This is a genomic window from Bdellovibrio sp. MYbb2, assembly GCF_056175685.1.
Map to the genome: position 1 here is coordinate 1,452,071 of NZ_JBJKJI010000001.1, position 115,343 is coordinate 1,567,413.

Consider the following 115,343-nt stretch of genomic DNA (forward strand, 5'->3'; position numbering starts at 1 on the left):
GCAAACTTCATCTACGACATCAATCATCTGGCATACCGTCCAAATCTTAAGGGCGGCATCCTGACTCACGTCGATGATCAAGAACGCCACAAAGCCGGCATCTAAGCCGCGGCCGCTCAAAAGGTGCCTGGTTGAAATTTCTGGCTATAGTGCATTAAAGAATAAAAGGGAGTCGAAAGACTCCCTTTTTGTTTGCCCGCGCTTTGGTTCCCCTGCCAGACTTAAGTCATAGAAGGGGGATTCTATGAAAAAGTTTTTGATGGCGATCGCTTTGGTTTTGGCTCCGGCATTTGCTTTGGCGGATGTGGCTGTTCAGCCGCTGAATCTTGAAACGAAAGCTCTGGATCAGTATCTTAATTATAACTTCGGGACTTCTTTTGTTCATTCTGCCAGATTTCAGGATTTCATTCTGACGGCCAACGGCCCTGATTCCACATTCATTCGTGGTATCAGTGTTCAGGGTTCTTTCGCATATCGCGTGGACACCAACTGCCCGCAGATCCTTATGCCGGGGCAGCAGTGTGTGATCCGTGTGATCTTCAGCCCCTCCACGACCGGTGGTCACTGGGGTGATGTCACTGTTCACCTACGTGAAAGTAATATCTATATCCGTTTGTTCGGGAACGCCATCCGCTAGGTCGGCGCTTCCGATCAGCTTGCAACGGGCGAGGGGCTTGTACACTGGGAAGGCCCCTTGCAGTGTTGATTCATACAACACGATTTCCGTGACATGAATTTTGCCGAAACTTTTGCGTTTAAACGGCGAGATCATATCCTTCACACTTCGCGGATTGCGAAGTCTTCCAAAAGTCAGATGCGGTGAAAATGCCCGCTCTTCAATTTGCGGCAGCAGATTTTTTTCCACCAGCTCGCGATCCAGAGCTTCTTTGAATTCATTCAGACTTCTTTTGTTCTGCACACCCAGCCACAGAACCCGGGCGTCGTGTTCGTTTGAAAACGCACCGACATCCTCGATCTTCAGATCAAACGGGGCAAAGTTCTGGCACACGCTGGCCAGCGCTTCGGCAACCTTTTGAACTTCGTCTTCGGGGCGGTCACCTAAAAAAGTAATAGTGACGTGGTAGTTGTCCGTCGGGACCCACTTCACGATTATTTCACGGCGATCAGCATTGATTTTGAGTTTCTTTAAGGTCGGCAGAAAGGTGTCTGCCAAAGGATCGGTAGCGTTGAGAGCAAGGAACAGTCGTCTGGTCATAAAGCCCCCTCATAACTATGATCGCTGTTATGAGGGGGCTTGTCTAATGGATTAAGCTTCTTTTTTCGGGAACATCAGGGAAGCGGCAATAGAGCCACCGATGAACGCGAAAATGATTCCCAAAGAGATGCCAATCGGGAAGTGGCCGCCGAACAACTTGTTCAGCCATACCATCTTCAGGCCGACAAAGATCAGGGTCAGAGCCAGGCCGTACTTCAGCAGGTGGAATTTATCAACCACACCCGCCAGCAGGAAGTACAGGGAACGCAGACCCAGGATCGCAAAGATGTTGGATGTGAACACCAGCAAAGGCTCTTTCGTGATAGCGAAGATCGCCGGCACGGAATCCACCGCAAAGATGATGTCCGTGAACTCCAGGAACACCAGGGCAATAAACAATGGAGTCGCCAGTTTCACGCCGTTTTCTTTGATGAAGAAATGATCTTCATGCATGCGATCCGCAACGCGAATATGCTTTTTAAGCCATTTGATCAGCCAGTTTTGGGACGGGTCGACCTCTTTGTCCGGCTGGAACATCATCTTCACACCAGTGATGATCAGGAATGCACCAAAGATCAGAACCACAGCCTGGTATTGCATCAGGACGGAGCCAAGCGCGATGAAGATCGCACGGAAGATCAGGGCGCCCAGGATACCATAGAACAGCACGCGGTGCTGGTACTTGGCCGGGACCGAGAAGAAGCTAAAGACCACGACAAACACAAAAATATTATCGATGGACAGCGACTTTTCAATCACATAGCCGGTCAGGAACTCCAGCCCCACCTGTTTGGCGATGGCGGGCGTTTCGGGGTAAAGATGCAGGGTGTAGTAGTACAAACCCAGATTGAACAGCATCGCGATGGACACCCAAACAATCGACCAGATCGTGGCTTCCTTGAAACTCACCGTATGTGAGTGTTTATGAAATACGCCCAGATCCAGGGCAAGCATACCTATGACAAAGGCGATGAAACCTGCGTAAAACCACCAGAAGTCAGCAAAAGGGAATAGTAACGTTTCGGACACAGTAAAACCTCCAGAGCGCAGTATAAAGACTTTTGGATGTTTTAAAAATTAGATATTCTTTATTAAGTTATTCGCTAAAAGCAATGAGGTGAAACATGCCCGTTCGTATCGAAAATCAGGTTCAATGGCTGAACTACCATCATCTGCACTATTTCCACGTTATTGCCAAAGAGGGCAGTATCGCCAAGGCCGCTGAAAAACTGAACATGGGTCAACCGACTCTTAGTATTCAATTAAAGCAGCTGGAAGAGTCGTTGGGGAAGAATCTTTTTGAAAGACGCAAACAACGCCTGTTTTTGACAGAAGCCGGGAAGATTGCCTATGAATACGCCGATCAGGTGTTTCGCCTAGGGGCGGAAATGGTGGAGGTTCTGCAGGACCGTTTGCAGAACAACCGTGTGCACGTACAAATCGGAGCGCTGGACAGTGTACCCAAGCCGATCATTTCAGAAGTGGTGTTGCAGGCCTACAAACAAGGGAACTGTGCGGTTTCAGTTTTGGAAGGTGCCAGCAACGATTTGCTTCGCGAGCTCAGTGCCCATCAGATTGATCTGCTGCTTTCCAATTATCCTCCGAACGTGGACTTCCAGACTGTTTATGCCAAATCCATCGCAAAGCTTGATGTGGTTGTGTGTGCCTCGGCGAAGTACAAACATCTGCGTCGGGATTTTCCGTATTCACTGGAAGGTCAGCCGTTTATTTTCCCGACCATTCACAGTCGTCTGCGCCGTGATCTGGAACATTATTTCTCAATCAATGGCATTCGCGTGGACCGTATCGCAGAAACTCAGGACACCAGTTTGCAAAAGCTGCTGGGGCAAGAGGGTGTAGGGCTGATTCCGATTGTGGAAGTCGCGGCTTCAGATCTGATCCGGGAAAAAAAGCTGGTGGTTTTGGGCACTCTGCCGGGGATCTATGAAGAGATCTGGCTGATGGCGGCCAACCGCAAGATCGATAATCCGATCGCGGCAAAACTGATGAAGGGTTTCACTTTATAAAAGAAAACGGCGGGGAGACCCGCCGTTTGTTTTTTAGTTTGTTAAGTGCAAAGAGCGGAAAGGATCTTAAGGGCTTCCACCGCTTCCGGGACCACACCGCCATCACGGCTGGTGGAGTTTTCAATGTGCACCTTCGTGGAGTTGCAGGACTTTGCCGACACCTGGCGCATGCGGATCAGGGCGACGTAGTTGTCGAACTCAGTCAGACTGCGGTATTCCTCCAGACGAGGATCCGTGTCCGGCGTGGTTTCAATGTCAGGTAATTCAATGGTGTTCAGTCGTGAATACAGGAAGTCCTTATAGGATTCCAGCTGGCGCAAACGCACGGAAGTGTCACCTTCCAGCTGCATGGCATTGATCAGCTCGTCCGTCGCGCGGTACGTTTGCAGGTCCTGAAAAGCCATTGCGGAATTACCGGCAAGAACGAAAGCCAGAATCATCACTAGTTTACGCATGTGCCACCTCCTACTGCGTTTTCGATATTATTCAAAGTTTTTGTGATCTCAGGGAAATAACGGGACGTTTCCTTGCGGCGAGCGCTGGACTTATTGGCGCTGGCCGGGAATTTTTGCATGTACTGCTGCATCTGCTGGATGAACTGATCAGCGTTGGTTACGGTTTTGCCTCTGTAGAATGAATTCAACAAAGTTTTTGCCGGTGTCCAGGTGCCAGCCGGGCCCGTGTTATGGGACCAAACCATCAAAGCACGTTTGATTTTGTTCAGGTCAAAGTCCGACATGCGGAACTTGTTTTTGTAGTTCTTGTTTTCAAAGATCATGTTGTTCATGTCTGCTTTCACGCCTTTAAGATAAGCGTAAGTGTAGATCATGTTCTTCATCGGGTTGCCGTTTTTCAAAGAGATACGGTCGCAGGACTGGGCCTTTCCAGCGCGCATTGGTTCCATTTTGTCGAGCAATTCCATGGACAGGCGGCCGCACAGCGGGTTCTTGTTGCCTTCCAAAGAGATGCGAACAGCATTCAGTTCGTTGGAGTTCACATCCTGAATTGCAGGGGCGGTGAACTGGCCGATACCACCGGCTCCGGTGCCGCTCATCGCGTTGACGTGGAAGCCGGATTCAATGTTGATCAAAGCATAAACGGCGCGAACATCCAGATTCTGGGTTTCTTCATCCTTGCCCGGAGCAATAAAGTCCTTCATGCAAGAACTGACCAGTTCAAAGCTGTTGTTCACCATCTTGAAATAATTCTCAGAGATACAAGGTCGGAATGCCTGGCGGGCAGCTCCTGCGGCGTTACACTGACGGAAGGTTTTGCTGCTAACACCAAATTTCGTGTTCATACCCATCTGAATGCACGAAGCTTTAATGATGGAGTTTGATTTGATCGGAGCACGGATCAGATCACCCAAAAGACTGCTCTGGGATTCCACGGCCGTTTTCATTTCCGCTTCCAGATAGTTGTTCTGGGCATTGCACTGCATGTAGCGCATGTTGCGGATTTCCTCCTGGCAGGTGTCGCAGTTGCGATTGGCAACGTTGTCACCCCAGCCAAACAGGCTTTGGAAGCTTTTGGTTTTTTCAATTTTATCCAAGGCGTGCTCAATAATAGGAATCGGCTCAGAAGCTGTTTCGTCTATTTTATTGTTTTCAGTCATGGATTTGGAGGATCCCAGGGTGAATGGCGCGGCCAGACCCTTTTCTTCCTTGGAAGCCAGTTCCATATGGAAGTCCACAGGTTTCATATTCCAGCCCATGCTAAAGCAAAGGGTTAGAAACAGCATTTTGTACAAATGGGGTGTGGTAGCTTTCATGAAGCCTCCTCACGGCCTTAAAGAGCAAGAGGTCTGCCAAGGGGATTCCACAATTATCAAGGACTTGCGGGGGTGATTGCTGTCTCAGAGTGAGACCGGGGGTGTGAAAGGCCTAAACGGTCATCGGGGTGTCAAAAGGCTCTACATGTGAAAGAGGGCTTTAAAAAAGAAAAAGGCCCCTGGAAAGAGGCCCTTTGCGCAGTCGTCTTTTATGTACTCTTATTTGGTCTTTGCTGTTTGAACCGCAGCCGTCGCATTGCGGTTTTCTTCTTTTTGGTTGGCGTGCAGATTCAGAACCTCGATGCGCAGATCTGCGAACTCTTCGCATGCCGGGATCAGTTCTTTTTCCTGGCAGGAGTTGTACAGCTTTTTGCGCATTCCATCCCAAGTGGCATACCACTCGGAACCTTCATCGAGCTTTTCCTTGTTGACGTAATCCAGAGAGGGAATTTTCTCTTTCAGGGTTAGCAGCTTTTGCAGGTAAAGGTCCTTCTGGTCCTGCTGCAGGTCTGCAAATTCGTCATAAGATGACATATAGAATGGTGGTTCATTCATGTCGATGGATTCCGCGGACCATGAAGTGTTGGACCAGGCAAGAAGGGCCGTGACTGTAAAGAGGGTCCATTTGTTAAGTTTGCTCATTAGCGGGATCCTTTCTTGTAAGACTGATAGGAAGCGATGGAGCGTTTGCTGCTGTAAACGTCCGACAAGATATCTTCCAACATCGCCAGAGAGTTCTGGTAATCATAAGAGTTGCGTCGGACGGTGCTAAAGCTCTTAGTGCAGTCGTTGACATCCGTCATGCGCAAGTCTCTGCTGCCTTTGTATCCAAATACGTTGTCTTTATCATTCAGGCCATAAGAGCCCGTGAACATATCGAAGCGGTTGGGACCTTTGATCGCTCCACCCGTGTCATGCACAATCAGGTACCCAGGATGGATGACCGTTTTTCCATTGGGCATACGAATTCTTTTTCCTTCAAGGGCGGGCATTCTAATAATGTCGCCCATGCTGTAATAGCGTGGGTCTGCAGCTACAGAAAAGAACGGGATCAGGCATTTGCCACTGGCGCCGAAGGCGGTATCACAGGATCCCAGGCTGCGTGTTTTACCTGTATAGGTCAAAAGACGGTTGCCAGACAGAGTGCCAGAACCCTGCATGCGCACTTGTTTCAGGAACTTCTTGCAGGGTTTGGAGCCGGAACAGTAGTCCTTGATATGAGGAACGAAGTAGGTGCTGGTGGTTGCGATGCCGCTTTTGCACAGCTGGGAACTGCTGGCATTGGCCGTCGCCACCATGGCAAAGAGAACAAAGGGTTTATAGAGCCACTTCGGAGTTTTAATATGTTGAATGAGACATTTGAAAGTTTGCATACTGCTTAGTAAAGCAAAATAAGGCCCACTCGTATTGGCTCTGAATTGCAGCTCAGTGGTTGGCGATTGGACAGTGTATGTCAGTCTTTACATATTCTCAGGATGAGATGTTTTGTTCCCGGTAAGGCACGGAACGGCGGGGTTCTATAAAGAACTGACCGCCTGAGTTTCCGCAGCTTCGTAACCGCAGGTGCGGCACTTCATCACGAAGTGGCCCTGGGCATTGGTGTCCAAATAAAGGATTGAATCCGGGCAGTGAGGGCAAGAGCTTGCTGAAACATCCTTGCGCACGATCGGTGCCTGATTCAATTCAAAGACATAGTGAGTGTCGCCTTCAAAGCCTTTGATCACGCGTTCACCGATGTTTTTTACGGCGAAGCCTTCCGACTGCAGAGTCTGGGCGATATCAGAATCAATCAGGATCTGATCAGGTTCAGCCAGGTTCGTCAGACGGGAAGCAAACGGCAGCGGGGCACCGATAGCCGTGTAAGAACGGAAGAATTTTTTATTGCCGTAAAAACCGACGTTGGCGTATCCAGCAGAAATACCGATGCGAATCTGCATTTCTTTTTTCCAGTTCATCAGATAGAACTCGCGGTCCTGGCGAAGGGCTTCGCGCACTTCCAAGGCAGCCAGGCAGGTTCTTTGTGTGTAGTCCCCATAGCGGATCGGATCGTTGGCAAAAGCCAGAATGCCGTCGCCTTGGAATTTGTCGATAGTGATGTCGTATTTCAGGAAGATACTGACGACCGTGTCCATGAATCTTGCCAAAACAAGATCCACCTTGGCCTGATCCAGGCGGACCACGCGTTCAGTAGAACCCACGATATCCACGAAGATGGCGCAAATCTGCGCACGGCGGACGCCTTTTTCAAGATCCACTTTGCCTTCTCGGATGGCTTGCACCACCTGCGGGCTGAATTGGGTGCTTAAAGTGTTCAGGCGGACGGCTTCTTCGGTTTTGGACTTAATGATGTGATCGCGGTTGGCGATTTCGGCCTTCAGGGCCAGACGGCTGTTGATTTCGCGCATGCGCAGCTGTTCGTGGAAGAAACGAATCAGGAAGCAAATCACGATAGAGCCGACAATAAAGAATGAATTCAAGACCACCGGCCACAGATCCGGAGCGGACTGGATTTTCAGAGCGGTGAACAGATAATAGGGCAGATAGATTCCCAAAGCGGTGGCAACAAAGAAGCCCGTGGAAAACGGAATGAACGACAGTCCTCCGATAGCCACCAGATTCAATCCGGCGTAGTAGCCGGTGCCCACGTCAGGAATGAAATAGATCATGATATTGATGGGTAAAGCGATGAGGCCCGCATACAGGGCGGCAAACCACTGCGCGCGGGTAAAGCTTTGTTCCTTGCGCAGTTCGTACTTGGCCAGCATACACAGAGGTATTATGGACAAGCGCAAACCCAGGAACTGCCATTTGAACTGGGGAACGTAAATCAGATCGGCAATCCAGAAAGCCATGAACAAAGGCACGGCCATCCAGTTTGCAATGACTCGCAGGACAGATCTGATTTCTTCAATCACCTCAAACTCGCGCATTTGTGAGGTGGTGATTTCTTTCCCCAGCATTCAGTTCCTCAAAGCTTCCTATTTCTGAATCACAACAAACAGATTCACACCCAGAGGCTCTTTTTCCACCCAGATCTTGGAACCCATGCCTTTGAAAATACGCAACAGGTCTTCTTCAGAGCGGTAAATCAGATGCCAGTCCAGAACCAGTTCCATGAACGGCACACAAGGGTTGTCCTTGCTGAAGTTGCCGATCACGACATGGCCGCCTGGTTTTACAGACGCCAGCATTTTTTGTGCTGCCATTTGCGCCACAGGTTCTGTGAAGTAATCAAACAGGCCGGCAGAATAGATCAGATCGTAATCTGTCTCGGGGCAGCCAGCCGCGATCACGTTGCGGATCGCCATATTGTTGAATTTGAATTTAAAGCCGGATTTCACAAAGCGCTCGACTGAGTGCAATTGTCTTTGTGCGTGTTTCAAAGATTCTTCATCCTGATCCAGGCACGTGAATTCAGCCGGGCGGCCATAGTAAGGGGCCGCATTTTGCAGGAAGATCTGCTGTTCCATTGCCGGGCCGCTGGCCACGGAAAGAACCTTCACCGGCGCTGTCGGCGGAGTACGCTCAAACAGCTGGGTGATCTTTTCAAACAGGTACTGACCGCGGTTTTTCACCGCCGCACCGGCAGGTTCGTCGATGAAGTATTTGTGCATGCACTGGTCAAACAAAGTTTTCCCAACCAGTTCATCGCGATAAAGGTGATTCATCATTTCATAGTCACCGGCATAGCCGCGTGGTTTGAAATACGCACGATTGGCAAATGGAGCCCCGTAAACCAAGTAACCCACTTGTTCACGGGCAAAGTCCGTGGCCCATTTCATTTGCTCAGGGGTGAAGTTTTTCACAAGTTTCGGAACATCCGCGTATTTCATCGGGATGACCTGGCCCAGATAATCAGACACAGAATCAGCAATCGTCATGCGATAGTCTTGAGCTTCTTTCCAGCTGTCGACCGGGGATTCTTGTTCCAGCTTGTCGATGCGGGATTTCAGTTTTTCCAGCCAGTCTTTCATTTCATAGACAAAGGTTTTGAATTCTGCCGGCAGTTGCGCCAGATGCATGGCATATTCAGTCTGGGCGCTGATGACTTCAGAAGACACTTCCAATGCCTTGATGCGGTCCACTTTTAAAGGTTCACCCAGAACCTCAAAGCCCACGATCATTTCGCCTGTCACTGATTTACTGTGATTTTCAGAACGTGCCCAGCGCAGGGAGACGTTCTGGGTTTGGATGTTTTTGTAGATAACGTCGGCTTCAAAGTGCGGGTTTTTGTCCCACCAGGCTTTCAGGTCCGCGTACTCGGCTCCTGGAACCAAAACAGCGCAACCAAAAGCGCTGATGTTCAGAACTTCCAGATTGCGACCGGGAATATTAAGGAAGCAGGCTCCAGGCTCAATATCATTGCGATCCTGACGAATCACTTTTTTACGTGTGTTTTCATCGATCTGGAAAAATTCCTGCTTCATAGCGCCGTTGCCGCTCATGCTGACTCCTCTAAGTTGAAATATCTGATGTAAATCTAAGCAAAGCTCTTATCGTACACATGGGCGACCAAGAATACGGGACCAAGGGAGGGGCGGGGCGCTTATTATTCTTTGGTCCAGTTAGTTTTGTTCCCTAAGTGACCGAAAAAGGAAGGGACTAATTAGGAGATTATTTATGAATAGGGTCGTTTTATTGGGTGCCGCTGCGGCGGTGGGTTTGGTTACGGCCTGCACTTCGCCATTTAAGTCTGAAGTTAAAACCTATCGCCATCCGGCCAGCACGGATGAACTGATCACCGGCAGCCGCAAGGTTCTGGCTGACATTGGCAATCCTCAGGTTTTTAACGCAAAGACTTGTGCCAGCTTTGTGAACAAGGTCACAGATTATCTGTATTATCTGCCGGCAGATCATTTCCTGCCCAAAAATGCCACGGAAGTGGAGCAGTTGAAATCCATCGGCCCTGAGGTGATGGACACTGTCTTCCAGATCCGTGTGGCTTTGCATGACAAGTTGCAGGAGTTCGAATCCCGCAACGAACTGAGCAAAGAGTGTATTCTGGAAATGCGTGAAGGCTTCCAGTATGCGCGCTTCTCGGAAGAGTATCTTTTGGACTGGCTTTACACCAACAAGGTTTTCACATTTAAAAAGACCCCGATCATGGTGAATGAAAAGCCGCATACTTGGACAAATCCGAAATTCTCGGGCTTTGAGCTAAAAAGCGGCGACGTGCTGTTGATCCGTGGCAAGTCCTATGTGTCCGCGATGATTGCGCGAATCTCTGACGAAGAAGGCAATTTCTCGCACTTGGCAGTTGTCGGTGAAGACAAGGCCGGGAAAAAGTACATCGTTGAAGCTTTGATTCAGTACGGGGTGATTGTGACTCCGCTGGAAAAATGGCGTCAGGCCGAAGATGCGCGAGTGGCGCTGTATCGTCAGCCGGATGAGGTCCTGGCAAATAAAGCCGCTCGTTTCATGTATGACCACGCCAAAGGCGCATTGGATCGCAAAAAAGGCATCCGCTATGACTTTGCCATGAATGATGACGACTATTCAGACTTGTTCTGTTCTGAAGTTATCCGCATGGCTTACGACAAGGCCTCCGGTGGTCAGTTCATCGTTCCAAAGTATCGCAGCACAGTTTCCAAGTTCAAAAACACGGACTACCCGCGTTCTTTGGGTGTGACCAAAACCTCTTTGTTCTCGCCTTATGATATCGAAGTGGATCCAAGATTCGACTTCGTGGCTGAATACCGCTTCATGCCTCTGCTGCGTCAGGTGCGTATGCAGGATGCGGTCATGCAAAGTGTTTATGGCTGGATGATTGATAAGGACTATACGTTCCACTGGGCCCCACAGCACAGCGTGAAGGCTTACTTCGCCAAGATGGTTCGTCAGTTCGGCGTGGCGAAAGATACGTTGCCGAAGTACATGCCTGTGGACAGCATTAAAACCAATGTTCAATTTGAAGCTGTGGCGACTCAGCTTGAAAAGAACATTTATGAAAAAGAAAAAGAGTTTTATCAGAAGAAAGGCTATCTGCCTTCCTTCCAGGACATGCTGGAGATCAACGAAGCTTACCGTGTTGCTGATTGTAAGAAGCACCAAGAGTATCGCAAGCAGCCCATGACCGTGGATAACAAGCCCCTTCCGGACGAGTCGAAGTTCCACTGGTTCTTCTATAATAAGAGCAAAAAGTGTGAGTAATTAGGATTTCCATATCAAATGGAAGCGCTGAAAGCCGCCACCTGTCTCAGGTTGCGGCTTTTGGCTTTTTAGGGCTCCATACTGAATCCATAGTCCCTTGATATTCTGTGTTCAAGACGGCGGTGTTCTGTCTGAAAGGAATCAGAGGATATGGAAATCAAAAGACTGTCTCGCAGAGAGCTGATCAAATACGGTGGAATCGCCCTTTTCGGAGCGGCCGCAGGGGGCGTGCTTGCGGGCTGTTCCCAAACGAATTTTTCCAATGCCGTGGCTGATGGAGCCGAGTCTGTCAGTGATGGCAATGGTGGAAGCTGTGCCCAGATTCCTTCTGAAACCGCGGGACCGTATCCTGCCCATGATGACAGCGCCATCAACGTGTTAAGACTGAACGGAATTGTTCGCAGTGATATTCGCAGCAGTCTGAATACGGGTGGCTATACGGGCAGCTCGACGGCCACCGGGGTGCCTTTGACCCTGACGTTGAATTTGCTCGATGTGAACGCGTCCTGTGCGCCTTTGGCGGGGTATGCGATCTATTTGTGGCATTGTGATATTAACGGCAAGTATTCAATGTATTCATCCGGCGTCACCAGTGAAACTTATCTGCGTGGCGTGCAGCAGACCGACAGCAATGGCAGCGTGACGTTTCAGACGATCTTCCCGGGATGCTATGACGGTCGTATGACCCACATTCACTTCGAGATCTATCCAAGCATGGCCGAGGCCGTGGATGACAGCTATATCGTCAGAACTTCACAGCTGACGTTCCCGGTGGCGACTTCAAGTTCGGTTTATAATAATGCTTCCGGGTATTCGGCCAGCAAAACCAATTTCAACAAGATCAGTTTTGCCACGGATAATGTGTTCAGTGATGGGACCGCTTATCAGATGGCCAGCATCCAGTCCGGAAACTACAGTTCCGGCTTCGTTGCCAGCCTTGATGTGGGGATCAAGGCTTAATTGTCTTTATAGCATGAGCGTAGTCTCGCCATACCGCATGTTGATCTTTAGTCATTGAAGTGGACATGCGGTTAAACTTTTCGGTTCCAAGTTTCAAAAGATAGGAGTGATCCCAAGTCGAGAATATAGGATGTTGTATGTCGAATTTATACACGGGATTGTCGCCCATAGATTTTGTGGCAGCGGATATCTCTAGAATATTAAATATGAGGGTGCCTGAAAGCTCCATCTCTTTCTGAATAATATCTGAGGACTCAGGTAGAGTTGTAGTGACTAGTGCGTGCAAATTGAAATAGTCCAATTTCGAAATTTCGGATGGGTTGGTTTTCATTAAATCCATCGAAGATTTTTTAAGTGAACTTTTATTATTCGCAAGATCTTTCGAGTTCTCTTTTGAAAAAGCTGAAATCAACTTCATCTTGATCCAAAATAAATTGTCACTGCTATCGATAATAAGAGATAACAGTTTCTGTCTTTTTTCGTTTGGAATTAGTAGAAGCAGCTCCTCCATAAAGGAGTAGGTATTTGTATAATCCTCACTCGAAGATTGATCCTTAGCTCGAACGTAAAGGGCATTTACTAAAGAGCTTACGACCTTATTTCTATCAGACTCGTCCAATTCGATAATATTACTGTGTAGTGGAGTGTAAGACTCATTAAATCTTTCCCAAAGCTTCGAGTCAAAATTTACAAAAGTTCCTTTTGATAGTTGATTGAGTAAGTCTCCAATTTCGATCGGTGTGAACTGAATGGTGAGCTCATCGAAGCGAAAATATCTATGGTAGTTATTTGGATGCCATAGGCGTCTATTGGAAACCAAGGTGCTGTCGATTTCTTGAGAGCTGAAGACAGGTAGTAATCGTTTGAAATACATTTCTATTTCGAGGATGGCCTCGATGGGTGCGCCGATCCTTTTTACTATATTTGCCAATTGGTCGGAGCTTCTAATGTCCCGTTCTCGAGTATCACTTATCAGGTCTTCGACCTCAATGGATAGCTTTTCATATAGTACCGGAAACTTTACCTTTATTATTGTGATAATTAGAAGATCGTGGAGATTGGTGTTTAGCCCGACAGCTGCATATTGAAATTGCAAATGAAGCTGGATTCTTTTCAGTTCCCTCGGTGTTCTTATTTGTGAGGCGAGTTTGTTTAGATTGTAATCATCTAGCGTCCTTAAGATCTTTTTTTTGTGAGTTGAGTCTAGACCACTTGTTAGATGTTCAATGGTCAATTTTAGAGCCTCAAAACAGAAATTTGATCCCAGCTGAGGTATAGAAATCTCAAATTCAACGAGTTTTTCGATGTACTTTCTTGCATCACCGGTTCCAATGTTATTTGCGAGACTTAGCTCTAATTGAATTCGATCATAGCTGATGATATGTTGAACGCCATTTATATCGCCGAAAAGGTTCACCATTTGCAGTACTGTCGGGATGTCGGAAGGTAGAATACGTTCAATGTTGTCTAAGAATATGATAATGCGTTTGTTGATCTTCTCGATATGGTTTGCGGCTCTTTCCTTTGGGCTTTCGGTTCCTTTGAACGACATTATTCCGGATAGAATAGTTGTTGGCGAAAAAGAATCAGTCTTTTCGAGCATATGCTTGGCGAAGTCGTTCATTTCGCCAATCGGGACTATTATTTGATGCCTGCTCAGTTCTTTTTCAATTGAGCTGAGATAGTTCGTGACAATATTATCTGATGATTTGATGCCCCAAAGATCAATCCAGATTGGTATGACCTTGTCGGCATGCTTCTTGTTTAAGTCGTTATAGACCTTTTTGAGGAAGTAAGTTTTCCCAATACCCCAAGAGCCTGAAACGCCTATGTTGTAATAGTTGTTTTGTACTTCTGTGATGTTTTTTATAAAGAGGTTGTGCAGAAGGTCGTGGTTAATTCTAAAGTGATCGGTGTTAGCACTTACTGTATCACTCGAGTTTGGCTTAAGTAATAGGAATATTACTCTTGATACAAGATAAGTAAAGGAAACAACTAAAATTAAAATACTTGGAATTGCGCTACCATTTTTTGTGAGGACCTCAAACGTGGCAGCTGTTGAGGCAAGTCCTAAAAAATAGGTGTCAAGATCTGTAAACTGGTGGACCCTTACTTTGGCCGCCGAACTGACATGTGACCATATTTTTACGATGCTCCATAATGCGAATAGCATCAAAGAAGCAACAACCAGGTATCTATTTTCTTCGGTCACCTCAAAGGTGACTTTGGTCGATAATAAGCTGGTCCATAGAATGAAAAGGGACCAAGTGGCGCCATAAAGGAAGGATCTGATTTTGTCTTTCATAGCACTCTTTTTAGTTTATGGTTTTGCGGATTCAAAATAGGACACGATCGGGGAGGTCTTGGTGTTTTTCACCGCCAGGCGAACCCCGTCATGTTCAATCTGGGTTTCGGTGCCTTCACCGTGGCCCACTTCAGATTCATCTTTACGTGCGTTTTCCGGCAGCAGGGCCTGCACGTCCTTCAGATGCACTTTGCCTTCAGGGATGCGGTGATAGAAGGACTGCACCTTGCCGTCTTTGATTTCAATGGTGGTGTCATAATCCAGGCTGCCGGTTTTATAGAATAGCAGCGTGTCTTTGTTTTCAGTCTTTAATGGCTTACCCAGTAATTTGGTGACTTCGGCTTTGGTGGTTTTGCCGGGGCTGACCGAGGCCAGCTTTTTTGGCAGGTATTTCGCTTTAAAAACCGCCGCAAAGCCGTCAGCCAGAGCGGGCGGGGACAAAGTCAGCCCCGCACTCAAGATCACCGCAGAAAGAGTTTTAAGCATCACAACCTCCTGAAAAAAACAAAACCCACAACCAATTAAAGTTGTGGGTTCGTGCTGGCGTCAACGCCTATGTCAATAATGACAACCGGATCTAGACAGAGCGCAGATACACGCGCCATTGTTTCATGCCCATCTGGAATTCCAGTCTGGCAATTTCCATGTCACGGCGAAGTTCTTCCAGCTTAAGATCATAAGCCTCTTTCAGTTCTTCACGTTTGCGAACGGCATCCACTTTGAACTGTTCATAGTCCTCACGCAGCTTCTTCATTCTGTTCTGCGCTTCCAGGATTTTCTCTTTCATCTGAGCCAGCTTTTCTTCAGCAAAACCGTGTTTGGTCAGCTCTGCCGCTTCCGCCTGCAGGCGGGCTTTCAGAATCTCAACATTAGAGATCTGGCGCAGTTTGGTCGCAAGACCCATGGCACTCAAAGTACGGATCACCCATTTAGTCGGATCCCAGTGGTACCATTTGATCCCGTTGCGGTAGTCGATCTGGAACTTGTGGTGGAAGTTATGGTAACCCTCACCATGAGTCAGAATCGCCACGAACCAGGAGTCACGGGCAGAAATTTCTTTGGAATAAGTCTGTTTGCCCAAAGTGTGGCAAAGAGAGTTGATGAAGAAAGTCGACTGTTGAGTCAAAGCAATGCGCAGGCCCCCTGCGATCACCAGACCACCCAACCAGGAACCCATCGCCCAGCCCACCAGCATCGGGAAGATAAAACCAGTCAGGATCGCAATGGGAACATAGTGATCGTTCTGGAACTTCACCATCCAGTCTTTTTCAAGATCCGGAGCATGGATTTTCTGATCGACGGAGTCCTTGAAGAACATCCAGCCCATGTGGGCGTACCAGAAGCCTTCGTTGATGTTGTAAGGATCTTTTTCGCCGTCAATGTGCGTGTGGTGGCGGCGGTGGTCGGAAGACCATTTCAAGGCAGAACCCTGGAAAGCGGAAGCACCGATCAAAAGGAACAGAGCTTTCACCAGTGGGTGTGCATCATAGCTTTTATGGGAGAACAAACGGTGATAGCCCGCCGTGATACCCAGGTTGGTTGCAGCAGCAAAAGCCAAAGCGAAAAGAAGGATGTCCCATTGGAAACCGAAATTGTAGAAATAAATGGGGGCCAGGATGAGTGTGATCAGTGGGTTTAGAACCAAGAACAAGGCCACTGGCCATTCGATACGTTTATTTGTCATGAGGGCACCTCGCACTTCTAAGTGTATCAGAGGGGCCATAATTTCAAAACTTAAATGGAAAAGCCAAGGATAAATTTTCCGTAAGTCCCATTCATATTGATATCTTGAGAGGGTGCGTTACCAGTCGAGTCTGTCGCGTCATTCCATTGGAAATTCTGATATCCGAACTCAGCCCCCAATGAGAAGCCAATCAGCTTTACGCCTGCTTCCAAACCCACCGTGTACGAGCTGGGAGAACCTGCGGAATAATTGGCTTTTTCAACACCAAATTCCGTGACTTTCAGTTTGGTCGAGTGGGACAGGCCGTATGTGAGGATCGGACCAGCATAGATCAGATTATCAATGGGACGCCAATTGAGCAGCAGCGCTGTTCGGCTGAAATTGGCAGTATAGTCCAGTCCGGATTTAGACGTGGAAAATTCCATATTCTCATAACGAATACCAATTCCGGGCAGCAGGGGAATAGGAAGCGTGATAATTCCGTCTGCGCCAAGACCATAAAACGGAGTCACACTGGGAGCAGAGCTCGCACAACCCACGCACAAGGAATTCAAATCCGGATCCGAGTTCAGCATGCCATAAGAAAGGCGAGCTTCGAAAAGATCACGAGCTTGAGCGACCGGAGAAATCAGACAGACAGAAAGACCAAGAATCAAAATTTTAAATAGACGCATAAACGAACTCCCAAAAAACCATTTCATTGTAATGTTCCTGGGTGGGTTTCTCAAAACGGCGTCTTAAAATAAGACCTTTGTCTCACTCTCTTTTGTCGGGGAATCTGCTAGCCTTGAACGAAGTATGCTCATCGATGTTGTGCGCCCTGAAACCTGGGAAGAGTTGAACGACCAAGTGAAAACCTGTTTGGGGCTGGCGCCGCGAATTCGTGCGCGTGCCTATCAGGGCCTATCTCAGGCGGTTTACGAAATTTCTCAGAGCACAGCTCACTTTATGTCCCATAAAAAAGCTATCGGTGTTGTTCAGGGGCAGACTTCTGTCTTTGAAGGTCTGCTGGGATATTATTATAAAGAAACCTACGAAGTGAATGCACGCTCGCACACTCAAATCACGGACGTGAAAGAGTGGGTGGAAAGCCTTAAGAAAGACACCTGCTTTGTGCTGTTCAGCGAGGATCATCCGGTGACCGGGGAACTATATCCCTTCGCCGATGAGCTGGATCGTCTGTTGAATGAAAAGCGCATTTTTTCTTTCCGCATTTCTCACGCCAGACATTTTCATGAGTCTGTCGAGATTCGCCCTTACACAGTTCGTTTGTGTTCTTATGCGCCCACCGTCAGTGTGGCAATGTTGGGTGAACGCTTTCGGTCCCCGGCCCTGCAGGTGCAAAACCAGTCATGGTCGGAGGTGGACTTTATCAAAGAACTGACCGCGGCTCGTGACGGACGCAGTGTGAATCAGTTGCTGGTGGAAAAATTTGAAGCCGAAATGGCGGCCGTGGCGCAGTCATTTTTGAATCCCGGCAGCGCACGCTTGTATGACCGGGCGCTGTGTGTTTTTCCTGATGTCAGCGCGGAAGCCGTGGCGCAAAAAGTTTTCAACAAACTGGGGCTTTCAGCCCAGGACGGCTGGAAAAAACTAGAGACCACCAACATGTGCCAGTGGAACGCCATTAAGATGTTCCGTCACTGGTGGGAGCCGGTACCATCGACGGACAGCCTGCGCGGCCTGCTGGTTGTCGGCCCGGAACTGCTGGCGACAAAAGACTTTGCCAAGCTGCTGATATCTTCGTATGAAGATATCAAAGCCCAGCAAAGTTGGAATGTGTGACCCAAGCTCAGAATCGCTTCATTATCCTGAAGAAAATGAAATACTCCGAATCGGATCTGATTCTGCACGCCATTTCCACTCAAGGTGAAAAGCTGTCCTTCATGGCCCGGGGTGCGCTGAAAAGCAAAAAGCGCTTCGGCGGCGGAGTCCTGGAACCCACTCACTTTGTCAGCCTGACGTACAAACAATCCTCGGAAGAAGGCAAACTGCACGTCCTGCAGGAAGCAACGCTGATTAACGACTTTGCCGGACTTCGCACCGACTATGATCGTCTGGAGCTGGCTTTGCACATCTTGGAATGTGTCAGCAAAGTCAGTCAGGAAGGCGACCGGCATTCCGAGTTCCTGTTCAATCTTCTGGGGCACACGCTGCGGGCACTTGAAACGGCCCAGGATCCGCTGGTCGTGAAAATGCATTTCTATCTGAAGTTTCTTCTGCAGCAGGGTGTGGTGGATGCGGAACCGTGGATGGCGCCGTTTCTTAAGACCAACATGGCCGACAGTAATCAGCTTGTGTCCTATCGTCAGACTGTGGATGATGAACTGAAGAACGTTGAACAGATGGTTCGTCACTATATCGTGAACGCCACGCTTTAAGATTCAAATTCATTTGTGCGTTTATTTGCCCTTGCCCAGCGGGTGCAGGTTTTCCATCGTGCGCGCCAGCTGATCTATTCCCAGGTGCGTGTACTTTTCCGTGGCTTGCAGGCTTTCGTGACCCAGCAGTTCCTGCAGGGTGCGCAGGTTTGCGCCGCTGCTTAGTAAGTGGGTCGCAAAACTATGGCGAAGAGCGTGGGGATGCAGGGGCTTTAAAAGCCCGGCGCGAATGCCACTTTGGCGAACCATCTCGTAAGCAGTGCGGGAATTCAGCGGCTTTTCGCCAAAGACGTATTCGTCAAATGAACTTTCTTTTTTCCACTTCAGCAAAACATCCACGGTCAAAGAGGGCAGGGCGACAACACGCTCTTTAGAGCCTTTTCCCTTCACGCGCAGAACTTTCTGGGTGGTCTGCACTTCATTCCACTTCAGATTGCAGGCTTCGCTCACACGCAGACCGCCTCCGTATAACAACAGAAACAGAACTTTTTCCTTCAGAGGAATTTTCGTCTCGCTATCAAAGCTTTTCAGGACAGATAAAGCTTCATCCACACTTACGAAATGCGGAAGCTTCTTCGGGACTTTGGGGCAGGTGATCTGCATCGACAAATCCTTCTCGGTCAGGCTTTCCTCGAAGGCCCAGGAAAAGAAGCTTTTCAGAGTGGCCGCCTTGCGATTTCTCGATGCCAGCGACAAGTGCGCCCACTGGTTGAAGGCAGCTCGGGCAGTGGATAGTAATTCGGACTCCGAAATAGATTTGGCCTTAATTGAGGGATTTTCATAATCAAAGGCCTGCATCAGATCCAGGGAATAGTGTTTGATGGTAAGGGGGGATGCAGACTTAATAAAAGTCATGTATTTCAGGTATTTATCTATATTTTCGGAAAGCCTGAATGCCTTCGCCATAGCCCTGAAAATCCCTATATTAGGGTTGAGACCCTAAAAAAAAGTTAACGTCGTGCATTATTTTTATTGCAATTACTACACGACCAAAGTTATAACTCAATGCGTTGTCGCGGCGTATCAAAGCGAGATATTCAAATTGAGACGCCCACCCAAGTTTTAAAAAGTACGTAAACCGAAAGGTGGAGCTATGAACGAAAACAACTCAACGACTGTTTTGCCCTCTTCTCAGAATGCAAACCAAGTTATGTGGAACACAAATCAAACTTCCAAAGTGGTTGAAAACAAGACCATCGTCTATCAGTCCGAAGTGATGGGCAGTTTGATGAAGATGATCGACCGTGTAGCTCCATCCCAAGCTAACATCCTTGTGTTGGGTGAGTCCGGGACAGGTAAAGAGCTTATCGCTCGTTCCATCCATGAGCGTTCTGGCCGTAAGAACAAACCTTTCGTTGCGATCAACTGCGGTGCTCTTCGTGAGACATTGCTTGAGTCTGAGTTGTTCGGTCACGAAAAAGGTTCCTTCACTGGCGCTTACAACCGCAAAATCGGTTTGGCTGAAGCGGCTAACGGCGGGACTCTGTTCCTGGATGAAATCGGTGAATTGGATCCGGCGATCCAGGCTAAACTTTTGCGCTTCATTCAGGAAGGCGAAGTTTACCGCGTAGGTGGCAAAGACCCAATCAAAGTTGATATCCGTCTGATCTGTGCGACCAACCGTGAGTTGGACCAGGAAGTGACTCGTGGCAACTTCCGTGAGGACTTGTTCTATCGTATCAACACGATCGTGGTAAGCGCTCCGCCTCTGCGTCGTCGTAAGGAAGACATCCCTGCATTGGTGAATCACTTCCTGAACAATTCCCAGCACGCCTACCTGAACCGTGGTCGTTCTGTGAATGAAGAAGCGATGAAGGCTCTGATTCGCTATGAGTGGCCAGGTAACATCCGCGAACTTCAGAACGTGTGTGAAAGACTTCAGATCCTGTCTGACGGTCACATGATCATGCTGAATGATATTCCAGAGAATATCCGTAACGGTGAAGCTGAAAAAGACGTTATCGCTTACGATCCTGCGATGACTTTGCATGAGCTTGAAAAGCGTTACATCCTGAAAGCGTTGGCTCACTTCGGTGGCAACAAAACTCAGGCCGCAAACAACCTGGGTATCACGATCAAGACCCTTTATAACAAACTTCATGAGTACGGCGAATTCGAAAAATTCGCGGTTCACACGAAGCCAATGAAATAGTTTTTGTACTAGCAACCCGGAGTGGTTCCTCTCTCTTTCCACTCCGGGTGTTTTCTTTTCTCTTCAGAAGGCCCTTTACGGGGCCTTTTGTCGTTTAAGCCCCTGGAACTGTTTGGAATTACCGGCCTTGTCGCCGCAGAAAGCGGCACTGCTGTCAAACTTGTGCGCAGGTAAAATACTCCAAAACGTACAGAATTGAGATGGTTTTGGCGCAGGCATTGCACCACAGAACTTTGATAATAGAGGTTCATATGAAACGCGCTTCTGTAACATTATTGACGATTATTGCCATGGCCAGCTCTGCCAATGCGTGGATCAAGCGTGGAAATGGCAACAACAATCCGCCAGCGCCGCCGCCGCCATCATCTTCGCGAGTGGTGAGCATCGCTGAGTGTTCGGACCGTCTTTATTCCCAGTTGGGAACTTTCAGCTCCAACACGGATGCAGCCTGTTCGCACGGTCGTACCGATGCGGAATTCCAGCGCTGTACGGTGGATCTGAGCCGTCGTTTTGGTGATGATAATGTTGAGCTGTCTGGTTTCTTCTGCGCCAATGGCGTGGGTTCCAACTATCAGGTTCAGGACTGTACTTTGAATGTGCGCAAGTCCTTCGGATCTGAATACCGCGAATACGCTTTGTTCATCTGTCGTCAGACTGTGAACCCAACATTTGATAAGTGTGTCACTGATCTTTACCGTCAGGGCGGTCAGGAAGTTGAAAACGCACGTCTGCAGTATGATGCTTTGAGACTTTGCAAAAATGGCACGAACAACACTCTTAATAAGTGTATTATCGAAGAGTTCCGTGGGAAGGGTCAGTCCGGTGTAGCGGCAGCCCGTATTTGTATGGAAAGACACGACGCTGAAACCCGCGCTCGTGCCGAAGCTGAACGTCGTCGCATCGAAGAACAACGCCGTATCGAAGCTGCCAAAGCGGAGGCTGCGAAAAAAGCGGCTGAAGAAAAACGCCGCCAGGACGACCAGCGCAAGGCCGATGAAGCTCGCCGCCAGCAGCAACAACAGCAAGACCAGGCGCGCAAGCAGGAAGAAGCCCGCAAAGCTGATGAACAGCGCAGACAAGAAGAACAACGTCGTAAGGACGAGGAAAACCGCAAGCAGCAGGAAAAGCCACAGCCGATCCCGCAGCAGCCTTCCAAACCGACAGCTCCGACGACTCCTTCCCAGCCGTCTGTAGATTCCGGCAAACAGCAGGAAGAACAGAAGCGCAAGGACGAGGAAAAACGCCGTCAGGAAGAACAGCGTAAAGCCGACGAGAAACGCAAAGCTGACGAACAGAAAAAGAAAGACGAAGAAAAGAAAAAAGAGGAAGAGAAGAAAAAGCAGGAATCCCAGCAGCCACCAGCGCCGCTTGATCCGGTGACGACTCCTCCGCCTCCACCACCAGATGGCGGCCTGATCATCGATCTGCCAATGCCAGAGTAATCAAAACCAAAATCACCAAGGGCCTGTCGGTAAAACGACGGGCCTTTTTCATTTTTAAAAGACCAAGGTCCTAAACAATTTATTTTGTGTTTACACATTTGCGGCCCCCGAAAGATCATCAATCCACGCGCACTCAGGAGTACAGCATGAGAATTTTCGCAGCAGCAGTGATGATGATTTTGGGTCTTTCCGCGACGGCCAACGCCGAGTGGAGATATGGCGTTCAGATCGGGTACAGCCCGAACTATCTGGCGAAGCTTTCCGGTGACGGAACTGTTTCGGGGACTCCGACAGACATTGATTATGACCTGGAATACAAAGGCGCCCTCGAGATCGGATTCAACGCCTGGTACGCACCTCAACATTCCTGGGGTTTTATCAGTGGTATTTCATTGGGCGGGGAACGTGATCTGGACAAGATGACCCTGAACGGAATCACCTACAGCGCAACCGGCAGCACTTCCAAATTCCAGACTCACTTCCTGTATGCGGGCACGCTGTATCGTTGGGAATCCTTTTATCTCCCGTTGGGACTTGCCTATGGTATCAATAAATTCACACCGGCAGGAACGGGCGATGGTGAAGCCACGAATGGTGTGGGTGTTCTGTTCGGCCTGGGCTGGTTCTTTGCGGATAACTTTGTGATTGAATACATTGGGCGTTCAACGACGACTGAGCTGAAGCTGTCGTCCGGTACGGATACGGTAAAAACAAAGGGCGCTATCGGAAGCGCCCTTTTGAACCTGAAGTATTTCTTCTAGGGTTTGGTGATCCCGGCAGTGTAGTGCCCGATGAATCGACGGGCACTTTTCACGACTTCCTCTTCCGGGGTTTCGGAAAGAATCAGGTCAAACAGGAAGGCGCCGTGCAGATAGGTTTCGATTTCTTCAGCGATCTCATCTGAGGTGATGTTGTCTTTGATCTGACCCTGCTGTTGGAAGCGAGCCATACGGGCAACCAGCTTCGGATCGGCGAACATCGGAATGCGCTCCAATGCTTTTTTACGGAACTTATTGTCTGTCAGGCATTGGCAGATGATGATTTTACCAAGACAGTCGCGTTCATGGCTTTTTGCCACTTTGAATTCGACGTATTTGACGAGCTCATCCGCCAGGGTTTCCTGAGGCGGGTATTCGAGTTCTTCATTGCGCATTTCTTCGATGAAGCGTTCAACGATGGTAAGCAGCAAACCTTCCTTGCCATCAAAGTAACGCCCAATCAACGACTCGTTAACGTCCGCTTTTTTGGCAATCAACTTAGTAGTGGAGCCATCATAACCATGCTTAGAGAAGATTTCGATGCCGGCAGCAATCAGACGCTCTTCAGAAGCGGTTCTGTCACGTTTTTTACCCTTTTGGCTATCAGCACTTTCGTCCTGAACAGTCTTAAGTTGAGATGTGTCAGACATGGATAAACCCCCTAAATACCTAAAATCACTATCTATAAGATACTGTATCATAAGGTCAATTGATATTCAATTAAGTAATTGATTGCATACTTATCATCGTTGGGGTACAAACTTGTATGTAAGCGATTACATATTCAACCAGTCAGTAATTGGACTTTGGAGAACTAATATGAAAAAAAACAAGATCATACAATGGGGAGCTAAGTTCCTCATCTGTGGGACTCTTTTGCACGGAGCTTCGGCCTCCGCACTGACCCTGAACGAGTATCTCGATCAGGTGAAAGGTGACAGCACGGCCTATAAAGGAAGTGCTGAACAGTCTGAAGGTGCCCAGTTAAAATCCCGTGAAGCAGATTTGATCTTCACCCCGAAGCTTTTCGCAGAAGCCCGCTGGGGTTATGACGGCAAGCCCGGCAATCCTAAAATGTATGACGAAGTGAAAAGTCAGTACTACTCCCTGGGTGTAAGCCAGCAGTTCAGCTTCGGTCTTCAAACCAAGTTGTCCTATGATCTGAATCGCACCCAATTTGAAGGACTGGCGCCGACGTCTCCTATTAATCCATCCAAATACTGGGATGCGACTCCGAAACTGGAGCTTTCCATGCCTTTATGGGCGAACGGCTTCGGTCGTACCGCTCAGGCCAATGAAGAAGCTTTAAGAGCTCAGAACATCGCTGAAAAATTCTCAAGCCAGGGTCAATCCCTGAACATTCTTGCCGGTGCCGAAGCCGCTTATTGGAAGCTTGCAGCCTGGCAGGATGTGGTGACGATTCAAGAGCAGGCAAAACAAGCTGCGCAAAGTATCTTGGATTATGTCAGCCGTAAAAAAAGAATGAATCTGGGTGAAGAAGCTGACGTTCTGCAGGCACGTGCGCTGGTTGAAGCACGTACTTTGGAACTGCAGGTGGCTCAGAATGAATATTTGGAAGCTCAACGCATGTTCAATAAATTCCTGAACCGCGAAGCCAATGCCAAAGTGGAAGCTCTTGAAAAGGTGAACTATAAATCACTGGAACAGCTGAACATCCCGGGTGCTCGTCCTGGCAGCCGCGCTGATGTTGAAGCGACCAACGCTCAGTTGGCAGCAGCCCGCGCCAATGCCGTGATCACTTTGGAAAGAAACCGTCCTTCTTTGGACATTTACGGCAACTATGCAATGAATGGCCGTGATGAAGAATATAACGAGGCGATGAAAGAATCCGGCAGAACGGATCAGGACACAGCTTTTGTGGGTGTTCGTTTTAGCATGCCTTTGAACATCGGTGCGGCGTCTGACACTAAAGCCGGTGCTCGCAAAGCGGAACGCGCAGCCGAGCTGAACCGCGAATACGCTTACTATGCACAGGAAATCGACTGGACCAATTTGACCCGCAATCTGCAGGATGCCCGCGATAACCTTCGTTTGTTGTCTCGCATTGAAGATGCCCAGAAAGCGAAGCTTGAAAACGAGCGCACTCGCCTTCGTCAGGGTCGTACAACGACGTATCAGGTTCTGTTGTTTGAACAGGACTATACAACGTCCGCAATCAGCAAAGTAAAATCAGCAGCAAACATTCTTGGTTTGCAAGCACAGATCAAACTTTACCAAGCCTCTCCTGAAGGAGGGAAATAGTCATGAGTTTACCTAAGTTATCCATCAGCCGTCCGATATTTATCACGTGTGTGACCATCGCCATGGTGGTTGTCGGTTGGGCCTCCTTCAAATCCATGTCCGTCGATCTTTATCCGGATGTTTCCATCCCGGTGGTAACCGTACAAACCGTGTACGCGGGTGCGGGTCCTGCCGAGATCGAAACTCTGGTCAGCCGTCCAATTGAAGAGGAAGTCAGTACGATTTCCGGTATTAAACGTCTGACCTCTAAATCCCTGGAAGGTGTTTCCCAGGTAATCGTGGAATTCAACAGTGAAGTGGACGTCAAACACGCCGAGCAGGAAGTGCGCGACAAGGTCAACCTTGCCAAAGCAAAATTGCCTGACGACGTTGAAGATCCACTTATCAAACGTTTTGACCCGGCAGACACGCCGATCCTGACAGTGTCATTGACGGCCAAAGACCTTGGCGACGCGGCATTGTTTGATATCGCGGACCAGTTCGTGAAACCGCGCCTTGAACAAGTGCGCAACGTCGGTGCCATCGAGATCATCGGGGGCCGTGAGCGTGAAATTCACGTGCTTCTGGATCGCAAAAAACTGCGTGCCCGTGAAATCTCGGTATCTCAAGTGGCAGCGCAAGTGGGCGCATCCGGTCAGAACATTCCGTCCGGTAAAGTGAATCAGGGCGAAAAAGAGATGGTCTTCCGTGGTCTGGGTGAGTTCTCATCCGTTCCGGAAATCTCTGACACTCTGGTAAACCTTTACGGGAATGAAGTCCCAACCCGCGTGGCGGACCTGGGTAAAGTTGTCGACACTCTGGCCGATGAAAAATCCCGTGCCTATGTTGACGGTGAAAAATCCCTGTTCCTGCAAGTGTATCGTCAGTCCGGTTCCAACACTGTGAAAGTGGCGCAGGACGTGATCAAGCAGATGAACAGAATCAAGCCCGAGCTTGAAAAAATGGAAGGTGCTCCGGTTGTCGCGGTCATGACAGATGCTTCCGTGAAAATCTCGGACAACTTGTATGACGTTTACGAGACGATCATCATCGGTATCCTTCTGACAGTTATTACGGTGTTCTTCTTCCTGGGAAGCCCGCGTTCGACATTCATCACGGCCTTGTCCGTTCCGATCTCTTTGATTGGTGCGTTCATGATCATGAAGATTGCCGGATTCTCTATCAACATCGTATCCATGCTGGCATTGACTCTGGCTGTGGGTCTGTTGATCGATGACGCGATCGTGGTAATTGAAAATATCTATCGTCGTATGGAGCTGGGTGAAGAATCCCTGACGGCGGCGGAAAAAGGGACTACGGAAATCCAGATGGCCGTTATGGCGATCACTCTGGTGGTAATCGCGGTGTTCGTGCCAGTGGGTACGATGTCCGGAACCATTGGTCAGTTCCTGAAACAGTTCGGTATGACTGTCGTGTTCTCGATGGCGATCAGCTGGTTCGTCGCGATGACTTTGATCCCGATGCTGACAGCTTACTTCGGTGGCTCTGGTCACGGTGGTGGTCATGACAAACACAAGCCAGCAGGCGTGTATGACAAGACTCTGGGCCGCATGGTGAAAGGTTTCGACCGTTTCCAGACCTGGCTTGAAAACTTGTATGTGAAACTTTTGAATGTGTCCCTGGATTGGCCGAAGGTGACTATCGGTCTGACCATGATGGTGTTCTTCCTGAGTATCTATACAGTGACAAAAGTTCCGGGCGCGTTCATTTCCGATGATGACTCGGGTGAGTTCTCTGTGACTTTGGAATTGCAACCAGGCACCAGCCTGGACGGTACTGAAGAGTTGGCTCGTCAGGTCGACAAGATTCTGCACAACAATCCGGAAGTTCGCTTCACGACAATGATCGTGGGTAGCTTGTACGGGGAGTCCAACAAAGCCAGCTTCTATGTGCGCATGAAAGACGGTAAAGAACGTGGACCTCTGACAACAGAGCAGTTCCGTGACAAAATCCGTGGTCAGTTGACGCATTTGTCCTCAGCAAATCCGGTTGTTAAGAAGTATGACGCAACTGGCGGTATGGGTGGTCAGCCATTCATGCTGAACATTATTTCTGCGGATCCGGTGGAATTGGAAAAAGCCGGCACAAAAATGTATGAACTTTTGAAGAAGGATCCACGTCTAAAGGACGTCGACTCGAATTATCGCCCGGGTAAGCCTGAAATGCAGGTTCATCTGAAGCCAGGCGCGGCCAAAGTATTCGGTATCAACACCAGTACCATGGGGGGCGAGCTTCGTGCCCAAGTGGAAGGTTTGACTCCGGCAAAATTCCGCGAACGTGGTCGTGAGTATGAGGTTCGTGTTCGTTTGCAGGAAGATCAGCGCGACTTGATGAAAACGTACAATGAGGTTTATGTTCCGAACGTGAACAGAAAACTGGTTCGTTTGAGTGATATCGCCAAAGGTGAAGTGGAATCCGGACCGGCTTCCATCGAACGTCAGGACCGTGGTCGTTATATCCAGATCACTGCGGGTCTTGCACCGGGTGCGGGCTTGAGTGACGTGGTGAATTCAGCCGTGTCAGCAATGACGACGGGTGAAAATGCTCTGCCTCCAAGTGTTCGTTACGGCTTTGGTGGTGATGCAGAAAACATGCAGGAACTTATGACATCCACAGTGATGGCATTGGGCTTTGCGATTCTGTTCATCTATCTGATTCTGTCGAGCTTGTATGAGTCTTTCATCACGCCGATCACGATCATGGTGGCGTTGCCACTGGCCCTGTGCGGTGCCTTCCTGGCGCTGTTCCTGACCGGTGAAGTTCTGACGATATTTGCGATCTTCGGGTTCTTCATGTTGATCGGGGTTGCGGGTAAGAACGGTATTTTGCTTGTCGACTTTGCCAAGCAGATGATGGCCGAGGGTAAGAACCGCCGTGAAGCTTTGATTCTGGCTGGTAAGACCCGTCTGCGTCCGATCCTGATGACGTCCTTTGCGTTGATCGCCGGGGTTGTCCCAGTGGCGATCGGCATGAATGCGGCTTCCAAAACGCGTACGGCGATGGGGGTTGCGATCATCGGGGGTATGATTTCATCCACAATCCTGACTTTGATTGTGGTTCCTGCGGTGTTCACTTACGTGGACAGATTCCGTGTGTGGGCAAATAACTTTGGCGCAAGATTCACTTCCCAGAAAAAGATGGAAGAGAAAACCACGGATGCAGTTATCGAAGAGTCCGAGGGTCATGACGATAAAAGCATGATTCCAGCGAAATAATGCAGTACCCGGCGGGATCATGTCCCGCCGTTTTTTTCTGATATTGGAGGCCTTTATGGCAAAATTATTCATTCAAGATATGCCTTCCCGCGAGGAAGTGCACACGTCCCTGACAACATTGCCGGTTTCGGCAGAGCCGGATTCCATGGCAGTGTATTCCAATCTGCTGTTCCTGAAAGTGGCCAGCGAGATTGAAAACAGCCTGGACAGTCTGCTTTCCAAATACAACCTTTCCAGCGGTCGTTTTATGTTGTTGTTCATGCTAAGAAACGCACCTGCGGGTTTGCGTCCTTCCGAGCTGGCCAACCAGGTGGGTGTAACCCAAGCCACGATTTCAGGTTTAATCAACAGCCTAGAAAAAGCTGAATTGGTGGTTCGTGAGGGGCATCAGTCTGACGGCCGTTCCTTTGTGATTCGTCTGGCGCCGAAAGGTGAGCAGGCTATCCAGGATATCTTCCCTCAATGGTATCCGCGTATCGTGAACTTCTGGAATGTCGTTTCCAACGAGGAAAAAGACAGCCTGAACGGTCTGATGGAAAAAATGATTCAGAACAAGTCAGCGCTGACACCGAAATAGAAATTGGAAATTAGAGATTGGAATTAGAAAAAAGGCCGTCGGAAGACGGCCTTTTTTAATTTTGAACTTTGTCTTCGTTGGAGTTTTTCAGCCGAAGTGAAAGTGTTTTCACCAGCGCCTTGGACCAGGCGGGTTTTGAAAACAGCACCACATCCAGACAGTTGTTGGGGATTTCAATCAGTTCGCAGTTAGAAAGGCTCATGACGTTGGCGGATCTGGGTTCGCCGTTGATGTAGGCCATTTCACCCACGAATTCGCCGGGGTTGATATGACCCAGAAAGGTTTCAGCGCCATTGTCAGTCTTATAGGCCTTCAGCTGTCCGCGTTTCACCAGATAAACGGATTCGGCCTTTTCACCTTCGCGGATCAGAATTTGATTGGCCGCCAAAAACTTCATGCGATAGTTGGCGTTGTCGCCATTTACAATCCAGTTCAAAGCGCGGGTCAGGTGTTCAATGAAAGTGGCTTCGTCCGTGGGGCGGGTCAGGATGTGCACCTGGCCGGTGACGACTTCATCCACAAAGTGATCGGTGTCCGGCAGCGGGGACATGATGATAACGGCGATGCGCTCTTTTTTCTGAATCAGTTTTTGCGTCAGATCCAGCGCGCTGATTTTTGAAATCTCGGAATCCACGATCACCACATTTGGGATTACGTTTTCAGCCTTGAACAGGGCGGCGCTGCCATCGGTGGCCGTGAAGACGGTGGCGTTTTGAATGTGTCGGTTCAGGGTGCTTTCAATTTTTTCCGCTTCCTCTGGTTTGGCAGAAGCGATCAGAAATACTCTTTTACTTTCAAGGTCAGCCACGCGAATTCCCTTCTTCGGACTCCTTAATAAAGAATAGAGAATTCTTCGACTTGTTCAATGATGGTGAGGGCTGCCTCGACCTTTCTACAGACGCGCGATCACACTGCGGACATCTTCGGCGTTGTGATACAACCCAAAACCAAAACGCAGGCGGTTCTTGCGCGAATCCACGTGCACTCCGCGGGCCTCCAGTGCTTGCACCAGTGTTTGGCAGTCTTCGGTGGTTGGCAGATCAAAAGTCAGGAAGTGACCGTGATGATCAAGATCCAAAGCCATTAGGCGGGAACGGTTCAGCAGCGGGTGCTTCTTTTGATCCAGTTCCTGCAAGAATACTTTTTGATTGTTTTGAATGTGCGTGTGAATGGCCGTGACACTGAGGCCTTCTTTTTTGAAGGCTTCCAGCGAGGCAATCAGACGGTACAGCGCTGAAAAGTCCATGGTGCTGCCAGCGTACTGAAGGGCATCGGTGGGATAACCCACTTCATTCCCCACCGCGGATAGCTTGGAAAGTTCAGCAAACCATCCGGTATGGAACGGGCGGTGACGCGTGCCCGGCGGGACGTAAAGGAAGCAAGCCCCCTCGCCACCTTGGGCGTATTTGTAAGAGCCCGCCAGGTAAAAGATGCGGTTTTCGATGGATTTCAGATCTGTCGGCACCGCCATAAAGGCGTGATAGCCGTCCACCACGAACAAGCTGTCGGACGGAGCGGCCTTTACCAGACGGTGAATATCACAAGCCAGTCCCGAGTTAAAGAACACCTGGCTGACAAAAATCAGATCCCAAGCGGATGTGCTGGCTGCGGCTTCAAATCTTTCATGGAAGGTTTCAAAGGGCAGGGTGGGCACCTTTACCACTTCAAACTGGGACATCTCGGACAGGCGGTTGATCTGACGGTCGAAGCTGTAGAATTCCGAATCAGTGGTCAGAATGCGCAGCTTTTTATCCCAGTTCAAAGAACTTAGCAGGCGAAAGACAAATTCATGCGTGTTCGGAGCAAAGACAATCTGTTCAGGATGGGACAGGTTCAGATTTTCGGCGATCAGCTTTTGCGCCTGGGGAACCTTGGTGGAAAAGATGTGGTTCCATTTGTTGTCGACATATTTGCAGGAGTCATCCCAGTACTGCAGGTGCGCTTCGCGGGTGACATCGGGCCAGTAGTGGTGACTGTGGCAGGCAAAATGAATCTGGTCCGGATGGGCATCAAGGAAACGTTTGTAGAGGTGTTTGTACATGCCCTGATGATAATAAAAAAGGGAGTCAAAGACTCCCTTTTTTATTTGCTGTGTGCGCAGCGACTAGAAGTAACCTTCGTCATCACCGAAGTCTTCGTCGTCTTCATCGTCATCGTCGTCGCCATCATCATCGTTTTTGGAAGTGATGTCTTCTTCGATTTCTTCTTCGTCGTCTTCTTCGATGGAGCCTTCGCCTTCTTCAGACTCTTCTTCATCATCCCATTCGTCATCTTCAGAAACAGCTTCTTCTTCGATGTCGATCATGCTGTCGATTTCAGCTTCATCATCGAAGTCCGCAGTCATGTCTTCAACCTGAGGTTTCAGAACTTCAACAGCAGCGATGCCACCTACAGCTGCAGCAGCAGCTTTTTTAGGAGCAGCTTTTTTTGCAGCAGGTTTCTTGGCAGCTGGCTTTTTAGCAGCGGCTTTTTTCGCAGGCTTCGCAGCTTTTTTTACAGCTGCTTTTTTAGGAGCGGCTTTCTTAGCTGGTTTAGCGGCCTTTTTTGGAGCCGCTTTTTTCGGAGCTGCTTTTTTAGCTGGCTTGGCAGCTTTTTTAGCAGTCGCTTTTTTAGCTGGTTTAGCAGCTTTTTTAGTTACTTTTTTTGCGGCAGCTTTCTTAGCAGGTTTCGCTGCTTTCTTAGCTACTTTCTTCGCTGGTTTTGCTTTTTTCTTTGCCATGATTCGCTCCCTGAAATGTCCTGGTTCAATAATGGAAATGCCCCCTTAGACTAGCGACAATTAAGGGGGCATGCAAATCAAAATAGAATGACGGTGGGGACGGTCTTGGTTACTTGATAACGCCACTCAAGTGGTCATCGATGATTTTGGCCAGGTCATTCGGAAGGATGAAGGACAGGAACAGACCACCATTATAGGCGCCGGATTTAGGGACAATCGTGAAATAACCCAGGGTGCGGGTCGCAGCAGCGTTCTTAAGAGGGTAAGTCAGGCCCAGGAAAGCCGGGAACAAGGAACTTTCGATGAACATTCCGACCGCATTCACACCGAAATACAGATAAACCTTGTTGTCCGAGTTCGGGTTCAGACCCAGCCCAAGGGAGGGAAGCTCTCCACTTGGCATCATTGGCAGGTTGTTACCATTTGGCAATTTAGTTGCCGGCAGGGTTGTAACGCGATCTTTAACAATCAGTTTCAACGGAATGCTGACTGCCACACGCGCTTTCTGCTGGGAATCCATGACCGTCTTGATCTGAACGCCCTTAACTTGCGGCACATCTATATAGAGGTTGCTGAATGCACCTGGCAGGGGGAGGTACAGAAGCAAAGCGTTGTTGGCTTTGTCGATGCCCAGTACCTTTTCATTTTCATAGGTACCACCACCCACATATCCATTCAGATCCATCTTGTCATAGGCGCTTGGAGGTGCCGGTTCGGTCGGAGCAGGTGTGCCGCCCTGACCGGAGTTGCTGCCATCACTGGACCCTTGGCTGGTATTGCCAGTGGCCCCAGGCAGTGACTCGAATCCTCCTTGTTTGCCACAGGCTGCAAGAGCTGCGGTGGCGAAAAGTGCGACCATCAATCTTGCTGTAATATGTTTCGTCATACAAAACCTCCATGCTTCTTCCATATTTTTCGGAAGGTTTTGGCCTAGACTTTAGCTAAATATTTGAAATTATTGGTAAAAAAGTTCTACACTTTTTGAATGCTAACATTCTATGCAGATGTCGCTGGAAAAACTTTGAACACAAAAACAGAAAAAGGGGATCGGTGGATCCCCCAAAATAAAAAACCCGGAAGGCGTAAACCCTCCGGGTATAAAGTTTGAACTTTTACTTCAGCCTCGGGCTTGCACCCTCAGCCTCGTCCGGCTTAACCGATCAGCTTAAGAGCCAATTGGTTGGACTGGTTGGCTTGAGCCAAAGTGGATGTACCAGCTTGCAACAAGATGTTGTTACGAGTCATCTCGGAAGATGCCTGAGCAACGTCTGTGTCACGGATACGGCTGTTAGCTGCAGACAAGTTCTCTTGAGCTACACCCAAGTTGTCCACTGTAGAAGTCAATCTGTTCTGAAGGGCACCCAGGTTGGCGCGAGTTCCAGAGATTGAAGTCTGTGCATTATCCAGCATACCCAAAGCTTCCTGAGCGCCTTCTTTAGTGGAGAAATCCACACCAGAAAGACCCAGAGCATCCAAAGTAGCCACGTTCTCAGAAGCGTTGAAGGAGATACGATCTTCTTCAGAGTTGTTGAACAAACCTACTTGGAAATCGAACTTCGGAGAAGAACCATCCAATAGTTTTGTAGTACCCCAAGTTGTTACAGAAGCAATACGCTGCATTTCTGATTTCAACTGTTGAACCTCTTTATTCAACATACCACGCTCTGTTTCACCAACTGTATCAGAAGCAGCCTGGATGCCCAACTCACGAAGACGAACCACGATGTTACCGATCTCGTTCAGACCACCCTCTGCAGTTTGAACCATGGAGATACCATCGTTCGCATTGCGCTGAGCCTGAGCAGCAGATCTGATCTGAGCTTTCAAGCCTTCAGAGATCGCCAAACCTGCAGCGTCGTCAGCAGCTTTATTGATGCGGCTGCCGGAAGCAAGTTTCGCCATAGAGTCATTGATCTGTCTTTGAGAACCGACCAAGTTACGTTGAGCATTAAGTGCGCTGATATTTGTTGTTACTCTCATTCCCATTTTAAATTCCTCCGTTAATATTTATTTTTCATATTCATTACCTTCCTTGATTTGTTTTTTTGGCATCAGCGAAACCTACTTTCGCTTTGCCGGCACTGACATCCGAGTCGGTGCTTATAATGGCCTTTTTGTTATTTGGGCTTAGTCCGCTTTCGAGGCTTGCAGCCTCTTCAGCTCCTGGGCGTTGCCCGGGTGAACAATCTATTGTTCTATTTCAGTTTCATCCTTGAAGGCCCTCCTTTCGGTTCAGCAAGAGAGTGACCATCTCTCTTGACTCCTTCTGAGTGAATCGTTGATGTGCATTAGATCGGGATTTGGTACGAGCTCTTGACAGGACGTCGGGCGGGTTTTGTTTGTTTTTTACAATACTGGCCGTAAGGCAGATCGGGGATTCAGGACGTAAGATTGTCCTGAATCATTTGTACACAGTACTTTCAGAGGGAAAAATCCAATTTCTCAGGACTTTGGCTGAGTCAATTTTCTGAATGGGGATCAAGGGCTTAAGCGGAGCGGCGCCCGCAAACACGCTGTGGGTGCGCAAAGGAACAGATTTTAATCTATTTCAATAAAACGGCAGAAGGCCATGTTGCCCGCCAGTTCGTACTGATGTGTCTGTGTGGCCTTCAGGTGATGAATGGGATTGTATCCAATGGTGCAGATAACTTTTTCGCCGTCATAGTGGGAACAGTCTTCACAGGAAAAGCGTGTGTCATATTCCAGATAGTCCTTGGGGTTGACGCGGTCTTTTTTAATGGATGGATGCAGGCGTGGCTGCGATTTGCCTTTACCTTTGGGATTTACGATACCTGCCACTTTGACCGCCTTGACATTGCTGAAATAAGACTCATCCTTTATTCCAGATGGAGGGTTTATGAGCAACGATATTGAAAAAATGACGCGAAAAAGCCAGGAGGCCATGCAGGCCGCCGCGAGACTGGCTGAGCGCAAAAGCAGCCCCTCTGTAGAGCCGGAACACCTTCTGATGGAGCTGGTGCAGCAGACCGAAGGCATAGTTCCGCGCATCCTCGACAAATTGAATGTTCCTCAGGCCCAGTTCCTTGCGGAATTGCGGACTAAAATTGATAAATTCCCTCAGGTGACCGGTGGCGGGCAAAAGATGTTCGCCAGCCCTCGCCTTGAAAAGATCTTTCAGGCGGCCGAAACCGAAGCTCAGGAGTGGGGTGATTCCTATATCTCCACCGAGCACTTCTTTATGGCCATGCTGAAAGGCGGGGACTCTGAGCTGAACGGGCTGTTTAAGAAAAACAAAGTCACGGCGGAGGCGGCACGCACAGCCCTGACTGAAATTCGCGGAAAACAAAAAGTGACGGATGATGATCCGGAAAACAAGTACGAGGTTCTGAACAAGTATGCTCGTGACCTGACCGCTTTGGCGGCCGAGGGCAAGCTGGATCCGGTGGTGGGGCGTGATGAAGAAATCCGCCGCGTGGTGCAGGTTCTTTCCCGTCGCACCAAAAACAACCCGGTCCTTATCGGGGAGCCTGGGGTGGGTAAAACCGCCATTGCCGAAGGCCTGGCTTTGCGGATCATCAAACACGACGTGCCGGACAATCTGGTTGGCAAAAAACTGATGTCTTTGGATATGGGGGCCTTGATCGCGGGTGCAAAATACCGCGGGGAATTTGAAGACCGCCTGAAAGCGGTGATCAAAGAAGTCACCTCCAGCGATGGCCAGATCATTTTGTTCATCGACGAACTGCACACCCTGGTGGGCGCGGGTAAAACCGACGGTGCCATGGATGCGGGGCAGTTGCTGAAGCCGGCCCTGGCACGCGGTGAACTGCGCTGTATTGGTGCCACCACATTGGATGAATACCGCAAGTACATCGAAAAAGATGCGGCTTTGGAAAGACGCTTCCAGACGGTGATGGTCGAGGAACCAAGTGTTGAAGACGCCATCACCATCCTGCGTGGCTTGAAAGAAAAGTACGAAGTCCACCACGGTATTCGCATCACGGATGCGGCGCTGGTGTCCGCGGTGAAATTGTCTCACCGTTATATCACCAACCGTTTCCTGCCGGATAAGGCGATTGATTTGATCGACGAAGCGGCCAGCAAGCTGGGTATTGAAACCCGCTCGGTGCCGGAAGAAGTCGACAAGATCGAACGCGAGCTGATGCAGTTGCGCATTGAAAAAGAGGCGCTGAAAAAAGAAAAAGACGAAAGCGCCCGCGAGCGTCTGGCGGTGATTGATAAAGAAATCACCGAGCTGAACGCCAAGAACCAGTTGCTGCGGGAACAGTGGGAATTTGAAAAAGGCGGCATTGAGGGCATTAAAAAACTCAAAGCCGACATCGAGGACCTGAAGGTGGCCGTGGCCAAAGCCGAGCGCGAGGGCGATCTGGGCAAGGCGGCCGAACTGAAATACGGAAAGCTTCCTGAGGCCGAGAAAAAACTCAAAGCCCTGGAAGAGCGCAGCAAGGAAGGCGCGAAATCCTCTTCAGAAAACCGCATGCTGAAAGAAGAAGTCGGTCCTGAAGATGTGGCCGAAGTCGTCGCGAAGTGGACGGGTATTCCAGTCAGCAAAATGCTGGAAAGTGAATCCCAGAAACTGCTGCACATGGAAGATTCTCTGAAACACCGTGTGGTGGGTCAGGATCATGCCCTGACGATTGTGGCCGATGCCATTCGCCGGGCACGGGCCGAGATTTCAGACCCGAACCGTCCGATCGGAACCTTTATGTTCCTGGGTCCGACAGGTGTGGGTAAAACTGAAACCGTGAAGGCCTTGGCCGAATTCCTGTTCGATGACGAACAAGCCGTTGTCCGTATCGACATGAGTGAATATATGGAAAAACACGCTGTGTCCCGTCTGATCGGCGCGCCTCCGGGCTATGTCGGTTATGAAGAGGGTGGCCAGCTGACGGAATCAGTCCGTCGCCGTCCGTACAGTGTGGTGCTGCTGGATGAGGTTGAAAAAGCCCATCCGGATGTGTTCAACATCCTGTTGCAGGTTCTGGATGACGGTCGTTTGACCGACGGTCAGGGGCGCACGGTGGATTTCAAAAACACCGTGCTGATCATGACCTCGAACGTGGGTTCACAGTCGATTCTGGATCCGGGCATGTCGGAAAATCAGAAGCGTGAAGCGGTCAACGAAGCTTTGCGTGAAAGATTCCGTCCGGAGTTCCTGAACCGTATTGATGAGATCGTGATGTTCAAGTCCCTGGGCGAATCGCAGATTTCCGGCATCGTGAAGGTGCAGTTGGATCTGGTTGCTCAAAGACTGAAAGCAAAAAAGATCGGCATCGACTTCAATCAGGAGGCCATCGACTTCCTGGCGAAGAAAGGCTACGACCCGATTTATGGTGCAAGACCTTTGAAGCGTGTGATTCAGACCGAACTTCTGAATCCACTTTCCAAAGAGATCATCTCTGGCAAAGTCAAAGCCGGAGACACCATCCACGTCAAAGCCAACGGAAGCACCCTGACCTTCTAAGGTGCCTGGTTGTTTTTTCTAGCTACACAGCATCAAGCCCTGTCTCAACGAGGCAGGGCTTTTTGCTTCTTAAGCGATAACATGACAATTGAGTTTTACGGGAATAGAGTGAAGAAATGAAAAAACAAAAGAAAAAGACATTGGCCTTGATTGCTCACGACGGAAAGAAAGCTCTGATGGTTTCTTTCGTGCGTGATCATCTGGAGACTTTCAAAAACTTCACTTTGGTGGGCACCGGCAATACTGGCCGCCTGATCCAGGCCGCGGGATTGAAAGTAACACGCAGGCTTTCGGGGCCATTGGGTGGGGACGCCCAGATCGCTGCCGAGGTTGCGACTGGCAAGTGCCAAGGCGTGATCTTTTTCCGTGATCCGCTGGGCATGCATCCCCATGACCCGGACATCTCGATGTTGATGCGAATCTGCGACGTTCATAATGTTCCGCTGGCGACCAATCCGGCGACGGCTGAGCTGCTGATTACGGGTCTTTCCCACGACTAGAGCTGTCAGGGTTTTAGACACCTTTTGCATTCTTTTCCGTTACAGGTCTGTGGGTTGAGAAACCCCTCTGCCGAGGGCATCCTCACGGCCTATGCGTCTGAATAAAGCTTTCCTCATTGCCAGTCTGATCTTTGTAACATCCGCTCACGCCAACAAAGGCGCAAACTGCGCCGATGGTTCCGTGGTTCTGGGCTTTGCCGGGGACATTCTGGTTCACGATGCTCTTTACAAAAACATTCTGCCGAAACAGAACTTCACAAGTCTTTGGAACAAGGCCATTCCATTGTTCAACAAAGCCGATTACATGACCGTGAATCTGGAAGGTCCGGCGGCGGTCGGTATCGACAAGGCTGGACGTGATGTGGGCGATCAGGGTTTTACCTATGATCTGAACGTGTATTCAGGAACGAATTTTTCCTTCAACTTCCATCCGCAGATTCTGCGTGATCTGAAAAGTTCCAATGTTGCCCTGATCAGCACCGCCAACAACCATTCGTTGGACAGACAATGGCGGGGCGTCGATCGCACCATTGAGGCTGCGAAAAACATTGGCCTTTCCACCGTGGGCACAAGGCCGTCTTACGCGCCGAATGAAAACTTCTATCACCTGGCGGATGTGCGCGGCTATCGTATGGCGTTTGTTGCCTGCACCGAAGCGACCAATGGGATAGCAGACACTAAGAACCAAGTTCTTTCCTGTTATGGCAAATCCCAGCAGGTCGAAACATTGATCCGTCAGCTGCGCGCTCGGGGCGACATTGATGGTGTGATTGTGCTTCCGCACTGGGGTGTGGAATACAGCCATAAGCCGGACAAGTCACAAACGACTTATGCCAAACGCTTTTTGGAGGCAGGAGCAGTGGCAGTTGTGGGATCTCATCCCCATGTCCTGCAACCCTGGGAAAGCTATCGCACCAGTGACGGTCGTCTGACGATGATTGTGTATTCTCTGGGGAACTTCCTGGCATTCCAGGCCGGGACCGAAAAGAAAACCGGCGCCGTTGTCTATCTGCAGTTGGGACGCGATATGCAGGGCCGCACTCAGGTGCTGACCTCCTATTACACGCCGACTTACCGCGATGGATACACAGTCTATCCGATCAGCAGCAAAGGTTCCAAAGACGCGCTGAAAGAAGCCGCCCGTCATCTGGGCACTCAAAACCGTCTGGAGCCAGATCAGAAAATCCCGCGCTGCAATCAATAAGATTTCGTTTTTCAGTCCCTGCCAATGTGTGCTTCAATATTGGCAGGAGATTTTATGGAAGCCACCTCAGCCACATTCTGGCGTAAATGCAGTTCCTGCAAAAAGCCCATCAATTATGGTTCGAAATATTTCGTTTGCAGTGTTTCCACCTGCAACAACGAGCGCACGGGTTATGTTTTTTGCAGTGTCCCTTGTTTTGAAACACATCTGCCGGGGGCAAGACACCGCGATGCGGGAGCCGTGGAAAAAGTTGCTCCGAAAGATGCGGCGGCGGCAGAAGAATCCCATCAGCGCGCTCCGGCTCGTATCATTGTCAAATCTCCGACAGCATCCACTCCGTCGGCTCCGGCGGGCAGTCTGGCGGCAGCTCCTCAGGAATTTTTGATCATCGCCTCTCGTTTGAAGGACTATATTCAGGCCCGTTCTGAATACAATACTTCTGCATCCGTGATGGATGTGCTTTCGGATCACGTGCGTATCCTGTGTGATCGTGCGATTGAAAATGCACGGGCTGACGGGCGTAAGACGGTGATGGATCGCGATTTTGAATTCTTGAAAAAGTAGTTCCCCCGGTTTTCAGACACTTAAAGAAATGGAGTTCTATGAAAAAGTTTATTGGCACTCTGGCAATGGCAATCGGTTTTTCCTGCGCAGCCCAGGCTTCGTATGTTTCTTACGACTTAAGTGGTTCTGCCGGTTCCCGTGATGGTGAATCCTACAGCGAGATTCATCTGGGCTTGAACTATTTTCCAGTGAACTGGTTCAACTGGAGAAACTCCATCTTTACACAGTTTGGATCCCAGATTAATACCGTGTATGGTTTGGATACCGCGGGTCTTTTCAATTACGAGATGTACAACAGCAGCCGCACTTTGGGGATTGAGCTTTATGCCGGCCCGGGATTGCGTTTTGCCTCTGAAAATTCCAATGCCGCGTTTGGAGTTGCCGGGATCACATTCGGCCTGGGTGGTTTGCGCATCGGTGGTGGTGTTCAGCAGTTCCAGTATTTCGAGGATCGTAAGGATAAAAACGATTTCACACTTAATAAAAGCGAGACCCAATACTTCATCACACTGTCCGGTGGCGGCAGCTTCTAGCATTGCCGTGCTTGAGCGGGCGGCAAAGCAGCCGTCCGAAATTCTTTATTCGTATTTCGTTTTATTGTGATCAATGTTTTGACGTTCAGAGTATTCACACTAGTCATCACGCCATTCAACTTTTCTTAAACAGTCTAAACATTCGACAAGGCAAAATTTTTTTGAAATTGCTGTTTCCAAGGCTTGCGAACAATTTCAAACACTTAGCGCGTCTCATGATGAAACCGGTTTCGTTTTTGCAAATGAGTCCGCAAACTTACACCCGGTTTAAGGTCCAGCCTTTTCATTCCGTATACTGTGCATGAACCGCCTCGATAGATGGAGTGGAAAGGGAATATCATGAAATCACAAGGCACAGTAAAATGGTCGAAACAAATTTTCAAAGCAGGCGTGATGATCGCCGGCGCGGCCATGACAATGGGAAATCAGAAGTGCGAACAAAAGCAGGCTGAAGTTCCGGTGCGCAGTCTTAAGAAGATTGTTGAGATGGGCGCGATCCGCTCCAGTCCTCTGATCTTCCCCAATGGTTCTTTCGATTTCCAATTTGTTGCCAACGAACAGATATATGGAGTGCTCATGGAGAGCAAAGAATTCGCGCTAAGATATGCGCCTCCAATCGCTGTTCCCCCGGAGCAGGCACGCAGCGGGGATCAAAGCTTCTTCAATCTGACCAAAGCGGACGGTCAGATGATGAAGGCGTTTGCTGAAGCTGTCGGCAAGGACAACTATGATGTGCAGTACGCGCAAACCGCGTGGTGTATGGTGAACATTCCGCAGGCGAAACTTTCCGGTGCGGTGAATTCATTTGAATTGATCGGCGGTGGTGGTCTGACGGTGGGTTTCACTCCGGCAGGGAACTATTCCACGAATGGACTGGCTTCGGCGGGCTTGAATGTCGAATGGGCGCAGCTGGATCTTTCCATGATGGCGACTCGTCCTTTGACTTCGAAAGTGATGACAGCAGCCAATGTGACGACAAAACAGACCAAAACCAAAGTGAACTTCGGCCTGAATTTCGGTGCCTTCACTATTGGGCCAAGCGCTTACTATCAGACGCCGCTGGCGCAAGTGACCAAGAATGCTTTGGTCAAAGCCGTGGGTGAACTGAACTCCGGATTGAAATCTGAAGAATGGCACACCCGTGTGATGGCCAATCACGACACGCATTTGGTGATCGTGGGCGGTTTGGATGTGGGCCTGGAAGCGGGCGATCAGTTGTTGGTTTATAACGAAGACTACTACTGGGAAGGTGAACCTTGTAACTCGAAATACCTGGGTGGTGGGGCCGCGGCAGGTTCGGCGGTTGCCAAGATCGAGATCGACTGGGTGGGTGATGAAATCTCCCGCGGTCGCGTGATCGAACAAAATGCCAATAACGCTGTTATTGGAGCCAAAGTAAAACTGTTCCAGTTCCATGCTGCGGATTATAAGCCACAGGATCCGGGTGTTCAGCCGGTGGATTCCTCCACGCCAGCCACTCAGACCCCGTCCAAACCAATAGGCAATCAAAACCCGGGAAAACCGGGCCGCGGCTAGGGCTTTCTCAGAGTGTAAAAGTGCCACTTTCCTTGCCACGGGCAGGGGAAAGATGTAGGGTCTCGGCCACAAGCTTGAGGCCCCTATGTTTTCTGGAATCGTAGAATCTGTGATGCCCATTGAAAGCTCTGAAGAGCTGACCAATGCCTATCGTATAAAAATCAAAAAACCTTCTGAATTCAATGACATAAAGCTCGGCGACAGTATTGCCTGCGACGGCGCTTGTCTGACCGTGGAAGCTTTTGATGATCAGACCATGACTTTTGCTTTGGCGGCCGAGACCATCAAGGTTCTTGAATGGAACCCGCAAAGCTGGCTGGGAAAACAGGTCAATCTTGAGAGATCTTTGCGTTTTGGTGACCGTATTCACGGCCATCTGGTGACCGGTCACGTCGACAGCCTGGGGACAGTGACCCGCGCTGATCTTGAGGGTGAATCCTTCTTTCTGGATGTGAACGTGGCAGAAACCATTTTGCCTTACGTCTGGAAAAAGGGCAGCGTGACCCTGAATGGGGTCAGCCTGACGGTCAATGAACTGCAGGGTTCGGTGGTGTCTGTCTGCTTGATTCCTGAAACTTTGAAGCGCACTAACTTGGGACTGCTTAAGCCGGGCAGCCGTATCAACGTGGAGCCTGATTACATGGCCCGCGCCATCCAACGTTCTTTGGAAGTCAGAAAGGGCTAACAATGGAATTCAATACAATCCCTGAGATCATCGATGATGTTCGTAACGGCAAGATGGTTATCCTGGTGGATGACGAAGATCGGGAAAACGAAGGCGATCTGATTCTGGCCGCTGAATTCGCCACGCCACAAAATATCAACTTCATGGTGAAAGAAGCCCGCGGTCTGGTGTGCCTTTGTCTGACGGCCCAGCAGGTCGAGCGTCTGCAGCTGCCACTGATGGTCCGTGATGATCTGAACTTTGCGCCGAACAAAACAGCGTTCATGGTCAGCATCGAGGCTTCTGAAGGTATCTCGACTGGTATTTCCGCTGCCGATCGTGCATTGACCTGCCGCGTGGCTGCGAACCCTCATGCAAAACCGGCTGACATTCACATGCCGGGTCACATCTTCCCAATCCGCGCCCAGCAGGGTGGGGTTTTGAAGCGTGCCGGTCATACCGAAGCCAGCGTGGATCTGGCCCGCTTGGCGGGTTTGAATCCAGCCGCAGTGATCTGTGAAGTGATGAACGATGACGGCACAATGGCTCGCGTGGGTGATCTTCGTGAGTTCGCAAAAAAGCACGATATCAAAATCGGCACGATCGTGGATCTGATCGCGTATCGTCTGGCGAATGAAACTTTGGTGGAAGAGCTGCACAGTGTTCCACTGCCAGCATCCTTCGGTGAAAACATGCAGGCGCGTGTCTTCCGCAGCACGGTGGATGGCCTGGAGCATCTGGTGATCCAAAAAGGTGAAATCAAGAAAGATCATCCAACCCTGGTGCGTGTTCACGTGGACAACTTCACCCGTGATTTCATGGCGGTGGTTCAGCGTGGGGCTTCGTCCGTGCTTGAGAGCATCAAGGCTATTTCCCAGGAAGAAAGCGGCGCTTTCGTGCTTCTGCGCGGAAACAACCGCACCACCGGCCTGACTCAAGAACTGAATGTTCTGGTGGGTCTTGAGGATATCCGTCCGAGCACGCCGTTGATGGATGAGCGTGACTACGGCATCGGCGCCCAGATCCTGCGTGAGCTTGGTGCGAACAAGATCCGTCTTTTGACCAACAAGCCGGAAAAGAAAGTCGGCCTGAAGGCCTTTGATATCGAAATCGTTGAAATTGTCGCAATGGAAAACTTGAAGGGACCAAAATAATGGGAAAAATCAAAGTTGGTGTTGTCACCGCTCGCTGGAATCAGGAAATCACCTCTAAACTTGAAGAAGGCGCGATCAGCTATCTGGAGTCCTGTGAAGACGTAGAGATCTTTGCGGCTTTGGTTCCGGGCGCGGTGGAAATCCCATTGGCGTGCCAGGCTTTCCTGGAAGCGGGCTGTGACGGTGTTGTGGCATTGGGCGTGGTGATCCGTGGTGACACTTCTCACTATGACTATGTTTGCAACTCTGTGACTGACGGCGTAACCCGTCTTATGCTTGATTACAAAAAACCGATCGGTTTCGGCGTTCTGACGACGGAAAACGAAGAGCAGGCTTTGGCCCGCGCCGGTGGCGATCACGGCAACAAAGGTGAAGAAGCGGCTCAGGTGACGATGGAAATGATCGGCTTGACTCAGGAAATCCCTGCGGCCATGAAGACAGCTCTTATGCTGGCTAAAAAAGCCCCGGTAAAAGCTGCGGCGAAGGCGGCCAAGAAGCCTGCAAAAGCTGCGGCAAAAACACAAAAAAAGAAGAAAAAAGTAAGAAAGTAATCTAGCATGGGGCCTATGGAAAATACGCCCCTTAAGGATGAGTTTCTTCCTCCTGGTCCGCAGGAGTTTAAAAAGCGACGCCGCGAGATCATTTTGGTTCTTGTGGTGTCGTTTTTATTTGGTCTTCTGACGTGGTTTGAAATCCGCCTGTTCGCCACCAGCCAGCAGCTTCCGTTTGTTCACAGTATCTTCTTCTTCGGTCTGGTGAACTTCAATATCATCCTGCTTTTGCTTCTGCTGTTCATGATCTTCCGCAATGTCGTGAAGGTCTTCGTGGAAAGACAGGGCAAGGTCTTTGGCTCAAGCTTAAAGGCCAAACTGGTCGCAGCCTTTGTGGCGTTCAGTTTCATTCCGACCGTGCTGATGTTCATCATCTCGGTGTTCTATATCAACTCCAGTTTCGACAAATGGTTCAGTGCGAAGATGGCCGGGGTATTAAAAAGCTCCATCGAAGTCACCAATGCCTATTACTTCAACGCCAAGAAAAAGAACTATCACTTTGCCCATCAGATTGCCGATTCTCTTCGTCCGCTGCGTGATCAGCGCGCGATCGAAAAGAAAGTAGAACAGCTGCGCAAGGACTTCAGCCTGGATGCGGTGGAATATTATCCATCACTGTTCGGCAAGCGCGTGGTGGTGTCAGCTGAAGATGACACCGTACCCACAGTGCCGGCGGTTTCTTTGGAATTCCTGCAAAAGGGGATCAAGCTTCAGGCGGAGGCCAGTATCATTCACCAATTCGGTGACGGTAATCTGGTGCGCGTGATTGTGCCCGTCCAAGAGGGCGCCGAGCGCGGGGCGGTGGTGGTATCAAGCTTCCTGCCGCTGTCTTTGATTTCCAAGATGAATGATATTTCGACCGCGTACGATGAATTCCGCGATATCAATCCGCTGGAATACCCGCTGAAGTCGATCTATTTGTATATTCTGGTTCTGATGACTTTCGTGATCCTGCTAGCGGCAACATGGTTCGGTTTCTATCTGGCAAAACAACTGTCAGTGCCGATCGTGCAATTGGGCCGCGCCACCCGCCGGGTGGCCGGGGGGGATTATACCCCGCTGGAGGTCAAAGCCGGTTCCGAAGAAATTGCGGACTTGATTCAAAGTTTCAACTCGATGACCGGGACCCTGGAAAGCACGCTGGCTGAATTGGATCAGCACGCGCGTTACACCGACACGGTTCTTAAAAACGTCAGCGCCGGGGTGATCTCGGTCGACAGGGCGGGGATCGTGACCACGATCAACCGTCACGCGGCTCAGCTTTTGCGTGTGGATCCGGAAAAGTACATCGGGCATTCTGTGCGTGATCTGCTGACGCTGGAATATTTCCGCACTTTCGCGGAACTGCAAAAGACCATGCACGATCACAAGATCGAAAGCTTGCAAAAGGAACTGCGCCTGAACGTTCAGGGTGAAGCCGTTCCATTGCAGGTGACTTTGTCCATGTTGAAAGACGAAAAGGGCGAGGACATCGGTAAGATCCTGGTGTTTGATGACATGACTCCGATCGTGAATGCCCAGCGTGCGGCGGCGTGGACGGAAGTGGCCCGTCGTATCGCGCATGAAATCAAAAATCCGCTGACTCCGATCAAACTTTCCGCCGAACGCCTGCAGCGCAAGTTCGGGGGCTCGATCACCGATCCGGCCTTCAGCGAATGCACCACCATGATCGTGAAACAGGTGGATGGGCTTAAAAACCTGGTGAATGAATTCAGTAACTTTGCCCGATTGCCCCAGGCGCGTCCGGTGGTGGCGAACCTGAACTCGGTGGTTGAAGAGTCTTTGGGCTTATACCGTCAGGCCCATCCGCAGATCGACTTTGAATTCAGCAAGGATCTGGAGCTGCCGGACTTCAAGTTCGACCCGGACCAGATCAAGCGTGTTCTGGTCAATTTGGTCGATAACTCAGTTTCTGCTGTTGCAAAAGAGTCACAGCCCGGGGTGAAAATCACCACGCGCTACGATAAAGACATCAAAACCGTGCGCATGACGGTGGCTGACAATGGCGAAGGCATCCCCGCGGCGGATCGAAGTCGCATTTTTGAGCCATACTACTCTACAAAAGAAGGCGGAACTGGGCTAGGATTGGCCATTGTGAAAAGGATCATCGAGGATCACAACGGGTTTATTCGCGCCACGGCCAATGAACCCAAAGGTATCAAGATGGTGATCGAAATGCCCGTAAATGAAGTCGGCGCATGGAAGCCTTCCGAGGCTTAAAGGAAAAGAGGTCGTTATGACGGCACTGAACACTAAAATTTTGATTATTGATGACGAAGCACCGATTCGTGATGTGCTTTCCGCATCTTTGCGTGATGAAGGCTATCAGGTTTCTTTGGCTCACGATGGTGAGTCGGGAATTCAGGCGATTCGTGATGTTCAGCCGGAAATCGTGTTTCTGGATATCTGGATGCCGGGCAAGTACGACGGGATCGAAGTTCTGAATCTGGCGCGCAAAGAATTTCCGCACGTTGAATTTGTGATGATTTCTGGTCACGGAACCATCGAAACTGCGGTGAAAGCGACCAAGCTGGGTGCCTGGGACTTTATCGAAAAGCCTCTGTCCATGGACAAGATCCTGATTGTGATCTCCAACATCCTCAGTTACCAGCAGCAGAAGGAAGAAAAAGCGCTTCTGTTGAACAAGCTTCGTAAATCCATCGCTTTGATTGGCGAGGCACCAAGCATCGTCGCGACGAAACAAATCATCGCGCGTGTGGCACCGACCAGTTCCTGGGTTCTGATCCAGGGTGAAGCGGGTACGGGTAAAGAGCTTGTGGCCCAGAATATCCATTACATGAGCTCCCGCGCCAGCCGACCGTTTGTTGAAATCAACTGCGGTGGCATCCCCGAGGACCTTCAGGATTCAGAAATTTTCGGAATCGAAAAAGGCGCCATGCCGGGTGTGGAGCGCGCGAAAAAAGGCAAACTGGATCTGGCTTTTGGAGGCACGCTTTACATTGCTGAGATCGGCGAGCTGAATCAGGCGGCGCAATCCAAGCTGTTGAAGTATCTCGACAGTCGTACCTATACAAGAGTTGGTGGTACGGAATTGATCGAAAATGATGTTCGTGTGATCGCAGCCTCCTCGAAGGATCTTGAAAAAGAAGTGAAGGACGGTCGTTTCCGTGAAGACCTTTACTATCGCTTGAACGTGATTCCTTTCCGCGTGCCTGCTTTAAGAGAGCATCCCGAGGACATCCCAGTGCTTGTTTCCTATTTCTCTGACAACGTTTCCCGCGAAAGCGGTTATCCGAAAAAAGCGTTTTCGGAAAAAGGCGTGGAAAAAATGCTGGCCTATCAGTGGCCGGGCAACGTTCGTGAGCTGAAAAACTTTATTGAGCGTGTTTACATTCTGACTCCGGGCGATTTCGTGGATGTTCACGATCTTCGTTTCGCGGGTCTGATCGACAAAGACGACGAAAAAGCGGTGGAGATGCAGGATCTTTCCACTTTCCGCGAAGCACGGGCTCAGTTTGAAAAAGATTATCTGCTGCGCAAGATTGGCGAAAACAGCGGCAATATTTCGCGCACAGCAGAGGTTATTGGTCTGGAAAGAAGTTACCTTCACCGAAAGATCAAAGCCTACGGAATTGATACGAAAGACTAGAAGGAAAGAGACAGCAAGATGGCAGATACAGCAATTACCCCGACACGTTCTCAAAACTATCCAGAGTGGTACCAGCAGGTGATCGTTGCCGCTGATATGGCGGAAAATTCTCCGGTGCGCGGTTGCATGGTGATCAAACCCTGGGGCTATGCCGTTTGGGAAAACATGCAGGGTGTTTTGGACCGCATGTTCAAAGACACGGGCCACGTGAATGCCTATTTTCCTCTTTTGATTCCACTGAGCTTCCTGGAAAAAGAAGCGGCTCACGTGGAAGGCTTTGCGAAAGAGTGCGCGGTTGTGACTCATCACCGTTTGAAAGGTGATGGCAACGGCAAACTGATCCCGGATGGCGAACTGGAAGAGCCATTGATCATCCGTCCAACCAGCGAAACGATCATCGGTCACCAGTTTGCAAAATGGGTGAAATCTTACCGTGACCTGCCGATTCTGGTGAATCAATGGTGTAACGTGATGAGATGGGAAATGCGCACGCGCATGTTCCTGAGAACGGCAGAATTCCTGTGGCAGGAAGGTCATACCGTTCATGCGACGGCTAAAGAAGCTCAGGAAGAAACTTTGCAGATGCTGAATGTCTATTCTGACTTTGCAGAACAATACATGGCGATGCCAGTGATCAAGGGCATGAAAACTCCGGATGAAAGATTCCCGGGTGCCGTGGACACTTACACGATCGAAGCACTGATGCAGGATAAAAAAGCCCTGCAGGCGGGCACGTCCCACTTCCTGGGTCAGAACTTCGCCAAGGCTTCCGAGATCAAATATCTAAGCGCGGAAGGCAAGGAAGAGTTCGCATGGACCACTTCCTGGGGTGTTTCGACCCGTTTGATCGGTGGTCTGATCATGACCCACAGTGATGACAACGGGTTCGTGGTTCCACCAAGACTGGCTCCGTTGCATGTGGTGATCATTCCGATCTATCGCAACGACGAAGAGCGTGCTCAGGTTCTGGACTATGTAAAAGCTTTGGAAAAAGACCTTAAGTCCCAGAACTATGTGGGTTCTTCCGTGCGTGTGAAGATCGATGATCGTGACATGCGTGGTGGTGAAAAAGCATGGCAGTACATCAAACAAGGTGTTCCTGTGCGTGTTGAGGTGGGTCCTCGTGACATGGCAAAAGGTGAAGTCTTTGTTGGCCGCCGCGACCGTGGTCCGAAAGAGAAATCCTCCATGGAAAGAAACGCATTCGTGGCCAACATCACGAATCTTCTTCAGGAAATGCAGGATGGTCTGTTTGAACGTGCGAAACAAATGCGCGACGAAAGCATCAAGACCATCACGAATCTGCAGGACTTTGAAAAGTATTTCTCTGGTGGTGAAAACACCGCTCCGGGCTTTGCCAAGGTTCCTTGGTGTGAAGCCGGGATGGGGCATGAGCTGCTGGGGCAGTTGAAAGTGACTCCACGTTGTATGCCGCTGGATCAGGAGCCGGTGCAAGGCAACTGTATCTTCTCGGGCAAACCCGCTACAAAATGGGTCCTGTTCGCAAAATCATATTAAACAAAAGGCCCTCTTCCGAGGGCCTTTTGCATTCCGGTTAAAGAATTATAAAATATCGTGTTTCCCTGTGCTGTTCGGGAAACATTTCTCTGTGAACACTTTGAAGTCTTGTCGTTACAGGTGGCCGTTGCGCTTTGTGCGGCCAGCGTTGACGATGATTGAGTAGTAAACGAAAGGCTCAAAGTGTTGGCGCTGGCAGATACACAGATGGATCAGGTACGGGAACGCATCGCAGGCTTGTTGCAGGATGTGGTGAAAGAGATGACAAACGGTGCAGACGGCGTTGAAGTCAGCTTCGTTTCTGGTGATCGCACCACCGTATATCACATTAATATCCCGCAGGAACATCGCGGGAAGCTGATCGGAGCGCAAGGCAAGAACATCACTTCTTTGCGCAACATTCTGGCGGCAATGGCGGGAAGTAACGGCTTCCGTGCGATCATTGAGCTGGTGGTTTAGTTCGATCTAAAAAAGCCAGATCTGAAAATGAAAAGAGCTCCCGGTGGGAGCTCTTTTTTTTATTGAACTTCGATAAAGCTGGCTTCAGACCACGGCGAAGTCTGGCTGGAACTGCGACCGCGCATGCGGAAATACCAGCGTCCCTTGTCCAGGCCCTGATTCAGATAGTAATCGCGAGCTTCCACTTTATAAACCACACTGCCGCTGAAGTCCTGCTTCTTGGCCAGTTCCAGTTCATACCAGGCAGCACCCAGAATCTGACCCCAGGCAAAGCGAATTGCATCGCCGGACTTGAATTTGTTTCCTTTGTTCGGGGCCTCCAGAGTTGCGGCCAGCAGGTCAGACTGTTTGCGGTACTCGACACCGTAAACCTGTGAAGGCGTGTCAAAGAAGTCCGGACTTTCAGAGCTTGGAATCAGGCGGAAGTAATACCAGCCTTCTTCTTTGACGGGCATAAAGAATTCAATATTGCGGGTTTCAAAGCGTTTGGCATCTTTCAGGTTTTCGTTGCGGCCCACTTCCATAAAATATTTTTTGGCGTTTTTACGGTGAGTCCACAGAACGTGCAGTTGATCCTGGGATCCTTTTACGTCGATGTTTCCAAATGAAATTTCATAGCGTTCCACTGACGGCCCGGGCAGGACCCCTTTGATTTTGAAAACCTCTGAGGCCGGAGAAATCTCGCCTTCTTTGGATCGGGCCAGAACACGCACATAACTGGGCTCTTTGGTGGAATGATCAATCGCGTATTCCGGAGAGTTCAAGTCCACCTTCAGATTCACGTTTCCGAACTTGGGGGTGTCGGCAATCTCAATGATGTAGCTTGTGGCGTGAGGAACCGGTTTCCAGTTCACGGTGACACGCACGGTGACCGGGCTGACCAGATCCTCTTTTTCTTTCAGCAGCACCGGAGCGCTGAGTGGCGGGCGGACTTCGGCAGAAATCACGTTAGACCACACCGCCGAAGAAGGCTTGTCAGTGTAAACCTTTTGCGCGCGCAGATAGTAGGTTCCTGGTGTTGTGACTTCCATTCCCTGGGATAGGGGCCCTTTGCGGGAATCAAGGACGGTGCTGAAGTCAGCCGTGCGGCTCAGCTGCACCTCGAACTGCTGATTGTTTTTGGCATCGCGGATTTTTGCGGTGATTTCCCAGCGGCCGCGTTCTACAAGGCGAAGGTCGGCACTTTCCAGATTGATGTCTGACGGGGCGACGACGGTGATCTTGTGACCCGCACCAGGCTTGCCATTGGCGGCAATCAGGCGCCAGTAAAGCACGCCGGCTTTTTTGCGGGCTACTTCGACGAAAGAGCGACCGGATGTGTTCACTTTTTCGATATCTTGAGTGAATTTCGGCACGGTGGAAAATTCCAGAGTCGGCGCAGGTCCGCTCCATTCAAAGCGAACCGGTTTTCCGATATAGGCAACTAGGTTGTCATCCGGGGAAAGAACAGTCAGGGCATTCTTTCGTTCGTCTTCCGCCGCCGCTGCTGCGACTTTTTGTGCCTGAAGTTCGGCGGCTTTGGCCGCTGCTGATGAGGCCGCCAGATTTTTCAAAGCCGTCGCGGAAGGTTGCAGGGTGATGAGGTTGGAAGAAGGCGACACTTCACCTTCTTTGGATTCAGTCTGCAGGCTGATGTAATAAGGCCGCGTCAGGTATTCGTTGATTTCAAAACTGGTTTTGGATTTTGGCAGGCGGTTGATTTTTGAATCGCGCATGTCAGCGTTGAAAGACGTGCGAAGCAGGAAGTGTTCTGCCGCATCTTCGCCGCTCCAGGAAAGCTGGGCAGCGACCACGCCGCCGACTTTTTCACTCTGAGACGTAATTTTAAGCTCTGGCGGGGTCAGGGGATTGCGAATGCTGATTTTGACAGGATCCGACCAGTCTGACACCAGATCGTTGGCGTAAAGGCGTCTGACGCGTAAATAGAAGTCACCAGATTGATCGATAAGGGAGCGGAAAGGCGAGGGACCGACAAAGGCGTCATACAGATCCTGGTATCTTTCGGTCCGACTGACCTGAAACTCGTAGCGGGAATTCGCGGCGGGGTTGGTGACGGAAGTATCCAGCTGCCACTTTCCACGTTCAATGAAGGTCAGTGATGGTTCACTTAAAGTCGTCTTTTGCAGATTGGCGACCTTAAAGTAAGAGTTGTTGGAAAAGTGGGGGACACCATCTTTATAAGAAATCACTCGCCAGAACACATCCCCTAGCAGCTTTGCAACTGGAATGGGCGTGGTCTTCTTGCCGGTCACATCCACTTCACCATCAATTTGATAGAAGTCCGGATGAGTCGAGTATTCCAGCGTCTGGCGTTCTGCCGAATCGCTTTCCCACATGAAAGCCTGATTGGTTTCATTCTTATAGATCACTTGTTTTTCAGCCGGATGCACCAGTTTGATGGAAGGATCGATGGTCTGATCGATATACAGTTCCACTTTGCTGTCGTTTGCGGCGTCACCGGCATTGTCTGCGTTGGTGCCGCGGCTGCGAACGATGACGCTTTCTCCGTGTTTCAGAACTTTTTTATCTTCAACACCTTCGATGGCAACCTGGCCTGCCGCCATTGCCAGACCCAGTGCGTGTTCTTTCTTTTTCACGTAAAGGTCATACTTGGAACCGGGACCGATGCGCAAACCCGCCTGATCCACACGCAGAATGATTCCGGTGTTGTCATTGGGGAAACTTCGCAAGTTGAATGAACCATCGTTCAAAGCCAGGATCAGATTGTTTTTGTCACCGGAATCTTCAGAGATGCGCAAAAGGGTGTTTTCACTCAGGCGGGCGCGGCGGTTTCCAGAGAAGTGCAGAAGGGCTGCGGATTTTTCACCGACAAAAACTTCAGAACCGTTGTAAAGTTTTTGTCCGTCCGCGGCTGTGCGCCAGAAAAAATCGCCGGGATATTTGTGGCGAACCTGGGATTGAATATCACGAATGACAGCAAGAGGTTTTCCGAGAGACGTTTCGTCCACTTTGCTCAAACCTGGGATACCTGCGAGATATCCCACGCCTGCTAAAATTCCGATGAATAATACAAGTGCTGCAAATCCGAGTTTCTTTTTCATTCCCCTACTATCAGGGAAATGTTTGTCGATGTACAGACCTCATCTGGATGTCAGTCTTATTTCTTAAGAAATCCAAATGTCTTTTCCACAATGAAATCTGGCTCCAGTTTCGCGGAACATTTGGAACACTTAGTTTCAGAGGGAAGATTCAAGGTTGAAGCTTCCTGATCACTTGCGTATTTGTAGTGAACATTCTCTGACAACTTGATCACGTGTTCGTGAGAACAGTCTTCACACAGGAACGGCGCATGGAAAGAAATCACGCGCGCGTTTTTCGGAAGAAAGCCGTGCACGATGTTCACCTGGTTGACGATAACGAACGGACATTCTTCCAGTGACAACTTTGCATCAGTCGGCACACGGCATGTCCACATGATCCAGTTTTTCACGCCGATGGAATTGATGAAGGTCACTTTTGACATGTTCAATTTGATCTCTTTGTAGCTTTGAATGTTGAGTTCAAACAAAGATGTCTTTTCGCTGATCGGGCCTTCCAGAGCGATTTCTATCGTGCTGCCATTTACTTTTGTATTCATCCACTGTTCCTTAGAATTGAAAAATGCCGTTCTATTCCCACTTGAAATTCTGATTCAAATTTGGAATTCAGGCTCGCTGGATCTCTCCACAGTTTCAGAAACTGTTCCCCTTTTGTTAAACGAGGATCGGGTGGTCTGAGACGCTTATCTTGCACTGGTTTCATCTAAGAGTATCAAGCTGATTCTTCTCTGGCTTAAAGGCCTGAAAATCGTCGAATGTATGGTGTCCCAGCTGGACTGTACCATCATCTGTGCGATTTCAAACGACATTTCCAAGATCTGAAAGTGAGGCTAGCCTTAATCTAATATGAAATGTCTTTTATCAATCCTCTTGTACGTTGCATGTGGTGTTCTGATTTCGTGTGCGAAAGCCGGTCTTCAAAGCACTAACTTGCCATCTAAATTCAACGGTTTGGAAAGCGCCGTGGCGATCTCGCCAACGAGTGTAAGACTATCATGGCCTTTGCAGGCTCGATTCAAAGAATATCGAATTTATCAAAAAGGTTTTAATACTCCGAAAAAAACTGAGACTTTTGCGACAACGACTTTGAACAGTCTGACTCCCGACAGCTATTATGAATTTTCAACTTCCGGTGTGGACGCAACGACAGACGAGGAGTTTGGTTTCGACAGTTACATGACCGTGAAGACCCTTGCGAATTTTTCGGGCATTCCTTCTTCCGGTTTGCAGTCCCAGTCCAATGGTTCTGTGGAAGTCAGCTGGGTAAAAAACGGGGATGGGGTCACATATAAAATTTTTGCCAAGCGTGAAAATGAAACTTGGGATCTGACGTCGCCGGTGAACACCGTTGTCAGCAAAAGCACCAGCCTGGTGAATTCTTTGCCGAGCGGTGCAAAGTACTGCTTCTGGGTCATGGCTTTTTACGATGATGGCACTTTCGAACCGTCCAACATGAGCGAGACCTATCTGAATTCAAAAGCACCTTGCGTGCTGGTCCAGTCTCAGTTGTCGAATTTGCCAGCGGTACGCATGAACTCTGCTTTCGTGGGTAACTTCCCCTGGTTCTGGACTGAAGGCGGGGATTCCACCTATAAAACCGAAATTTTCGAAAGATTTACGGACATTCGTCTGGCTACGGTGTCAGGGAATGACTATTTCCGCTCCATCATTCCGATCGCTCCGGGCGTTAAGAACATTTATGCGAAAGTCACTGCCGCTGATGGCAAGGTGACTATCGTGGATGTACAGCCGGATGGGCTGCCGGGCCTGAGCAAGCCTCTGGTGCGAAGCCTTGAAGGTTCGGGGGCTAAAGCCCCGTTGTTGCCACGCTTGATTGGCGGCGGTTTGGGAATGCAGGAACTTGGTAACGGCGTTCAGGTCGGTGACTTTAACTGTGACGGTTACAAAGACGTGGCGGTGTCCGCTCCGCGTGCGACTCCTTATATTAGTGAACGTCACTATGATGCAACCGGTGCGGTTTCCATTTTCTATGGTTATCAGCCGCCGGATGAAATTGATTCCAACGGCAATATCGTTCGTCCGAAGCCACGCTTGAAAACTGATGTGACCCCAACAGCGGATGCATCGTTCCCGGATCCGCAACTTATTTATTATACGGATCTGACTTCGGATGCGCGTTTGGGCATTCGTATCGCGGTCGGAAACGTGAATGGCGATTGCTTCAGCCGCTACAAACCACCTGAAGGTGTGGTGGACAACGATCCAAAGATCAACCGCGTGGGTCTGTGTGATGATTTGTTCACGCCCGCAGTGCCACCGGCTGATTTGAACAAGCTTAAAGAAATTCACACCTGTGATGACCTTGCCATGCAAACCAACGATGGCGCGGTTTTTGTCGTTTTCGGTGACCCGGTCCGTGGTCTGGTAACAGGTGCGGGTGGTAGTGCTTATGGTCTGAATGAGGCGACTTGTGACCCGACGTCTTTCAAATGTCGTCCGGCCAAGTATCGTGATTCAACCACAGCTTATGTGCATTCGATCACTTTTGGTGACTATAACAATGACGGCTTTGATGACCTGGCTATGGGTGTGACCACCAACGCCAATAAACGTCAGGTTCATGTTCTGCGTGGTGACCGCTTCGGTCTTTACCCTGCAAGTGCAGCTAAAAGCCATGCCAAAATTGACGCTGAAACCATCGGGGCAGGGGATCTGACTGACGGCACCTTCGTGGGTTCCAGCGTGAGTGAAGACTTCGGTGGCGCCGTAGCGTCGGCTTACAATTCACGTACTTGTACAAATGGCGGCGGCTACGTTTTCAGAACGTCTCCGGCTCCTAAAAACAAAGGCTTTGAATTCAACAAGTGTGATGACCTTGTGATCGGTGCGCCTCAGCGTGCAGCGGGCCGTGGATCGATCCTGGCTTGTAAAGGTGTTCAGCCTACGTCCGGATCTGATCTGCAGCAGATCACCAGCTGGATGTGTAAAGAATCTTATCCGGACACGACTTTGGGGATCAGTGCTTCTCACATCACGGTCAAAGGATACGGCTATTCTTTACTGGGTGTGCAAAATCAGAATGGTTATCCTTTAACGAAAGTTATTGGAACGACCAACTCGACTCCGGACGTTTCCGGTGCCGTGTTTGTCGGAGCACCAACATCCACAGTTTCAGGCCGTACCAACGCCGGAGTGGTGTTTGGTTATTATATAACTCCAAGATCCTCTGACTTTACGACCGGTGGATTGCAGGGGATTCTGGAACCGGTTCAGACGATCAATGCCGTGAATTCTTTGGCCTGTGATGCGAAAAACAGAAACGTTCTGACGGGCAGTCTTGAACACTGTGAAAATCAGGCGATTCATACCAGTCCGTCTGAAGCGGGCGTTCAGTACGGACGTTCTTTGGGTACGGTGGCGGATATCGAGGACGTGACACGTGGCTTGCCATCATTGGCGGTCGGTGTTCCTTACCGTACCGTGACCAGCAGTGATGGTAAAAAAGCCATTGCCAATCACGGGGTAGTGTATCTTTACAAACCCGACGTATCCACATTAGGTACAGAGGCCGGGGTTCGTATCGATGCTCCACAATTGTCTGATGATGATTCCTATGGTTGTGCGACCAACTGTACCTGGTACAGCGGCGGTGTGAATCCATTTGGTGCTTCCATTATTTACGCCAAAGACATGACCGCGGGTGCTCAGATCGGTGCCGGCGGTTTGGCAGGGGCTGACTTCAACGGTGATAAAACCGGGGATCTGATCATTGGCGCACCATATCTTTCCAGTCCTTCTTACTATAACGGTGCGGCTTTCGTCTTTAAGTCCAACGGCTCCTTCGCGGCTTCCGTAACGACGCCGGATCAGACGATCAATGTGAACTTCAGTAAAGAACTGAACTATCACTATGAACGCGCCAAAGTTGTTGGCGATCTGAATGGTGACGGTTATGCGGACGTTGTTACGCACATTTCTGTCGCGAGCACGGTTGAACTGGTGGTCTTCTATGGAAGTGCGACGGGGCTGGTGACAACGCCTGAGCCTTCGCGCAATCCGATTGCTCCACTGCACCCATTAAAATTGGCAGTGGACAGTGACCCAGGGTTTGGCCGGGAATTCCACCGCATCGGCAGTGTGAACGGCGATGCTTACGACGATCTGCTGATTTTGGGAACGTACGGCAGCTATATTTATTATGGATCCTCCAGTGGGGTGGTTTACGCCAATGCTCCATCTTTGGCGCCGGTGGGTCAGAATCCACTTCGATTCGGTCTGGGCGGGACGGATACTATTGCCTTCCATGCTGACGGCAATATGTATGGTTCAACTTCATTGTCGGGCCTGTCGGTGGGTACGTTTAATAACATCAATCGCGCCGTCGCTTATGGTGACTTCAATGCCGACGGCTACAGTGACTTTGCTTTGGGCACATACACCACACTAGCACCAAGTGCTGATGTTATTCCGGGTGGAGTGAACATGGCCGTGGGTAACAAAGGCCGTGTGTTTGTGATCTATGGTTCGTCCACAGGTCCACAAACAAATCGTGCAACCGGAACGATCCGTTTGCAGGACGATAACGGAGCGGCGGCGGATGTCCTGGTGGAAAACCCGTGCAGCGAAACTTTGCCCAAGGTTTGTAAGGTTCAGATGCTGGCTTCCAACGACACGGGTGTGACCTTCGGTTGGAATCTTGTGGGTATTGATTCCCTGGACGTACTGGCGGGTGAAGAAACCGACGAACTGGTCGTCAGTGATCCTTCTTTGACGACGATGAAGGGACGTATCTATCTGTTTAAAGGTGGGGCACGCGGTTTAGCTTTTACTCCAATTCAAAAATTAGATCCTGCGGCTGCAGCTGAACGCTTCGGTTATGAAGTGGCAGCAGCGGGTGACATCAACGGTGACGGCGTTGTCGACATCGTGGTGTCAGCACCAGTTGCTGGTAAAATCTATACCTTCTATGGTGGCCAGGTCGGCAGTGCTTATGCCTTCTATGGTTCGACATCTCTGGCGACGACAGATTTGTTCCTGGCCGGGTCTACACCGATTGCCAGAAATACTCTGCATGCCAGTCAGTCCCAGCCAAAACCTCAGCGTCTTGAGGTTCTGGGAACTGATGCCGTCTTTGAGGCTGCTGATGCCTTCGGTTACGGTCTGGCGGGATTGGGTGACGTGAATAATGACGGCTATGCAGACATCATTGTGAATATGCCGGGCAAGGACTACGACCTGGAAGAAGTTCAGGCCGATTCCGGAGCTTACGTAATCTATTACGGCAGTTTGCTGGGATTGAAGATCAATTCCACGCCTACGACAACTCCACGCTGCTATGGCGGTTCTTCACCGATGTGTGAACCGTACCTGCTGTATCTGCCCGAGCGAAAAGCATACGAATACACTTATATATCCAACAGTGTGAGCGGTGACATCAATGGCGACGGGGTTCCAGATGTGATTCTGGGGGCTCCGGGTCGTAATCACCCATCAGGCAAGGCATTCTCGACAGGAGTCGTCTATGTTCTCTATTAAAAGGATTTTCAAAGCAGCCCTGCTGACCGTTGTCGTCAGCTTGACGGCTTGTACAGAGAAGCTTGAGACGGGAAGTCTGTTGCGTGATTTTACCGGCGCGGAAGGCGTCGAGGTTCTTTCACCAACCGCGGTGCGAGTTTACTGGCAGCTGCACAGCCGTTATCGCGAGTACAAAGTTTATTACAATCTTTCTTCTGATTCTGTGGCGGAAACGTTCCAGGATTCTGTGATCATCCGTAACCTGTCCCCGAATACTGCCTACACCTTTAAAGTAGTGGGTACGGACGGAACGAACAGTGTGGGTGGTAACAAAGAGATCACGGTCACGACCAACAAACCTTTTGCCGGTGCAGGCAGTGTTTCCAAGGATGCTGACGGCAATTTGATTCTGGTTTGGGACTATCCAAACAAGGTTGCAGAATACCAGATCTTCTTTAAAGAGTACGAGGACCCGACGGCAGCCAATACCACCAATTGGACATCGGTGGATCGCACGTCAATGGAAAACCGTTATATCTTTCGTAATATGACGGGTTCCACGCGCTACCACTTTGTGGTTCAGGCGAAATACATGGATGACACGTACGAGCGTCCAACGAAAGTTGTGACTGCTTCCACGAATTCCTCCTTCCCGACGCCAGCTTATGAGCTAAGCCCGATTTCCATCGGTGCGTTGCCTTTTGCGAAGGTCACGCCGGTGGTGAACTCTGAATACAAAAACGAAAACTATGTCAGCCGCGTTTACATGGGCAGCACGGCGGTATCGGATCCATTGGTGGGTGCCGGAACAATCGTGTTCTCTCCGTCGGCAAACTGGACGATCGGTAAAATTGAAGATCTGTCCATTCGCGTGAATTACAACGATGGTGCGAAGAATGAGACTTTGATTTTTGATAACCTGAGCACCTATATCAAGGGTATTCCGGGCTATAAGGATATGCCACCAGTCGCAGCTGCTGATGCAGGTGTGGCTTATATGGGTGAATCCATGACGTCGGGCGACTTCAACTGTGATGGTCATCCGGATTTGGCAGTGGGCCTGCCGAATGTTTCCATTTCCTCTTTGGGGGTTAAGTCCGCCAATGCGGGTGCGGTGTATGTTTATTACTCTTACAAACCAACGGGCTCTGCCAGCTTCAAGCTGAAAACATCCCCGGATCCGGTGCAGAATCCTGCGGTTCCAGGGGTGGATCCACAAATCATCACATTTGAAGATTTGTCTCATCTTGCGCGCTTTGGTAAATCCATGTCCGGCAGTGGAAATCTGAACGGCGATACCCGCTTGGGTAATGCCTGTCAGGACCTTGTCGTGGGTGCGCCGGGGCAGGATACCACTTACAGTCCATATGAATATGATGGGGCAGCCTTTGTCTTTTTCGGAAGTGCGGAAGGTTTGAAAGCTCCGACGAAGATTAAAGACATGCAGCAGAACTTTGAAACTTGTAACGGCCTGGTCGAGGGCGCGACATGTTCTGCGGTGATGCTGTGGCCGGACACATCTTTGTGGCCTTCCTCGCACTGGGATCAGGCGGGCCGAGTTCAGATGGGTAATAATGCTGAATTCGGATACTCAGTATCATTTATTGGGGACTTCAACGGTGATGGCTATGATGACATTGCTATCGGGGCTCCGCGTGGTGACTGGGATGGAACTCCGGCTCCGAATCTTCCGGGGGATTCCAAATACGAGCGTGAAACTGGGTTTGTGGGTTTATACTTCGGGTCCAAGTCCGGTATCGGATATGAAACTCCGACGGCGGGGGCTATTCCGAATGCCACTCATCCTAAGTTCCGCTTCCTGAAAGTTTATGCACCGACGCCGCACAATGGCGCTCGCTTTGGTTATTCCGTGCATGGCGGAGCGGACGTGGATGGAGGATTCAGAATCCGCAACTCCGCCGGGAAGCTGGTGGGTGGATCTGACATGATCGTGGGGGCGCCAGGGGATCGTTATATCCAAGCGCAAAGTGCGAAAGTAAAAGCAACAACCGCCAGCTGTTCGACTCCCGACACCTGTGCGGCGATTCCGCCAGCAGAGGGTGGTTGGGGAAGTTCGGGCTTCTCGTTCCCAAGTGGGACCAATCACTACAGCCTGCCGGTGAACAATGCGGCAGTTGGAGTGGGCTCGGCACCGGGTGCGGCTTATATTTACTTCGGCCGTTCCGCGCCTACAGCGTCAGCGACCGAGGACGAAACCTATCGTAATCAGTTCTGGTTCTGCGGTAATCGTAAGATGGATACGAATAAACACTTCTCGTGTCTGACGAACAAAGCAGGCTTCCGTATTCTGTTCCCACGCAGTTATTATAAAGATGACCAAGTGGGTTCTGGCGTAAAAATGGTATCACGTGGTTTCGGTACATCCGTGGCTCTGGTCGGTGACCGTTCCCGCTATGATGCTACCAATACGGCTTTGACCAGTCCTTCCGACACCAATGCGGATGGCTGGGCGGAAGCCGTTGTATCCAGCAGCTACTTTAACAACGGTTCCAAAACCAATTCCGGGGCTTTGTGGGTCTTCTATGGAAATCCATTCAAGCTTTATGAAATGGATGCCTTCAAGGGTATCGATGCGGTGGATCCGGCGATCAAGGACAGTGACTGGAATGATGGTTCGTCGCAGTGTGACCGCTTTGACGTCAATAACAACGTGACTAAGCGCAAATGTGCTCCGACGCTGATTCGTTCTAATTCCATCGGTGCCAACTACTATCTTGGCTTGTATCCGGAAGCGATGGCCGTGGCGGATGTCACGGGCGACGGTCTTAAGGATGTCGTCGTGGGCGCAACAGGGGATGGCACGAAGGCCACCAACTCGGGCGCGGCCTACGTATTTACAGGTTTGTCTGGCGTGGGTCTGACATCCAACTTCCTGCACCTGTACAACTATCAAGGTCAGTCTTATGACTACTTTGGCCGTTCTGTGGCAGTGGGTAACTTTGACGGGGACTATGCCGGATTGACGCCGCTGAATGACGTCTTTGTCGGTGCATATCTGGATAAATCCACCAAATTGGGTGGTGGTGCAGCCTTTGGTTATTATTCCAAGGGCCAGCCGCTGTCTTCTGTGAACTCCGTTCCTGCTGAAAAGCTGGTGGACCGCATGGGCAGCCCGCAAAGTTTGAATTTCGAAAGCATCCGTATCGTGGGTGATATCAACCGCGATGGATATGCCGATGCGGTGGCGCAGATTTCACGGCCGTCCGCGAACAGCAAAACTTATACGACGGATGCGGTGGTGTTCTTTGGATCCAATCTGGGATTGGTTACCACTTCGTTCTGTAAGGAAAATCTGGCCCGGGTCTTCAAGTCCCAAAGTCAGAATGAAACATATTGCTATCCTTCCGTGAATCCGGCCCAAGGGGTTACGCTGAACGATATTGCGTTGCCTCAGCTGATCAGCAAGCCCACGAACCTGAGTTCGGGCTGGGCGATTCGCGCCTTTGATGGCGGCGACATTAACGGAGACGGCTTCAGTGATGTGATCTTCCTTGATCCGGCAAGTGGCGGGCAGATCGTCGCTTACTATGGATCCCGAGGCGGGTTGCAGGCTGTGACGAATCCAAAATGGATTCCTGCAGCTGGAGATCCTCAGTACATTTCCACCCGCTGGTCAACGACCACATGGGGATCTGAATTCCTGGGAATGGATGAACTGTCTCCTCACCGCCGTAAAGTGATCCATCATGGTGATTTCAATGGAGATGGTTATTCGGATATCGTATTTGCGATTCCTTCAGCCCCTTCATTCTTTACCATGAATAAAGGCACCAGTATCGCCGACGTGAATCCGCCATTCGGGGATCCTCCGGCGGCGGGCGCAGGTTGGCAGTGTTATGACGAAGCGGATTCCAGTTGCTTGAATGGTGTTCAGGCGATCGAGATGGGACGCGTGTTTATCTGGTATGGCTCTTCTACCGGTGTGCAGACTCCGAAAGTGAAGGGTTATACCCCGACAGACAACGAACCAACGGTGAATACGAATCTGCTGTCGGCGAATGCGACGTATATGATCGACACCTACGGTACCGAATCTGCCGCAGTGGCCAACAAAGCCTGCAGTGGGGCTCCGAATAACTCGTGTAAAATGCAGTACCTGTACAGTCCGATGGTGCGTAACGTGAACTTTGGTTACGATCGCATGCGCCACATGTTCGGGGCCAGCATTGCCGTGATGGACTACAACAAAGACGGTATCGATGATCTGGTGGTTTCCGCTCCGGGCTGGGAAGATCTGGCTTGTTACTATGATGCTGACAACTATTCCAACTACGGGCGCTTGTTCATGTACAAGGGAAGCACGAACGGGATTCAGGCAGCAGATCGTGACAGCTACTATAATTCCACATTCATGGCTGGTTCGTGTGTCAACACGACACAAAGTCAGTTCCAGAATCTGGATCCGTCCCTGGATCTGGACGGTGCTGCGGGCCGTGTCTATGGCATCATGCCTCCGATTCTGAATCAGGGCTTTGGCAACAACATGATTGGTCGTTACTTCGGTTACCGTGTCGCGACGGCCGGGGATCTGAACAATGACGGTTATGAAGACCTGATTGTGACGGCTCCGCGCGAAGCGCCGAAGGCGGGATTCACGGACGTGGGTATGTCCTATGTCTATTATGGTCCATTGTGCGGTTCTGATAATAACTCTGCGATGTGGGATTACCTAGAGATCAATCTGAACAAGCAGATGCTTTACACCGATCCAAGTTTGCCAGGTGGTGGTGCGGGAATTGAGTGTATGCGTGCCTCGGGAACACCGAAGCCGGCCCCTCAGGCGTTCTACGCGTGGGATGCCAAGGCCGGAGATTTGGTTGGCAGTGAAGTCATGACAGGCCGAATGAAAAAAGGCGACTTCAATGGTGACGGATTCGATGACGTGATTCTGGGCTCGTATGGATACGATGACTCGATCAACGGCAACACTCAGTTGGGTCGTGGATTGGTGTTCTTCGGCTCCGGCGTTGGTTTGCACTCCGCGGATTATCCGGACACGGTTGTTGTGGGGGATGCTCAAGGGCGCATGAAGCCTTATGTGATCCAGTACGATGATACCGAGACGTCACCATATTACTTCTATATGAACACCTCATCCGGGGATGTGAACGGGGACGGTACCATGGACATTCTGGTTCCAAGTGAGGGACATGATGGCCATGCACCGATCAACGGTATTGACGTGGGGAACTTCTTCTTACTCTATTAAGCACGTTTGATTCTGCGGGGGCAGGGGATGGTATTAAAAGCTTTGGCGCTTATTCTGGCGACAGTCTGGTTGACAGGCTGTCTTGAAGAACAGGGGAAATCGAGTGAAATCGTTATTCCTCCGGGCAGTCTATTGCAATTTGATATGACCAAGGTCAACCCGGCCAGCACGAAAAAGTTCTCTCTGTACCTGACCGAGTTCATTCAGACTGAAAAGAAAACCAAAAACCTGCTGGATATGACCACCGATGCGAAACCGGATTTCATCCGTTCCATCATGCCGAAGGGACTGAGCCCTGCGGGCGCCATGGTTTTGAAAGTGGTGATGGAATACCGTACCTTGCCGTGGTATGCCGTCGTGTATCCCGACGCTATCATTCAGCCAAGTCTTGATACGACGCTGGTTTATAACCTGCTTTCGACTTATCCGGGCCGCGATCTTAGCACTTATACACCTGATGAAATTCAAAAGATCACCGCCGCCGTGACCAAATTCCGTGAAGAGCGACTGGCGCTGTTCGGTATTTCTCCGGAATTCAATCCGGATCTGTTGTATCGATTTATCCGTAACGGTCTGTCGAACAGCTATGATTTCCTGACCTATATGAAATCCTTCGGTGTGGACTTCGTCTTTAACACCGACGGCGATGTCACCGTCGAGCCTTATCCATTTGGAATTCTGAACCGCCCGCCGGTGCTGGATGAAAAGGCCACCACCAAGGTGCAGCAGCAGCGGGTGGAAGAAGGCAAAAAAATTGAAATTCGCGCCACCGCCAGAGACCCGGATGGGGATCAGGTGTTTTATGCCTGGATGCTGGAAGGTGTTTTGCGCACGGCCGAAGAGGGCATCGTGCGCTGGGATCCGACCTATGATGATGGTCGTCCCGAGCCCTATACAATGAGTGTCATCCTTTCGGACGGCGGTAAAATCAGCCGTGTCGACTGGCCGGTGCTGGTTGAAAACGTCAATCGTCGTCCCACTTACAGCTATAACTGTCCGGCGACGGTCAACGAAAACACGGAATGGGTGTGTTTGGTCAAATTCAAAGATGAAGACGGGGATGCCGTAAAAGTGGTGGCGGATGCCATTGCTGGTTCCAATCCGCTGTATTTGAATAATGTGATGGCGCCGACCGAAATCAACAACGCCGGTGAAGTGACGGTGCGCTGGACGCCGAACAATGAAGACGCACGAAAAGGTCTTAACAGTATCATGCTGGAAGTGACCGATGCTCTGGGTGGTTTGACGCTGGCCAACTTGCAGGTCACCGTAAAAGACACCAACTCTGCCCCCATCATGCTGGGTGGGGTGAATCCGATCGCCGACAGTGCAATCGAGTATGACTATTGCGCCAACGAAGTTCCGGATGGGGCGGCTCCTTATCAGTTCTATTTGGATTTCCAGGATGCCGACAATATCGGGCCCAATGCGGCAGTTCCACCTGATGAATTGGTCGTAACGACAGCCGGCACACTAAAGACTTATATCACGCAGGTGGGTTCACCTGAAATTTTGGTGGACCGTGTTCGGTATACTTTCTTGTGGAAGCCGCTGCATACTTTGAAAACCGGCACTTTCATTGTCACGTTGAAGGACAATCACAACGGTGCAGCAGCTCCGATCACATTGAATTTGACGGCCGCCGATCGCAATACCAAACCATGCTTGGCAGGGGCGGATCAGACGGTTCAGGTCAGAACCAATCAGATTCAGAACCAAATTACTTACACTGTTTCGGACAAGGATAATGATCCGCTGTGGCTTGAAGCCTATGACTTCAGCTTGGCGGGCACGAATACCAACAAAGGTGCTATTGACTCGTTGACCAACGTTGTGGACTGCGGAACGAATCAAATGCTGATTCTGCGTCGTATGGTGGGGATGGATGAACCGACCTATCGTCGAAATGCTTCTTCATTCTGTATTCGTATCATGAATACATCTGCGGATATTGCGGGTATGGCTGCGGGGTATGTACGCTTCGCTCGTTCGGGCGAGGATACCGCCGCCAGAACTTTTGCAACCACGAATACTTTCACTGTTCCGGGCAGCAATATCGTCTATAAGCCCAAGATGAACATCACCATCAATGCGGGTGATCTTGAAGTCCTGTTCCCGGTGATTGCTGATGGTACTACGGCCGCGGCCAATACTGTCACGGTGATCGGGACCACGGTTCCGGCGGGTGTTACGGTGACGAATCCGGCGGCCTTGTATGATCGTGGGATTGTCACGTTCAGTCGTCCGACAACCACGACAGCGATCACAATTCCTAAAATGACAGTGGTGCGCACGGCAACCCGTTTAATGGAATTTGAAACTCCGGACGACATTGTGATGCCGATCGGGACAGCCAGTGTTTCAATCCCGGTGTGGAGAAAACCAATTCTGATTGCTGACGGAACGGCCCTGACCTCCAGTAACACGCTGGCAGGTTCACCGGCCTTCACTGTGAAGGCGATTTCTGGAACGGTTGTAGCCGGGTCACCAACATTGCCGCATCCTCCAGGCCTTTATGACTGGAATGAGCACTCTGTTCAGCGCGGGACATCGAATCAGGTGGATATCTATCGCAAGTTCCGCGTGCGGGCACTGGATGGCTATCGTGCGCCGGCCAAAGCCATTAATACGTTCGTGAATGTTCTGCCACCGGAAGCTGCCAATTTGAAAGTGGAAAACACCGGGGTCTTTGAGCACCAGGGTATTGCCCGATTCTTCCGGGCGACGGGGACCACGGCGATCAACCTGCCGGCCGGGACTCGGGTTCGTACGGCCAATTACACTTATTACGAATTGATTGATCCTCTGGTGATGCCGGTAGGTACGCTGACTATCAACAGATGGGTTCGTCGGGTCGAGAATGTGGGTTGGACAACGGCCACACCGATTGCCAACAATCGCCTGGCGTCTTTGCGATTTACCGATGTCAACAATCCGTCGATTATCGTCAGCAGCCCGACAATCATCGCAACTCAAGGTACTAACTTGCAGGATGGTTTGATTCAAGTGGCCGACAGTGCTTTAAAGCTGCCCACTCCGTATTACAATTTGGATGACTATTGGTATCCCCTGGATCCAAAAGATTACTACACCTTTACCGTTGAAAAGATCGGAACAGGCCCCGTCGGTCAGTGGAGCGTGTGTCGTACCACGGGACTTGCCAACTCGGCTTGTACGGGCACGAATGTGTGTTCAACGGTGCCAGCGGCTGCGGACCAGACTTACTTTAAGACAAACAAGTGTTACTTCCGTTACACGCCGAATGCGGCTGATTATTCCGGAAACTTCAGCTTCAAGGTGACGGCAATTGAGCGTTCACCATGGGGAACATTAAGCACCGTCACGAATGTCACCTTGGTGGTGAAAGAGATCAACACCAAGCCTGTCCTGACCAACAGCAGTTTCACACCGCTAGCGGGGGGATCGGGCGCGGCTTTGGGTACGCCTTTGACCTTGGGTGACTTCAATGAGGCTACCGAGTCGCTCTATAATATCTATGCTGTGGATAACAACAAAGGATCCGAGCTTCAGACGGTGAACTTCGATTTGGATGCTCAGGTTTATGACTTGAAAACATCCACTTGGGTGCCAAGACCTGAAGGTCTGACTGTTGCCGTGGAAAAACGTGAAGCACTGACGCCAGGCCCGGGGTCCAAGACGACGGCCAAGCTGGTCTGGAATCCGACAGATGCGGATTCGAAAAAGTTCTCGGGCACAGCAGGGCTTGTTGTTAAAATGCGTGTCTATGACGCCAAAACAATGCCGGATGTGCAGCAGTCCACAGATGCCTTCTATAAGATTCGTCTGATCAATAAAAATCAGGTGCCGTCCATTGCCGAAATCGTTTCAGGCAACAACTTCCGGATTTTTGCTGATACGTACTTCAGCCAGGATGTTTACCTGTATGACAATGATGCCTATGTTCCAAATGGCGGCAGCTTCTCGACATTGCTGACGCTTTGTCGTGATGCCAATGGCGTTCCTTTGCGCCATCCAACTTTGGATCCGGTGTCGGCAGATCCTTATACGTGTCATGCGAACAGCACGACCTGGGCTCCTGAAATTGCCACTTATGATGCTACTTACAAACGTAACGTTTCAGTTCCCCAGTGTGGTGACGGTACGAATCTGAATGCGGACTTGGCCGTGCCGAAATTGACTCCGGTGGGTACTCCAGAGCTTGTCGGCAGCACTTTGCGCCAGCGTTATAAGTTGGAATGGTGTCCTCAACGAACTCACATTGGCGAGCATTCTGCTGAATTGTATGTCAACGATAACGGTGACGTGGATCGTGATGCTTTGGCGCTGGCTCGATCTGCCAGTGCGACGCCATTACGTATTAATGTGGTGGCACCGGCTTACTTCGTCAGTCCTCGGCAGAATCTGGCGGGCACTCCGGTTCACTTTATGCCTCACACGGCGGCCAGTATGCCGTCGGCACCGTTTAAATATCCGGTGATTGTTAATAACTCACAGAATAACTCGTTGGAGTACTCGCTGGTAACAGCGCCGCGCCCATGTGCGGAAGCGAACGGAATGTGTATCGATTCTGCGAAAGGCATCATCAGTTGGAATCCGGCGTACCCGACAGACGTGACTGCCGAAGGCGGTGCGGGCCATCAGGTGCGAGTCCGCGTGCGTGACTTGAAAACCCAGGAAACTGACACGGTCAGCTTCTATCTGAAAGTGCAGAATCCGTTGTCGCCGTTTGAGGCTTCACCAGTGATTGACAGCTTCCTGCCTGCGGGGACGGATGTGCTGGCATCTGAAAAATCACCGATTTCATTCTCGATCTCGGCAACAGATCCGAATGCCAACGATACACTCTTCTATCGCTGGTACGTGAATGATGAGCTTCGTTATGACGAGGGACCAAACTTTGAATTTAAAGCCAAGGACACGGATGCTTCCGTGGATCCGGATGGGGCAGGTCCGTTGAAATCCGGTGAATTTATGATCCGTGCGGAAGCCACTGACGGAAACTATGTGGCCACCAAAGAATGGAAAGTGAAGATCCGCAATAACTATCTGTTGGCTGAAAAACTGTTCGACATCTTTGCGGCACGTCCGGAAAGTCTGCCATCAATGAATCCACTGGCGCTGAACTGGCTGAATGAAGTGCCGGTCACGCTGAATCTGGGGTCAAACATTGTTGATCACCTGGTCTTTGCCGGAACCTATACTTTGGGAATGTTCACGAAGCACTTCCTGTGGGATTTGACTCTGGTGAATGGGGCGATGAACAAACCTAACGGAACTTTGGTGAATCCTCCATGGAACTTTATGGAAGATCTGCCATGGCTGACGGGAACTCAGACTAAACGCATGGCCCTGGTGAAGACGTCCGGCAGCTTTGATATCCTGCTGACATCGCAAACCGGTCGGGTGGGACCATTTGGTCTGACGACAGAGGCGCTGCGTATTCCGGCAACGGATCTGACTGGTCTTAGTTTGGGCACAGGAAACAAGTGTATCGGTGACTGTCCTCAGAACTTGTTCACCAGCAGCATGAGTTCTGATTTGCGTCTGACCGAGTCTCTGGATTCGTCCTATGTGTTCTATGCCTCGGATAACGGGGACAAGCTGATGTACGATTATCTGAATCCGGCCAGTGCCGTTCAGATTTACAACTTCGGCACGGCTAAAATTTCCGGTATGGTGCTGAATAAGAATCTGGAACGCCTCTATGTGGCGACTCAGCAGACCAGTCCGTCTGTATCGCATAAGTTGTTCGTCTTTAATGTCAGCAACGTGCGTTCTGGGGGAACACCTGGATTGGTGGCTCAGATCACGTTGTGGGACGGGGTCGCTGGACATCAGGACTGCAAACCGACGGATCTGGTTGTGGATGTGGCTTCTCACCGTGTGATGGCCTTGTTGACCGGAACCGGCGGCGTGGCCGTCCTGACCGACGGACCAGCAAAAACTCCGACGGCGGCCGACGTTCAATTCGTCGGGGTCAATGAAATCAGCAGCTCGCCATTTGATGTGCCAGGGCAGGGTCGTCGTCTGGTCATCCGACCTGATGAACGCATGATTATAGGAACGATGAAGGATGCCAATCAGGTGTTCACTATCGATCTGGACAGCTATCAGGTCTATGCGAATTCCGTGCAGGATCCAGTCGACAGCATCATCAGTTTTGACTCGGGCCAGATCCTTCTTGTCAGTCGCAGCAAGGGCCGGATTTACCGCGCCCGCTAGCTTTAAAATTGTATCTTTCAGAGAGGCCTCATAGAATTTATCTGTGAGGCTTCATCTTTTTTTCAGCATCTTTATTTTCGTCAATGTCTGCTTTGCCAGCATCATCAATCCGGATGTTATCCGGAAAAATTCTGTACCCATCATCGGGGTTAATGACGATGTGGTGATTGTCGGATCAACACCGCTGGTTCGGGTCGGTGATCTGGTGGTCATTGCGCGTATCAAGGATGATGACATCGAAGTTATCTCGCGCGGGTCTGTGGAAAACATGCAGGATGGGAAGTTCCTGATTCTGCTCGATTCAAAAACCATTACCAAGTTTCCGAAGGTTCGGGACCGCGTGGTCAGTCTGGCGCGCCTTCAGGAAAAAAAGTATGACGAACCGGAAGTTCCGCCAACCGGGGGCATTCAGCCGGACGAACCGGATCCTTACGAGCAGGGTTATGTGCAGCTGGATTTCGGCCCTTATCAGGGAAAGATCGAAAGTGCGTCACCCAATCAGGCCAATCAGTACAAAACGTTTGAATACAACTTCATGGATACGCATTTGATGTGGTACTTCGATTTTCTGTGGAGAATCGGTCTTGAGTACCGCAGCTCGGGCGGCAGCGTGCCGGTGAAGTCTTATAATCGCGAGGAAAAGGAAACCACTTATCGCGAAAGCATGATCGCGATTCATTACCGTTTTCTGCCGATCTGGAAAGAACTGCGTCCGACGCTGAAGCTGGTGACAAAGTCCACGGATTTCAAAACCGCTAATGATGATGAATATGTCTTAAGCAGCACGGGTTCTGGCATGGGGCTCGGAGCAAACTTCCATTATCTGTTTGGTCCGAATATTTTTAATTCAGAAAAGTCCTTTGATTGGAGCTTCAACCGTGTGTACTTCGACCTGACTTACTTCCCGTCTTATTCGATGAAGGACAGTGGGGTCACCCGGGGGGAAAGCTCCACCGGGACGGCGATGGAAATTTCCCTTGGGGCGACAACGCTGGTGCACATGGGTTTTATTCCGTTCTTTAAAAGGTTCTCGGTGGATGTCAGTACGGGAATGAGCTCCAGTCAGGTGACGTTCTCGGGTGCGCCGACAAACGCTCCGGATGGCTTTTATAGTATCCCTGAAGGTGGCACCTACAAAGAAAGCCAGAACTTCATTCGAATCATGATTGGTCTTCGTATGGAAGACTATATCGGAAAGATGCTGAAACCACGATGAGAAAGCTGATTCTGATAGCCCTGACTTTGTGTGCTTTTGCCTCCTCGGCCCAGCAAAAGGACGAACCTTCCGTGCCGCAGGGGATGACGCAACTAAAGGCTGAAGATCTTCTTGATAATATGGATTTCGATCCTTCCAAGATTCCTGCCAATGCCGCTGCAGAGGTGAAGGCCGAAGACCTGCCATCAACGGCGATTCCACTGGTGGAATACGTCATCGACAGCTCGGGTTCGATGGGACAGTTGATGGGCCCGAAAAAAACCAAGATCTATGTTCTGAAAAAACTGCTGGCCCGATATCTGATGTCCCAGTGGACGGAAAAGACCAGCAGTGGTCTGCGGGTGATCGGTTCACGCCGCAAGAAGGACTGCAAGGACAACTATCTGGCGATTGAACCCGGACAAAGCAAGCTGGGCGCAATTGAGGGTATCGTGAAGGGCTTTGAACCGGTGGGCATGACCCCGATTGGTCAGGCTTTGAAGGATGCCTATAAGGATGTTGAGCATTACCAGGGGCCGAAGCGAGTGGTGCTGTTCACCGACGGGGAAGAAACCTGCGGTCAGGATCCGTGCAAGATCGCGGCGGAACTCAGTGGCAAAGATGTGGATTTGAAATTCTTTGTCGTGGCTTTCGGTCTGCAGAACCAGCCGGATATTTTGAACAAGCTGGCCTGTATTGGTGACATGAACCAGGCGGATGACGAACAAAAGCTGGAAGAGCTGTTTCAGGATCTGGACAAGCAGCTGAATCCGGGTAAGAATCTGTTTGTCAGCAGCCCTCAGCCCAACGCGACGGTGTTTTTGTTCCGGGCGGATTCCCCGAACGAGATCTATCGTAAATTCCATGCCTCTCAGGGGATTGAAGTTCCTCCGGGCAAGTACCTGGCTATCGTGAATCTGAAACCCAAATACAAATTTTCAGAGTTCGTCATCCCACCTCAAAAAAAGGTGACACTGAAGGTGGGCGGACAGGGGTTCTTCCAGGCAAACTTTGTTGAAAAGCTGATGAAGATCGAGCTTCTGGATTCCAACCGCAAAGTAATCAAGCGCTTCACCAGTGATGTGCGTGTTCCGCTGCCAACGGGCAAGTGGGCGATTCGTCTTTATCGTGATCCTTTCTTTGAAAAGACTTTGGAAAACTACCTGATTGTTCCCAATGCTGAATACACTTATGATGTTCAGGAAGCCGGGGCTTTGGTGGTGGAAGATCCCAAGGTGCGGGGCATTTACGTCTATGACGGACGCTTTGCGCTGCTGGGAAATCATCTGACGAATGTGCCACTGGTTCTGGGTAAGGGCGTCTACGAAGTCCGCGTGGATGAAAAATGCGTCTTTAAGGATGTGATCATGGGTTCCAACAGTGGACTTGTGAGGATGGATTGCAGCAAGGTGAAAAATGACCAATAAAAAAGCCATTCCGTTTTTTATTAAAGTCCCGGTGATTCTGGCGGTTGTGATTGCTCTGGGGCTGGTGCTGGCCATGGTTTTTGAAAACAGCAAGCCTCGTCCTAAACTTCCGGAATGTGCGACGGTGAAATCCGGCCGGTTCGAGCAGACCTCCATGCTGGCGGCGATGGACCGTTTTTCTGATGGTGAATACCGGGCTTTGACTTTGAATGCCAAGGGCGACACCTGGGTGGTGAATAAACTGGGCTTTGCTCAAGACTTCACTCCGTATCTCGAAGCCAAGTCCACCATTGCCAATGCTATTTATCCTTTCGAAGAATCCAAATATTCCCTGGCGGCGACTTTCGGCAATATGGCCTTTGTGCGCACCGAAAGCGGGCGGACATTGCCGATTCGAATGGACGGAGACAATGCAACGATGCTGAATCAATTGGGGGTTTGTGGGCACAACTGGAAGTCAGATGTGATCTTCAGACGTTTGAACCAAAGCACGTTTGTTTCTTTGGAGGCCAACGGGCGCCTTGGCTTTTACAACAGCCAGGCTTGGCAAAGCGTGATTCCGCGTGAAGTGCCAAGATCACCGGACACCCTGATGGGGGTTGAGTCCGGCAACATGCTCAGTGTCCTGCAGTGCGGGCAGGAGTATTCCAACGGCAAAGCCCGTGTGCGCATCGAACCGGGTCTGCTGGCTTATTCCAGCGGCGAGGGTCACGACTTTGCTGTCTATAAAGTGGCACCGGATCGTTTAAGCCTTGAAACGCAAAGGCTGTCCGTGGATGCCGGCACCAATCCGTTCTCGGACTTTGTGGTGGCACCGTATGAACAGATCGGATTTAAAACCAGCAGCTGGCTGGAGCGTGATGAAAAATGGGCCTTCTATCCTTTGACTCATTTGCAGGGGGCACCGGCGGCTTTGGCCGTTGAAACCGGGGAACCTCTGGATTATCGCGAAGAGTACAAAGTCTATGGTGAACAGGAGCCTCGCGCCGTGTGGTTTGCTGAAAGAAAAAGACCTTATAATATTCTGAAGGAATACGGTCTGACCGTGGCGGCTCCGGCAGGGGAATCAAAGAAATTTGCGGTGACAGACAAGGTGGCGGTGAAGGCGATTTCAGAGCGGGGATTGTGGACAGTGCTTCCAGGCGGGAGACACCTGTTTGTTGAAAACAGCAAGAGCGGGGTGGAATATGCGCTCTTGCAGTGTCCTCTTTAGAGGAAGTCCATATTGGCTTGGTAACTTTCGCGGTGGACGTTTTTGGAAACGGCCACTTCCGCAGTGCGCTCTTGAGTATCCCAGTAGGCAGCCTGGGGGCTGACTTTCGGAGCCGGAACCCCTTGAATCACTTTTTGAGCCAGATAGGTCAGTTGAGTCTTGGCAACATGCAGTTCATGGCGCATGGTTTTTTCAGATTCCAGGGATTTGTTCCATAGAACGTAGATGCCTTGAACTTCAGCGCGCGCACTTTGCAGATCGCGTTCCGCCTGAACCAGACGTTGGCCCAGAAGGTCTTTATCACTGTTGGCTTTATCCAGTGCGGATTGCAGTTTTGTATTCTTCTGCATCTTAAAGTACTCCAGACTGATCAGAAGTCCCTCGATAGCAAAGATCACAAGACATGCACCAATAATAAGGCTCGTCATTCCACTCTCCCTGTTCCCTTCATTATATAGAATTGCGGAACAGGTAATTTAGTCTCAACTGCGGAACACCCTCAAATCTAAGCCTTGGTACAGTTTCGAGTATCCCTCGGGGCTCCGAAACGATGTTTGGACAATTGTATATATTCCGGAGGAACTATGAATATAGCGGGGCTTTTAGGTATTTTGGCTGCAGTCAGTATTGCAGTATTTTCTATCCTCGATGCAGCAAAGAATCCAAAGGTGTTCGCCGATGTGCACGGGATCGTGCTGGTAATCGGTGGTACTCTGACGGTGGCTCTGTTGAGCTTCAACTTCAAGAGTCTTTGGACAGCCTTGAAAATCGTCACACGCAAAATGCTGGGTCGTGAAAGAGTCGACTATCTGGGCACCATCGGCACGATCGTGGAAATCTCCGAAGCCTATCGTCGTGACCCGAAAACCGTTTCTGCTTTGATGAAGCCGGAAACCCATCCGTTCATCAAAGACGGTGTGAAGCTGTTGGTGGAATACGGTTTCAACTACGACGAGCTGGCAGACGTTTTGACAAATGCCCTGCGTGGTAAAAAGAAACGTGATGATGAAGAAATCAAAGTTTGGCATACCATGTCCCGTTTCCCGCCGGCATTCGGTCTGTTGGGTGCGACCCTGGGGATGATCTCCCTGTTGCAAACTCTGGGTGAGCCGGGTGCTCAGGATCGTATCGGTCCTGCGATGGCAACCGCTCTGGTGGCGACGTTCTATGGTCTGGTTGTGGCCAACCTCGTCTTGATTCCGATTTCTGAAAAGCTTCAGACGGTTTCCAAGGCGGACGTGACTTTGCGTGAAATCATCAAAGAAGGCATCTTGCTGGTTCACGAAAAGAAGCATCCATTGTTCATTAAAGAATATCTGAAGTCGTTCCTGTCTCCTGCGCAGCGCGAGGATGACGGTGCTTTGAAAGTGGATACAGCTAAGAAGGCGGCTTAATTATGGGAGAGCGTAATAAACGCAGCAGAGTGCATTTGGAGGAGCATGAGCATGAAATGGCTCATGACGAATCCAACTGGCTTGTCAGTTACGCCGACATGATGACGCTTCTTTTCGGCTTCTTCGTTCTTATGTATTCGATGTCCCGCTTCGACAATACAAAGTTCGATCTGGTTCGCAAGGAAGTGGCAAAGTACTTCGGTGGTAACATCAAGGAAGTCAGTGCGGCCCTGTTGGCTGAACAAAAGATCATGAATATCCTGAAGGGCTCTGGCGACCTGAACGGCGTGGAGATCATCAAGGATGGCAATAACACCCTGTTGCTGAAATTCGACGGCGAAGTGCTGTTTGATTCCGGAGCGGTGGAAGTGAAAGATGCGGCGAAGCCGAATCTGCGCCGAGTGGTCAGTGCTTTGCGTTCGATCGAAGGCGTGAACAAGATTGCCGTGGAAGGACACACCGACAGCGATTCAATTCAAAGCGGTCTGGTGAAATCCAACTGGGAGCTTTCGTCTTTGCGTGCAAGTTCTGTGGTTCGTTACTTTGAGGAAAGTGGAGTCGATGCCAAGTTGCTTTCAGCGGCTGGTTTCGGATCCAGTCACCCGCTGGCACCGGAAGTGGACAAGGCAGGGGCGTCAATCCCAGCCAACAAAATCCTGAACCGGCGTGTGGTGGTGGCTGTGACACTGGACGATGCCGAAGCCGCTTACAAGCTTCAGCAGAAACAGTTCTCGAAGCAGCTGACCAAGGAAGAAGTGGAGCATCAGCAGCGTGAAGCCAGCCTGCAGGAAAAAATGAAACAGGCCCAGGCAAGATTCGATGAAGCCCAGAAGCGCCACAAGGAGCAACAGGAGCAGCGTCGTAAACAGCAGCAGCTGGATAAGTTACAAAGAAAGATCCAGGATTTGGAAAACAAGGCTCAGAAATTTGAGACCGATCTGAATCCCCCGGCGGCACAGTAATCCGCCAAAAAGAAAAGCGGCCTTCCGGGCCGCTTTTTTATTTTTAGTAATAGGAAGTTGTGAAGGAAATCCCCAGACCCAGACCTGAGTAGCTGAACTTCGTACTGCCGTCTCCGCCGCTGGCTTCGCGCGTGGAGATCTCAACTGCAATCAGGGCATTGGGACGAAGCGGGTACTCGTAACCCACACCCAGCATGAATTCATACAAAAGAGCACTGAAAGAAAAACCATCACCGGCATTTGGTGTGGATTCTTTTTTATTCAAGTTGAAGTTCACGGGAGTGAAACTGGCGAAGGTGAAGAAGCCGGGCTTGGATTTCTGCACCAGCGTGTCGTCCGGCGTCGTTTCGTAAGAAGCCGGCAAACCCTTCAGATAGTAATAGCCCGTTAGTCCGATACCGGAAATAGGGGTGAAGCCGTAATTACTTGAGAAATCCATAATATAATGGATTCCCATACGGGAATTGATGGATGGGAAGTTCCACAGAACCATCGGCTGGAGCGTTAACATGGACCCTAAGGGCTCTTCGTTAACCTGTTCACCAGCGGATACAGTCGTACTGAACATGGACATCTTCGCGCGGATAACCGGCGCTTGAAATTCCGCATTCGCAAGATGGGGAACAGTTAGGAATAGGACTAAGGTTAGTAAGCTCTTCATAAAGTTGTTAATTTACGAGCTTACCTAGAAAATGTAAGAAGTCAACAGACCCCGAATCTAGGATGGATGGTGGTAATGAAAATCTTAACTACGAGGCAACTTGGATTGTTGTCTGTAACTCTGGTGCCAGTGTTGCTTTCTGCATGCGCAGGTAAGTATTCAATCAAGTCCTATCCCAACGGCGCCAAGGTTTACATCAAGGACGTGCAAAGCCAGGAGAAAAAACTTCTGGGCATCGCGCCTCTTCAGGTGAAAGAGGAATCAAAGCTTGGTGATGTGTTCTTCCTGATCTTTGAAAAGCAGAACTATCGCACCAAAGAAGTCATGGTCAAAGTCAACGAAGGGGAAAGCCTTGCGGTGGCAACTCGTATGGACCCTTTGTCTGACGAGGAAAAAAAGGCGGAAGAGCTGGCTCAGAACGAGGATCAGAAAAAGAACGATCCACAAAAACCAAAGCCAGAAGACAAAGACAAAAAACCTGAAGACAAGCGAATGGAAGAGCTGCTGGCAGAAATGCAGGAGCTTAAACTTCGTGTGGCACTTCTGGAAAATACATCCTCGTTCTACAAAGATGCGTTGTTCTCGCCACGTCTTTCCGGCGGTATGCCGACAGCAGAGCGTGATCGCACGGACCGCGTGGTTGGTTTTGTCTTCCAGGGTCAGCAGCTGATTGTAAAAGGGCAGTATGAAAAAGCTCTGGTTGAAATCGACAAAGCTTTGCAGCTGGATGAATACTCCAACAATGCATGGCTGTTGAAAGGTTCCATCAAGTACCTGCAGAAGGACTTTGAAGGCGCGAAAATCGCCTGGGAACGCTGCTTGAAAATCGATCCATATAACAAAGTGGCTTATCAGTATCTGTCTGACGTCTATCAGCGTCTGGGAATGGCTCCGTTGCCAAAAACAGGGGCTGAAATGCGCTATCCGGCTTCCAACGTGGAAATCGAAAAGCGTAACGAAAACAGGGTTCGCTGATGAAGTTTCTTGGGGCGCTGATCTTTCTATTTTTGTACGTTCCGGCTCATGCTGCTCTGACATCTGATTGGGATGTCAGCATGGGCATGACTTCGTTGAAGTATCAGTTCCCCAGTGCTGGCGTTGACAAGTCCATCGAATCTTCCACCACCATGGAAGTGAACTATTCGATTAACAATCCGGCATTGAACTCGGCCCTGACCTTGTCCTTCATGGAAATGGCCGGCGGCGGGGGCAAGCAGCTTCCGTTCACACGTATCGCTTTGGGCGGTCGTTACTATATGTTCGGTGTTAACGGAACGCGTGTGGTGGTGGACAGTTCTTCGGAAGCAAAAATCTGGCGTCCGACTCCTTTTATTGCCGCCAACCTGGGTTTGAGCAATCTGGCGGTGGATGATTTTAATGCGTCTTTGATTGATTTGACCATCCGGGGCGGCGTTGAAATTCCGGTGATGTCTGATTTGCTGCTGATCGGGCAGGTGTCCATGGGCTCCAGTCTGACAGCTCCATCCTCAGAGGATGAAAACGTCAAATATAGCTTTATGACTCTTTTTGCGGGTCTTCGTTTTGTGGGGTTTGACTGATGTCTAATAAAAACACTAACAAAAAACGTGTGATCGTGGGGGCTGTGCTGGTTGTCGGTGCAGCTTTGGGCTATGCGGGCTATCTGCAAAGCAAGAAACCACAGGCTCGTCAGGCGGGAATTCGCTCTGGCCAGGGAACCTGGGATGAACTTAAAAAATCCCACTCAATGACTGTGAACACGCATCTTTCCTCTAAAGTTGGACAAGCGTGGAAAAAGCATGACTTCGCAGCCTTGATGGCGTCGTTTGGAACAGAGCGCACCATGAAGGAAAACAAAGAGTTCTTCCAAGCCAGTATCTATGTGCTGGATGTTTCCAATATTCAGTGGAAGCCTGAAGAAAAGAAGGACGTGCAGGCTCTGCAGTCCAAAATCGTGAATTTCCTGACCGAAACCAACAAGGGTGTTGTGGGGGATGTGGCCCAGACTCACAGCTTTGCAGCCAAAACACTGCTGCGATTGGGAACTCCGGCGGGGGAAGATCTGAAAGCGATTGAAAACTTCCACAAATCCAATCGCGATGCTTTCCGTCGTGAAATTGTGGCGGATGTGCTGATTCAGACCGAACCACTAAGCAGTGAAGGCCGGGCTTTGCTTGGTAAAATGCTGCTTTCCAAAACTGAAGTGAATGAAGGCCTGCAGATGCTGGCCCGTGTGCGTGACGGTCAGGCCCGCAAAGAGCTGTTGAACCGTGTCTATAAAAACTATGCGAATTATCCGGCGGCAATGAAGCCGTTTGTATACAAGCAACTGGTTCTGAATCACACCCTGATTCAGGGCGACCTGAAAAAGCATCTGGCGGAAGCTGCCAAGAGCAAGGATGAAGTCTGGGAAGACAGCTTCCTTGTGGCTGTTCAGGAACTGAACGTGGTGAGTGAGTTCACCGCAGATATCCAAAGAATCGAAAAGCAGTCTCAGTATCCGCACCTTAAAATGCTGGCAGGTGCCATTCTCGCGAAAGATAAAGGGATCAAATGATGAAACGTTTTTCTGCACTTCTTCTGTCATTGATGTTTTCTCAGGTGTCCTTCGCCCAGTACATTGAAGAGATCGGATCTCTTGAAACAGTGTACGAAGCCCGCGCACGCAGTGTCTTGAACACGATTTTGCGTCCGACGGATTACACTCTGGTTGTGGCCATTGAAATGGACCGCGATGAAAAGAAGCTGAAAGAGTTCCATGACGAAATGGATGTTCAGTATCTGCCAGGCATGCCTTTGATGGGGGATGCTCCAACGTTGGGTAAAGCCACCAATAAACTTCACGAGATGAAGTCCAAAACTGACATTTCTGTGGTTTTATCCCGCAATGTGAATCCCGAGACTGAAAAGATCATTAAAGAGCTTTTGACGTCCAAATTGCATCTGGATGCGACGGCGGGTGACTCTGTTACAGTGAAGCGCATTGAGCTTCCGGCAGATCCTCCAAAGGCCGAGCCAAAACCGGATATTCTGCCAGAGCTGACCTGGAAGATGTGGACGCTGATTGTGATCATGTCTTTGCTGGCTTTGTCCGGCCTGATGTTCTGGGCTTGGAGACGTGGCCGTGCGCAGGATCCTCGTAAGGAACTAAAAGAAAACCACGAATACAAACACACTGAAAAAGACCAGGAAGGTGAAGAAAAGCCGGAAGAAGTTGCTGTTGCAGCAACAGAACCAGCGCCTGCCGCCGTGGTGGAGCCGGAGTTCAATATGGACGCCGTGAAACAGCACATTCTGGCGATCGCGGCTCAGTACCCTCAACTGGCATCCCGTGCGGTGACCGAGTTCACTTTAAACGAATCTGCGGGTGATGCGTCGCTTTTGATGGAGTTCCTGGGCTGGGACACTTCCAAGCGTGTGTTCACGGATGTGCCGGCGATGGCCTGGGCCCGTCTGGGTAAAGCAGTGAAAGAGCGTGAAGGCAACACCACGAAGTCTGCGACTGAAACTGCGGTTCGCAATGTTTATAAAGCGATTCTGGCGGCTTACGTTGAGCACGAGATGTCCTCGGATGAAACAAATCCATTCTCATTCGTGCTGAAAATGCGAGAAGAAGAACGTCAGCAGATCCTGGACAAAGAAACGCCAGCCAACATCGCGGTTCTTTGCCTGCATTCCCCAGCGGAAGTGACAGCAGGGATTGTGGGTTCATTGGATGCTGAAAAGCGTGTGAAGGTTCTGGCTGAAATTTCCCGCGTGGAAAAACTGCCGCACAATGTGGTGCAGGCCGTGATTTCATCCTTCAACCAAAAACTGACCGAGATGCGCATGCGTCCGGAGCCAAAAATTGAAGGTGCATCTGTTCTGGCGAAAGTCATCCGTGGCATGTCTCCGGAAGAAGAGATGGACTTGTTGGCATTGTTTGCCAATGACAATCCGGAAGAGCTGGAGCGTCTGCGTCGTGTGATCCTGACCTTCGATGACCTGAAACTGGTTCCTTCTGACATTCTGTCCGAGGTTCTGAACGGGTACGAAGTGGATTCCCTGTATGCAGCTTTGTTCAAGACTCATACGGCCTTCTACAACCGCATCCTTGCGACATTGCCTGAAAGAAAAGCGATGATCGTTGAAAGAGACCTGACTGACATGGTCGCAATCCCGCAAAGAAAGAAAACTGCGGAAGTGCGCCGTGATATCTGTCAGCAAGTTGAAAAAGTGATGTACAGCCGCTCTCTAAGAGTTGGCGATCTGGTGGACGGCACCGTTCGTGCCGTTCGTTCTGTCTAAGTCTGTTTTATATACAGCCCGAGGAATGTGATGTCGTCGGGCTGCTCTTGATTCTCAATATACTCCACAATCTGTTTTTGCATGATATCGTGAAGACTCTTTGAAGAACCGCGGTTGGTGCAATCCACGGCGGTTTTGATCACGGTTCGTTCTCCATAAGCAGTTCCGGTTCCGTTGACCGCATCAATCAATCCGTCAGTATAAGCGAAGAATACTCCGCCCGGCATTAATGGCACGGTGGCGGTGTGGAACTTCGATTCACGGCTTTCCCCAAGACGTTTGGAGTTGGCTTCAGTTAAAAATACCAGATCGTTCTTTTTGATCTTTTTGCCTTCAGGCGGCTGGGGGCTGATCATCGGAAAGTCATGACTGGCATTGGAATAAGTCAGTGTGCCTGCGTCCCGGTCGTAAAGAGCGGCAAAGGCTGTCATCATCTTTTCACCCTTGGCAAGGTCACACAGAACCTGATTCATCATGCTAAGCACCTTCGAAGGGTCCCACATGTTTTCAGCCATGGATAAAGACAAGACGGAGCGGGCCGCGGCAGTGATCAGGGCCGCGGGAACTCCGTGGCCGGTGGCATCAGCGATAAATACGAACAGTCGTTTGTCGTCATTGAAATGGAACCAAAGATCCCCACCGCACTCGGAAGCCGGCTGATAAAACCCCTTCAGGGTGAAGTGATCCGTGTCGACTTTGGGTTTTGGCAGCAGAACTGTTTGGACCTCTTTGGCGGTTTCAAGTTCGGCTTCCATTCGGGCCTTTTCCTCGGTCTGGCGTAGCAGGCCTTGGATCTTTTCAAGCATCGAATTGAAGACCTTGGCCATGCGGCCCACTTCATCGTTGGATTTCAACTGGATAGGCTTGGATTGGCCGGTAGATGCGAACAACGACATGCCTCCGGCCAGAACAGAAATACTCTGGGTCAGGGAATCCACGCTGAAGAAGGTGGCGATCAATCCCAGCACAATAATCAGGGCGGAAGCCAGCAGGGTTTTATTCATCGTCTGCTGCAGAACCGAATAGATCTGGCCTTTATCGAAGGCCTGGAACATATAAGCCTGCAACTGAGGAAGCCAGGTGTAAGAAATCAGATAGTCATTACCGTTCAGACGGATTTCACGCACACTGCTGCCCTGGCCGGTCAGCTGGGAGGTAATAGGGGAATGGATATCAGAGGCATTGGTCAGGCCGATAGGAACTTTCCACTGCTTCTTTTGTGGATGCCAGAAACCCAGGTTTTTTTTCTGATTGGCGTCTTTCAGTCCGTCAAAGGTCAGCTGACCGTAAATCAGCAAATCCCCTTTGCGGTAGTACACGATCATGTTCTCGGGTCTGTCCAGATTGACGTCGGTTTGCACTTTGCCTTCAGGCATCTTTTGCAGATATTGCAATTGCGCCGGCGGCAGGCTTGGGGATTCACTCAAAGCATCCAGGAATGTGGCATTGCCTTCGATGTTGCGATAGATCTGAATATTGCCCCAGCCCTGTTGCAAAGCGGCCGTTTTGATTTGCGGACTGAATACAGCTCCGTCAAAAAAGAGCAGTGCGGTCTGAAGGCGTTCCATGACTTTGCCAGAGCCTTCATCGATAACTTCCGTGGCATCCTGGATTCGCTCCATCGCGGAGGAATATAGATAAGATCGCTTGTCATCGAGGAAAGAGGTGCGGTTGATCCAAAAGATCGTGGCCGACGACAGAAGCAGCAACAAAGATGTAATCACTAGAAACTTAATCTTGATGGACATGGCTTCTATTTATCGGCGGATATCCCCTCGGAGTTAATGAGGAAGCATCGACGCGACTGGACCTAGGGCGGGCATTGTGGAAGCAAAACAGTTCCGTCCCGATAGCCTAACGAACACAGCGAACGACGGCGGCATTGCCATATCCACCATAGCCCCATGATCCATCCAGCAGACTCATGATGATATAGGTGTCCAGTTCCTGCGTGAAAGGGGTGCGGGACCAGTTGTAGTTCTGAGAAGTTGAAAGCCCCACAAAGTGACTGAGCTCTTCAGCCGTTGGAAGCCACCAGCCGGCATACTGGTCACCTCCGCAGGCGCTGCCGTCGGACTTCAGATCACACACCGAAATCAGCGTACGGCAGTAGTTCATTCCTTGAGCAATCGTCATTGGATCCGGAGTTTCAGGGGAGGCCATGGAGGGTTCGGCTTTGGCACCCATAACAAACAGCAAAACCGTCAACAAAGCACAGGACGCGATGAAAAGTGTATTTTTCATGGGGACCTCCACTGCTATCTACGTTGAACGCAAATTCATGCAAAGGGAATTTTCTTTCGCGATAACTTTCAATCGACATTCCAGCTTTTTGACGAATGAAAGTCCTGTGTCAGAAAGCCCCATATCGTGTCGGGAATTTTCATTGTGATCTGGGGTAACATAAATAAAAAAACCGGGAGGCCCTGTGAAATCCTTCATTCTTTCATTTGTATTGTTTCTGTCTGTGAATGCGCTGGCCGAAACCGAATCGTTGGATGACCTTATGACACCGGATGAAATTGCCGCGGAAGCGGGCTTTCCGCGCACGGAAATGAACACGGAAGTTTTAAGTCTGCGGGATTTTGATTCTGTCGAGTCACTGAATGTGACCCGGGAATTTCCAATAGTTCTGATCGCCAATAAAAGTGCCGGTGGTTACGAGGCGCAGACGATGCGGGTGATTCAGAACGGGGGGCACACTCACACCTGGAAGATTTCAACGGGGAGGGAGCAGTGGGAAACCGCAAAAAGCGGGCGGCAATACTTCACCACAACGCCGCCGGGATGGTTCTATCCTTATTCGATTGTGCGCAATCACTATTCTCAAACTTGGCAAACCAATATGGAATTCAGCGTCTTCTTTAACGGCGGGGTTGCCCTGCATGCCGCAAATTCCGCGCACAATTATCAACTGGGCCGCCGCGCTTCCGGTGGATGTGTCCGCCTGCATCGCGATAATGCAAAGTACATCTACGAACGCATCGTGCAGGAAGGAAAAGGTCTGGTTCCCGTTATTCGACCCAACGGAGCTGTGGCCCGGGACTGGCGGGGGAATGTGATCCGCGCAGTGAAGTATCGCACGCTGATTGTCGTTGAGGGCTATTAACCATAAAAGCTCCCGGTTCAAAAGCTTTCTTGACCATCGTCGGGTGCAAAGCGGGGGCTTACCTAATAAACTGAAACAATGAGATATTTCCTGCTCGTTTTCTTTATGTCTGCTTCCTGTTTTGCGAACGAAGTCATTCTGGACCGCACCAATAAAATGGGCGTCCGTAAGATTGATATTTTGAAAAGGGACAAAGGCACTTATACCTTTGATGGCAAGTCGTTGGGAAAAACGCTTCCACCCAAAGTGGCCGAAGCCTGGAAGCAGGTTGAAAGAGGCCCGGCTTCCGCGGGAAAGCAGCGCTGCCATGCCGGAACTTATATCTACACTAACAGAGTCTCTAAAAAAGAAACCCGCACAGAGGGATGTGCCGAAGGGGCCGCTTACGGTCGCTTCGTGCAGCATATTGAAGACATCCGCACTCATGCGCGAGGAAAATAATTTATGAAGTCCATTTTGTTCGTTGCGATGACGTTTTCTTCACTCACAGCTTCTGCGCAGGAAGCGGTCAGTCCTCACATGCGGGAAACCATCAACAAGATTTCCCAAATGCGCGAGACCTTGAAAATCTCAGCGGATCGCAGCGGGGCCTGTGAGACACCGCAGTCACCAACTTGTACCTTTGAAGGCTATTGCGGGAAGCTGGCGGGAAAAGCCCAGGATTTTTATCTGTATCAGGACAGCGAAGGCCGTCAGGTTCCAAATATGGCAATGGTTGGCAATCTGAGTTTTGCCGAACATTGCGCGAAAGGCACCTTCCCGCAAAGCGCCGTGCAGGATCCCTTTGTCTATGCCAATCAATTTATGGATGAAGCCGCGGCCGGCGGCAAGGAACAGCTTCAGCGCAACAAAGAACGTCTGAAGAAAGAAACGGCCCGCACCCTGAAGATTGTTGAAGACGCCCGCAATCACGTTGTCAAAGCTCTGGAAGCGCAGAAGACTTCCGCCAACGGCAAGCAGATCGACAACATGATCGCCCGGGTGAAGGCCATCAAATATCGGGCGGCAAAAACTGACGGCCGGTACATGGATCTGGTGGCTGACGGGTGTGAATCACCGAATGCCTATTATTCCTCTGAAGAAAACACGATCACGGTGTGCCCGCAGATGATGAATTTGCCGGAAGCGTCGCTGTTTGCAACCCTGGCCCACGAGTTCGGTCACGGGATTGATCCTTGTGCCATGGAAATGGATTTCGGCAAAGAGGGGGCGAAACTGCCGGACTTTATGAGTCTGGTGGTGAAGCCCAATCAACCGACAGTCAATGCCGCGGTCAGAATGGCCCAGAATCCGTTTAAAAATGTGATCAGCTGTCTGCAGTCTCCGCAGTCCATTGAAGTCAGCATTCCCACGAAGGATGCTTTGCTTCGCGAGATCAATGAATTTGAAGACGGCCTGAAAGCTGAAGTCGGCGACGAAATCGATGAGGAAACCGGCGAAACGAAAGCGACCGATGCCACGGATGCCCGCTTTGAGGATTCCCGTCAGAATATTGAAAAGAACTACGAGCGCTACAAGTATTGCAGTGAAATCACCGGAACAGGTCATATTCAGGAAGCTTTCTCTGACTGGATTTCGGCTCAGGCATTGACGTCAAAAATTTCTGGTATTCAGGATTCTGCCAAGGCTAAGGAATACGCTTTTGGATCACAGACCATGTTCTATGGGACTGCATGCGCAGAGGTGACAGAGGCGGTCGACAGAAAGATGGATCAATTTGTGGAGTCATGCCCTCAGTTGGAGGAAATCCGCGCGTATATGGAAGATATGAAGCATTCGGATGGTCATTCCAGTCACCCGGATGCAAATCGTCGTATCAATCGTATCTATTACGCCAAGCCCGAGTTGCAAAAGGCTCTGGGTTGCGATGGTGCCAGTAATGATGCTCAAGAGTGTAAGCCTTGATTATGGCAAGATGTGTTGAATTGTCAGGATTCTGTCAGGGGTCTTGACGAAACTCTGTCACGGTCGCTAGCGTTGGTTGCATTCCACCCAATCAGCGTAAAGAGAGACCATGACACATCAAGTGTTTTTGAGACATTCTTCGCCACCTAGGCCCCCATCGAAGGGACCCTCTTCGGGAGAGAAATCCCGTTTGAACACCCTCGGTGTGTCTTTGCACCCGAACTGCCAGCAGAAAAAATCAAATATCAATATTAAAGTAAACGGCGTCCCAGTGACGCCGTTTTTGTTTTTTAAAGGGGTCGCTCCATGTGTGGCGTTGTAGGACTCATCGGTGAAGATCAGGCTGGAGAAAAGCTGTACCCGGCATTGTTCGCTCTTCAGCACCGCGGGCAGGATGCGGCGGGGATTCTGAGTTATGATTTTGAACGCTCGCAGTTTCATCTGGAAAAGGATCTGGGACTGGTGGAAGACGTCTTCACCACCGAACGCCGCAAGCGCCTGAAGGGCACCATGGCCCTGGGGCACACACGTTATTCCACTATCGGCAGCGTTGATAAAGAGGACCTGCAGCCCATCTTCTTAAGCTATCCCTATGGCATCGGCATGATTCATAACGGGAATGTCACGAACTATGACGAAATCGTGGATTATCTGCGCAATCGAAAACTAAGGTGGACCTTTTCGCGCAACGATCTGGAAATCCTGATGCACATGGTGGCGGTGGGGCTGTCTTCACGCAAAGACAACCCGGATCTTCCGGCCAGCCTGGCCGAGGCCGTGAAAGAGCTTCTGCAAACTGTGCAAGGGGCTTATAGCTCTATTGGTATGCTGGCCGATCAGGGCATGTTTGCCTTCAGTGATATGAATGGCATACGGCCTTTGCTGATCGGGCGCCAGAAAAAGGGCGATAAGTACAATTACTGTTTTGCCTCTGAAAAACAGGTTTTCTTCGGACTGGGTTATGAGTACTGGCGTGATCTGCGCCCAGGCGAGCTGGTCTTTGTCGACAAGGATCGCAATCTGCATTCTTTTGTCTTAAGTGAAAAGAAACCGCGCCCGTGCATGTTTGAATGGATTTATTTTGCCGGTTCTGAAACCGAGTGGCACGGCCGTCCGGTTTATGAAGTGCGCCTGAAGCTGGGTGAAATCCTGGCGGAAGAGTGCCGCAAAAAAGGGCTGGATATCGATGTCGTGGCTCCGGTACCGGACACTTCCCGGGCGGCGGCCTGCCGATTGGCGGAAGTGCTGGAAAAACCCTACCGCGAAGTTCTGATCAAAAACCGCTATGTGCAAAGAAGCTTTATCGTCAACGAACCTGAGGTTCGCAAAATGATGGTGAATCTGAAACTTTCCCCAGTGCAAAGCGAGATCAAAGGTAAAAAAATCCTGCTGGTGGATGACAGCATCGTGCGCGGGACCACTTCCGCCCGCATTATCCGACTGCTTCGTGATGCCGGGGCGGAAAAGGTCTATCTGGCCAGCACCTGTCCGCCGATCCGTCATCCTTGTTTCTATGGCATTGATTTCCCGGATGGAGAATCGCTGGTGGCGCACAAGCGCAGCGAAGCGGAAGTGGAAAAGGTTCTGGAGGTGGACGGTCTGGTCTTCCTTCCGCTGAACCGACTGCAAGAGGGCCTGGGCCTTAAGAATCTTTGCAGTGCTTGTCTTGATGGTGATTATCCCGTTCCGGTTTCAACTGAAAACTTTTTGAAGACCCGGAACATCAATTTAGGTGGTGAACTATGAAAATTCAGGTTCTTTTTGGCAGTGCGAATGATGAGCGTGTGTACGGTCCGTTGTGCCGTTCCCTTGAAAAATGCGGCGATGTGAAAATGGAAGTGGCTTCGGCCCACCGTGATCCCGCCCGAGTCCACGAGGTTGTAAAGAACTGCGGTGCGGATGCTTTTGTTGCCGGTGCGGGCCTGGCAGCCCACCTTCCGGGTGTGGTGGCTTCTTTAACAGACAAGCCGGTCTTTGGCGTGGCGGTGAACGGGGCTTTTGCTGGCCTTGATGCCTTCTTGTCGATTGTTCAGATGCCCCGTGGAATTCCCGTGGCTGCAGTGACTGAAGAAAATGCCAGCGCCATCGGAGACTTCATTGTTCGTCTGGCGAAAGTTCCAAAAGACCGCCTGTGTCTGCACTGGAACCGCAGTCTTGAAAGCTATTCTCCAATTCAAAAAGCTCTGGATGAAATCCAGACCCAAACGGGTCTGCAGATTGAATGGACGGCGGCTCAGGCCGAAACCTGTCTGGGTGAAATCGTCAGTCCCTGGGAGCTTCCGCACACGCAAGGGTTGAATCTGTTCCTGTGTGAAAAAGAACAACTGGCCAGCTCTAATCTGGCGTTGGACTTCTATGCCAAAGCCCGCCATGGCGGATTCTGGGTGGGGGCCAACAACGTGACTAATTTCGTGAATCAATGGAACAAGCTGAAAGCATTGGGAGCAGGCCGATGAATCTGATCTATCGCGGTTCCGTAAAGGACCTTTATCAGAACAACGACAAAATTGTTTTTGAATACAGCAATCGCTATTCCATTTTTGACTGGGGCGAGATGCCCGATGAAATCCCGCAAAAAGGCGAAGCTTTGGCGGCGATGGCCTCGATGTTCTTTGAGCATCTTTCGGCGAAGGGTTTTTCTTCGCACTATCTGTCCGGTCGTTCGCGCACTTCCATTGAAGTGCAGCCGGTGAACGTGTTGCGCCCAGAATGGAAGGGTGAAGATTATGATTATTCCATGTATGCCTGTCGCCCGACCCAGTGTCTGGTGCCGCTGGAAGTGATCTTCCGTCGTCATCTGGGACAGGGGAATTCTTTGGAAGGACGTCTGAAAAAGAACCCCGCATATCTTGCGGATCTGGAGCTGACCCGGATGCCAACGTCTGCTGACAGCTTTATGCCAGCCCTGGTGGAGGTTTCAACAAAACTTGAAACCACAGATCGCTACCTGTCCAAGGCTGATGTGGCGGCCATGAACGTGGTGAACGACTTTGAATACGCGGCCTTGCGCAAAAACACCCAGGATGTGGCGGCCGAGCTTGAAAAGCTTTTTGCAAGCTTCGGAGTCAAATTATGGGACGGGAAGCTTGAGTTCGCCTTTACCCATGAAAACAACGGTCAGCGCGGACTGGTGCTGGTGGATTCCATCGGGCCGGATGAATTGCGTCTGACTTATGAAGGTCTGCCTCTTTCAAAAGAATTCTTGCGTCAGATCTACACAGGTTCAGAGTGGAGCGAAGCGGTTAAAAAAGCCAAAAAGTTGGCCAAGGAAAGAAAAACCCAAGACTGGAAATCCATCTGCGAGAATGAACTGGGTCAGAAGCCCGCAGCATTGAATGCAGAACAGATCCAGGTCAGTTCATGGCTGTACCTGGCTTTGGCCAACGAGATCGCCGCTGTCCTTAACAAACCCCGTCCTTTTGACGAAAACATCAACTTGAAATTCTGGCATCAAAAGGCTTTGTCTTTGCTGGAGAACAAAGCATGAAACTGGTCGTCGTCGGAAAAGGCGGGCGCGAGCACGCCTTGGCGCAAAAACTGAAAAGCTCTTCCCTGGTGACCGACCTGTGGGTGGCCCCGGGAAATCCCGGAATGCAGCAAGCAGGTATTACTTGCGTGAACTGTGAAAGTCCGGAAGCCATAGAAACCTTCTGTGTCGAAAACAGTGTTTCTTTGGTGGTGGTGGGTCCGGAGTCTTTGATTTTGTCTGACCTGAAGCTGCGCCTGCAAAAACGCGGCATTGCCTGCTTTGCACCGTCCATGGAAGTGGCTCAGCTGGAATCATCCAAACTTTTCTGTAAAGGGGTGCTGAAGGATGCAGGCGTTAGAACCGCCGCTTGTCAGGTCAGCTACTCGGAAGAACAGGCTTTGCTCGCAGTGGGAAAGCATGACTTTAAAAGCCCCCTGGTGGTGAAGGCCGATGGCCTGGCTCAAGGCAAGGGTGTTTGGGTTTGCAACAGCTGGGACATGGCTGAAGAGGCTGTGCGCACGCTGGGGCGTCATTTTGGTTTTCCTCTGCTGCTTGAACAGTGTCTGATCGGGCAAGAACTTTCCGCCTTTGCTTTGTGTGATGGCGAAGACTTTGTGATTCTGGGCACGGCTTGTGATTATAAGCGCGTGTCATCCGATCCTTTCAGTGCCAACACCGGTGGCATGGGCGCTTACAGCCCTTGTGATTTTGTGACCGAAGCGGATGAAGCTGAGATCCGCCGTATTTTCTCTAAAACCCTGAAAAGCCTGCGTGACAAGCGCCTGCCGTATCAGGGCTTCCTGTTTGCAGGCTTGATGAAAACAAGCGAAGGGATTTACGTTCTGGAATACAACGTGCGCATGGGGGATCCTGAAACTCAGGCGCTGCTGCCTCGTCTGAAAACCGATCTTGCAGGCCTGATCATGAAGGCTGTGACTCATCAGTTGAAAAATGAAGTGTGTGAGCTGGCTGCCGAGTCTTCTGTTCACGTCGTGGCAACCAGTGAAGGTTATCCGGGGTCCCCGATGAAATTGGGAAATCCCATCACCGCCAAGATGCCATCTGCTCCGGATCGTCATTTGTACTTTGCCGGAGTCAGCCGTATCAATGATCAACTGGTCAATGTCGGTGGACGGGTGCTGGGAATCACTGCCCTGGGTTCAACCCGGGAAGAGGCTCGTGAAAAGGTCTATCAGGAAATGCAGGCCGTGAATTTTGACGGCATGTACCTGCGACAGGATATCGGGCTATGAATAAAATCAGGATTGCGATTCTGGCCTCTGGAACCGGTTCAAATGCCGAAGCCCTGATGAAAAAGGCGCAGTCCCTGAATTCTGCCGAAGTCACCTTTGTCCTTTCTGACAAAGCCGGGGCGGGTGTTTTGGAAAAGGCTAAAAATTTTTCTGTGCGCCATTTTGTGGTGGCAAAACAAAGCGACCGCCGCGAACACGAGCAGCGCGTGTTAAACCTGCTGCGTGAATACCGCATCGACTGGGTCTTTCTGGCAGGTTACATGCGCCTGCTAAGTCCAGAGTTTCTTCAGACCTTCAATGGCTGGCATGGCGGGAATTCACAGGTGGTGAATATTCATCCTTCGCTGTTGCCCGCTTACCCGGGGGTTGATTCCATCCGTCGCGCTTTCGAAGACCGTGTGGAGGAAAGTGGCGTGACCCTGCATCTGGTGGACGAGGGCATGGACACCGGCCCGCAACTGATGCAGTCGCGATTGCCTTTGGAAGCCGGTGAAAGTCTTGCCGACTGGTCCGTGCGTTTTCATAAGCTGGAACATCAAACTTACACTCAATTTCTGGAACTTGTGGCTTTGGGGCAGATCCCCACAAGCCCTTTTAAGGAGACTTAAAGATGCAAAGAATATCTGTGCGCAGCCGCTATGATCACAGCACCGAAAAAGCTCTTAAATCCGCGTTGTCGCTGGAAGCCCCGGTGAACGAACTGCAACTGCGTCGCGTGTACTGGCTGCTTGAAAAGAAACCCGGCGCGGCCAAAGAGTTCCCTCTTCAAGCTGTCATGGATAAAGTCTTCTTTGATCCCATATCGGAAGCTCAGCAAACTGGCTTCTTGGATTATCAGGACGGTAAAACCTATGTTGAGATCCGCTTTCTGGCCGGAGTTACCGACAACATAGCCCGCACCGCGACCGAAGCTTTGATGCTGTTTTCTGCGCAACATAATTCTTCCTGGCAGGAGTTCCCTTTGGAAGTCCACAGTGGGTGGGAAATGGAAATCAGCGGGGATATTTCCAAAGAGCAAATCCAAAAGGTTCTGTTCCAGAATCTGGCCAATCCACTTTTAAACAAACTGGAAATCCAGACGGGCGCGGCCCTTAAACAAGAAAATTCATGGGCAGCCTATTCGAACTTTTGGAAGGCTTCTGAACACACACCGCAGTTGCAGCTTTTGAATTTGGACGTTGAAACCCTTCAGCGCATCAACAACGAACGTGGACTGGCTCTCAGTGGTGAAGAGATTCAAACCATTCTGACTCATTTCAGTTCCCCGGAAGTCGCTGCCGAGCGAGCTTCTTACGGCTGGCATGGCAAGATCACCGAAGTCGAGCTGGAGTGTCTGGCGCAAACCTGGAGTGAGCACTGCAAGCATAAGATCTTTGCTGCTGAAGTGGATTATTCCGAAGTTTCTGGCGATTTCCCGGCCCTGGGTGACAGGAAAATTACCAGCCTTTATAAAAGCTATATTCAGAAAGCCACCAAAGATCTGGATGACTGTGGTTATCTGGTTTCTGTTTTTAAAGACAATGCAGGCATTGTCGACTTTGATTCAAAATTAAATGTGTGTGTTAAAGTCGAAACACACAACAGCCCGTCGGCGCTGGATCCTTTCGGCGGCGCTTTGACGGGCATCTTAGGGGTTCATCGCGATATCTTGGGTTGCGGATTGGGTGCAAAGCCCGTCGCCAACACGGATGTGTTCTGTCTTTCCACCCCGAACCTGTTCCCGGAAGCAGATTCCCCGCAAAGACCCGAGCTGTTGAAAGATCCTGGTGTGATCTTCCGTGGGGTTCATCAGGGGGTTGAAGAGGGCGGCAATCAAAGCGGCATTCCGACTGTCAACGGGGCCTTCTGTTTTTCCAGCGAATTTGCGGCGAAGCCTTTGATCTTTGTGGGTTCTGTCGGCGTGATGCCAAAGACGGTTCATGGCCGCGCCAGTGAATCCAAAGAAATCCGCGCAGGCGATTTGATTGTGGTGGCCGGTGGCCGCCTTGGAAAAGACGGCGTGCATGGTGCGACTTTCAGCTCGTTGGCGTTGCATGACAATGTGGCTTCCAACGTCGTACAAATCGGCGACAGTATCACGCAAAAGCGTCTGTTGGACTTCACACTGAAAGCCCGTGACAACGGCTGGATTCAAGCCATCACCGACAACGGAGCCGGCGGTGTCAGTTCGTCAATTGGAGAAATGGCCCAGTATTCCGGCGGCGCGCGAATGGATCTTGGCTTGCATCCGGTAAAATATTCGGGGCTTGAATACTGGGAAATGCTGGTCAGCGAATCCCAGGAGCGTATGTCTTACGCCGTCAGCCCGAATCACCTGATGGATTTTATGAATCTGGCCCGTCACATGGGTGTTGAGGCGTTTGTACTGGGTGAATTCACCGATTCTGGATTCTTTGACATCTTCCATGGCAAAGAGCCCTTGGCAAAACTGCAGTTGGAATTCCTGCATGATGGTCTGAGCCGCATGAAGCTGAAAGCTCACTTCGACGGACCGAAACAATATCAGGAATACTTCCGCGCAGAAGGTAAAATACCACTGGCGAGCAACGATCTTGCCGTGGCACTTAAAAAAGTTCTGGCCAATCCCAACGTGGCTTCACGTGAACCATTGGTTCGTTATTATGACCACGAAGTTCAAGGGGCCACGCGCGTAAAACCTTACGGTGGCAAAACCCAGTCCGGAGCCAACGATGCCGGTGTGCTGGATCTGTCAGTGCATGGGGGCGATGACAACAACGCCGTGGCAGTTTCAAACGGACTGTGCCCGCAGTTTTCCTGGTACGACACTTATTTGATGGCACAAAAAGCGGTGGATGAATCCGTGCGCAATCTGGTGGCGACCGGAGCGGACCCTGCGAAGATGGCCTTGGTCGATAACTTCTGCTGGCCGGATCCGACTCCAAAAGCAAGCAATCCCGATGCGGCCCACAAAATGGCGCAACTGGTGCGTGCGTGTGCGGGGCTTTACGATGCGGCTGTGGCTTACCGCGCTCCATTTGTCAGCGGTAAAGACAGTATGAAAAACGACTTTATCGGAAAAACCAAGGGCGGGGACACCGTGAAGATTTCCGTACCACCGACCTTGCTGGTGACGGCGGTGGCGCAGGTGCCGGATGCGACGAAAACGGCACCCGGATTCTTCCAGACGGCCGGGGATCTGATTTATCTTTTGGGCACGCCGACACAAAGTCTTTATGCTTCAGTTCTTTCCCAGGAGTTCACCGTGCAGGAATCTGCACCCGAATATCCGGATCTTGCCCGCAACAAGGATCTTTATGGCCGTATCTATGCGGCCCATCAGAAAACGCTTTTGCAGTCCTGCCATGACATTTCCGACGGGGGCTTGATGACCGCCTTGGCGGAAAGCGGCTTTGGCAACAATCTGGGAATGAAGCTGAATCTGGAATCATTCAGTTGGAATGAACTGTGGTCTGAAACGGGCTCCTTGTTTGTGGTCAGTGTGAAGCCTGCTGACAAGTCTCAGTTTGAAGAACTGTTCACCAGTCAGCAAAGACTGTTGGGTGAAGTTCAGGAAAATCCTGTGATGAGCTGGCAGCATCAGGGGGCCACTCAAAACACCGCTTTGTCCGAATTGCAAAAAATCTGGTCTGAAGGAGTTCTGAATGTCTATCAAGCCTAAGTTTTTGGTTTTGTGGGGTGATGGAATCAACTGTGAAAATGAAACAGCCAGAGCCGTTTCGCTGGCCGGAGGTGAAGCGGATAAAGTCCACGTCAATGACCTTCTGGCAAACCCGGGGCTGCTGAATGAATACCAGGCTCTGGTGATTCCCGGTGGTTTTTCCTTTGGTGATCATCTGGGCAGCGGGCAAGTGCTGGCCCTGAAACTTGAAATGAATCTGAAAAATGAATTGCAGCAGTTTGTGAAAACCCGCCCAGTGCTGGGCATCTGCAATGGCTTTCAGACGCTGATCAAACTGGGCCTGTTGCCGGACGCTGACTTTCAGCGCAGCTGTGCCCTGGTGAAAAACGAGCAGGGTCATTTTATTGACCGCTGGATTGAAGTGGAAAGAAATGAAAAGTCCCCCTGTATCTGGACGCGCGATCTTCCCGCAAGATTCGCCTTGCCGATTCGTCACGGGGAAGGCCGCTTCGTTTGTCGCGATGAAAGCCTGCTGCAGCGTCTGCTGACCCAGCATCAGGCTGTGCTTCGTTACACTGAAGACGTCAATGGTGCTCAGGCACAGATCGCGGGCGTCTGTGATCCGTCGGGTCTGGTGTTTGCGCTGATGCCGCATCCCGAGGCAGCCGTGCATGACTGGCACCTGCCTTATAAAGGCGAAGCCTGGGGTTTGGAGTTTTTCAAAAGTGCTGTGAATTATTTGAATCAGGAAATGGGGGTGACTGTATGAATCCAATCCGCAGAGCTCTGTTGAGCGTCTCTGATAAAACCGGTTTGCTGGAGCTTGCTAAAAATCTTGCAGCTCAGAACGTCGAGCTGATTGCCAGCGGCGGCACCGCCAAGGCATTGACCGACGCCGGCTTCAAAGTCACCGCAGTGGAAACCTTGAGCGGCAAAGGCGAAGCCTTCAACGGCCGCATGAAAACCATCAGCTTTGAAATTGCCTCAAGCCTGCTGTTCCGTCGTCAGGATGAAAATGACGTGCGCCAAGCGGTTGAGCTGGGGATTGAACCCATTGATCTGGTGGTGGTGAATCTTTATCCTTTCCACGCGACCCTGCAAAAACAGGCGGGGTTTGAAGAATGCATTGAAAACATCGACATCGGGGGCCCGACGCTGCTTCGTGCCGGGGCAAAGAACTTTCAGTCCGTCACAGTTCTGTGTGAACCGTCCCAGTACGGTGAGTTCTTAAAAGAATTCAACGGCAATAGCGGCGCAACCACCTGGGAGTTCCGTCAAAAATGTGCCGCTTCTGTTTACACTATGACCGCTTTTTATGACATGGCCATCGCCGGATTCCTGACGCAAAAATCCGGGGCTGCTCTAAGATACGGTGAAAACCCGCATCAAAAGGCCGTCGTTCTGAAAGATCCGTTTGCTGACGGTCTGGCCCACGCCAAATCCCTGCAAGGCAAAGAAATGTCCTACAATAATTATCTGGATGCCGACTTTGCGCTTAAGACTTTGCAGGATGTGCATTCCTGGCAAGGTGAAAAAGCCCTGCCAGCCGCTGTGGTTGTGAAACATAACACGCCTTGCGGAATGGCTGTGGCCGAAACTCCGTTGCGTGCTTTGGAAAAAGCCTGGAAAGGGGACGAGAAAAGTTCTTTCGGCGGCATCATCGCCCTGAACATTCCAGTGACGGAAGACATCGCCGCGTTCTTTGCCGAAAAGTTTGTCGAAGTGATTCTGGCGCCGTCCTTCACCGAGGGCGCTCGCGAAAAGCTGAAAAAGAACTGCCGCGTGATGGAAGTTTCATTAACGCCAAATCCGTCGATGCAAGTACGCTCTATCGAGGGCGGACTGCTGCTGCAGGATGCCGATGGCTTTGATTTAAGCCATATGAAAACTGTCACCCAAAAGCAAGTCAGTCCGGAACAACAGCGTCTGGCGGCCTTTGCCATGCTGGCGGTGAAGAACCTGAAAAGCAATGCCATTGCTCTTTGCCGTCAGGACGGTCCCGAGTTTGAGCTTCTGACCATGGGTTCAGGTCAAACCAACCGCATCGACTGCATCGAAAAACTGATCACCTCGCGCCTGGCTGACAAGGGCATCGCCGATCTTGCCAGCGTGGTACTGGCTTCAGACGCGTTTTTCCCATTTGCAGACTCTGTTCAGGTTTCTGCAAAGCTGGGGGTCAAAACCATCATTCAACCCGGCGGATCCGTGAAGGATCCGGAAGTGATCGCCGAAGCCGATCGCCTGGGTGTAGCCATGATCTTTACCGGCCGCCGCCATTTTTTACACTAGGAGACTAAGCCATGACGACTGTGACTTTGGACTATAAAAATGCAGGAGTTGACATCACCAAGGCCGATGCCTTCGTGGAAAGAATCAAAAATCTGGTGCCGACCACTTTCAACGACCAGGTTCTTCAGGGCATTGGCGGCTTTGCTGCCGTTTACAAACTGACTGAAGAAAAGTACCTGGCTTCCTGCACAGACGGGGTGGGTACGAAGTTGAAACTGGCGCAAACTCTGAACAAACACCACGGCATCGGAATCGATCTGGTGGCGATGTGTGTGAATGACCTTTTGTGTGTTGGTGCAAAACCGTTGTTCTTTTTGGATTACATGGCCTTTGGAAAGCTCGACACCAAAGTCAGTGAAGAGCTGATTGCCGGAATGGTCGATGGCTGCCGTCAGTCCGGGATGGCTTTGATCGGTGGTGAAACGGCTGAAATGCCCGGCGTGTATCAGGGGAATGAATACGACCTTGCAGGCTTCAGTGTGGGCGAGATGTCTCCGGCGGATCTGTACGATGAAAAAGACATGAACGAAGGCGATGTGCTGATCGGGATTGCGTCTTCAGGTTTTCACTCTAATGGTTATTCCCTGCTCAGAAAGCTTGTGCAACAGGACGAAACCGAGCTGATGCAGGAACTGCTGACGCCCACGCGTATCTACGTGAAGCTGGTCAATGAGCTTCGTCGTCAGTTCCCGATGGCGATGGTGGGCGCGTCTCATATCACCGGTGGGGGCATTCACAATATCCCGCGGATGAGTGAGAAGTTTGATTATGATATTTCCGGCTGGCCGGCATTGAATGAAATGGCTCCGGTCTTTGGAAAAATCATTCCGCGCGCGAGTCTTTCCGGGGAAGAGCTGTATCGCACCTTCAACATGGGGGTTGGATTGGTTCTGCTTATCAAGAAAGAGCAGGCCGAAGTCGTACAAACATGGTTGGCCTCCCAAGGAGAGAAGCACTGGCGCTTAGGCTCCATACAAAAAGGCACAGGTCTAATCGCCCCCTCGCGTCACTAGGGGCTTGCTGTCTCTGCCTTGCCTATATTGGCAGAGACAGCTTTTCCGTCTGCAGATCCCCTGTCTAAATCCTGATCACTGGGACCATTCTTTCATATCCTATTTTTAATATGGACTCACATTCTGGGAGTGGGCTATACCAGTCGCCTGTTCATTACAAACGGAGTTTAAAATGATGAATAAGAATGCTTACTTGGTATTGGCGGCAACAGGGTTGTTGATGGCCCCTGTTTCTGGTTTCGCACAAACTTCCACCACGTCTGTGAATACAAATTCCAGCACAGTGAAAATGGAAGACCTTAAAAAGGCTGACGAAAAAGAAAAGGACATCGACAGTGAAATCACTGACGCCCGCATGAGAGCTCAATTGGGTTCCAAATCCAAATGGTCTTTCAAATCCAGCCTGGCGTACTCTGGTGGTTCTGTTGAAGAGCCTCTAAGTGGTGTTCGTCCAAACTACCGTGCTTCCGCAACTATCGAAGCCATGACAACTCTGTCTGGTGATGTTGGTGTCAACTACCGTTTGGGTGAGCGTGACAATATCAGCTTCGGTACGGGCGTGACCGTGGTGGATCCTCTTCACGGTGATATCGTGAAGCCTGCAGAAGACACTCGTAAAGGCCGTAAAGGCACTTTGGCTCGTTATGAAGTTTCCACTCCTTACCTGAGCTGGAGCCGTGGTTACCGCGCGTTCGACACTCAGATGATCTCCAGCATGCAGTACAGCCATGCGACAGACAGTGATTCTATCAACCTGACCAAAACATTTGGTGCAGCAAGCTTCAGCCAGACAGTTCTGGCGAACTTCGGTCAATCCAAGTGGAATGGTGGAACAAGCTTTACTTTGGGTAAGAGCTTCTACACTGGGGACCTGGATGATCCGAACATGGTTGCGGCAGCCAAAGCGGGTAAATACAAACGCTCTGACATGAGCTTCGGTTTGTTCCCGTTCCTTCAGTACACTTTCAACGACCGTTATTCCTTCAGAACCGTGTTTGGTTACTTCCAGTTCGCACGTTACGAAGGTTATGCTGATAACTATCAGTTGGAACCATATCAGTCTGTTGGTACCGGTATCTCTATCACTCGTGATATCTACCTGTATCCAAACGTACAGTTCACACCAAAAGACATCCGCGCAGACCGCACAAACGTAGCATTGTCTGCCAACCTGAACTTGTTCTAGTTCCGGTCGGTGAAAAGGGGGCATCTGACTGCGTTGTCGGTGCCCGTCCTCTCTCCGACGTGCTTGGAGCACGCCTGCGTTGCGGGCGGTCGCCTCCGCCTTGCATCTGCCCCCTTTTGACCAACCTTGGTTCCCGGTTTTTGGGGGCGGGGAACGGGGAGTTGGCTTTGAGGCAGGTCGTTTTTGGAGATTTTTGTTGAGGATATTTAAGTTTGAAAAAGGCTCCCCTGCGGGGCCTTTTTTTGTTTGGGAGCCAACCGGGGTCATACCTTGGTTGGCTTTTTGTTTTTTGGGGTTTGGGTTGTTCCTTTGTCTGGTGTTGGGGGGCAGGTTCAGGAATTGGGGTGGAGGTCGTGGGTTGCCTTTTGGCTGCGATTCGGCGAGCCTTATTCTTGTGCGGAGGTGACTGATGAAATTCGCAGTAGGGATGCTGGCGTTTTCTTTGGTGGTGTTTGCTTCAAATGGATTTGCAGGGACGCAGCCGGTCTGTGGAACCCAAACAACTTCTTTGGGTGATTCTTATGACTATTGTGTTCATACCGGGAATCGGGCGAAAACCCAGGATGTGGTTTATTACTTTCATGGACTGTGGGGGAATGCCCGGCAGTTCTTTGATCAGCGTCGCGACACTTCTTGGGTGTTGAAGCGCTGGGCTCAGTTGGGTTATGAGCCGTCTGTCGTAACTATTTCGTTTGGTGAAATCTGGCTGTTGGTTAATAATCAGAAATTCCCATTGTTGCCGGTTTTCCAAAACGAGATGATGCCGTTTCTTGAAGGCAAAGTCGGCGGCCTGGGCAGTGGACGGCGTCTGCTGATGGGGGAATCCATGGGGGGCTTTAATGCCTCGCAGGCCTCGTTGCAGTTGCCGGCAACCTTTTCCAAGGTCGCGCTGTTGTGCCCGGCTCTGACTGTGATCGGGCCTTACTCTTCCCAGCAGGATATTGATAAATACATTGCCCGCACGAAAGCGCTGCGTTCGCGCGTGAATTTGATGCTGGGGATTTCCCGCGAGGTTTTTGCTGACGAGGCGGACTGGCAAAATCACAACCCCTTCAATCTGCTTAGTCGTTATTCGGGTCTGATCAAGCCGGTGTTCTTTGTGTCGACAGGTCTGCAGGACGAGTTCGGCTTCCAGGAAGGATCTGCCGAGTTTGTGAAGGCGGCTCAGGCTGCGGGAATGTCTGCGACCTGGAGTCCCCTGGCCGGGGGGCACTGCAAATACAACCGTGAGGCTGTGGCGCAGTTTTTCCTAAGTCGCACCCGCTGAAGTGAACTGAAGAACTTTTGGACGTTTCTCAAACAGAAACGTTCCCTGGTGGATACTTATATTTAACGAGTTTAACCTTCGGGGCTGGGATATAATTTAGGTATGAAAACATTCCGTCCGCGCCGCAAGTTGATCGTCAATCGCGAAGTGCAGTTTGATGTGGTCATGCACGTCAGCCTTTTTGTGGCTGTACTGTTTCTGGCCCAGCTTTTTGCGGCTTGGTTGTTCATTGGAAAGATTCAAGAGCTGGCCGGAACCGGCGCCTTTTCAATGATGTCGGTTCAAGAGTTTATTTCCCGCTATAAAACCGTTTTCCTGGTCTATCAGCTGATCCCGGTGTTGTTGGGGCTGGTCGTGGGCTTTTGGTATTTCAACCGCATGACCCGCAGAATTGTAGGTCCTCTTTTCAATATCAAACGCACGGTCAAGCGCATGGCGGATGAAAATCTTGATTCGGTTGAAATTCACCTGCGTGAAAATGACTACTTTCAGGATTTGGCTCAGGATATCAACGTGGTTCTGCAGAAAAAGCCGAAGTGATCCGGCCCTTGCTTTGTTCCAGGGCCCCCAACACCAGCTTTTGAAAGAGTCGTTCTTTCAATCCCCGGGGGCGATCCAGTTCCATTCTTTTCAAACAGTCCTGATACTCGATAGCCTCGGTTTTCATTCCCTTCTTCAGCAGGCCCAGAAGCTTGCCCAGGGATTCTTCCTGAGCCTGGCGCAGTTCGCCCAATGCCAGCGCCAGCAGTTCTTCATCCAGGGTAAAATCACTGCCAAATGCAAAAGGCGGGAACAGGCGATCAAAGCCTGCATCGCGGGCCTGATTTAAAAGTTCGGCCGGAGTATTGTGGCGGGCCCATTCCGGAATCTGATAGTCAGATCGCAGCTTGCCTTCTTTCTGGGCTTTGATTTTCAAAGACTCCTGAAATTCAGAATCGGCGATATTCAGCAGTTCTTTGATGACCTCTTCGTCGGTCTTTCCGCGCAGGTAAGCGATACCATATTCGGTGATCACGATGTCGCGCAGGTGGCGGGGGATGGTCAGTTGTCCGTGTGACCACAGGATGTTGGAATGACGGCGGCCCTTGTGCAATCGGGTCGAGCGCAACATCAGCACCGAATGAGCCCCTTCCAGTTCGTGCGCCATGGCCACAAAATTATACTGCCCACCGACGCCGCTGACCACGGTCCCGCTTTCCAGAGTGTCCGAGGCCGCCGACCCCAGCAGGGTGACGTTCATGCAGGTGTTGAAGAATCTGGCTTTGCGCCGCTGGCGTCGCAGGGCCAGTTCGTTGCCGTCGTAAAGATCGTTGACGATGGACACGCGGGTCATGTTCAGCCCGTCAAATTCCTCGCCCTGCAGGTGGCGCAGCCACTTGTAAAGCTCGGTGGATCCCAGGAAGAATGCACCATGCAGATAGCGCATTTGCTTCGAAGCGGGCTCTTGCACCTGACGCTTCAGAATCCCGGCCTTGCGCAAATTCATAAAGCCATCCATCACCATTTCGCTGGTTCCGTACAGGCCTTTTTGAAAGGGTTCGCGCTGCAGGTGAAGTTCGCGGGCGTGGCGGCGGTGCTGCCAGATTTTTTCTGACAGCACTTCATAGTCTGCGTTCTGCTGATGGCGAAGGCAGGCTGAATACACCAGCGCTTCAGACAGCGAACCAATCCCGATCTGCAGGGTCCCGTCATCCTCCAGCAGGTGGCTGGCGAAAAAGCCGATCAGATGATCTGTCCAGTCCACCGGGGTTCGTGGCAGGGCAAAAAGCCTGCGATGTTGTGTCGGGTCGTCCACGATCATGTCAAAATAGTCGGGACCAACCTCGGCATCTGTTCCCAGAAAAGGCAGCTCGGGGTGAACCACTCCCAGCAGCAGAATTTTTTTGCCGGCTTTGCGGTATTGATCCATCACATCCAAAGTCAGATCCGGATTGCAGCTTAGGCTGTAGCGCGGGCCCTGATCTGTCTGGCGACGGGCCACCAGCTGCAAAATGACTTCGATGTTGCAGTCGACCAGGTACGCAGCCACATGGGTGTAGTTCAGACTGACGTAATCCTGCTGGGCTGAGTCGGTGTGCAGCGCCTGACCCGCCTGAAAGTAAAATTCATGAATGCGGATATGGCGGGGAAGTTCGCCATGACGGCGGTCTTTCAGATATTCAAAAGCCGGGTAGTCGGGACCGAAGTGGCGTTCCAGAAAGGGTGAAAGAAAACGGCGCTCCAGATCGCTTTGCGGGGAAGGAACATCCAGGGAAAGTGCGGTGTAGATTTCAAGACGGCGTTCGGGCAGTTCTTTGACCCGGTTGTACAGCAGGTTGATCAGCTGATTGGGCTTTCCCAATCCCAGAGGGGTGGCAATACGAATCTCACGCCCCAGAGTGTTCAGGAGCTCATCCACAGCCGTTTCAAATGAATGGAACTGACGGGGTTTCTGGACCATACCCTATTGAAAACCCGAGGCTGCCAAGTGCAAAGCCTTAAATGCCGAATTTGTATTTTAAACGGCAAAAAAAGAGGCTGCCTTTTCGGGGCAGCCTGCTTTGTTTCTTGGGCGACTATTGGCAGTCGTTTTTGATCGCTTTGTCAGCGTTCTGATAACGAGCATAAAGCTCTTCGTACTGGTCCATGTAAAGCTCAAGAGTGTCAGAGTTTCTTGTGCTTCTCATTTTTTCGCGGATCCAGTTCATTTCCTCAGCAAGTTTGGCTTTGTAGGAAACCAATTGACCGCAGGAAAGAGCGGCTTGGGAAGAGGATGCAGCGCCAACGATGGCCAAAGCGATAAGAAGAGCTTTCATGGATAATCTCCTTGTAAGTTAATAAATTCGGATTTCGGGGCGAACCTACTAACGCAGGACATGAAAGACAATCTTTGATGCCGCAGGAATAATTTTTACATAATCGGGGATTGCATTTATGATGGGTTCGTCTTCCCAGGAGTTTCCGTGAACAAAAATCAGCGTGCTCACCCCATGAAAAATCCGATTATTTTGGCTCTGGATGTCGATACTCGCGACCAGGCCCTGAAAATTGCCGACGATGTTTCCGATATCGTCGGAGGCATTAAGCTGGGGCCGCGTTTGTGCCTGCGTTATGGAATGGAATTCGTCAAAGAAATGGCGCAAAGAGCGCCGATTTTTCTGGATAACAAGCATTTCGACATTCCCTCGACGATGGAGGCTGCGGTGCGCGCCAGTTTCGAGGCGGGTGCGTCCTTGGTGACGGTGCATGCCCTGAGTGGCAAAGAGGCTCTGACTCGCATGGCAGCGGTCGAAAAAGAGCTGAATCAGCAGCGTCCGTTCCGCATTTTGGCGGTGACGATTCTGACTTCCTGGGATCAGGATTCGCTGCCGGTGAATATGAAATCTCAACCGATTGCCCAGCACGTGACGGAGCTGGCGACTTTGGTGAAGGATTCGGGCTTGTCCGGTGTCGTGTGTTCCCCTCACGAATTGGACCTTTTACAAAACCGAGATCTTTACCTTGTCACTCCGGGAATTCGCTTTAGTATGCAGGATTCCGGCGATCAAAAACGTATCATGGGACCTAAAGAGGCACTGCGTGCAGGTGCTTCAGCGCTGGTCGTGGGTCGCCCTATTCTGGAAGCTTCCAACATCAAGGAAGCGGCCACTGATTTTGTGATGGCAATGTATGAAGAAAAATAACTCTCGTCCGTCTGGCAGAAATAACTCTCAACGTTCTCAGCAGGGTGGTCGCCCGCAGCAGGGGCGTCCTCAAGGCGCGGGTCGTCCGCAAGGGGGTCGTCCCCAGGCTCACGCTCCTCGTGAAAATCAGATCCCGCGCGACTGGCGTGTGGTGATCGGTACGCATGCGATCAACGAGGTGTTGAAGGTGCGTCCGAAGCAGGTAAAGGGCTTCTGGATCCGTCAGGGCTTTGAAAATTCGGGCGATCTGCGCGACATGAACGACCTGGCGCTAAAACATCATATCAAAGTTGAATTGAAGGCTGAAGCGGTGCTGGAAAAGTTCGGTCCGTCCCAGCAGGGTGCCGCGATCTTTGTCGATGGCGCTCCGGAATTTGATATGGCTGGTCTGGAAGGTCTGGATAAGTCCATGGTTCTGATCCTGGACGGCATCGAAGATCCTCACAACCTGGGTGCGATCCTGCGAACTTCCTGGTTGGTGGGGGCTCATGGGGTTCTGATTCCGGAAGACCGCGCGGTCGGTTTGACGCCCACTGTACATAAAGTGGCTTGCGGTGGTGTGGAGCATGTTCCGGTTGAAGAGACCACGAACTTTGCTAACTATGCGGAAGAACTTAAAAAACAGGGCTATTGGATCTATGGTTTGAGTCCTCGCGGAAAGCGATCTATTTTCGAATTAGAGCTTCCGGACAAGGTCGTTTGGGCAATTGGTTCAGAAGACAAAGGAATGAGAGTGACAACGGAACGCCTTTGTGATGAATTAGTATTCATACCGCAAGCTAGTTCTTCGGCGAGTTATAATGCCTCAGTGGCGACAGCCATGGCACTAACTGAGACCCTTAGACAGCATGCGCCGCGCGGAAATCGAAAAAAATCGTAATCTGTCGAATAATTATCTTTGACGGACGTTCTTTTTCTCCGTAAAACATTTCGGTTATCTCAGTAAGGCTGGTTTAGCTCAATTGGTAGAGCAGCTGATTTGTAATCAGCAGGTTGCGGGTTCGAGTCCCATAACCAGCTCCAAATTTTTCTGGGTAAGCATTCACAAGTGGGTAGGTGCCCGAGTGGCTAAAGGGGACGGACTGTAAATCCGTTGGCTTATGTCTACGAAGGTTCGAATCCTTCCCTGCCCACCATTTTTTTGAATGTTTTCCCGGAAAAGTTTTGAAACAGAAGAGAAGAAATTCTCTTCGGGCGTTCTGAAAGGGCGGGAATAGCTCAATTGGCTAGAGTATCTGCCTTCCAAGCAGAGGGTTGCGGGTTCGAGACCCGTTTCCCGCTCCAAATTTCAGAACAAATGCCCATGTAGCTCAGTGGTAGAGCACACCCTTGGTAAGGGTGAGGTCGTCGGTTCGGCTCCGATCATGGGCTCCACTTAATTGGCTTTTATTTTTTAAGGTTAAGATAAATAAAAAATCTCTGCAGGAGGACAAATGTCTAAAGAGAAATTTACACGTAATAAACCGCACGTAAATATCGGCACAATCGGTCACGTCGATCATGGTAAAACAACTTTGACTGCTGCTATCACTACTACTCTTGCAGCAGCTGGTAAAGCTCAAGCGATGGCTTACGATCAAATCGATAAGTCTCCAGAAGAAAAAGCTCGTGGTATCACGATCTCCACTACTCACGTTGAGTACGAAACTGACAACCGTCACTACGCTCACGTTGACTGCCCGGGTCACGCTGACTACGTAAAAAACATGATCACTGGTGCCGCTCAAATGGACGGAGCTATCTTGGTAGTTTCTTCTGCTGACGGTCCAATGCCACAAACTCGTGAGCACATCCTTCTTGCACGTCAAGTAGGTGTTCCTGCTCTAGTTGTATTCATGAACAAAGTTGACATGGTTGACGATAAAGAACTTCTTGAGCTAGTTGAGCTTGAAGTTCGTGAGCTTCTGTCCAAATACGAATTCCCTGGCGATGATATCCCAGTTGTAAAAGGTTCTGCATTGAAAGCTCTTGAAGGCGATCAATCTGAAATCGGTCGTCCAGCTATCATGAAATTGATGGATGCTTGCGATACTTATATCCCAGCTCCAGTTCGTGCAGTTGATAAGACTTTCTTGATGCCAGTAGAGGACGTATTCTCTATCTCTGGTCGTGGTACAGTTGTTACTGGCCGTGTAGAGCGTGGTATCGTTAAAGTTGGTGACGAGATCGAAATCGTTGGTATTCGTCCAACTCAAAAAACTACTGTAACTGGTATCGAGATGTTCCGTAAACTTCTTGATGAAGGTCAAGCAGGGGACAACTGCGGTGTTCTTCTTCGTGGTACTAAAAAAGAAGACGTTGAACGTGGCCAAGTACTTGTTAAACCAGGTACAGTTAAACCACACAAAAAATTCAAAGCTGAAGCGTACATCCTGACTAAAGAAGAAGGCGGACGTCACACTCCATTCTTCAACGGTTACCGTCCTCAGTTCTACTTCCGTACTACAGACGTTACTGGCGTTTGTACTTTGAAAGCTGGAACTGAAATGGTTATGCCTGGTGATAAGATCGAAGTTTCTGTTGAACTTATCGCTCCTATCGCTATGGAAAAAGAGCTTCGCTTCGCGATCCGTGAAGGCGGTCGTACAGTTGGAGCTGGTGTTGTTACTGAGATCCTTGAGTAGTAATAACGCAGCGTAAGCTAAGTATTAATCACCCGGGGGACTCCTTGACAAAAGGGTCCCCCTCGGTGTTTCTTGGCATTCTCAAAAAAAGGTCCCAAAAGCCCTTTTTTTGACGTTTTTGTAGTCTCAATTGGTTTTTTCCTAATGAGAAGTGATCCAGCGCAAGGCGCGACGAGGAAAGCGTACCGTGGTACGCCGACGAGGAAGCAACGCAGTCGATGGGTCAATTGTCATTAGGAAAAAGTGCAGGGGTGTAGCTCCAGCGGTAGAGCGAACGACTCCAAATCGTTAGGTCGTGGGTTCGAATCCCTCCGCCCCTGCCAATATTGACTCCATAACTTTAGGGATGAGGAATAATGGAAAAGGCCAACTCTAAGATTTTGACAATCAGCTTTGCACTTGCAGCTATCTTGGTCGGTTTGACCGTCTCTCTTCTAATCAAGGCATTCGCTGGCGCATTCGGTGTGGTGGCTCGTGCTGCTGACTCTGATATGGTTCGCCACGGGATCCCTGTTTTGGCAGGTTTCGCGTTGTTTGCCGCTCTTCAGTTCAACCCACGTGTTCAAGCTTGGGGCGAAGAGGTTGTTTCTGAGATCCGTAAAGTAGTTTGGCCTTCTCGTAAGGACACAACGGCTATGACCATCGCTTGCGTGGTTATGGTTCTTATCTCCAGTGTTATCATCAGTTCCTTCGATCTGATCTCTGGCTTCTTAATCAACTTTCTTATGAAGTAAGGACGGAACCATGGAAAAAAAGTGGTACATCGTTAACGTTCAGACCAGCTGTGAAAACACGGCTAAAAAAGCCATCGAAGAAAAGATCAAATCTTCCAAAATGGAAGAGTTCTTTGGCGAAATCCTGATCCCTGCGGAAAGCGTAGTGGAGCTGGTAAAAGGTCAAAAACAGACCAAATCACGTAAATTTTTCCCGGGTTATATCTTCGTTCAGATGTTTTTGAATGATGAGACTTGGCATTTGGTACGTAATTCGTCTAAAGTCACGGGCTTCGTGGGCGGCACTAAAACCCGTCCTCCGGAAGTTCCGGAGGCTGAAGTTCTTCGTGTGACCCAGCAGATGGCTGGCGTTGCTGAAAAACCAAGACCGAAAGTGAAGTTCGCTGTAGGTGAGAACGTGACTGTTATTGACGGTCCATTCTCCAACTTCCAGGGAACAGTTGAAGAGATCAACGAGGACAAAGCGAAGCTTAAAGTTCTTGTGAGCATCTTCGGTCGTCCGACTCCAGTTGAGTTGGACTACATTCAAGTAGAAAAACCATAACCAGAAGCCGCATAGGGCGGCCGATGGATATTAATTAACACAACCTCTTGCAGGAGTGGGTCATGGCAAAAAAAGTTACAGGAATGATCAAGCTGCAGATACCGGCAGGGAAAGCTAATCCAGCTCCACCCGTTGGACCGGCGCTCGGACAGCATGGGGTAAACATCATGGAATTCTGTAAGCAGTTCAACGCTCGTACACAAGCGTTGGGTGATAGCATCATCCCTATCATCATCACTGTTTATCAAGACAGATCGTTTACTTTCATCACAAAAACACCACCGGTGTCTTCTTTGATCAAAAAGGCGTTGAAACTGGAATCCGGTTCCAAACAGCCTCAGAAGGACAAAGTTGGCAAAATCAATAACGATCAAATCAAGCAAATCGCTACAACGAAATTGCCTGACTTGAACTGCTTGAAAGTTGAATCCGCAATGTCCCAAGTTGCTGGTACAGCTAAAAGCATGGGCATCGACATCGCGTAAGGGTGGTATAAGATGGCAGGCAAAAAATTCGCAGCAGTCGCTAAAAAAGTTGATTCTGCAAAAAAGTACACTGTTGAAGAAGCATTCAAACTGGTTGTTGAAACAGCTCCAGCTAAATTTGATGAATCTATCGACGTAGCATTGCGTTTGGGTATCGACCCTAAGCAATCTGACCAACAAGTGCGTGGAGCTATCGCTCTTCCTCACGGTTTGGGCAAAGAAGTTAAAGTTGTTGTTTTCGCAAAAGGCCCGAAAGAGGCTGAAGCGAAAGCAGCTGGCGCTGACTTCGTAGGCGCAGACGACCTGGTAGCAAAAATCCAGGGCGGCTGGTTGGATTTCGATAAATGTATCGCGACTCCGGACATGATGGCGACTGTTTCTAAAGTTGCTAAGATCCTGGGGCCTCGTGGTTTGATGCCGAATCCAAAAATCGGTACTGTAACTATGAACGTTGGTGAAGCTGTAACTGCCGAGAAAAAAGGTAAGTTGGACTTCCGCGTTGATAAAGCAGGTATCGTACACGCTGGTATCGGTAAGAAATCCATGGGCGATGCTAAACTTAAAAATAACTTCATGACTTTGTTGGGAGCTATCGTTAAGGCTAAACCAGCATCTTCCAAAGGTATCTACCTTCGTTCTATCGCTGTAGCGTCCACTATGGGCCCAGGCGTTAAGATCGAGCCAAACGCAGCAGCTGCTGCAACTGGCGCTAACCCGTAAATTTTAAGGCTCTGAGCGTGCTCAGGGCCTTGTTTTTTATCCGGTTATTTTGTATTAGTTCATAAATTTATTGCGATCAGAGACAGTAGGTTTCTTTCAGTGGATGTAATCCCTCGTTTGTGAGGGGCCTACCGAGATAAGGCAAAAAGGTTCTATGCGACCTCCAAACCGACCTGATTCGCACAGGCCCCTTCGCAAGAAGGGCAAAAAGTCTAATGAAAGGAGGCTCACTTATGATCACTCGCGCAGATAAAGAGCAGGAGATTAAGCTAATCACGGAGAAATTCGGAAAAGCTAAAGGAGCTTTCATCGTCGACTTCAAAGGCATCAAGGTTGAGCAAGTTACTAACTTGCGTAAAAAATTGAATGCTGCTGATTCCGAGATGAAAGTTGTTCGTAATACTCTTGCAAAAAGAGCGTTCAAAGATCACCCGGCTATTGAAACAGCATTTGCTAATTCAATGAAAGGTACTAACGCCATCGTATTCTCTTACGGTGAGGTGAACGCGACTGCAAAAGCATTGGCTGATTTTGCTAAGGATGTTGAAATCCTTCAAATCAAGTCCGGTGTTATGGACGGTGCTGCTTTGGATGATGCTAAGATTAAATTCTTGGCGACACTTCCGGGCAAAGACCAACTCCGCGCTATGTTCCTCAGTACGCTATTGGCTTCTGGCTCTGCACTTGCAAGATGCTTGAACGCTTACGCTGAGAAACTTGGTGGTGGTGCTGCTAGTACTGAAGAAGCTCCACAAGCATAATGCTTGCGCTCCGATGTTTCGGGGCAAATGGTGCTGAATATTTGAATTTTTAAATAATTTTTTATATCCCTGGAGGATAAAATGTCTCTGACTAACGATCAAATTGTTGAAGCGTTGTCTGCTAAAACTGTTCTGGAAATCGCAGAACTTGTAAAAACTTTGGAAGAAAAATGGGGCGTTACTGCTGCTGCTCCAGTTGCTGCTGCTGCAGGTCCTGCTGCTGTAGTTGAAGAGAAAACTGCTTTTGATGTTATCCTTGTTGACGCTGGCGCCAACAAAATCAACGTTATTAAAGAAGTTCGTGGCTTGACTGGTTTGGGTCTTGCTGAAGCTAAAGCCCTTGTTGAAGCTGGTAACAAAGCTGTTAAAGAAGGCGCTACTAAAGAAGACGCAGAAAAAATCAAGAAAGCTCTTGAAGCTGCGGGCGCGAAAGTTACTGTTAAGTAATTTCTGCCACTTAGTTTATACTAATGCCGAAAGCCTCGTGGAAACACGGGGCTTTTTGCATTTTGGCCTTCGCTTTACCCTTCGTTGGGATTGGGCTGGGGGCTTAGGGATGCAAAACCTTTCGGACAGTCCTCGCGCGGTGGGGTCTTTTTGTTTTGCGGTAGTATTTTATTTTTAGTTTTCTGAGTGCTTGGGTGGTTTTTCGGGCGCTGTGGAACTCAGGTTTTGCATCCCTAAGCCCCCAGCCCAATCCTAACGGGGCTTGCGGTGGCCAAAGTGCGAAAAAGCCCCTTTGTTGGGTGCTTTGGACTTAGATTTTTGGTTTTTGAGATTATTAAGGCCCCTTGTGGGGCCTTTTTTTTGTTTGTGGGTGGTTGTTTTTACCAGGCGAAGCCTAGTTTTATGCCGAAGGCTTCTTGGGTTTCTCGGTCGGATCTGTCCCATTTGATGTCTATGTGGCTGTATTCGATGGCGGCTCTAAGGCCTTTTTGATGGGTGCTTAGGCCCACGGAATAGTAACTGTGATTTCCTTCGTCGTCATAGGGGCCGAAGGTTCCATTGGTGCTGGTGATGCTTGTTTTAACTTTGTGGAATTCGTAGATGTAGGAAAAGTAGGGGACCAGGTACTCGTATTTGTACCCTAAGCTGACGCCGGCTTGGGAGGTGGTGATGTCCGACTTGGCTTTGGCGTCGGTGGTGTTGTTGCCCAGGTAAAATGCGTCGGTTGTGGTTTCACTTTTTGTTCCGTAGGCGCCCATCAGGGAGCCGACCCACACTCGGTTTTGAGTTCCGTGGTTCAGGAACTGGAATCTAGCGCCCCACAGGAAGTTTTCCAGATAGACTTCTATCCCTTTGAAAACACTCACGCTTGCGTCGAATCCGACGTTGTTTGCGCCGGTCACGAAGTCGCTGGCGTCAATGTCGCTGTTGATCAGAACCTTGTCGCGCAGGGGTGGGTTTGAGTTGATGTCGTTGACCAGGGTCACTCGGGTTTCCGAGGCCATGACCACGGCGGCATGCCCTTGCCACTGTTCGTTGGATACCACTGGCATGTTGAAGTGGGAGGCGCGCATGCTGATGGAATGTGAACATGCTGACAAACTAAGCAAACTTAAGGCGAGCAACGCTCTAAACATGGGGATCCTTCCTTCGGCTTTTTAAGCCTATGATGCGTCCTTGTTACGGGCTACTGATTAGCTGCAAAACTCGACTTTACACGACGCAATAACCATCCATTTTTGGAGTGTCTGAAGTTTTTGGAAAGGCACCAAAAACCTTCAGAATCACTTGCTTTATTGAAAACTTAGGGTAGTTTGAGATACTTGCGTTTTTATTTAATGTGGGCCTTGGAACATTCCCCCCGAAGCGAATGTCCGATTTTCTTATCACGGAGAGTACATTGGAAAAAACTCCAGTTACGGCTTCTAACATTCGAGTTAGAAAGTCATTCGCGAAAAATAAGCAAGTCATTGATATTCCAAATCTGATTGAGTTGCAGAAATCTTCTTACGAAGCTTTCATTCAAAGAGATATGGATCCAGATCGTCGCGGCGATGCTGGTCTTAATGGCGTTTTCAAATCTGTTTTCCCAATCACAGATTTCAACAATACAGCAAGCCTTGAGTTTGTATCTTACACTCTGGAGCCAGCTAAGTACGACGTGGACGAGTGCCGTCAGCGTGGTATGACTTTCGCTGCGCCAATCAAGGTGACTCTTCGTCTGATCGTTTTCGATGTTGATGAAGAAACTGAAGCACGCAGCATCCGTGACGTGAAAGAACAGGAAGTTTATCTGGGCGAAATCCCTCTGATGACTGCCAACGGTTCCTTCATCATCAACGGTACTGAGCGCGTTGTTGTTTCCCAGTTGCACAGATCTCCGGGCGTGTTCTTCGATCACGACGGTGGTAAAAACAATGCTTCCGGTAAACTGATCTACTCTGCACGTGTGATCCCTTATCGTGGTTCATGGTTGGATGCTGAGTTTGACCAAAAAGATCTTATCCACGTACGTATCGACCGTCGTCGTAAGTTCCCAGTTACAATCCTTCTTAAGGCTTTGGGTTACAACTCTGAGCAATTGCTGGAATACTTCTACGATCTTGATGAAGTTTACGTTAAGGGCGGCAAGCTCTTCCGTAAGTTGGACATTGAGCGTATGTCCGGTCAAAGAGCATTGACTGATATCGTTGATCCAAAATCCGGCGAAGCGCTGGTTAAAGCGGGTCGTCGTATCACTCGTGCGATCGTTAAGAAAATCAAAGATCTTGATATCACAGAGCTTGATGTTCTTCCGGAAGATTTGGAAGGCAAAGTTCTTGCGAAGCCATTGATCGATGAATCCACCGGTGAGATCATTGCTGATGCGAATGCTGAGCTGAACGCTGCTATCATCAAGCGTTCCATCGAAGCTGGTATCGAAAGCTTCTTCATGATCTTCTTCGACGGTTTGACTGTGGGTCCTTACCTGCGCAACACCCTGTTGGTTGATAAAGTCTCCAACAAGGAAGAATCTTTGGTTGAGATCTACAAACGTCTTCGTCCTGGTGAGCCTCCAACTTTGGAAGCGGCTACGACATTCTTCGGCCGTTTGTTCTTCGATCCAGAGACTTATGACCTTTCTGAAGTTGGTCGTATCAAGATCAATCACAGATTCGGTATCTCCATGGACGAGTGTCCGCCGTCTCACAGAACACTGACTCACAAGGATATCCTGAGCACCATCAAAACTTTGATCGATCTGAAAAATGGTCGTGGTGTTATCGACGATATCGATCACTTGGGTAACCGTCGTGTTCGTTCTGTGGGTGAGCTTCTGGAAAACCAATACCGTATCGGTTTGGTTCGTATGGAGCGCGCTATCCGTGAACGTATGTCCCTTCAGGACGTTGAAACAATGATGCCTCACGATCTTGTGAACGCGAAACCTGTGAACGCCGTAGTAAAAGAATTCTTCGGTTCTTCCCAGTTGTCCCAGTTCATGGATCAGACGAACCCACTTTCTGAGATCACGCACAAACGTCGTTTGTCTGCTCTTGGACCTGGTGGTTTGACTCGTGACCGCGCTGGTTTCGAAGTACGTGACGTACACCCTACGCACTACGGACGTATCTGTCCTATCGAAACTCCAGAGGGTCCAAACATCGGTTTGATCGCTTCCCTGGCGACTTACGCTCGTATCAACAACTATGGTTTCATCGAGACTCCATACCGTAAAGTTGATGCTGGTCAGGTTTCCAAGGACATCAACTATCTTTCTGCATTGGAAGAAGCTGGTCACCACATCGCTCCTGCGGCTCGTGACGAAGCTGGCAACAAAGCCATCCAGACTGCAACTACCATCACTCGTCGTGACGGTGAGTACGAGATCGTTGATAAAGACAAAGTTGCTTTGATGGACGTTTCTCCATCTCAGTTGGTTTCCATCGCAGCTTCCCTGATTCCATTCCTGGAACACGATGACGCCAACCGTGCCTTGATGGGATCGAACATGCAACGTCAAGCGGTTCCACTGCTTCGTTCTCGCGCACCACTTGTTGGTACGGGCGTAGAGCGTTTGGTTGCTCGTGACTCCGGTACCTCCATCGTTGCTCAAAACGATGGTATCGTTGAGGAAGTGGATGCTTCCCGTATCGTTATCCGTCGTTTCGCCAAAGGTGGCGAGCTGGGTGCGAACGTGGACATCTACAATCTGACGAAGTATCAGCGTACGAATCAAAATACCTGCTTCAACCAAAAACCAATCGTAACTGTTGGTGACAAGATTTCCAAAGGCGACATCATCGCTGACGGTCCTTCCACTGAACTTGGTGAATTGGCATTGGGTCAGAACATCCTTGTGGCGTTCACCCCATGGCAAGGTTACAACTTCGAGGATTCCATCTTGATTTCTGAGCGTCTGTTGAAAGACGACGTTTACACTTCCATCCACATCGAAGAATTCGAGTGCGTGGCTCGTGACACGAAATTGGGTAAAGAAGAGATCACTCGCGATATCGCCAACGTCGGCGAAGAAGCGCTTAAAGACCTGGACAGCTCTGGTATCATCCGCATCGGTGCGGAAGTTCGCCCTGGCTTCATCCTGGTTGGTAAAGTGACTCCAAAAGGTGAAACTCAGCTTTCTCCAGAGGAAAAACTTCTAAGAGCGATCTTCGGTGAAAAAGCCGGCGACGTTCGTGATACATCTCTGCGTGCGCCATCCGGCGTATACGGAACTGTTATCGATGCTCAAGTTTACTCTCGTGAAGGCGCAGACCGCGATGAGCGTCTGTCCCTGATCATCGAAGAGAAAAAACGCAAGCTTGAAAAAGACTTGGCGGTTGAGCAGAACGTTATCAAAAATAATGCTATCTCCAAACTTCGCGACATCCTGGTTGGTAAAACAACAACAGGCGTTCTTCTGAATGAAGACGGTTCTCAGAAGTTGTTGAACAAAGGTCAGGACATCACTGAGGCGGATCTAGAGACAGTTCCATTCGAATTGTTGAACTACATCCCTCTTGAACAAGACCTTGAGTTCCAGGTGAACAAAATCATCGACAATGCTCGTAACCAGTTGGATGCAGTTAAGCTTGTGTTCAATGAAAAGATCGATCGTCTTCGTAAAGGTGACGAATTGCCTCCGGGCGTGATCAAAATGGTTAAAGTTTACGTTGCTATCAAACGTAAAATGCAAGTCGGTGACAAATTCGCCGGTCGTCACGGAAATAAGGGTGTTGTCTCCAAAGTATTGCCTGCGGAAGACATGCCTTACCTTGCTGACGGTACTCCAGTAGACATGGTTCTGAACCCACTGGGGGTTCCTTCTCGTATGAATATCGGTCAGATCCTTGAGGTTCACTTGGGTTGGGCAGCGCACAACCTTGGTAAACAACTGGGTGCTCATCTGGACAAGTGGAATGCAGAGAATGCTCGCACAGAGATGAAAGACATCTTCAGCGACTCTGATATCTCCGCGAAGCTTGATAAAGCAGACGATGCTTCATTGAAGTCCATGGTTAATCGCATGAAGCACGGTATCCACGTGGGTACGCCAGTGTTTGATGGTGCCCGTGAATCTGACGTGAAAGGTTTGCTTGCAAAAGCGCAAGTGCCTTCTTCCGGTAAGTCCGTTCTATTCGACGGTCGTACAGGGGAGCCGTTCACGAACCCGGTTACCGTGGGTATCATGTACATGCTGAAACTTCACCACTTGGTGGAAGAGAAGATCCACGCTCGTTCTATCGGACCTTACTCACTCGTTTCTCAACAGCCATTGGGCGGTAAAGCTCAATTCGGTGGTCAGCGTCTCGGGGAGATGGAGGTTTGGGCGATCGAAGCATACGGTGCTGCATACTCTCTGCAAGAGTTCCTGACTGTTAAGTCAGATGACGTTGCAGGTAGAACTCGTATGTACGAGAGCATCGTGAAGGGTGAAAATATCCTTGAGCCAGGCTTGCCTGAATCCTTCAACGTATTGGTGAAAGAGCTTCAATCTCTGGCACTGAACGTGGAGCTGATGGAGTCTGACATTCTACGTGACCAGGATGAAGATTTTGGTGACGAAGAAGTGATCGAGGTAGAACCAGTTGCGCCGGTTGCGTCTAAAGACGAACCAGAGCAGCACTAAGTTTAATAATTTAACAACAGGGGTGTTCTTTGAGAGACTTGTTGAATTTTTTCGATAAACCAAAAGATCCACTTTCGTTTGACGCCGTACGAGTTTCGTTGGCGTCACCTGAAATGATTCGTGAATGGTCATTTGGTGAAGTTAAGAAGCCAGAAACTATCAACTATCGTACTTTCAAGCCTGAGCGTGACGGCTTGTTCTGTGCGAAAATCTTCGGTCCTA

At 50.2% G+C, this 115,343-nt stretch carries 93 protein-coding genes and 5 tRNA genes (2 of these 98 running past the window's edge); 69 read left to right on the forward strand and 29 right to left on the reverse strand.

Translation table 11 applies throughout. From position 1 onward, the window contains the following. Both AC04MQ_RS07040 and AC04MQ_RS07045 read left to right on the forward strand, forming a co-directional pair. On the forward strand, positions 1-105 hold the 3' portion of the coding sequence (locus tag AC04MQ_RS07040; protein WP_041577938.1) for a NuoI/complex I 23 kDa subunit family protein. Its footprint begins 420 nt before the window's first position; the window shows 105 of its 525 coding nt (coding positions 421-525); its start codon lies off the left edge, out of view; its stop codon occupies positions 103-105. Between the two features lie 139 nt (positions 106-244). Next, positions 245-637 carry an Ig-like domain-containing protein gene (locus AC04MQ_RS07045; RefSeq protein WP_475391673.1) on the forward strand — a complete coding sequence of 131 codons (393 nt, stop codon included), beginning with the start codon at positions 245-247 and terminating at the stop codon, positions 635-637. Here AC04MQ_RS07045 and thpR read toward each other — a convergent pair. After that, positions 587-1,216 carry an RNA 2',3'-cyclic phosphodiesterase gene (thpR, locus tag AC04MQ_RS07050; protein ID WP_475391675.1) on the reverse strand — a complete coding sequence of 210 codons (630 nt, stop codon included), beginning with the start codon at positions 1,214-1,216 and terminating at the stop codon, positions 587-589. The genes AC04MQ_RS07045 and thpR overlap by 51 nt on opposite strands. A gap of 51 nt (positions 1,217-1,267) precedes the next feature. Then, positions 1,268-2,245: a TerC family protein gene (locus AC04MQ_RS07055; RefSeq protein ID WP_080602428.1), complete on the reverse strand. Its 978-nt coding sequence runs from the start codon at positions 2,243-2,245 to the stop codon at positions 1,268-1,270. A 95-nt stretch (positions 2,246-2,340) separates the two neighbouring features. Between AC04MQ_RS07055 and AC04MQ_RS07060 the strand changes: the two genes are divergently transcribed. Continuing rightward, a complete protein-coding gene (locus AC04MQ_RS07060; RefSeq protein WP_015092101.1) occupies positions 2,341-3,243 on the forward strand; it encodes a LysR family transcriptional regulator in 903 nt (300 codons plus the stop codon). Positions 3,244-3,284: 41 nt separating this feature from the next. Here AC04MQ_RS07060 and AC04MQ_RS07065 read toward each other — a convergent pair whose 3' ends face one another. From AC04MQ_RS07065 to AC04MQ_RS07090, 6 genes are all read right to left on the reverse strand, one after another. Beyond that, positions 3,285-3,698, reverse strand: a complete 414-nt coding sequence (locus AC04MQ_RS07065; protein WP_235046151.1) for a hypothetical protein — start codon at positions 3,696-3,698, stop codon at positions 3,285-3,287. Next, positions 3,686-5,014 carry a transglycosylase SLT domain-containing protein gene (locus AC04MQ_RS07070; protein WP_475391678.1) on the reverse strand — a complete coding sequence of 443 codons (1,329 nt, stop codon included), beginning with the start codon at positions 5,012-5,014 and terminating at the stop codon, positions 3,686-3,688. The genes AC04MQ_RS07065 and AC04MQ_RS07070 overlap by 13 nt, the downstream gene beginning before the upstream one ends. Positions 5,015-5,233: 219 nt before the next feature. After that, positions 5,234-5,656, reverse strand: a complete 423-nt coding sequence (locus AC04MQ_RS07075) for a hypothetical protein (protein WP_015092097.1) — start codon at positions 5,654-5,656, stop codon at positions 5,234-5,236. Beyond that, the gene (locus tag AC04MQ_RS07080) at positions 5,656-6,387 is read right to left on the reverse strand and encodes a 3D domain-containing protein (RefSeq protein ID WP_080602427.1); all 732 of its coding nucleotides are present in this window, start codon (positions 6,385-6,387) and stop codon (positions 5,656-5,658) included. The genes AC04MQ_RS07075 and AC04MQ_RS07080 overlap by 1 nt, the downstream gene beginning before the upstream one ends. A 144-nt stretch (positions 6,388-6,531) precedes the next feature. Further along, positions 6,532-7,974: an adenylate/guanylate cyclase domain-containing protein gene (locus AC04MQ_RS07085; protein WP_015092095.1), complete on the reverse strand. Its 1,443-nt coding sequence runs from the start codon at positions 7,972-7,974 to the stop codon at positions 6,532-6,534. 18 nt (positions 7,975-7,992) lie between these two features. Beyond that, positions 7,993-9,459 (reverse strand): class I SAM-dependent methyltransferase, encoded by a 1,467-nt coding sequence (locus AC04MQ_RS07090; RefSeq protein WP_475391681.1) that lies wholly within the window; start codon positions 9,457-9,459, stop codon positions 7,993-7,995. 175 nt (positions 9,460-9,634) lie between these two features. Here AC04MQ_RS07090 and AC04MQ_RS07095 point away from each other — a divergent pair, with 175 nt between their 5' ends. Beyond that, positions 9,635-11,164 carry a YiiX/YebB-like N1pC/P60 family cysteine hydrolase gene (locus tag AC04MQ_RS07095; protein ID WP_475391683.1) on the forward strand — a complete coding sequence of 510 codons (1,530 nt, stop codon included), beginning with the start codon at positions 9,635-9,637 and terminating at the stop codon, positions 11,162-11,164. Between the two features lie 150 nt (positions 11,165-11,314). Beyond that, complete coding sequence (locus AC04MQ_RS07100; protein WP_475391685.1) at positions 11,315-12,124, forward strand: dioxygenase family protein; 810 nt, start codon at positions 11,315-11,317, stop codon at positions 12,122-12,124. On the opposite strand, the gene AC04MQ_RS07105 is transcribed toward AC04MQ_RS07100, so the two are convergent. From AC04MQ_RS07105 to AC04MQ_RS07120, 4 genes are all read right to left on the reverse strand, one after another. Continuing rightward, a complete protein-coding gene (locus AC04MQ_RS07105; RefSeq protein WP_475391687.1) occupies positions 12,114-14,429 on the reverse strand; it encodes a P-loop NTPase fold protein in 2,316 nt (771 codons plus the stop codon). The two genes, AC04MQ_RS07100 and AC04MQ_RS07105, sit on opposite strands and share 11 nt — an antisense overlap. A 15-nt stretch (positions 14,430-14,444) precedes the next feature. Next, the gene (locus tag AC04MQ_RS07110; RefSeq protein WP_475391689.1) at positions 14,445-14,915 is read right to left on the reverse strand and encodes a hypothetical protein; all 471 of its coding nucleotides are present in this window, start codon (positions 14,913-14,915) and stop codon (positions 14,445-14,447) included. A gap of 91 nt (positions 14,916-15,006) precedes the next feature. Then, positions 15,007-16,113, reverse strand: a complete 1,107-nt coding sequence (locus tag AC04MQ_RS07115) for a fatty acid desaturase (protein WP_475391690.1) — start codon at positions 16,111-16,113, stop codon at positions 15,007-15,009. 50 nt (positions 16,114-16,163) lie between these two features. Further along, positions 16,164-16,787 carry a porin family protein gene (locus tag AC04MQ_RS07120; protein WP_015092089.1) on the reverse strand — a complete coding sequence of 208 codons (624 nt, stop codon included), beginning with the start codon at positions 16,785-16,787 and terminating at the stop codon, positions 16,164-16,166. A 124-nt stretch (positions 16,788-16,911) separates the two neighbouring features. Here AC04MQ_RS07120 and AC04MQ_RS07125 point away from each other — a divergent pair, with 124 nt between their 5' ends. After that, positions 16,912-17,898 (forward strand): hypothetical protein, encoded by a 987-nt coding sequence (locus AC04MQ_RS07125; protein ID WP_475391692.1) that lies wholly within the window; start codon positions 16,912-16,914, stop codon positions 17,896-17,898. After that, positions 17,895-18,494, forward strand: a complete 600-nt coding sequence (recO, locus tag AC04MQ_RS07130) for a DNA repair protein RecO (RefSeq protein WP_475391694.1) — start codon at positions 17,895-17,897, stop codon at positions 18,492-18,494. The genes AC04MQ_RS07125 and recO overlap by 4 nt, the downstream gene beginning before the upstream one ends. 21 nt (positions 18,495-18,515) lie before the next feature. Here the strand turns inward: recO and AC04MQ_RS07135 are convergent, their stop codons facing one another. After that, the gene (locus AC04MQ_RS07135; RefSeq protein ID WP_475391695.1) at positions 18,516-19,400 is read right to left on the reverse strand and encodes a tyrosine-type recombinase/integrase; all 885 of its coding nucleotides are present in this window, start codon (positions 19,398-19,400) and stop codon (positions 18,516-18,518) included. Positions 19,401-19,587: 187 nt separating this feature from the next. On the opposite strand from AC04MQ_RS07135, the gene AC04MQ_RS07140 reads away from it, so the two are divergent. The 3 genes from AC04MQ_RS07140 (at position 19,588) to AC04MQ_RS07150 (ending at position 22,849) form a co-directional block, all read left to right on the forward strand. Next, on the forward strand, positions 19,588-20,646 hold the full coding sequence (locus tag AC04MQ_RS07140) for a sigma-54 interaction domain-containing protein (protein ID WP_041577934.1): 1,059 nt from the start codon (positions 19,588-19,590) through the stop codon (positions 20,644-20,646). Positions 20,647-20,897: 251 nt separating this feature from the next. Beyond that, positions 20,898-22,088 (forward strand): hypothetical protein, encoded by a 1,191-nt coding sequence (locus AC04MQ_RS07145; RefSeq protein WP_475391697.1) that lies wholly within the window; start codon positions 20,898-20,900, stop codon positions 22,086-22,088. 146 nt (positions 22,089-22,234) lie between these two features. Beyond that, positions 22,235-22,849, forward strand: a complete 615-nt coding sequence (locus AC04MQ_RS07150) for a hypothetical protein (protein WP_015092082.1) — start codon at positions 22,235-22,237, stop codon at positions 22,847-22,849. On the opposite strand, the gene AC04MQ_RS07155 is transcribed toward AC04MQ_RS07150, so the two are convergent. Beyond that, positions 22,846-23,496 carry a TetR/AcrR family transcriptional regulator gene (locus AC04MQ_RS07155; RefSeq protein ID WP_475391698.1) on the reverse strand — a complete coding sequence of 217 codons (651 nt, stop codon included), beginning with the start codon at positions 23,494-23,496 and terminating at the stop codon, positions 22,846-22,848. The two genes, AC04MQ_RS07150 and AC04MQ_RS07155, sit on opposite strands and share 4 nt — an antisense overlap. A 169-nt stretch (positions 23,497-23,665) precedes the next feature. On the opposite strand from AC04MQ_RS07155, the gene AC04MQ_RS07160 reads away from it, so the two are divergent. From AC04MQ_RS07160 to AC04MQ_RS07170, 3 genes are read left to right on the forward strand one after another with little or no spacing between them, the layout of a single operon-like run. Continuing rightward, a complete protein-coding gene (locus tag AC04MQ_RS07160) occupies positions 23,666-25,108 on the forward strand; it encodes a TolC family protein (RefSeq protein ID WP_475391700.1) in 1,443 nt (480 codons plus the stop codon). A 2-nt stretch (positions 25,109-25,110) separates the two neighbouring features. Further along, complete coding sequence (locus AC04MQ_RS07165) at positions 25,111-28,323, forward strand: efflux RND transporter permease subunit (protein WP_475391702.1); 3,213 nt, start codon at positions 25,111-25,113, stop codon at positions 28,321-28,323. Positions 28,324-28,378: 55 nt separating this feature from the next. Next, entirely contained in the window at positions 28,379-28,900 is a 522-nt protein-coding gene (locus AC04MQ_RS07170; RefSeq protein WP_475391704.1) for a MarR family winged helix-turn-helix transcriptional regulator, read from the forward strand. 55 nt (positions 28,901-28,955) lie between these two features. On the opposite strand, the gene AC04MQ_RS07175 is transcribed toward AC04MQ_RS07170, so the two are convergent. The 6 genes from AC04MQ_RS07175 to AC04MQ_RS07200 all read right to left on the reverse strand — a co-directional run bounded on the left by AC04MQ_RS07175 (position 28,956) and on the right by AC04MQ_RS07200 (position 34,418). Then, positions 28,956-29,708, reverse strand: coding sequence for a cyclic nucleotide-binding domain-containing protein (locus AC04MQ_RS07175; protein WP_015092077.1), 753 nt, complete (start codon positions 29,706-29,708; stop codon positions 28,956-28,958). 84 nt (positions 29,709-29,792) lie between these two features. Next, positions 29,793-30,941, reverse strand: a complete 1,149-nt coding sequence (locus AC04MQ_RS07180) for an aminotransferase class V-fold PLP-dependent enzyme (protein WP_015092076.1) — start codon at positions 30,939-30,941, stop codon at positions 29,793-29,795. Positions 30,942-31,004: 63 nt separating this feature from the next. Continuing rightward, positions 31,005-31,619, reverse strand: coding sequence for a hypothetical protein (locus AC04MQ_RS07185; RefSeq protein ID WP_015092075.1), 615 nt, complete (start codon positions 31,617-31,619; stop codon positions 31,005-31,007). 109 nt (positions 31,620-31,728) lie between these two features. Beyond that, entirely contained in the window at positions 31,729-32,505 is a 777-nt protein-coding gene (locus tag AC04MQ_RS07190; protein WP_041577931.1) for a hypothetical protein, read from the reverse strand. A 266-nt stretch (positions 32,506-32,771) separates the two neighbouring features. Continuing rightward, complete coding sequence (locus tag AC04MQ_RS07195; protein ID WP_011165421.1) at positions 32,772-33,605, reverse strand: flagellin N-terminal helical domain-containing protein; 834 nt, start codon at positions 33,603-33,605, stop codon at positions 32,772-32,774. A 552-nt stretch (positions 33,606-34,157) separates the two neighbouring features. Then, on the reverse strand, positions 34,158-34,418 hold the full coding sequence (locus AC04MQ_RS07200; RefSeq protein ID WP_475391707.1) for a hypothetical protein: 261 nt from the start codon (positions 34,416-34,418) through the stop codon (positions 34,158-34,160). 58 nt (positions 34,419-34,476) lie between these two features. Here AC04MQ_RS07200 and clpB point away from each other — a divergent pair, with 58 nt between their 5' ends. From clpB to AC04MQ_RS07265, 13 genes are all read left to right on the forward strand, one after another. Beyond that, positions 34,477-37,065 (forward strand): ATP-dependent chaperone ClpB, encoded by a 2,589-nt coding sequence (gene clpB, locus AC04MQ_RS07205; RefSeq protein ID WP_475391710.1) that lies wholly within the window; start codon positions 34,477-34,479, stop codon positions 37,063-37,065. Positions 37,066-37,181: 116 nt separating this feature from the next. Continuing rightward, positions 37,182-37,565 (forward strand): methylglyoxal synthase, encoded by a 384-nt coding sequence (locus tag AC04MQ_RS07210; protein ID WP_011165416.1) that lies wholly within the window; start codon positions 37,182-37,184, stop codon positions 37,563-37,565. A gap of 91 nt (positions 37,566-37,656) precedes the next feature. Continuing rightward, complete coding sequence (locus AC04MQ_RS07215; protein ID WP_015092069.1) at positions 37,657-38,769, forward strand: CapA family protein; 1,113 nt, start codon at positions 37,657-37,659, stop codon at positions 38,767-38,769. 54 nt (positions 38,770-38,823) lie between these two features. After that, a complete protein-coding gene (locus AC04MQ_RS07220; RefSeq protein ID WP_475391712.1) occupies positions 38,824-39,333 on the forward strand; it encodes a hypothetical protein in 510 nt (169 codons plus the stop codon). Positions 39,334-39,371: 38 nt separating this feature from the next. Further along, a complete protein-coding gene (locus tag AC04MQ_RS07225; protein WP_015092067.1) occupies positions 39,372-39,866 on the forward strand; it encodes a hypothetical protein in 495 nt (164 codons plus the stop codon). Positions 39,867-40,205: 339 nt separating this feature from the next. Then, positions 40,206-41,402 carry a hypothetical protein gene (locus tag AC04MQ_RS07230; RefSeq protein WP_235046149.1) on the forward strand — a complete coding sequence of 399 codons (1,197 nt, stop codon included), beginning with the start codon at positions 40,206-40,208 and terminating at the stop codon, positions 41,400-41,402. A gap of 85 nt (positions 41,403-41,487) precedes the next feature. After that, positions 41,488-42,087, forward strand: a complete 600-nt coding sequence (locus tag AC04MQ_RS07235; protein WP_011165410.1) for a riboflavin synthase — start codon at positions 41,488-41,490, stop codon at positions 42,085-42,087. Positions 42,088-42,089: 2 nt separating this feature from the next. Continuing rightward, complete coding sequence (ribB, locus tag AC04MQ_RS07240; RefSeq protein ID WP_475391715.1) at positions 42,090-43,220, forward strand: 3,4-dihydroxy-2-butanone-4-phosphate synthase; 1,131 nt, start codon at positions 42,090-42,092, stop codon at positions 43,218-43,220. Further along, positions 43,220-43,771, forward strand: a complete 552-nt coding sequence (gene ribH / locus AC04MQ_RS07245; protein ID WP_015092064.1) for a 6,7-dimethyl-8-ribityllumazine synthase — start codon at positions 43,220-43,222, stop codon at positions 43,769-43,771. The genes ribB and ribH overlap by 1 nt, the downstream gene beginning before the upstream one ends. A gap of 15 nt (positions 43,772-43,786) precedes the next feature. Next, entirely contained in the window at positions 43,787-45,991 is a 2,205-nt protein-coding gene (locus AC04MQ_RS07250) for a sensor histidine kinase (protein ID WP_015092063.1), read from the forward strand. 16 nt (positions 45,992-46,007) lie between these two features. Next, complete coding sequence (locus AC04MQ_RS07255) at positions 46,008-47,381, forward strand: sigma-54-dependent transcriptional regulator (RefSeq protein ID WP_015092062.1); 1,374 nt, start codon at positions 46,008-46,010, stop codon at positions 47,379-47,381. 18 nt (positions 47,382-47,399) lie between these two features. Then, positions 47,400-48,899, forward strand: coding sequence for a proline--tRNA ligase (proS, locus tag AC04MQ_RS07260; protein WP_015092061.1), 1,500 nt, complete (start codon positions 47,400-47,402; stop codon positions 48,897-48,899). A 207-nt stretch (positions 48,900-49,106) separates the two neighbouring features. Further along, entirely contained in the window at positions 49,107-49,358 is a 252-nt protein-coding gene (locus AC04MQ_RS07265) for a KH domain-containing protein (RefSeq protein ID WP_475391718.1), read from the forward strand. Positions 49,359-49,417: 59 nt separating this feature from the next. Here the strand turns inward: AC04MQ_RS07265 and AC04MQ_RS07270 are convergent, their stop codons facing one another. Both AC04MQ_RS07270 and AC04MQ_RS07275 read right to left on the reverse strand, forming a co-directional pair. Continuing rightward, positions 49,418-52,420: a hypothetical protein gene (locus tag AC04MQ_RS07270; RefSeq protein ID WP_475391720.1), complete on the reverse strand. Its 3,003-nt coding sequence runs from the start codon at positions 52,418-52,420 to the stop codon at positions 49,418-49,420. A 56-nt stretch (positions 52,421-52,476) separates the two neighbouring features. Beyond that, positions 52,477-52,956, reverse strand: coding sequence for a hypothetical protein (locus AC04MQ_RS07275; RefSeq protein ID WP_015092058.1), 480 nt, complete (start codon positions 52,954-52,956; stop codon positions 52,477-52,479). A gap of 307 nt (positions 52,957-53,263) precedes the next feature. On the opposite strand from AC04MQ_RS07275, the gene AC04MQ_RS07280 reads away from it, so the two are divergent. The 6 genes from AC04MQ_RS07280 to AC04MQ_RS07305 are packed head-to-tail and all read left to right on the forward strand — an operon-like array spanning position 53,264 to position 73,161. Beyond that, positions 53,264-57,913, forward strand: coding sequence for a hypothetical protein (locus AC04MQ_RS07280; RefSeq protein WP_475391722.1), 4,650 nt, complete (start codon positions 53,264-53,266; stop codon positions 57,911-57,913). Next, positions 57,900-63,122, forward strand: coding sequence for a hypothetical protein (locus tag AC04MQ_RS07285; protein ID WP_475391723.1), 5,223 nt, complete (start codon positions 57,900-57,902; stop codon positions 63,120-63,122). The genes AC04MQ_RS07280 and AC04MQ_RS07285 overlap by 14 nt, the downstream gene beginning before the upstream one ends. A 27-nt stretch (positions 63,123-63,149) precedes the next feature. Beyond that, positions 63,150-69,326 carry a hypothetical protein gene (locus AC04MQ_RS07290; RefSeq protein WP_475391724.1) on the forward strand — a complete coding sequence of 2,059 codons (6,177 nt, stop codon included), beginning with the start codon at positions 63,150-63,152 and terminating at the stop codon, positions 69,324-69,326. A gap of 43 nt (positions 69,327-69,369) precedes the next feature. Then, positions 69,370-70,542, forward strand: a complete 1,173-nt coding sequence (locus AC04MQ_RS07295; protein ID WP_475391726.1) for a hypothetical protein — start codon at positions 69,370-69,372, stop codon at positions 70,540-70,542. Continuing rightward, complete coding sequence (locus AC04MQ_RS07300; RefSeq protein ID WP_475391728.1) at positions 70,539-71,948, forward strand: vWA domain-containing protein; 1,410 nt, start codon at positions 70,539-70,541, stop codon at positions 71,946-71,948. The genes AC04MQ_RS07295 and AC04MQ_RS07300 overlap by 4 nt, the downstream gene beginning before the upstream one ends. Continuing rightward, positions 71,938-73,161 (forward strand): hypothetical protein, encoded by a 1,224-nt coding sequence (locus AC04MQ_RS07305; protein ID WP_015092052.1) that lies wholly within the window; start codon positions 71,938-71,940, stop codon positions 73,159-73,161. Before AC04MQ_RS07300 ends, AC04MQ_RS07305 begins: the two co-directional genes overlap by 11 nt. Here AC04MQ_RS07305 and AC04MQ_RS07310 read toward each other — a convergent pair. Beyond that, positions 73,158-73,589 (reverse strand): hypothetical protein, encoded by a 432-nt coding sequence (locus tag AC04MQ_RS07310; protein WP_041577930.1) that lies wholly within the window; start codon positions 73,587-73,589, stop codon positions 73,158-73,160. The two genes, AC04MQ_RS07305 and AC04MQ_RS07310, sit on opposite strands and share 4 nt — an antisense overlap. A gap of 156 nt (positions 73,590-73,745) precedes the next feature. On the opposite strand from AC04MQ_RS07310, the gene AC04MQ_RS07315 reads away from it, so the two are divergent. Both AC04MQ_RS07315 and AC04MQ_RS07320 read left to right on the forward strand, forming a co-directional pair. Further along, positions 73,746-74,555, forward strand: a complete 810-nt coding sequence (locus tag AC04MQ_RS07315) for a motility protein A (RefSeq protein WP_235046148.1) — start codon at positions 73,746-73,748, stop codon at positions 74,553-74,555. 2 nt (positions 74,556-74,557) lie between these two features. Continuing rightward, entirely contained in the window at positions 74,558-75,517 is a 960-nt protein-coding gene (locus tag AC04MQ_RS07320) for an OmpA/MotB family protein (protein WP_041577929.1), read from the forward strand. Between the two features lie 43 nt (positions 75,518-75,560). On the opposite strand, the gene AC04MQ_RS07325 is transcribed toward AC04MQ_RS07320, so the two are convergent. Beyond that, positions 75,561-76,178 (reverse strand): hypothetical protein, encoded by a 618-nt coding sequence (locus AC04MQ_RS07325; RefSeq protein ID WP_011165391.1) that lies wholly within the window; start codon positions 76,176-76,178, stop codon positions 75,561-75,563. 75 nt (positions 76,179-76,253) lie between these two features. Here AC04MQ_RS07325 and AC04MQ_RS07330 point away from each other — a divergent pair, with 75 nt between their 5' ends. The 4 genes from AC04MQ_RS07330 to AC04MQ_RS07345 are packed head-to-tail and all read left to right on the forward strand — an operon-like array spanning position 76,254 to position 80,444. Further along, a complete protein-coding gene (locus tag AC04MQ_RS07330; RefSeq protein WP_235046147.1) occupies positions 76,254-77,153 on the forward strand; it encodes a tetratricopeptide repeat protein in 900 nt (299 codons plus the stop codon). Beyond that, a complete protein-coding gene (locus AC04MQ_RS07335; protein WP_015092046.1) occupies positions 77,153-77,737 on the forward strand; it encodes a hypothetical protein in 585 nt (194 codons plus the stop codon). Before AC04MQ_RS07330 ends, AC04MQ_RS07335 begins: the two co-directional genes overlap by 1 nt. Further along, entirely contained in the window at positions 77,737-78,714 is a 978-nt protein-coding gene (locus tag AC04MQ_RS07340; protein WP_475391732.1) for a hypothetical protein, read from the forward strand. Before AC04MQ_RS07335 ends, AC04MQ_RS07340 begins: the two co-directional genes overlap by 1 nt. Continuing rightward, positions 78,711-80,444 (forward strand): FliG C-terminal domain-containing protein, encoded by a 1,734-nt coding sequence (locus AC04MQ_RS07345; protein WP_015092044.1) that lies wholly within the window; start codon positions 78,711-78,713, stop codon positions 80,442-80,444. Before AC04MQ_RS07340 ends, AC04MQ_RS07345 begins: the two co-directional genes overlap by 4 nt. On the opposite strand, the gene AC04MQ_RS07350 is transcribed toward AC04MQ_RS07345, so the two are convergent. Together AC04MQ_RS07350 and AC04MQ_RS07355 are read right to left on the reverse strand one after the other, a co-directional pair. Next, positions 80,441-82,192: a SpoIIE family protein phosphatase gene (locus AC04MQ_RS07350; RefSeq protein ID WP_041577928.1), complete on the reverse strand. Its 1,752-nt coding sequence runs from the start codon at positions 82,190-82,192 to the stop codon at positions 80,441-80,443. The two genes, AC04MQ_RS07345 and AC04MQ_RS07350, sit on opposite strands and share 4 nt — an antisense overlap. A 106-nt stretch (positions 82,193-82,298) precedes the next feature. Continuing rightward, positions 82,299-82,688, reverse strand: a complete 390-nt coding sequence (locus AC04MQ_RS07355) for an Lcl C-terminal domain-containing protein (protein ID WP_015092042.1) — start codon at positions 82,686-82,688, stop codon at positions 82,299-82,301. Between the two features lie 184 nt (positions 82,689-82,872). On the opposite strand from AC04MQ_RS07355, the gene AC04MQ_RS07360 reads away from it, so the two are divergent. From AC04MQ_RS07360 to AC04MQ_RS07430, 15 genes are all read left to right on the forward strand, one after another. Further along, positions 82,873-83,553: a L,D-transpeptidase gene (locus AC04MQ_RS07360; RefSeq protein WP_015092041.1), complete on the forward strand. Its 681-nt coding sequence runs from the start codon at positions 82,873-82,875 to the stop codon at positions 83,551-83,553. A gap of 78 nt (positions 83,554-83,631) precedes the next feature. Next, positions 83,632-83,994: a hypothetical protein gene (locus AC04MQ_RS07365; protein ID WP_148278858.1), complete on the forward strand. Its 363-nt coding sequence runs from the start codon at positions 83,632-83,634 to the stop codon at positions 83,992-83,994. Positions 83,995-83,997: 3 nt separating this feature from the next. Further along, positions 83,998-85,458 carry a hypothetical protein gene (locus AC04MQ_RS07370; protein WP_475391736.1) on the forward strand — a complete coding sequence of 487 codons (1,461 nt, stop codon included), beginning with the start codon at positions 83,998-84,000 and terminating at the stop codon, positions 85,456-85,458. Positions 85,459-85,764: 306 nt separating this feature from the next. Then, entirely contained in the window at positions 85,765-87,204 is a 1,440-nt protein-coding gene (purF, locus tag AC04MQ_RS07375) for an amidophosphoribosyltransferase (protein WP_015092037.1), read from the forward strand. Continuing rightward, positions 87,201-87,914, forward strand: coding sequence for an AIR carboxylase family protein (locus AC04MQ_RS07380; RefSeq protein WP_475391738.1), 714 nt, complete (start codon positions 87,201-87,203; stop codon positions 87,912-87,914). The genes purF and AC04MQ_RS07380 overlap by 4 nt, the downstream gene beginning before the upstream one ends. Beyond that, entirely contained in the window at positions 87,911-88,945 is a 1,035-nt protein-coding gene (locus tag AC04MQ_RS07385; protein ID WP_475391740.1) for a phosphoribosylaminoimidazolesuccinocarboxamide synthase, read from the forward strand. Before AC04MQ_RS07380 ends, AC04MQ_RS07385 begins: the two co-directional genes overlap by 4 nt. Continuing rightward, positions 88,942-90,180, forward strand: coding sequence for a phosphoribosylamine--glycine ligase (gene purD, locus AC04MQ_RS07390; protein ID WP_475391742.1), 1,239 nt, complete (start codon positions 88,942-88,944; stop codon positions 90,178-90,180). The genes AC04MQ_RS07385 and purD overlap by 4 nt, the downstream gene beginning before the upstream one ends. After that, a complete protein-coding gene (gene purN / locus AC04MQ_RS07395; protein ID WP_015092033.1) occupies positions 90,177-90,788 on the forward strand; it encodes a phosphoribosylglycinamide formyltransferase in 612 nt (203 codons plus the stop codon). Before purD ends, purN begins: the two co-directional genes overlap by 4 nt. Before the next feature lie 2 nt (positions 90,789-90,790). Beyond that, complete coding sequence (locus AC04MQ_RS07400; RefSeq protein ID WP_475391744.1) at positions 90,791-93,820, forward strand: phosphoribosylformylglycinamidine synthase subunit PurL; 3,030 nt, start codon at positions 90,791-90,793, stop codon at positions 93,818-93,820. Next, positions 93,804-94,550, forward strand: a complete 747-nt coding sequence (locus tag AC04MQ_RS07405) for a phosphoribosylformylglycinamidine synthase subunit PurQ (RefSeq protein WP_015092031.1) — start codon at positions 93,804-93,806, stop codon at positions 94,548-94,550. The genes AC04MQ_RS07400 and AC04MQ_RS07405 overlap by 17 nt, the downstream gene beginning before the upstream one ends. Continuing rightward, positions 94,547-96,070: a bifunctional phosphoribosylaminoimidazolecarboxamide formyltransferase/IMP cyclohydrolase gene (gene purH / locus AC04MQ_RS07410; RefSeq protein ID WP_015092030.1), complete on the forward strand. Its 1,524-nt coding sequence runs from the start codon at positions 94,547-94,549 to the stop codon at positions 96,068-96,070. The genes AC04MQ_RS07405 and purH overlap by 4 nt, the downstream gene beginning before the upstream one ends. 11 nt (positions 96,071-96,081) lie before the next feature. Continuing rightward, positions 96,082-97,083 (forward strand): phosphoribosylformylglycinamidine cyclo-ligase, encoded by a 1,002-nt coding sequence (purM, locus tag AC04MQ_RS07415; RefSeq protein ID WP_015092029.1) that lies wholly within the window; start codon positions 96,082-96,084, stop codon positions 97,081-97,083. A gap of 172 nt (positions 97,084-97,255) precedes the next feature. Beyond that, on the forward strand, positions 97,256-98,269 hold the full coding sequence (locus tag AC04MQ_RS07420) for a hypothetical protein (RefSeq protein WP_015092028.1): 1,014 nt from the start codon (positions 97,256-97,258) through the stop codon (positions 98,267-98,269). A 409-nt stretch (positions 98,270-98,678) separates the two neighbouring features. After that, positions 98,679-99,536: an alpha/beta hydrolase-fold protein gene (locus AC04MQ_RS07425; RefSeq protein WP_475391747.1), complete on the forward strand. Its 858-nt coding sequence runs from the start codon at positions 98,679-98,681 to the stop codon at positions 99,534-99,536. A gap of 102 nt (positions 99,537-99,638) precedes the next feature. Beyond that, the gene (locus AC04MQ_RS07430) at positions 99,639-100,076 is read left to right on the forward strand and encodes a methyl-accepting chemotaxis protein (RefSeq protein WP_015092026.1); all 438 of its coding nucleotides are present in this window, start codon (positions 99,639-99,641) and stop codon (positions 100,074-100,076) included. Here AC04MQ_RS07430 and AC04MQ_RS07435 read toward each other — a convergent pair. Both AC04MQ_RS07435 and AC04MQ_RS07440 read right to left on the reverse strand, forming a co-directional pair. After that, positions 100,045-101,976, reverse strand: a complete 1,932-nt coding sequence (locus tag AC04MQ_RS07435; protein WP_015092025.1) for an acetyl-CoA hydrolase/transferase C-terminal domain-containing protein — start codon at positions 101,974-101,976, stop codon at positions 100,045-100,047. The genes AC04MQ_RS07430 and AC04MQ_RS07435 overlap by 32 nt on opposite strands. Positions 101,977-102,091: 115 nt before the next feature. Next, positions 102,092-102,331: a hypothetical protein gene (locus AC04MQ_RS07440; RefSeq protein ID WP_015092024.1), complete on the reverse strand. Its 240-nt coding sequence runs from the start codon at positions 102,329-102,331 to the stop codon at positions 102,092-102,094. A gap of 147 nt (positions 102,332-102,478) precedes the next feature. Here AC04MQ_RS07440 and pyrF point away from each other — a divergent pair, with 147 nt between their 5' ends. The 14 genes from pyrF to rplL all read left to right on the forward strand — a co-directional run bounded on the left by pyrF (position 102,479) and on the right by rplL (position 109,513). Further along, entirely contained in the window at positions 102,479-103,198 is a 720-nt protein-coding gene (gene pyrF / locus AC04MQ_RS07445; protein WP_148278857.1) for an orotidine-5'-phosphate decarboxylase, read from the forward strand. Beyond that, positions 103,185-104,078, forward strand: coding sequence for a TrmH family RNA methyltransferase (locus AC04MQ_RS07450; RefSeq protein WP_015092021.1), 894 nt, complete (start codon positions 103,185-103,187; stop codon positions 104,076-104,078). The genes pyrF and AC04MQ_RS07450 overlap by 14 nt, the downstream gene beginning before the upstream one ends. Before the next feature lie 67 nt (positions 104,079-104,145). Continuing rightward, positions 104,146-104,221, forward strand: a tRNA-Thr gene (locus AC04MQ_RS07455). 27 nt (positions 104,222-104,248) lie between these two features. After that, positions 104,249-104,334: transfer RNA gene (locus AC04MQ_RS07460), tRNA-Tyr, on the forward strand. 71 nt (positions 104,335-104,405) lie between these two features. Beyond that, positions 104,406-104,482 (forward strand) — tRNA-Gly (locus AC04MQ_RS07465). 15 nt (positions 104,483-104,497) lie between these two features. Next, positions 104,498-104,572, forward strand: a tRNA-Thr gene (locus tag AC04MQ_RS07470). A gap of 59 nt (positions 104,573-104,631) precedes the next feature. Beyond that, the gene (gene tuf, locus AC04MQ_RS07475) at positions 104,632-105,822 is read left to right on the forward strand and encodes an elongation factor Tu (RefSeq protein ID WP_015092020.1); all 1,191 of its coding nucleotides are present in this window, start codon (positions 104,632-104,634) and stop codon (positions 105,820-105,822) included. A gap of 247 nt (positions 105,823-106,069) precedes the next feature. After that, a tRNA-Trp gene (locus AC04MQ_RS07480) sits at positions 106,070-106,145 on the forward strand. 33 nt (positions 106,146-106,178) lie between these two features. After that, the gene (gene secE / locus AC04MQ_RS07485; protein WP_015092019.1) at positions 106,179-106,556 is read left to right on the forward strand and encodes a preprotein translocase subunit SecE; all 378 of its coding nucleotides are present in this window, start codon (positions 106,179-106,181) and stop codon (positions 106,554-106,556) included. A 10-nt stretch (positions 106,557-106,566) separates the two neighbouring features. Next, positions 106,567-107,100 (forward strand): transcription termination/antitermination protein NusG, encoded by a 534-nt coding sequence (nusG, locus tag AC04MQ_RS07490; protein WP_011165365.1) that lies wholly within the window; start codon positions 106,567-106,569, stop codon positions 107,098-107,100. A 62-nt stretch (positions 107,101-107,162) separates the two neighbouring features. Then, a complete protein-coding gene (rplK, locus tag AC04MQ_RS07495; RefSeq protein ID WP_038448239.1) occupies positions 107,163-107,585 on the forward strand; it encodes a 50S ribosomal protein L11 in 423 nt (140 codons plus the stop codon). A gap of 12 nt (positions 107,586-107,597) precedes the next feature. Further along, entirely contained in the window at positions 107,598-108,305 is a 708-nt protein-coding gene (gene rplA, locus AC04MQ_RS07500) for a 50S ribosomal protein L1 (protein ID WP_475391753.1), read from the forward strand. A 233-nt stretch (positions 108,306-108,538) separates the two neighbouring features. After that, positions 108,539-109,066, forward strand: a complete 528-nt coding sequence (gene rplJ, locus AC04MQ_RS07505) for a 50S ribosomal protein L10 (RefSeq protein WP_015092015.1) — start codon at positions 108,539-108,541, stop codon at positions 109,064-109,066. Positions 109,067-109,147: 81 nt separating this feature from the next. After that, positions 109,148-109,513: a 50S ribosomal protein L7/L12 gene (rplL, locus tag AC04MQ_RS07510; RefSeq protein ID WP_015092014.1), complete on the forward strand. Its 366-nt coding sequence runs from the start codon at positions 109,148-109,150 to the stop codon at positions 109,511-109,513. Positions 109,514-109,893: 380 nt separating this feature from the next. On the opposite strand, the gene AC04MQ_RS07515 is transcribed toward rplL, so the two are convergent. Beyond that, positions 109,894-110,649: a hypothetical protein gene (locus tag AC04MQ_RS07515; protein ID WP_041577926.1), complete on the reverse strand. Its 756-nt coding sequence runs from the start codon at positions 110,647-110,649 to the stop codon at positions 109,894-109,896. Between the two features lie 233 nt (positions 110,650-110,882). Between AC04MQ_RS07515 and rpoB the strand changes: the two genes are divergently transcribed. Then, entirely contained in the window at positions 110,883-115,121 is a 4,239-nt protein-coding gene (gene rpoB, locus AC04MQ_RS07520; protein ID WP_475391756.1) for a DNA-directed RNA polymerase subunit beta, read from the forward strand. A 29-nt stretch (positions 115,122-115,150) separates the two neighbouring features. Beyond that, positions 115,151-115,343, forward strand: the 5' end (the start) of a protein-coding gene (gene rpoC / locus AC04MQ_RS07525) for a DNA-directed RNA polymerase subunit beta' (RefSeq protein WP_475391758.1). The gene runs 3,935 nt beyond the window's last position; only the first 193 of its 4,128 coding nucleotides appear in the window; its start codon is at positions 115,151-115,153; its stop codon lies beyond the right edge, outside the window.

Coding starts and splice junctions, on each gene's coding strand:
- AC04MQ_RS07220 (WP_475391712.1), top strand. CDS start 38,824: ATGGAAGCCACCTCAGCCACATTCTGGCGTAAATGCAGTTCCTGCAAA.
- AC04MQ_RS07345 (WP_015092044.1), top strand. CDS start 78,711: ATGATGAAACGTTTTTCTGCACTTCTTCTGTCATTGATGTTTTCTCAG.
- proS (WP_015092061.1), top strand. CDS start 47,400: ATGGCAGATACAGCAATTACCCCGACACGTTCTCAAAACTATCCAGAG.
- AC04MQ_RS07110 (WP_475391689.1), bottom strand. CDS start 14,915: ATGCTTAAAACTCTTTCTGCGGTGATCTTGAGTGCGGGGCTGACTTTG.
- ribH (WP_015092064.1), top strand. CDS start 43,220: ATGGGAAAAATCAAAGTTGGTGTTGTCACCGCTCGCTGGAATCAGGAA.
- AC04MQ_RS07080 (WP_080602427.1), bottom strand. CDS start 6,387: ATGCAAACTTTCAAATGTCTCATTCAACATATTAAAACTCCGAAGTGG.
- AC04MQ_RS07285 (WP_475391723.1), top strand. CDS start 57,900: ATGTTCTCTATTAAAAGGATTTTCAAAGCAGCCCTGCTGACCGTTGTC.
- AC04MQ_RS07300 (WP_475391728.1), top strand. CDS start 70,539: ATGAGAAAGCTGATTCTGATAGCCCTGACTTTGTGTGCTTTTGCCTCC.
- AC04MQ_RS07515 (WP_041577926.1), bottom strand. CDS start 110,649: ATGTTTAGAGCGTTGCTCGCCTTAAGTTTGCTTAGTTTGTCAGCATGT.
- rplK (WP_038448239.1), top strand. CDS start 107,163: ATGGCAAAAAAAGTTACAGGAATGATCAAGCTGCAGATACCGGCAGGG.
- AC04MQ_RS07250 (WP_015092063.1), top strand. CDS start 43,787: ATGGAAAATACGCCCCTTAAGGATGAGTTTCTTCCTCCTGGTCCGCAG.
- AC04MQ_RS07215 (WP_015092069.1), top strand. CDS start 37,657: ATGCGTCTGAATAAAGCTTTCCTCATTGCCAGTCTGATCTTTGTAACA.
- AC04MQ_RS07105 (WP_475391687.1), bottom strand. CDS start 14,429: ATGAAAGACAAAATCAGATCCTTCCTTTATGGCGCCACTTGGTCCCTT.
- AC04MQ_RS07070 (WP_475391678.1), bottom strand. CDS start 5,014: ATGAAAGCTACCACACCCCATTTGTACAAAATGCTGTTTCTAACCCTT.
- AC04MQ_RS07365 (WP_148278858.1), top strand. CDS start 83,632: ATGAGATATTTCCTGCTCGTTTTCTTTATGTCTGCTTCCTGTTTTGCG.
- AC04MQ_RS07350 (WP_041577928.1), bottom strand. CDS start 82,192: ATGTCCATCAAGATTAAGTTTCTAGTGATTACATCTTTGTTGCTGCTT.
- AC04MQ_RS07265 (WP_475391718.1), top strand. CDS start 49,107: ATGGATCAGGTACGGGAACGCATCGCAGGCTTGTTGCAGGATGTGGTG.
- AC04MQ_RS07420 (WP_015092028.1), top strand. CDS start 97,256: ATGATGAATAAGAATGCTTACTTGGTATTGGCGGCAACAGGGTTGTTG.
- AC04MQ_RS07090 (WP_475391681.1), bottom strand. CDS start 9,459: ATGAGCGGCAACGGCGCTATGAAGCAGGAATTTTTCCAGATCGATGAA.
- purD (WP_475391742.1), top strand. CDS start 88,942: ATGAAACTGGTCGTCGTCGGAAAAGGCGGGCGCGAGCACGCCTTGGCG.
- AC04MQ_RS07340 (WP_475391732.1), top strand. CDS start 77,737: ATGTCTAATAAAAACACTAACAAAAAACGTGTGATCGTGGGGGCTGTG.
- AC04MQ_RS07120 (WP_015092089.1), bottom strand. CDS start 16,787: ATGCGTCTATTTAAAATTTTGATTCTTGGTCTTTCTGTCTGTCTGATT.
- AC04MQ_RS07315 (WP_235046148.1), top strand. CDS start 73,746: ATGAATATAGCGGGGCTTTTAGGTATTTTGGCTGCAGTCAGTATTGCA.
- AC04MQ_RS07385 (WP_475391740.1), top strand. CDS start 87,911: ATGAATCTGATCTATCGCGGTTCCGTAAAGGACCTTTATCAGAACAAC.
- AC04MQ_RS07210 (WP_011165416.1), top strand. CDS start 37,182: ATGAAAAAACAAAAGAAAAAGACATTGGCCTTGATTGCTCACGACGGA.
- AC04MQ_RS07125 (WP_475391692.1), top strand. CDS start 16,912: ATGCTCATCGATGTTGTGCGCCCTGAAACCTGGGAAGAGTTGAACGAC.
- AC04MQ_RS07155 (WP_475391698.1), bottom strand. CDS start 23,496: ATGTCTGACACATCTCAACTTAAGACTGTTCAGGACGAAAGTGCTGAT.
- rplA (WP_475391753.1), top strand. CDS start 107,598: ATGGCAGGCAAAAAATTCGCAGCAGTCGCTAAAAAAGTTGATTCTGCA.
- purF (WP_015092037.1), top strand. CDS start 85,765: ATGTGTGGCGTTGTAGGACTCATCGGTGAAGATCAGGCTGGAGAAAAG.
- AC04MQ_RS07160 (WP_475391700.1), top strand. CDS start 23,666: ATGAAAAAAAACAAGATCATACAATGGGGAGCTAAGTTCCTCATCTGT.
- clpB (WP_475391710.1), top strand. CDS start 34,477: ATGAGCAACGATATTGAAAAAATGACGCGAAAAAGCCAGGAGGCCATG.
- purH (WP_015092030.1), top strand. CDS start 94,547: ATGAATCCAATCCGCAGAGCTCTGTTGAGCGTCTCTGATAAAACCGGT.
- AC04MQ_RS07135 (WP_475391695.1), bottom strand. CDS start 19,400: ATGGCGAAGGCATTCAGGCTTTCCGAAAATATAGATAAATACCTGAAA.
- AC04MQ_RS07185 (WP_015092075.1), bottom strand. CDS start 31,619: ATGGCAAAGAAAAAAGCAAAACCAGCGAAGAAAGTAGCTAAGAAAGCA.
- AC04MQ_RS07430 (WP_015092026.1), top strand. CDS start 99,639: ATGAAAACATTCCGTCCGCGCCGCAAGTTGATCGTCAATCGCGAAGTG.
- AC04MQ_RS07400 (WP_475391744.1), top strand. CDS start 90,791: ATGCAAAGAATATCTGTGCGCAGCCGCTATGATCACAGCACCGAAAAA.
- AC04MQ_RS07370 (WP_475391736.1), top strand. CDS start 83,998: ATGAAGTCCATTTTGTTCGTTGCGATGACGTTTTCTTCACTCACAGCT.
- AC04MQ_RS07115 (WP_475391690.1), bottom strand. CDS start 16,113: ATGACAAATAAACGTATCGAATGGCCAGTGGCCTTGTTCTTGGTTCTA.
- AC04MQ_RS07380 (WP_475391738.1), top strand. CDS start 87,201: ATGAAAATTCAGGTTCTTTTTGGCAGTGCGAATGATGAGCGTGTGTAC.
- AC04MQ_RS07355 (WP_015092042.1), bottom strand. CDS start 82,688: ATGAAAAATACACTTTTCATCGCGTCCTGTGCTTTGTTGACGGTTTTG.
- AC04MQ_RS07045 (WP_475391673.1), top strand. CDS start 245: ATGAAAAAGTTTTTGATGGCGATCGCTTTGGTTTTGGCTCCGGCATTT.
- AC04MQ_RS07325 (WP_011165391.1), bottom strand. CDS start 76,178: ATGAAGAGCTTACTAACCTTAGTCCTATTCCTAACTGTTCCCCATCTT.
- AC04MQ_RS07425 (WP_475391747.1), top strand. CDS start 98,679: ATGAAATTCGCAGTAGGGATGCTGGCGTTTTCTTTGGTGGTGTTTGCT.
- tuf (WP_015092020.1), top strand. CDS start 104,632: ATGTCTAAAGAGAAATTTACACGTAATAAACCGCACGTAAATATCGGC.
- purM (WP_015092029.1), top strand. CDS start 96,082: ATGACGACTGTGACTTTGGACTATAAAAATGCAGGAGTTGACATCACC.
- AC04MQ_RS07150 (WP_015092082.1), top strand. CDS start 22,235: ATGAGAATTTTCGCAGCAGCAGTGATGATGATTTTGGGTCTTTCCGCG.
- AC04MQ_RS07450 (WP_015092021.1), top strand. CDS start 103,185: ATGAAGAAAAATAACTCTCGTCCGTCTGGCAGAAATAACTCTCAACGT.
- AC04MQ_RS07335 (WP_015092046.1), top strand. CDS start 77,153: ATGAAGTTTCTTGGGGCGCTGATCTTTCTATTTTTGTACGTTCCGGCT.
- AC04MQ_RS07290 (WP_475391724.1), top strand. CDS start 63,150: ATGGTATTAAAAGCTTTGGCGCTTATTCTGGCGACAGTCTGGTTGACA.
- rpoB (WP_475391756.1), top strand. CDS start 110,883: ATGTCCGATTTTCTTATCACGGAGAGTACATTGGAAAAAACTCCAGTT.
- AC04MQ_RS07275 (WP_015092058.1), bottom strand. CDS start 52,956: ATGAATACAAAAGTAAATGGCAGCACGATAGAAATCGCTCTGGAAGGC.
- ribB (WP_475391715.1), top strand. CDS start 42,090: ATGGAATTCAATACAATCCCTGAGATCATCGATGATGTTCGTAACGGC.
- nusG (WP_011165365.1), top strand. CDS start 106,567: ATGGAAAAAAAGTGGTACATCGTTAACGTTCAGACCAGCTGTGAAAAC.
- AC04MQ_RS07145 (WP_475391697.1), top strand. CDS start 20,898: ATGAAACGCGCTTCTGTAACATTATTGACGATTATTGCCATGGCCAGC.
- AC04MQ_RS07190 (WP_041577931.1), bottom strand. CDS start 32,505: ATGACGAAACATATTACAGCAAGATTGATGGTCGCACTTTTCGCCACC.
- AC04MQ_RS07330 (WP_235046147.1), top strand. CDS start 76,254: ATGAAAATCTTAACTACGAGGCAACTTGGATTGTTGTCTGTAACTCTG.
- AC04MQ_RS07140 (WP_041577934.1), top strand. CDS start 19,588: ATGAACGAAAACAACTCAACGACTGTTTTGCCCTCTTCTCAGAATGCA.
- AC04MQ_RS07405 (WP_015092031.1), top strand. CDS start 93,804: ATGTCTATCAAGCCTAAGTTTTTGGTTTTGTGGGGTGATGGAATCAAC.
- AC04MQ_RS07235 (WP_011165410.1), top strand. CDS start 41,488: ATGTTTTCTGGAATCGTAGAATCTGTGATGCCCATTGAAAGCTCTGAA.
- AC04MQ_RS07100 (WP_475391685.1), top strand. CDS start 11,315: ATGGAAATCAAAAGACTGTCTCGCAGAGAGCTGATCAAATACGGTGGA.
- AC04MQ_RS07065 (WP_235046151.1), bottom strand. CDS start 3,698: ATGCGTAAACTAGTGATGATTCTGGCTTTCGTTCTTGCCGGTAATTCC.
- AC04MQ_RS07320 (WP_041577929.1), top strand. CDS start 74,558: ATGGGAGAGCGTAATAAACGCAGCAGAGTGCATTTGGAGGAGCATGAG.
- AC04MQ_RS07180 (WP_015092076.1), bottom strand. CDS start 30,941: ATGTACAAACACCTCTACAAACGTTTCCTTGATGCCCATCCGGACCAG.
- AC04MQ_RS07440 (WP_015092024.1), bottom strand. CDS start 102,331: ATGAAAGCTCTTCTTATCGCTTTGGCCATCGTTGGCGCTGCATCCTCT.
- thpR (WP_475391675.1), bottom strand. CDS start 1,216: ATGACCAGACGACTGTTCCTTGCTCTCAACGCTACCGATCCTTTGGCA.
- AC04MQ_RS07225 (WP_015092067.1), top strand. CDS start 39,372: ATGAAAAAGTTTATTGGCACTCTGGCAATGGCAATCGGTTTTTCCTGC.
- rplJ (WP_015092015.1), top strand. CDS start 108,539: ATGATCACTCGCGCAGATAAAGAGCAGGAGATTAAGCTAATCACGGAG.
- AC04MQ_RS07060 (WP_015092101.1), top strand. CDS start 2,341: ATGCCCGTTCGTATCGAAAATCAGGTTCAATGGCTGAACTACCATCAT.
- AC04MQ_RS07085 (WP_015092095.1), bottom strand. CDS start 7,974: ATGCTGGGGAAAGAAATCACCACCTCACAAATGCGCGAGTTTGAGGTG.
- AC04MQ_RS07435 (WP_015092025.1), bottom strand. CDS start 101,976: ATGGTCCAGAAACCCCGTCAGTTCCATTCATTTGAAACGGCTGTGGAT.
- rplL (WP_015092014.1), top strand. CDS start 109,148: ATGTCTCTGACTAACGATCAAATTGTTGAAGCGTTGTCTGCTAAAACT.
- AC04MQ_RS07195 (WP_011165421.1), bottom strand. CDS start 33,605: ATGGGAATGAGAGTAACAACAAATATCAGCGCACTTAATGCTCAACGT.
- AC04MQ_RS07165 (WP_475391702.1), top strand. CDS start 25,111: ATGAGTTTACCTAAGTTATCCATCAGCCGTCCGATATTTATCACGTGT.
- secE (WP_015092019.1), top strand. CDS start 106,179: ATGGAAAAGGCCAACTCTAAGATTTTGACAATCAGCTTTGCACTTGCA.
- purN (WP_015092033.1), top strand. CDS start 90,177: ATGAATAAAATCAGGATTGCGATTCTGGCCTCTGGAACCGGTTCAAAT.
- AC04MQ_RS07230 (WP_235046149.1), top strand. CDS start 40,206: ATGAAATCACAAGGCACAGTAAAATGGTCGAAACAAATTTTCAAAGCA.
- AC04MQ_RS07075 (WP_015092097.1), bottom strand. CDS start 5,656: ATGAGCAAACTTAACAAATGGACCCTCTTTACAGTCACGGCCCTTCTT.
- AC04MQ_RS07095 (WP_475391683.1), top strand. CDS start 9,635: ATGAATAGGGTCGTTTTATTGGGTGCCGCTGCGGCGGTGGGTTTGGTT.
- AC04MQ_RS07310 (WP_041577930.1), bottom strand. CDS start 73,589: ATGACGAGCCTTATTATTGGTGCATGTCTTGTGATCTTTGCTATCGAG.
- AC04MQ_RS07280 (WP_475391722.1), top strand. CDS start 53,264: ATGAAATGTCTTTTATCAATCCTCTTGTACGTTGCATGTGGTGTTCTG.
- AC04MQ_RS07305 (WP_015092052.1), top strand. CDS start 71,938: ATGACCAATAAAAAAGCCATTCCGTTTTTTATTAAAGTCCCGGTGATT.
- AC04MQ_RS07270 (WP_475391720.1), bottom strand. CDS start 52,420: ATGAAAAAGAAACTCGGATTTGCAGCACTTGTATTATTCATCGGAATT.
- AC04MQ_RS07170 (WP_475391704.1), top strand. CDS start 28,379: ATGGCAAAATTATTCATTCAAGATATGCCTTCCCGCGAGGAAGTGCAC.
- AC04MQ_RS07255 (WP_015092062.1), top strand. CDS start 46,008: ATGACGGCACTGAACACTAAAATTTTGATTATTGATGACGAAGCACCG.